Source organism: Streptomyces sp. NPDC046122 (genome assembly GCF_056429965.1).
In genome coordinates this window covers 1-114245 of the sequence record NZ_JBWKLQ010000010.1, presented here as the reverse complement: position 1 = coordinate 114245, position 114245 = coordinate 1, and the positions used below count along the sequence as shown (strand labels likewise).

General features: G+C 72.8%; 100 protein-coding genes and 1 pseudogene (1 of these 101 running past the window's edge). 54 read left to right on the top strand and 47 right to left on the bottom strand.

All coding sequences use genetic code 11. The annotated features are described in order from the left end of the window. Both AC07FK_RS24530 and AC07FK_RS24525 read left to right on the top strand, forming a co-directional pair. A protein-coding gene (locus AC07FK_RS24530) for a fumarate reductase/succinate dehydrogenase flavoprotein subunit (protein WP_479107082.1) crosses the window boundary here: on the top strand, positions 1-600 show its 3' portion. Its footprint begins 1377 nt before the window's first position; 600 of the gene's 1977 nt are visible here — the last part of the coding sequence; its start codon lies off the left edge, out of view; it ends in the stop codon at positions 598-600. Then, positions 597-1346, top strand: a complete 750-nt coding sequence (locus AC07FK_RS24525; protein ID WP_479107081.1) for a succinate dehydrogenase/fumarate reductase iron-sulfur subunit — start codon at positions 597-599, stop codon at positions 1344-1346. Before AC07FK_RS24530 ends, AC07FK_RS24525 begins: the two co-directional genes overlap by 4 nt. Before the next feature lie 115 nt (positions 1347-1461). Here AC07FK_RS24525 and AC07FK_RS24520 read toward each other — a convergent pair whose 3' ends face one another. Both AC07FK_RS24520 and AC07FK_RS24515 read right to left on the bottom strand, forming a co-directional pair. Next, complete coding sequence (locus AC07FK_RS24520) at positions 1462-3885, bottom strand: excinuclease ABC subunit UvrA (RefSeq protein WP_479107080.1); 2424 nt, start codon at positions 3883-3885, stop codon at positions 1462-1464. 46 nt (positions 3886-3931) lie between these two features. After that, a complete protein-coding gene (locus tag AC07FK_RS24515) occupies positions 3932-4954 on the bottom strand; it encodes an MsnO8 family LLM class oxidoreductase (RefSeq protein WP_479107079.1) in 1023 nt (340 codons plus the stop codon). 80 nt (positions 4955-5034) lie between these two features. On the opposite strand from AC07FK_RS24515, the gene AC07FK_RS24510 reads away from it, so the two are divergent. Next, on the top strand, positions 5035-5538 hold the full coding sequence (locus AC07FK_RS24510) for a phosphatase domain-containing protein (protein ID WP_479107078.1): 504 nt from the start codon (positions 5035-5037) through the stop codon (positions 5536-5538). Positions 5539-5565: 27 nt separating this feature from the next. Here the strand turns inward: AC07FK_RS24510 and AC07FK_RS24505 are convergent, their stop codons facing one another. The 5 genes from AC07FK_RS24505 to egtA form a co-directional block, all read right to left on the bottom strand. Then, positions 5566-5781 carry a dodecin gene (locus tag AC07FK_RS24505; protein ID WP_069925839.1) on the bottom strand — a complete coding sequence of 72 codons (216 nt, stop codon included), beginning with the start codon at positions 5779-5781 and terminating at the stop codon, positions 5566-5568. A 488-nt stretch (positions 5782-6269) separates the two neighbouring features. Then, positions 6270-7232 carry an L-histidine N(alpha)-methyltransferase gene (gene egtD, locus AC07FK_RS24500; protein WP_479107077.1) on the bottom strand — a complete coding sequence of 321 codons (963 nt, stop codon included), beginning with the start codon at positions 7230-7232 and terminating at the stop codon, positions 6270-6272. After that, positions 7229-7984 (bottom strand): ergothioneine biosynthesis protein EgtC, encoded by a 756-nt coding sequence (egtC, locus tag AC07FK_RS24495; RefSeq protein ID WP_479107076.1) that lies wholly within the window; start codon positions 7982-7984, stop codon positions 7229-7231. The genes egtD and egtC overlap by 4 nt, the downstream gene beginning before the upstream one ends. Then, on the bottom strand, positions 7984-9360 hold the full coding sequence (gene egtB / locus AC07FK_RS24490; protein ID WP_479107075.1) for an ergothioneine biosynthesis protein EgtB: 1377 nt from the start codon (positions 9358-9360) through the stop codon (positions 7984-7986). Before egtB ends, egtC begins: the two co-directional genes overlap by 1 nt. Further along, positions 9357-10634 carry an ergothioneine biosynthesis glutamate--cysteine ligase EgtA gene (gene egtA / locus AC07FK_RS24485; RefSeq protein ID WP_479107074.1) on the bottom strand — a complete coding sequence of 426 codons (1278 nt, stop codon included), beginning with the start codon at positions 10632-10634 and terminating at the stop codon, positions 9357-9359. The genes egtB and egtA overlap by 4 nt, the downstream gene beginning before the upstream one ends. Positions 10635-10817: 183 nt before the next feature. Here egtA and AC07FK_RS24480 point away from each other — a divergent pair, with 183 nt between their 5' ends. Continuing rightward, a complete protein-coding gene (locus AC07FK_RS24480; RefSeq protein ID WP_479107073.1) occupies positions 10818-11735 on the top strand; it encodes a TIGR02452 family protein in 918 nt (305 codons plus the stop codon). Positions 11736-11829: 94 nt separating this feature from the next. On the opposite strand, the gene AC07FK_RS24475 is transcribed toward AC07FK_RS24480, so the two are convergent. Beyond that, positions 11830-12291, bottom strand: a complete 462-nt coding sequence (locus AC07FK_RS24475; protein WP_479107152.1) for a type II toxin-antitoxin system PemK/MazF family toxin — start codon at positions 12289-12291, stop codon at positions 11830-11832. Positions 12292-12355: 64 nt separating this feature from the next. On the opposite strand from AC07FK_RS24475, the gene AC07FK_RS24470 reads away from it, so the two are divergent. Beyond that, positions 12356-13426: a glycosyl hydrolase family 18 protein gene (locus AC07FK_RS24470; RefSeq protein ID WP_479107072.1), complete on the top strand. Its 1071-nt coding sequence runs from the start codon at positions 12356-12358 to the stop codon at positions 13424-13426. Positions 13427-13495: 69 nt separating this feature from the next. Here AC07FK_RS24470 and AC07FK_RS24465 read toward each other — a convergent pair whose 3' ends face one another. Beyond that, positions 13496-14191, bottom strand: coding sequence for an alpha/beta fold hydrolase (locus AC07FK_RS24465; protein WP_479107071.1), 696 nt, complete (start codon positions 14189-14191; stop codon positions 13496-13498). A 24-nt stretch (positions 14192-14215) separates the two neighbouring features. Continuing rightward, on the bottom strand, positions 14216-15547 hold the full coding sequence (locus tag AC07FK_RS24460; protein WP_479107070.1) for an MFS transporter: 1332 nt from the start codon (positions 15545-15547) through the stop codon (positions 14216-14218). A gap of 205 nt (positions 15548-15752) precedes the next feature. Between AC07FK_RS24460 and AC07FK_RS24455 the strand changes: the two genes are divergently transcribed. Then, entirely contained in the window at positions 15753-16778 is a 1026-nt protein-coding gene (locus tag AC07FK_RS24455) for a LacI family DNA-binding transcriptional regulator (protein WP_479107069.1), read from the top strand. A gap of 140 nt (positions 16779-16918) precedes the next feature. On the opposite strand, the gene AC07FK_RS24450 is transcribed toward AC07FK_RS24455, so the two are convergent. Continuing rightward, positions 16919-18580: an IclR family transcriptional regulator domain-containing protein gene (locus AC07FK_RS24450; protein ID WP_479107068.1), complete on the bottom strand. Its 1662-nt coding sequence runs from the start codon at positions 18578-18580 to the stop codon at positions 16919-16921. Positions 18581-18703: 123 nt separating this feature from the next. Here AC07FK_RS24450 and AC07FK_RS24445 point away from each other — a divergent pair, with 123 nt between their 5' ends. Genes AC07FK_RS24445 through AC07FK_RS24435 form a run of 3 tightly spaced genes read left to right on the top strand, consistent with a single transcriptional unit; the run spans position 18704 to position 22513 of the window. Then, a complete protein-coding gene (locus AC07FK_RS24445) occupies positions 18704-19888 on the top strand; it encodes a thiolase family protein (protein WP_479107067.1) in 1185 nt (394 codons plus the stop codon). A gap of 3 nt (positions 19889-19891) precedes the next feature. Continuing rightward, positions 19892-21064 (top strand): 4-hydroxybenzoate 3-monooxygenase, encoded by a 1173-nt coding sequence (locus AC07FK_RS24440; protein ID WP_479107066.1) that lies wholly within the window; start codon positions 19892-19894, stop codon positions 21062-21064. Positions 21065-21076: 12 nt separating this feature from the next. Then, entirely contained in the window at positions 21077-22513 is a 1437-nt protein-coding gene (locus AC07FK_RS24435; RefSeq protein ID WP_479107065.1) for a benzaldehyde dehydrogenase, read from the top strand. An 83-nt stretch (positions 22514-22596) separates the two neighbouring features. Here the strand turns inward: AC07FK_RS24435 and trxA are convergent, their stop codons facing one another. Then, positions 22597-22992, bottom strand: a complete 396-nt coding sequence (gene trxA, locus AC07FK_RS24430; RefSeq protein ID WP_479107064.1) for a thioredoxin — start codon at positions 22990-22992, stop codon at positions 22597-22599. A 116-nt stretch (positions 22993-23108) separates the two neighbouring features. Between trxA and AC07FK_RS24425 the strand changes: the two genes are divergently transcribed. After that, positions 23109-24557, top strand: a complete 1449-nt coding sequence (locus AC07FK_RS24425; RefSeq protein ID WP_479107063.1) for a dihydrolipoyl dehydrogenase family protein — start codon at positions 23109-23111, stop codon at positions 24555-24557. Positions 24558-24741: 184 nt separating this feature from the next. Further along, entirely contained in the window at positions 24742-24945 is a 204-nt protein-coding gene (locus tag AC07FK_RS24420) for a cold-shock protein (RefSeq protein WP_479107062.1), read from the top strand. Between the two features lie 129 nt (positions 24946-25074). Here AC07FK_RS24420 and AC07FK_RS24415 read toward each other — a convergent pair whose 3' ends face one another. From AC07FK_RS24415 to clpX, 3 genes are all read right to left on the bottom strand, one after another. Beyond that, positions 25075-25857 (bottom strand): VOC family protein, encoded by a 783-nt coding sequence (locus tag AC07FK_RS24415; RefSeq protein WP_479107061.1) that lies wholly within the window; start codon positions 25855-25857, stop codon positions 25075-25077. A gap of 194 nt (positions 25858-26051) precedes the next feature. Continuing rightward, on the bottom strand, positions 26052-27026 hold the full coding sequence (locus tag AC07FK_RS24410; RefSeq protein WP_479107060.1) for a hypothetical protein: 975 nt from the start codon (positions 27024-27026) through the stop codon (positions 26052-26054). Between the two features lie 111 nt (positions 27027-27137). Beyond that, positions 27138-28472, bottom strand: coding sequence for an ATP-dependent Clp protease ATP-binding subunit ClpX (clpX, locus tag AC07FK_RS24405; protein ID WP_479107059.1), 1335 nt, complete (start codon positions 28470-28472; stop codon positions 27138-27140). Between the two features lie 127 nt (positions 28473-28599). Here clpX and AC07FK_RS24400 point away from each other — a divergent pair, with 127 nt between their 5' ends. Further along, a complete protein-coding gene (locus AC07FK_RS24400) occupies positions 28600-29733 on the top strand; it encodes a TetR/AcrR family transcriptional regulator (protein WP_479107058.1) in 1134 nt (377 codons plus the stop codon). 157 nt (positions 29734-29890) lie between these two features. On the opposite strand, the gene AC07FK_RS24395 is transcribed toward AC07FK_RS24400, so the two are convergent. Beyond that, complete coding sequence (locus AC07FK_RS24395; RefSeq protein ID WP_479107057.1) at positions 29891-31183, bottom strand: alpha/beta family hydrolase; 1293 nt, start codon at positions 31181-31183, stop codon at positions 29891-29893. Between the two features lie 292 nt (positions 31184-31475). On the opposite strand from AC07FK_RS24395, the gene AC07FK_RS24390 reads away from it, so the two are divergent. Next, positions 31476-31997 carry an ATP-binding protein gene (locus AC07FK_RS24390; RefSeq protein WP_479107056.1) on the top strand — a complete coding sequence of 174 codons (522 nt, stop codon included), beginning with the start codon at positions 31476-31478 and terminating at the stop codon, positions 31995-31997. 58 nt (positions 31998-32055) lie between these two features. Here AC07FK_RS24390 and AC07FK_RS24385 read toward each other — a convergent pair whose 3' ends face one another. From AC07FK_RS24385 to AC07FK_RS24375, 3 genes are all read right to left on the bottom strand, one after another. Continuing rightward, positions 32056-32418 (bottom strand): tetratricopeptide repeat protein, encoded by a 363-nt coding sequence (locus AC07FK_RS24385; protein WP_479107055.1) that lies wholly within the window; start codon positions 32416-32418, stop codon positions 32056-32058. A gap of 93 nt (positions 32419-32511) precedes the next feature. Next, positions 32512-33507, bottom strand: coding sequence for an MASE1 domain-containing protein (locus AC07FK_RS24380; RefSeq protein WP_479107151.1), 996 nt, complete (start codon positions 33505-33507; stop codon positions 32512-32514). A gap of 66 nt (positions 33508-33573) precedes the next feature. Beyond that, positions 33574-34407, bottom strand: coding sequence for a PP2C family protein-serine/threonine phosphatase (locus AC07FK_RS24375; RefSeq protein WP_479107054.1), 834 nt, complete (start codon positions 34405-34407; stop codon positions 33574-33576). A gap of 411 nt (positions 34408-34818) precedes the next feature. Between AC07FK_RS24375 and AC07FK_RS24370 the strand changes: the two genes are divergently transcribed. The 3 genes from AC07FK_RS24370 (at position 34819) to AC07FK_RS24360 (ending at position 38399) form a co-directional block, all read left to right on the top strand. Beyond that, positions 34819-35589 carry an NPP1 family protein gene (locus AC07FK_RS24370; protein ID WP_479107053.1) on the top strand — a complete coding sequence of 257 codons (771 nt, stop codon included), beginning with the start codon at positions 34819-34821 and terminating at the stop codon, positions 35587-35589. Positions 35590-36048: 459 nt separating this feature from the next. Further along, positions 36049-36666 carry a transglycosylase SLT domain-containing protein gene (locus AC07FK_RS24365; protein ID WP_479107052.1) on the top strand — a complete coding sequence of 206 codons (618 nt, stop codon included), beginning with the start codon at positions 36049-36051 and terminating at the stop codon, positions 36664-36666. Positions 36667-36863: 197 nt separating this feature from the next. Next, a complete protein-coding gene (locus tag AC07FK_RS24360; RefSeq protein WP_479107051.1) occupies positions 36864-38399 on the top strand; it encodes an SDR family oxidoreductase in 1536 nt (511 codons plus the stop codon). Between the two features lie 46 nt (positions 38400-38445). On the opposite strand, the gene AC07FK_RS24355 is transcribed toward AC07FK_RS24360, so the two are convergent. Beyond that, positions 38446-39807, bottom strand: coding sequence for a carboxyl transferase domain-containing protein (locus AC07FK_RS24355; RefSeq protein ID WP_479107050.1), 1362 nt, complete (start codon positions 39805-39807; stop codon positions 38446-38448). After that, complete coding sequence (locus AC07FK_RS24350) at positions 39800-41239, bottom strand: acyl-CoA synthetase (protein ID WP_479107049.1); 1440 nt, start codon at positions 41237-41239, stop codon at positions 39800-39802. The genes AC07FK_RS24355 and AC07FK_RS24350 overlap by 8 nt, the downstream gene beginning before the upstream one ends. 214 nt (positions 41240-41453) lie before the next feature. On the opposite strand from AC07FK_RS24350, the gene AC07FK_RS24345 reads away from it, so the two are divergent. Further along, positions 41454-43517 (top strand): SpoIIE family protein phosphatase, encoded by a 2064-nt coding sequence (locus tag AC07FK_RS24345; RefSeq protein WP_479107048.1) that lies wholly within the window; start codon positions 41454-41456, stop codon positions 43515-43517. 3 nt (positions 43518-43520) lie between these two features. Here AC07FK_RS24345 and AC07FK_RS24340 read toward each other — a convergent pair whose 3' ends face one another. Continuing rightward, positions 43521-46241, bottom strand: a complete 2721-nt coding sequence (locus tag AC07FK_RS24340; protein ID WP_479107047.1) for a SpoIIE family protein phosphatase — start codon at positions 46239-46241, stop codon at positions 43521-43523. A gap of 178 nt (positions 46242-46419) precedes the next feature. On the opposite strand from AC07FK_RS24340, the gene AC07FK_RS24335 reads away from it, so the two are divergent. After that, entirely contained in the window at positions 46420-46998 is a 579-nt protein-coding gene (locus tag AC07FK_RS24335; protein WP_479107046.1) for a PadR family transcriptional regulator, read from the top strand. A gap of 96 nt (positions 46999-47094) precedes the next feature. Further along, the gene (locus AC07FK_RS24330; protein WP_479107045.1) at positions 47095-48822 is read left to right on the top strand and encodes an acyl-CoA dehydrogenase family protein; all 1728 of its coding nucleotides are present in this window, start codon (positions 47095-47097) and stop codon (positions 48820-48822) included. A gap of 32 nt (positions 48823-48854) precedes the next feature. On the opposite strand, the gene AC07FK_RS24325 is transcribed toward AC07FK_RS24330, so the two are convergent. Both AC07FK_RS24325 and AC07FK_RS24320 read right to left on the bottom strand, forming a co-directional pair. Continuing rightward, positions 48855-49808 carry an SGNH/GDSL hydrolase family protein gene (locus AC07FK_RS24325; RefSeq protein ID WP_479107044.1) on the bottom strand — a complete coding sequence of 318 codons (954 nt, stop codon included), beginning with the start codon at positions 49806-49808 and terminating at the stop codon, positions 48855-48857. Positions 49809-49937: 129 nt separating this feature from the next. After that, positions 49938-50590: pseudogene (locus AC07FK_RS24320) on the bottom strand (alginate lyase family protein); the annotation flags it as partial. Between the two features lie 190 nt (positions 50591-50780). On the opposite strand from AC07FK_RS24320, the gene AC07FK_RS24315 reads away from it, so the two are divergent. Further along, positions 50781-51533, top strand: a complete 753-nt coding sequence (locus AC07FK_RS24315; RefSeq protein ID WP_479107043.1) for a PIG-L deacetylase family protein — start codon at positions 50781-50783, stop codon at positions 51531-51533. 55 nt (positions 51534-51588) lie between these two features. Here AC07FK_RS24315 and AC07FK_RS24310 read toward each other — a convergent pair whose 3' ends face one another. After that, positions 51589-52494 carry an RNA polymerase sigma factor SigF gene (locus tag AC07FK_RS24310; protein ID WP_479107042.1) on the bottom strand — a complete coding sequence of 302 codons (906 nt, stop codon included), beginning with the start codon at positions 52492-52494 and terminating at the stop codon, positions 51589-51591. A 285-nt stretch (positions 52495-52779) separates the two neighbouring features. Here AC07FK_RS24310 and AC07FK_RS24305 point away from each other — a divergent pair, with 285 nt between their 5' ends. The 15 genes from AC07FK_RS24305 (at position 52780) to AC07FK_RS24235 (ending at position 70645) form a co-directional block, all read left to right on the top strand. Then, positions 52780-55428 carry a beta-N-acetylglucosaminidase domain-containing protein gene (locus tag AC07FK_RS24305; protein ID WP_479107150.1) on the top strand — a complete coding sequence of 883 codons (2649 nt, stop codon included), beginning with the start codon at positions 52780-52782 and terminating at the stop codon, positions 55426-55428. Positions 55429-55668: 240 nt separating this feature from the next. Then, the gene (locus AC07FK_RS24300; protein WP_479107041.1) at positions 55669-57039 is read left to right on the top strand and encodes a hemolysin family protein; all 1371 of its coding nucleotides are present in this window, start codon (positions 55669-55671) and stop codon (positions 57037-57039) included. Then, positions 57036-58070 carry a hemolysin family protein gene (locus AC07FK_RS24295; RefSeq protein WP_479107040.1) on the top strand — a complete coding sequence of 345 codons (1035 nt, stop codon included), beginning with the start codon at positions 57036-57038 and terminating at the stop codon, positions 58068-58070. Before AC07FK_RS24300 ends, AC07FK_RS24295 begins: the two co-directional genes overlap by 4 nt. A gap of 47 nt (positions 58071-58117) precedes the next feature. Beyond that, positions 58118-58711: a helix-turn-helix domain-containing protein gene (locus tag AC07FK_RS24290; protein WP_479107039.1), complete on the top strand. Its 594-nt coding sequence runs from the start codon at positions 58118-58120 to the stop codon at positions 58709-58711. Positions 58712-58842: 131 nt separating this feature from the next. Continuing rightward, the gene (locus AC07FK_RS24285; RefSeq protein ID WP_479107038.1) at positions 58843-59811 is read left to right on the top strand and encodes an NADPH:quinone oxidoreductase family protein; all 969 of its coding nucleotides are present in this window, start codon (positions 58843-58845) and stop codon (positions 59809-59811) included. Then, complete coding sequence (locus AC07FK_RS24280) at positions 59808-60989, top strand: acyl-CoA dehydrogenase family protein (RefSeq protein WP_479107037.1); 1182 nt, start codon at positions 59808-59810, stop codon at positions 60987-60989. The genes AC07FK_RS24285 and AC07FK_RS24280 overlap by 4 nt, the downstream gene beginning before the upstream one ends. Continuing rightward, positions 60986-62116: an acyl-CoA dehydrogenase family protein gene (locus AC07FK_RS24275; RefSeq protein WP_479107036.1), complete on the top strand. Its 1131-nt coding sequence runs from the start codon at positions 60986-60988 to the stop codon at positions 62114-62116. Before AC07FK_RS24280 ends, AC07FK_RS24275 begins: the two co-directional genes overlap by 4 nt. A gap of 89 nt (positions 62117-62205) precedes the next feature. Further along, positions 62206-63801: an ABC transporter substrate-binding protein gene (locus AC07FK_RS24270; protein ID WP_479107035.1), complete on the top strand. Its 1596-nt coding sequence runs from the start codon at positions 62206-62208 to the stop codon at positions 63799-63801. A gap of 32 nt (positions 63802-63833) precedes the next feature. Continuing rightward, positions 63834-64799, top strand: a complete 966-nt coding sequence (locus tag AC07FK_RS24265) for an ABC transporter permease (RefSeq protein WP_479107034.1) — start codon at positions 63834-63836, stop codon at positions 64797-64799. Beyond that, complete coding sequence (locus tag AC07FK_RS24260; protein ID WP_479107033.1) at positions 64792-65673, top strand: ABC transporter permease; 882 nt, start codon at positions 64792-64794, stop codon at positions 65671-65673. The genes AC07FK_RS24265 and AC07FK_RS24260 overlap by 8 nt, the downstream gene beginning before the upstream one ends. A gap of 305 nt (positions 65674-65978) precedes the next feature. Continuing rightward, positions 65979-66884, top strand: a complete 906-nt coding sequence (locus tag AC07FK_RS24255; RefSeq protein WP_479107149.1) for an ABC transporter ATP-binding protein — start codon at positions 65979-65981, stop codon at positions 66882-66884. Next, the gene (locus AC07FK_RS24250) at positions 66877-67536 is read left to right on the top strand and encodes an ABC transporter ATP-binding protein (RefSeq protein ID WP_479107032.1); all 660 of its coding nucleotides are present in this window, start codon (positions 66877-66879) and stop codon (positions 67534-67536) included. The genes AC07FK_RS24255 and AC07FK_RS24250 overlap by 8 nt, the downstream gene beginning before the upstream one ends. A 179-nt stretch (positions 67537-67715) precedes the next feature. Further along, positions 67716-68579, top strand: a complete 864-nt coding sequence (locus tag AC07FK_RS24245) for a phosphatidylinositol-specific phospholipase C/glycerophosphodiester phosphodiesterase family protein (protein ID WP_479107031.1) — start codon at positions 67716-67718, stop codon at positions 68577-68579. Positions 68580-68698: 119 nt separating this feature from the next. Further along, positions 68699-68893: a hypothetical protein gene (locus AC07FK_RS24240; protein WP_355252712.1), complete on the top strand. Its 195-nt coding sequence runs from the start codon at positions 68699-68701 to the stop codon at positions 68891-68893. A 174-nt stretch (positions 68894-69067) separates the two neighbouring features. Further along, the gene (locus tag AC07FK_RS24235; protein ID WP_479107030.1) at positions 69068-70645 is read left to right on the top strand and encodes a hypothetical protein; all 1578 of its coding nucleotides are present in this window, start codon (positions 69068-69070) and stop codon (positions 70643-70645) included. Positions 70646-70702: 57 nt separating this feature from the next. On the opposite strand, the gene AC07FK_RS24230 is transcribed toward AC07FK_RS24235, so the two are convergent. Then, positions 70703-73402 carry a SpoIIE family protein phosphatase gene (locus AC07FK_RS24230; RefSeq protein WP_479107029.1) on the bottom strand — a complete coding sequence of 900 codons (2700 nt, stop codon included), beginning with the start codon at positions 73400-73402 and terminating at the stop codon, positions 70703-70705. A gap of 380 nt (positions 73403-73782) precedes the next feature. Here AC07FK_RS24230 and AC07FK_RS24225 point away from each other — a divergent pair, with 380 nt between their 5' ends. After that, on the top strand, positions 73783-74679 hold the full coding sequence (locus tag AC07FK_RS24225) for a S1 family peptidase (RefSeq protein ID WP_479107028.1): 897 nt from the start codon (positions 73783-73785) through the stop codon (positions 74677-74679). A gap of 284 nt (positions 74680-74963) precedes the next feature. Here the strand turns inward: AC07FK_RS24225 and AC07FK_RS24220 are convergent, their stop codons facing one another. The 12 genes from AC07FK_RS24220 to AC07FK_RS24165 all read right to left on the bottom strand — a co-directional run bounded on the left by AC07FK_RS24220 (position 74964) and on the right by AC07FK_RS24165 (position 88436). Beyond that, entirely contained in the window at positions 74964-76091 is a 1128-nt protein-coding gene (locus tag AC07FK_RS24220; RefSeq protein ID WP_479107027.1) for a pectinesterase family protein, read from the bottom strand. Positions 76092-76141: 50 nt separating this feature from the next. Next, positions 76142-77437 carry a pectate lyase family protein gene (locus tag AC07FK_RS24215; RefSeq protein WP_479107026.1) on the bottom strand — a complete coding sequence of 432 codons (1296 nt, stop codon included), beginning with the start codon at positions 77435-77437 and terminating at the stop codon, positions 76142-76144. A 1-nt stretch (position 77438) separates the two neighbouring features. After that, a complete protein-coding gene (locus tag AC07FK_RS24210; RefSeq protein ID WP_479107025.1) occupies positions 77439-78284 on the bottom strand; it encodes a rhamnogalacturonan acetylesterase in 846 nt (281 codons plus the stop codon). Next, positions 78281-79624, bottom strand: a complete 1344-nt coding sequence (locus tag AC07FK_RS24205) for an ABC transporter substrate-binding protein (protein ID WP_479107024.1) — start codon at positions 79622-79624, stop codon at positions 78281-78283. The genes AC07FK_RS24210 and AC07FK_RS24205 overlap by 4 nt, the downstream gene beginning before the upstream one ends. A gap of 26 nt (positions 79625-79650) precedes the next feature. After that, positions 79651-81219, bottom strand: a complete 1569-nt coding sequence (locus AC07FK_RS24200; RefSeq protein WP_479107023.1) for a glycoside hydrolase family 43 protein — start codon at positions 81217-81219, stop codon at positions 79651-79653. Further along, entirely contained in the window at positions 81216-82064 is an 849-nt protein-coding gene (locus AC07FK_RS24195; protein ID WP_479107022.1) for a DUF6807 domain-containing protein, read from the bottom strand. The genes AC07FK_RS24200 and AC07FK_RS24195 overlap by 4 nt, the downstream gene beginning before the upstream one ends. Continuing rightward, entirely contained in the window at positions 82061-83212 is a 1152-nt protein-coding gene (locus AC07FK_RS24190; RefSeq protein ID WP_479107021.1) for a Gfo/Idh/MocA family protein, read from the bottom strand. Before AC07FK_RS24190 ends, AC07FK_RS24195 begins: the two co-directional genes overlap by 4 nt. Next, positions 83209-84132, bottom strand: a complete 924-nt coding sequence (locus tag AC07FK_RS24185) for a carbohydrate ABC transporter permease (protein WP_479107020.1) — start codon at positions 84130-84132, stop codon at positions 83209-83211. The genes AC07FK_RS24190 and AC07FK_RS24185 overlap by 4 nt, the downstream gene beginning before the upstream one ends. Next, positions 84129-85055 (bottom strand): carbohydrate ABC transporter permease, encoded by a 927-nt coding sequence (locus AC07FK_RS24180; protein WP_479107019.1) that lies wholly within the window; start codon positions 85053-85055, stop codon positions 84129-84131. The genes AC07FK_RS24185 and AC07FK_RS24180 overlap by 4 nt, the downstream gene beginning before the upstream one ends. Positions 85056-85168: 113 nt before the next feature. After that, positions 85169-86887, bottom strand: a complete 1719-nt coding sequence (gene araD, locus AC07FK_RS24175) for an L-arabinonate dehydratase (protein WP_479107018.1) — start codon at positions 86885-86887, stop codon at positions 85169-85171. Further along, positions 86884-87795 carry a dihydrodipicolinate synthase family protein gene (locus tag AC07FK_RS24170; RefSeq protein WP_479107017.1) on the bottom strand — a complete coding sequence of 304 codons (912 nt, stop codon included), beginning with the start codon at positions 87793-87795 and terminating at the stop codon, positions 86884-86886. The genes araD and AC07FK_RS24170 overlap by 4 nt, the downstream gene beginning before the upstream one ends. After that, a complete protein-coding gene (locus AC07FK_RS24165) occupies positions 87792-88436 on the bottom strand; it encodes a GntR family transcriptional regulator (protein ID WP_479107016.1) in 645 nt (214 codons plus the stop codon). Before AC07FK_RS24165 ends, AC07FK_RS24170 begins: the two co-directional genes overlap by 4 nt. A 272-nt stretch (positions 88437-88708) precedes the next feature. On the opposite strand from AC07FK_RS24165, the gene AC07FK_RS24160 reads away from it, so the two are divergent. Then, positions 88709-89794: a glycoside hydrolase family 43 protein gene (locus AC07FK_RS24160; RefSeq protein WP_479107015.1), complete on the top strand. Its 1086-nt coding sequence runs from the start codon at positions 88709-88711 to the stop codon at positions 89792-89794. A 79-nt stretch (positions 89795-89873) separates the two neighbouring features. On the opposite strand, the gene AC07FK_RS24155 is transcribed toward AC07FK_RS24160, so the two are convergent. Further along, entirely contained in the window at positions 89874-90680 is an 807-nt protein-coding gene (locus AC07FK_RS24155; RefSeq protein ID WP_479107014.1) for a pectate lyase, read from the bottom strand. A gap of 298 nt (positions 90681-90978) precedes the next feature. On the opposite strand from AC07FK_RS24155, the gene AC07FK_RS24150 reads away from it, so the two are divergent. Both AC07FK_RS24150 and AC07FK_RS24145 read left to right on the top strand, forming a co-directional pair. Then, positions 90979-91509: a SigE family RNA polymerase sigma factor gene (locus AC07FK_RS24150; protein ID WP_479107013.1), complete on the top strand. Its 531-nt coding sequence runs from the start codon at positions 90979-90981 to the stop codon at positions 91507-91509. After that, the gene (locus tag AC07FK_RS24145) at positions 91509-92216 is read left to right on the top strand and encodes a hypothetical protein (protein ID WP_479107012.1); all 708 of its coding nucleotides are present in this window, start codon (positions 91509-91511) and stop codon (positions 92214-92216) included. The genes AC07FK_RS24150 and AC07FK_RS24145 overlap by 1 nt, the downstream gene beginning before the upstream one ends. On the opposite strand, the gene AC07FK_RS24140 is transcribed toward AC07FK_RS24145, so the two are convergent. The 3 genes from AC07FK_RS24140 to AC07FK_RS24130 all read right to left on the bottom strand — a co-directional run bounded on the left by AC07FK_RS24140 (position 92198) and on the right by AC07FK_RS24130 (position 94550). Then, positions 92198-92707: a hypothetical protein gene (locus tag AC07FK_RS24140; protein WP_479107011.1), complete on the bottom strand. Its 510-nt coding sequence runs from the start codon at positions 92705-92707 to the stop codon at positions 92198-92200. The genes AC07FK_RS24145 and AC07FK_RS24140 overlap by 19 nt on opposite strands. 36 nt (positions 92708-92743) lie before the next feature. Then, positions 92744-93769: an alpha/beta hydrolase fold domain-containing protein gene (locus tag AC07FK_RS24135; protein WP_479107010.1), complete on the bottom strand. Its 1026-nt coding sequence runs from the start codon at positions 93767-93769 to the stop codon at positions 92744-92746. 220 nt (positions 93770-93989) lie between these two features. Further along, a complete protein-coding gene (locus AC07FK_RS24130) occupies positions 93990-94550 on the bottom strand; it encodes a quercetin 2,3-dioxygenase (RefSeq protein ID WP_479107009.1) in 561 nt (186 codons plus the stop codon). Between the two features lie 106 nt (positions 94551-94656). Between AC07FK_RS24130 and AC07FK_RS24125 the strand changes: the two genes are divergently transcribed. Then, positions 94657-95100, top strand: coding sequence for a MarR family winged helix-turn-helix transcriptional regulator (locus AC07FK_RS24125; RefSeq protein WP_479107008.1), 444 nt, complete (start codon positions 94657-94659; stop codon positions 95098-95100). A gap of 33 nt (positions 95101-95133) precedes the next feature. On the opposite strand, the gene AC07FK_RS24120 is transcribed toward AC07FK_RS24125, so the two are convergent. From AC07FK_RS24120 to AC07FK_RS24110, 3 genes are all read right to left on the bottom strand, one after another. Further along, positions 95134-96015, bottom strand: coding sequence for an SGNH/GDSL hydrolase family protein (locus AC07FK_RS24120; RefSeq protein WP_479107007.1), 882 nt, complete (start codon positions 96013-96015; stop codon positions 95134-95136). Positions 96016-96215: 200 nt separating this feature from the next. Continuing rightward, positions 96216-96497, bottom strand: coding sequence for an alpha-amylase (locus tag AC07FK_RS24115; RefSeq protein ID WP_479107006.1), 282 nt, complete (start codon positions 96495-96497; stop codon positions 96216-96218). A gap of 403 nt (positions 96498-96900) precedes the next feature. Next, positions 96901-97707, bottom strand: a complete 807-nt coding sequence (locus tag AC07FK_RS24110) for a GntR family transcriptional regulator (protein WP_479107005.1) — start codon at positions 97705-97707, stop codon at positions 96901-96903. Positions 97708-98103: 396 nt separating this feature from the next. Here AC07FK_RS24110 and AC07FK_RS24105 point away from each other — a divergent pair, with 396 nt between their 5' ends. The 4 genes from AC07FK_RS24105 to AC07FK_RS24090 all read left to right on the top strand — a co-directional run bounded on the left by AC07FK_RS24105 (position 98104) and on the right by AC07FK_RS24090 (position 100170). Beyond that, on the top strand, positions 98104-98484 hold the full coding sequence (locus AC07FK_RS24105; RefSeq protein WP_479107004.1) for a hypothetical protein: 381 nt from the start codon (positions 98104-98106) through the stop codon (positions 98482-98484). Between the two features lie 132 nt (positions 98485-98616). Next, positions 98617-98835, top strand: coding sequence for a hypothetical protein (locus tag AC07FK_RS24100; protein ID WP_479107003.1), 219 nt, complete (start codon positions 98617-98619; stop codon positions 98833-98835). Positions 98836-98949: 114 nt separating this feature from the next. Then, a complete protein-coding gene (locus tag AC07FK_RS24095) occupies positions 98950-99360 on the top strand; it encodes a VOC family protein (protein WP_479107002.1) in 411 nt (136 codons plus the stop codon). Positions 99361-99540: 180 nt separating this feature from the next. Beyond that, complete coding sequence (locus AC07FK_RS24090) at positions 99541-100170, top strand: glyoxalase (protein WP_479107001.1); 630 nt, start codon at positions 99541-99543, stop codon at positions 100168-100170. A gap of 138 nt (positions 100171-100308) precedes the next feature. Here the strand turns inward: AC07FK_RS24090 and AC07FK_RS24085 are convergent, their stop codons facing one another. Together AC07FK_RS24085 and AC07FK_RS24080 are read right to left on the bottom strand one after the other, a co-directional pair. After that, positions 100309-101760 (bottom strand): glyceraldehyde-3-phosphate dehydrogenase, encoded by a 1452-nt coding sequence (locus tag AC07FK_RS24085; protein ID WP_479107000.1) that lies wholly within the window; start codon positions 101758-101760, stop codon positions 100309-100311. Between the two features lie 58 nt (positions 101761-101818). After that, positions 101819-102496, bottom strand: coding sequence for a 4'-phosphopantetheinyl transferase family protein (locus AC07FK_RS24080; RefSeq protein WP_479107148.1), 678 nt, complete (start codon positions 102494-102496; stop codon positions 101819-101821). A gap of 152 nt (positions 102497-102648) precedes the next feature. On the opposite strand from AC07FK_RS24080, the gene fabG reads away from it, so the two are divergent. From fabG to AC07FK_RS24030, 10 genes are all read left to right on the top strand, one after another. Beyond that, positions 102649-103413 (top strand): 3-oxoacyl-[acyl-carrier-protein] reductase, encoded by a 765-nt coding sequence (gene fabG / locus AC07FK_RS24075; protein WP_479106999.1) that lies wholly within the window; start codon positions 102649-102651, stop codon positions 103411-103413. After that, a complete protein-coding gene (locus AC07FK_RS24070; RefSeq protein ID WP_479106998.1) occupies positions 103410-104171 on the top strand; it encodes a thioesterase II family protein in 762 nt (253 codons plus the stop codon). The genes fabG and AC07FK_RS24070 overlap by 4 nt, the downstream gene beginning before the upstream one ends. A 43-nt stretch (positions 104172-104214) precedes the next feature. After that, positions 104215-105150: a TauD/TfdA family dioxygenase gene (locus AC07FK_RS24065; RefSeq protein WP_479106997.1), complete on the top strand. Its 936-nt coding sequence runs from the start codon at positions 104215-104217 to the stop codon at positions 105148-105150. Between the two features lie 148 nt (positions 105151-105298). Continuing rightward, complete coding sequence (locus tag AC07FK_RS24060; protein WP_479107147.1) at positions 105299-106231, top strand: TauD/TfdA family dioxygenase; 933 nt, start codon at positions 105299-105301, stop codon at positions 106229-106231. A gap of 7 nt (positions 106232-106238) precedes the next feature. Further along, positions 106239-107195 (top strand): beta-ketoacyl-ACP synthase III, encoded by a 957-nt coding sequence (locus AC07FK_RS24055; RefSeq protein ID WP_479106996.1) that lies wholly within the window; start codon positions 106239-106241, stop codon positions 107193-107195. A gap of 71 nt (positions 107196-107266) precedes the next feature. Further along, positions 107267-107512, top strand: a complete 246-nt coding sequence (locus AC07FK_RS24050) for an acyl carrier protein (protein ID WP_479106995.1) — start codon at positions 107267-107269, stop codon at positions 107510-107512. A gap of 3 nt (positions 107513-107515) precedes the next feature. Then, the gene (locus AC07FK_RS24045; protein WP_479106993.1) at positions 107516-108913 is read left to right on the top strand and encodes a condensation domain-containing protein; all 1398 of its coding nucleotides are present in this window, start codon (positions 107516-107518) and stop codon (positions 108911-108913) included. Beyond that, complete coding sequence (gene sbnA, locus AC07FK_RS24040; RefSeq protein WP_479106992.1) at positions 108910-109923, top strand: 2,3-diaminopropionate biosynthesis protein SbnA; 1014 nt, start codon at positions 108910-108912, stop codon at positions 109921-109923. The genes AC07FK_RS24045 and sbnA overlap by 4 nt, the downstream gene beginning before the upstream one ends. Further along, positions 109917-110954, top strand: coding sequence for a 2,3-diaminopropionate biosynthesis protein SbnB (sbnB, locus tag AC07FK_RS24035; RefSeq protein ID WP_479106991.1), 1038 nt, complete (start codon positions 109917-109919; stop codon positions 110952-110954). The genes sbnA and sbnB overlap by 7 nt, the downstream gene beginning before the upstream one ends. Positions 110955-111024: 70 nt before the next feature. Continuing rightward, the coding region (locus tag AC07FK_RS24030; RefSeq protein WP_479106990.1) for an amino acid adenylation domain-containing protein at positions 111025-114245 on the top strand (3221 nt) is incomplete at its 3' end.

Below are 114245 nucleotides of genomic sequence, written 5' to 3'. Positions count from 1 at the left end.
GCGCTCATGCAGGGCCTGGCCGACGGCTACTTCGTCCTGCCGTCCACCATCAACGACTACCTGGCCCGCAACCCCCACCACGACGACGTCGGCGCGACGCACCCGGAGGCGGTCAGGGTGGTCTCGGAGACCACCGACCGCCTGGAGCGGCTGCTCGCCGTCGACGGCGACCGCACCCCCGACTCGTTCCACAAGGAGATCGGGGAGCTCCTCTGGGAGTACTGCGGCATGGCCCGCACCGACGAGGGCCTGCGCAAGGCGCTCGGCCGCATCCCGGAGATCCGCGAAGAGTTCTGGCGCCGGATCAAGGTGCCGGGCACCGGCCAGGAGCTCAACCAGTCGCTGGAGAAGGCCAACCGGATCGTCGACTACCTGGAGCTCGCCGAACTGCTCTGCCTCGACGCCCTGCACCGCACCGAATCCTGTGGCGGCCACTTCCGTGAGGAGAGCCAGACCGCGGGCGGCGAGGCGGAGCGCAGGGACGAGGAGTTCTCGTACGCCGCCGCCTGGGAGTTCACCGGTACGGGCCGGGCGCCCGTACTGCACAAGGAAGCCCTCGAATTCGCCTACGTCCACCCCACCCAGCGGAGTTACGCATGAGGCTCACCCTGCGCGTCTGGCGCCAGCGCAATGCCGAGGAACCCGGCGCCATGGTCACCTACGAGGTCGACGACATCTCCGAGGACATGTCGTTCCTGGAAATGCTCGACACGCTCAACGAGAAGCTCATCCTGGGCGGCGAGGAGCCGGTCGCCTTCGACCACGACTGCCGCGAGGGCATCTGCGGCGCGTGCGGCGTCGTCATCAACGGCGACGCCCACGGCCCGGAGCGCACCACCACCTGCCAGCTGCACATGCGGCACTTCGAGGACGGCGCCACCGTCGACGTCGAGCCGTGGCGGGCGGGCGCGTTCCCCGTGGTCAAGGACCTGGTGGTCGACCGGTCGTCGTTCGACCGGATCATCGGCGCGGGCGGCTACATCAGCGTCCCGACCGGCGCCGCCCCCGAGGCGCACGCCACGCCCGTCCCGAAGGCCGACGCCGACTTCGCCTTCGAGCACGCCGAGTGCATCGGCTGCGGCGCGTGCGTAGCGGCTTGCCCGAACGGCTCGGCGATGCTGTTCACCTCCGCGAAGATCAACCACCTCAACGTCCTTCCGCAGGGCGCGCCCGAGCGCGAGACCCGGGTCCTCGACATGGTCTCCGCCATGGACGAGGAGGGCTTCGGCGGCTGCACCCTGACCGGCGAGTGCGCCACGGCCTGCCCGAAGGGCATCCCGCTGCCGTCCATCGCCGCGATGAACAAGGAGTGGCTGCGGGCCACGCGGAAGGCGTCGCGCCGCTGACCGGCGATTCGGTGGTCGTGGGCATGTCACCGCCTGCCGCTGATCTTCCCCGGCAAGATCGCGAACGCTCGCAGGCGGGGGAAGACGGCCGGGCAGACGCCCGCCGACCCGCGTTTCAGGACGGCCGGAACTCCCGGGCCAGGTACGGGGCCGTACGGCCGGCGCCGGCGCGTGCCACCTCGGCCGGCGGTCCCGTCGCGACGATCCGGCCGCCCTCGTCGCCGCCGCCCGGACCGAGGTCGACGACCCAGTCGGCGCCCGCCACCACGGCCATGTCGTGCTCGACCACGATCACCGAGTTCCCCTGGTCCACCAGGCCGTGCAACTGCCGCATCAGCACCTCGACATCGGCCGGATGCAGGCCCGCCGTCGGCTCGTCCAGTACGTACACCGTGTGGCCCCGGCGCGTGCGCTGCAGCTCGCCGGCCAGCTTGATGCGCTGCGCCTCGCCGCCGGAGAGCTCCGTCGCGGGCTGCCCCAGCCGCAGATAACCGAGGCCCACGTCGAGCAGCGCCCGCAGGCTGCGCACGGCGGCAGGCGTGCCCGCGAAGAACCCGGCCGCCGCCTCCACGGTCAGATCGAGTACCCCGGCGATGTCGAGGCCCTGGTACAGGACCTCCAGCGTCTCGGGGTTGTAGCGCGCCCCGCGGCAGTCGGGGCACGGGGCGTACGTACTCGGCAGGAAGAGCAGCTCGACGGAGACGAACCCCTCGCCCTGGCACGTCTCACATCGCCCACCGGCGACGTTGAAGGAGAACCGCCCCGCCGTGTACCCGCGCGCACGGGCGTCCTCCGTGGCCGCGAAGAGCTTGCGCACGACGTCGAAGAGACCGGTGTACGTCGCCAGGTTGGAGCGGGGCGTCCGCCCGATCGGGCGCTGGTCGACCTGTACCAGCCGGTCCACCGCCTCCATGCCCTCGGCCGAGGCGCAGCCCGCCACCGGGGCCGTCCGGTCCGCGAGGACGCCCGCCAGCACCTGCCCCACGAGCGTCGACTTGCCGGAACCCGACACGCCGGTCACCGCCGTGAGCACCCCCAGCGGGAACTCGGCGTCGACGTCCCGCACGTTGTGCCGCTCGACGCCGTTCAGCCGCAGCACGCCCGAGGGCTTGCGCACCTCGCGCACGGGAGCCGGCTCGCGGTCGAAGAGGAAGCGGCGGGTCGCCGATTCGGCGACCTCGGCCAGACCCGCGGGCGGGCCGCTGTGCAGCACCCTGCCCCCGTGCTCGCCCGCGTGCGGTCCGACGTCGACCAGCCAGTCCGCCGCGCGCACCACGTCCAGGTGGTGCTCCACGACGAAGACCGAGTTGCCCGCCGCCTTCAGCCGCCCGAGCACGACCAGCAGGGCCTCGGTGTCGGCCGGGTGGAGCCCCGCCGAGGGCTCGTCCAGTACGTACACGACCCCGAAGAGGCCCGAGCGCAGCTGCGTCGCGAGCCGCAGGCGCTGGAGTTCGCCGGAGGAGAGGGACGGCGTCGTGCGGTCGAGACTCAGGTAGCCGAGGCCGAGTTCGGTGACCACGGCGATCCGGGCCAGCAGGTCGTCCGTCAGCACCCGCGCGGTCTCGTTGCCGTCCGCCGGCCCCGAGCCGGATCCCGCCCCCGGCCCCGAGCGCAGCAGGCGCCCGAGCGCCGACAGGGGCAGCCCGGCCAGCTCGGCGATCGTACGGCCGCCGAAGGTGACCGCGAGCGCCTCCGGGCGCAGCCTGCTCCCGTCGCACACCGGGCACGGCTCGGCGGTCAGGAAGCGCTCGGCCCTCGCCCGCAGGGTCTGGCTCCTGGAGTCCGCGAAGGTGTGCAGGACGTAACGCCGGGCGCTTATGTACGTGCCCTGGTAGGGCCGTTGGATGCGCCCCGCGTCACGCACGGGATGCACGGTGACGACCGGCTGCTCGTCGGTGAACAGGATCCATTCGCGATCCCGCCGCTCCAGCTCGCGCCAGGGCCGGTCCACGTCGTACCCGAGGGCGTCCAGCACGTCGCGCAGGTTCTTGCCCTGCCAGGCGCCCGGCCACGCCGCGATCGCGCCGTGGCGGATGGAGAGTGACGGGTCGGGTACGAGCAGTTCCTCGCTCGTGCGGTGCACGCGGCCGAGTCCGTGGCACTCGGGGCAGGCGCCCGCCGCCGTGTTCGGCGAGAAGGCGTCCGAGTCGAGACGCGGGGCGCCGGGCGGGTAGGCGCCCGCGCGGGAGAAGAGCATGCGCAGGGAGTTGGACAGGGTGGTGACCGTGCCGACCGACGACCGCGAGGTCGGGGCCGACCGGCGCTGCTCCAGCGACACGGCCGGCGGCAGGCCGCTGATGTCGCCGACCCGGGGCGCGCCGACCTGGTGGATCAGGCGGCGGGCGTACGGGGCGACGGATTCGAAGTAGCGGCGCTGGGCCTCGGCGTAGATCGTCCCGAAGGCGAGCGAGGACTTCCCGGAACCGGAGACGCCGGTGAAGACGACGAGCGCGTCGCGGGGGATGTCGACGTCGACGTGCCGGAGGTTGTGCTCGTCGGCGCCGCGCACCCGCACGTACGGGTCGTGGGCAGTGTGCATCGGTGGGGCTCCGTACGCGGGGACGGCTGCGACAAACGGTTCGATCCTAGGCGGCGTCCGCACCCGCGAGTCCCACCAGGCGGGCCAGCCGCCGGTACGAGTCCAGCAGCGCCGCGCGGTCGTACGTACTGGTCGCGACCAGGTACTCGTCCGCGCCGCTGCGGCCCAGCACCTTCTCCAGGGCGTCGGCGACCTCGTCCGCCGTGCCGTGGACGTGGCCGCGCCGCGCGTCCTCGAAGAGGCCCCGCTCGCGCTCGGTCATCGGCCGGGCCAGCACCTCGTCCACGGGGGCGAGCGGCGGGAACGACCCGTGCGTGCGGGAGTACGCCGACGCCCAGGCCTCCGGCGCCAGGAGCCGCCCGGCCTCCTCGGAGGTGCCCGCCACCGCCACCGTGCCGGACAGGACGACGTACGGCCGCTCGCCCCAGGGGGAGGGGCGGAACGCCTCCCGGTAGCCGTCGATCGCCCGCAGCATCTCGTCCTCGCCGCGCGCCGCCGCGATCACCAGCGGAAGTCCGGCCCCCGCCGCGACCCGCGCCCCGGCGCCGGTGGCCAGGACGAACGCGGGGATCCGCAGACCCTCGGCGGGGTGGGCGTGCACCTGCGGATGCGCGCGCTGGTCGCCGGTGAAGTAACCCAGCAGCTCGCCGAGCCGCGCGCCGAAGTCGTCGGCGTCCTTCTTGTCCCGGCCCAGGGCCCTGCGTATCCCGTCGGTGAACCCCACGGAACGGCCGAGTCCCATGTCGATCCGGCCGGGGAACAGCGACTCCAGCACGCCGAACTGCTCCGCGACGACCAGCGGCTGATGGTTCGGCAGCATCACCCCGCCCGTGCCCACCCGGATCGTGGACGTCGCGGCGGCGACGGCGGCCGCCAGCACGGTCGGCGCGGAGCCTGCGACCCCGGGCACGCTGTGGTGCTCCGACACCCAGAAGCGGTGGTATCCGAGCGCCTCGGTCCGCCGCGCGAGGTCCACGGTGTCCCGCAGCGCCTGCGGGGCGTCATGCCCCTCACGCGTACGGGAACGGTCGAGGACGGAGAACCGGGTCCGCGCGATCACTGAGTTCACACCCACTTCAACGCCCGGCACGCGCGGGGATTCCCGGCCCGCGCCGACGGTCGCGCCGGGAGACGTCCTACAGTGCCGGAATGACTTCCCGTACGCCGCACGGCAAGAAGCCACTGGCCGTATTCGACCTTGACGGCACCCTCGCGGACACCGCGCACCGCCAGCGCTTCCTGGAGCGCACACCGCGCGACTGGGACGGCTTCTTCGGGGCGGCGCCCGACGATCCGCCGCTCCCGGAGGGCGTGCGGATGGCGCGGGAGAGCGCGGGGGAGTGCGAGGTCGTCTACCTCACGGGCCGTCCCGAGCGGTGCCGGCGCGACACGCTCGACTGGCTCGCCGCGCAGGACCTGCCCGACGGGCGGATCTGGATGCGCCGCGACAACGACCGGCGGCCCGCCCGCCACACCAAGCTGGAGATCCTGAAACGGCTGGCGGCGGGGGGCCGGGAGATCCGGATGCTCGTGGACGACGACGAACTGGTCTGCGTGGCGGCCGAGCAGGCCGGTTACACGGTCGTGCGCGCCCGCTGGGCCGCGACCTCGGCGGCGCTGAAGGACGCGCAGGAGCGCGAGGGCCGTACCTGAGCGGGTCACACGGTGCACCCGCTCAGGTCACGCGGTGTCTTCGAGTCGGAAGCCGACCTTGAGGCCGACCTGGTAGTGCTCGATGCGTCCGTCGACGATGTGACCGCGCACCTGTGTCATCTCGAACCAGTCGAGGCCGCGCAGCGTCTGGGAGGCGCGGTCGATGCCGTTGCGGATGGCCTGGTCGAGGCCCTCGGTCGAGGTGCCGACGATCTCGGTGACGCGGTACGTGTGGTCGGACATGCGGCGCTCCCTCTGCTGCTGCGGGGCCGGGTCGTCCCGGCGCGCTTCTACCACGGTGCCCCAGGGGTGGCCGGGGCGCACGTGCGCTGTGCGCCGGGCGAGTGCCCCGCAGGGCGTGTCCTACGCGTCATGAGTACGCGGCGCGCTGAACGTCCCGGCTGTGGAGACGTGCCGCGGGCCGGTCAGCCCGTGGTCGCCTGCTTCGCGCAGTGCTTGATCACCTCAGGTGCTGCCGGGCGACGATCGCCGCGCAGGGGATGCACAGAGCTCCGGTCGAGCAGGCGACGAGACATGCCGCCGTACGAACATGCGGATCCTCGGTTCTGACGGCGGGGCGGGGGAGCCGAGGCACACGGGAAACGCGAGATGTGCGTCCGGCGTACAACCACGCGTAGTCGGGTGTGCGCTTTGAGTGATTTCACCCGTCACGCACGCGCCCACCGGCGGACGGGGGGGCGGGCCCCACGACAGGCCCGCCTCCCGCCCGGCTAGGCCACCGCCAGCGACAGCGCGAAACGTTCGTCCTCGTCGGTCCACCACTCGCGCAGATCCAGCCCCGCCCCGGCGAGCTCGCTGCGTACTCCTTCCCGCCGGAACTTGGCCGAGACCTCCGTGCGGATCTCCTCACCCGCCGCGAACGACACCGCGATGTCCAGCTCCGGCACCTTCACGGTCAGCGCCGTCCGCGCCCGCAGCCGCATCTCGATCCACTCGTGCGCCGGGTCCCACACCGCCACGTGGTCGAAGTCGTCGGGATCGAAGTCCGCGCCCAGTTCGCGGTCGATGACCGACAGGACGTTCTTGTTGAACGCGGCGGTCACGCCCTGCGCGTCGTCGTACGCCGCGACCAGCGTCGCCTCGTCCTTCACCAGGTCCGTGCCCATCAGCAGTGCGTCCCCCGGCGCCATCAGCGACCGTACGGACTTCAGGAAGACCGCGCGCTCGTCCGGCAGCAGGTTGCCGACGGTCCCGCCCAGAAAGGCGACCAGGCGCGGGCCCGGCGTCCCCGGCAGGGCGAGCCCGCGCGTGAAGTCCGCGATCAGGGCGTGTACGGACAGGCCGGGACGCTCGTCGAGGAGCGACGACGCGGCAGCGGTCAGTGCGCTCTCGCTGACGTCGACCGGTACGTAGCTGTGGAGCCCCGGAAGCAGGGCGTCCAGCAGATGGCGGGTCTTCTCGGAGGAGCCCGAGCCGAGCTCCACCAGCGTGCGGGCCCGCGTGGCGGCCGCGATCTCGGGCGCGCGGGCGATCAGGATCTCCCGTTCCGCGCGCGTCGGGTAGTACTCCGGCAGCCGGGTGATCTCCTCGAACAGCTCGCTGCCGCGCGCGTCGTAGAACCACTTCGGCGGCAGCACCTTGGGGCTGCGGGTCAGTCCGTGCAGTACGTCGGCGCGCAGATCGGCGTCGGTCGCGTCCTCGGGCAGGGTGCGGGTCAGCAGGAACGGGCTCACGCAGTGGGCTCCTTGAGCGGGGTCAGCAGGACATCGGTGCGGGTGGCGGCGAGCAGGGTGCGGTCCGGGACCTCGCGCCAGTGCGGATCGTCGTCGTACGGCTCGGAGGCCACGACCGTGCGGCGGCCGGGCTCCGCGTAGTACCAGAGGGTGTCGCCCCAGGCGGTCGCGGCGACCGTCTCGCCGTCCGTGAGCAGCAGGTTCAGGCGGGAGCCCGGCGCGGCCCCGGCCAGCTCCAGGACCGTGTCGGCCAGCGCCTGGCCGAGCTCGTCGCCGTCGCGCAGCCGGTGCAGTACGAGCGCCCAGACCAGCGCGGAGTCGCACCGCGCCTCCAGGGCCAGCAGTTCGGCGGCGGGCAGCGCGCCGGCGAGCGCCGCGGCCGACCGGGGCCAGCCCCTGAGCGCGCCGTTGTGGCTGAACAGCCAGGGCCCCGCGGCGAACGGCGCCGCCGCCGCCTCGCCGTCCGCGCCCGCCTCCGTCGCGTCGCGGACCGCCGCGAGCACGGCCCCGGAGCGCACGACCCGGGCCAGGTCGGCGAACGAGGCGTCGGCCCACATGGGTCCCGAGCGCCGGTACCGGGCCGGTACCGGGTCGCCCTCGGCGTACCAGCCGACGCCGAACCCGTCCGCGTTGACGGTCCCGTACCGCTGGTGGCGCGGCGCCCACGCCTGGCGGTACAGGCCGTGCGCGGGCTTCACCAACAGGTCGCCCAGGGGCACAGGAGGCCCCAGGCAGGCGAAGTGGCGGCACATCAGGACACCACCGGGCGCGGAGGCACGTCCCGGGTGTCCGGCGCGTCGCGCGCCGTGCGGAACCCCGCGAAGATCTGGCGGCGTACGGGCAGGTCCCAGTTGCGGAACGTACCCCGGCAGGCCACCGCGTCCACCGCGAACGAACCGCCGCGCAGCACCTTGTGACCGCTGCCGAAGAACACCTCCGAGTACTCGCGGTACGGGAAGGCCGCGAAGCCCGGGTACGGCAGGAAGTCGCTCGACGTCCACTCCCACACGTCCCCGATCAGCTGGCGCACGCCGAGCGCGGACGCGCCGGCGGCGTACGCCCCCACCGGCGCGGGCCGCAGATGCCGCTGGCCGAGGTTGGCCAGTTCGGGGGTGGGGTCGGCGTCGCCCCACGGGTAGCGCGTCGAGCGCCCCGACCGCGGATCGTGCCGGGCCGCCTTCTCCCATTCGGGCTCCGTGGGCAGCCGCCGGCCGGCCCACCGCGCGTACGCGTCCGCCTCGTACCAGCTCACGTGCAGCACCGGCTCGTCCTCGGGCACGGGCTCCACCGCCCCGAAGTGCCGGCGCAGCCACTGGCCGCCCTCGCGCCGCCAGAACAGCGGGGCGCGCAGGTCGTGCCGGCGGATCTGCGACCAGCCCTCCGGCGCCCACCACCGCGCGTCGGCGTACCCGCCGTCCTCCATGAAGCGCAGGTACGCGCCGTTGCTCACCGGGACCGTGTCGATGAAGAACGCCGGGACGAAACGGTGATGAGCGGGCCGCTCGTTGTCGAGCGCCCACGGCTCGGTGGACGTGCCCATCGTGAACGGACCGCCGGGTACCAGCACTTCGTGCGCGGCCGCCGGCGCGGCCGTGGGGCGCGGCGGCGGGGGAGCGGTGAGCGCGACGGGCCCGCGCCGCAGCTGGTGGGTGATCAGCATGGTCTCGTCGTGCTGCTGCTCGTGCTGGGCGACCATGCCGAAGGCGAAGCCGGCGTCGAGCAGCCGGTCGCCGCGCAGAGGGCTGCGCTCCAGGACGTCGAGAGCCCGGCCCCGTACGTCGGCCGCGTACACCCGTGCCTCGGCGGGGTCGAGCAGCGGGAGCGCCGGACGCTCGGCGCGCGGATGCTCGAAGGCGTCGTACAGCGAGTCGATCTCGGGGCGCATCGCCTCGCGCCCGGCGACCGCCCGCAGCAGCCACAGCTCCTCCTGGTTGCCGATGTGCGCCAGGTCCCAGACCAGGGGGGACATCAACGGGGAGTGCTGGGCCGTCAGTTCGTCGTCGTCGACGCAGTCGGTGAGCCCGGCGGTGCGCCCGCGCGCCCTCAGCAGCGCGTCGACGGCGCGGGTGCGCAGCACCTCGGGGTCCGTGCTGCCGGAGGGGACCGTGATGCCGGTGGGGTCGCTCATGTGCGGAGGTCCTTCCCGTGAGCGGGGTCGAGCAGATCGTCGGCGGGGCACCGCCCCTGGACGACGTACCGCTCGGTGAAGGCTGCGACCGCGCACTGCACGGCCGTGGACGCGCCCAGGCGGGGCAGCGCGTCGAGCGCCGCGTCGAAGCAGATCTCGGCGGCAGTCCGCAGTTCGGCGTCGGCCAGCCCGTACCGCGCGGCGTTGATCCACAGCGGGTTGCGCGGTGCGGGCGGCGAACCGGCCGTCTCCGCGAGGGGCTTGACCGTCCGGTACGCCATTTCGGAGGCGGCGGGGTCGTCGAAGAGCGCGGCGGTCACGGCGAGCGGGACGATCCAGCCGTGCTCCCCCGGCTGCGCGTCGATCATGCGCAGTTCGAGGTGGCCGCGCGGCCGTACCGGCGGGAAGAGCGTGGTCAGGTGGTAGTCGAGGTCGGCGCGGGTCGGCGGACGGGGCGTCCCGGAACGGATCCAGGCGCGGAACGACAGCCCCTCCGGTACGTCCCAGGGCCGGCCCGGCTCGCCTCGCACGCACATCACGGGTGCGTCCAGGACGCGCTCCGTCCAGGCGCCGCGCGGCTCGGCGTCGAGGGGCGGGGCGAGCGAGCGGCCGGGTTCGATCTCCGTCCACAGGGCCTGCCGCGTCGACCGCCAGCCGGTCCGGCGCCCGTGGTGGAAGGGGGAGTTGGCGAACGCGGCGGTCAGCACCGCGCCGAGCAGGTGCGCGAGCAGCCAGCGCCGCCCGTGGCCCAGCGGACCGGGCTCCTCGTGCCCCGCGTCCAGACAGACCTGGACGGACGCCGACGAGCACATCATGGCCCGGCCGGCGGGGCCCGCCCGGTCGAGGTACGCCTCCATCGCGTCGTACCGCGGCTCGCGCAGCAGGCGCTTCGGGGGGTGCCAGGGGTCGGTGCCGATGCCGGTGAGTCCGAGGTCCCGGGAGCGCAGAACGGCGCGTACCGCGTCGAGGTCGGCGGAGACGGAGTCGACGCATTCCGTCAGGGACGGGGCCGGGAGGGAGCTGAGTTCGAGCTGGCCGCCCGGCTCGACGGTGAGGGCCGAGGCCAGGGGCAGGGCCCGCAGTGCGGTCATGGCCGCTTCGAGGCGGGCGGGCTCGACGGGGAGTTCGGGGAGGTGCAGTTCGTGGACGAACCATTCGAGTTCGACACCGACGATGCTCGGTGGACCTGTCTTGAAACAGATGCCGTGCAGTAATGCTTCCGCTCCGGCTTCCGTGACCGGCGCGCTCTCCCGCGCGAAGTCGATCGGGGGCATGGGCTGTTCCTCCTTGCCGTCTGTCGGTCCTGCGGAGTGCCGCGATCGTGCCGGTGCCCGCCCCCGGGAACGGGACGGGCATCGCCCTTCAGCTAAAGCCACCGGGGCCGGATCGCACAAGAGCGTCCGGCGGCGCGAAAACTCCGTTGCGCCGGTGGCCGCCGGTCGCCGACGATCTCACCTGTGAGCGCACGACTGCGGGGAATCGCGAAAGAGACCGAGGAGATCGTCCGGGCGGGCCGGTACGCCGTTCCGGGCGGCCGCACCGTGTCGATCGGCGAGGAGCTGGCCGCCGCCGTGGCCGGGACCAGGGTGTACGGCCCGGACCCCGTCGCCGTCACGCCGGACACGGACCGTACGACGGCCTTCGAGGTCACGGGGGAGAGCAGCCTGGAGGCGGCGCGCCGGCTGACCGGCCGGGGCGCCGGACCCGTCGCCGTGCTGAACTTCGCCTCCGCGCGCAATCCGGGCGGCGGCTACCTCAACGGCGCGCAGGCGCAGGAGGAGGCGCTGTGCCGCGCCTCCGCCCTGTACGCGACACTGCTGCGCGCCCCCGACTTCTACGCCGGCCACCGGGCGGACCGCAGCCCCTTCTACACCGACCGGGTGATCCACTCGCCCGGCGTCCCGGTGTTCCGCGACGACCGCGGGGCGCTGCTGGCCACGCCGTACACCGTGGGGTTCCTGACTTCGCCGGCCCCCAACGCGGGCGTGATCCGCAGCCGGGAGCCGGAGCTCGAGCACCGCGTCCCGGCGGCGCTCGCCTCCCGCGCGGAACGGGTCCTGGAAACGGCCGCGGCCCGCGGTTACCGGCGGCTGGTGCTGGGGGCCTGGGGGTGCGGCGTCTTCATGAACGATCCCGCCGCGGTGGCGGGCGCGTTCCAGGCGCACCTCACCGGAGCGGGCCGTTTCTCCGGCCACTTCGACGAGGTGGTCTTCGCGGTGCTGGACCGCACCCGCGCCGCGTCCGTGCTGGGCGCCTTCCGCGCGGCCTTCGCGGACCGGACGCACGCCACGGGGCGGGACGGGGCCACCGTGCGGACAGCGGCAGCGGTGCGGGCCGACCCGGCCACGCGGGCCGACGAAGCCGCGCAGACGTAAGCGGGGGCGCGTGGGAGCCCGCCGCGCCGGCCGGAAACAGACGCAGCCCGGCCCGCCCGGCACGAGCCCGACGCGCGGGCCGGGCCCCCGCCGGTCAGCTCCAGCCGTACCGCTCCCGCAGGCGGCGCACGACCCGGTCGAAGCGGGGCCGGTCCAGCGCGCACGCATCCCGGCGCATGCCGGCCTCGCGCACCCGCAGCACCCGGTCGAGGTCGACCCAGGACTCGCGCCCCCGCGCGTCCCACGGCCCCCTGCCGATCGCCGCCCACTCGCGGTCGTGGTCGTGCCGCTTGCTGGGCAGCCGTACGGCGAGCAGCGTGCCGGCCGCCTCCCGGGCGACCACGAGCACAGGCGGGTCCTTGCCCCGGCCGTCGTTCTGCCCGTACGGCACCCACGTCCGGACGATCTCGCCCGGGTCGGGAGCGGCGGCGCGGTCCGGCCGTACGGGGGGCAGGACCGGACCCGTCGTACGGGGATCGGCCGCGGTGGTCGCGGCGGGGCCGCGCCGGCCCGGCAGTTCGGCCAGGGTGTCGGAAGATGTCGTCACCCGGGTGATGTGTCAGGGCCTGGACGGCCCAGTCCGCGGAGCGGGCCCGGCGACCGGACCACAGGCTCGGTCCATGGCCACACGCATCCTGATCACTCTCGTCGCCGCCGCGCTCATCGGCACGGCCGCGGCCTTCCCGGCGCCCGCCGCACCACGCCCGGAGCCGCCGCACCAGGAGGCCGCCGGCGCCCCGGCGCCCCGTACCGTCTCCGGCTGGCTTCCCTACTGGGACCAGGAAGGGGCCTACCAGGACGCCCTCGCCCACGCCGGGCAACTGCACACCGTCAGCCCCTTCTGGTACCACGGCGTTTCGGCGGGGCGGGTCGGCGGACACCCGGGTGCGGGGGAGCGGCGCATCGTCGACGGACTGCACGCCGCGGGCGTCAAGGTCGTGCCGACCGTCAACGAGACGATGAAGCCCGGTGCGCTGGCCGCCATCCTCACCAGTCCCCAGCGCCGCGCGAGGCACATCCGTACCCTCCTCGACGTCGCCGACCGCCGCGACTACGACGGACTGGACCTCGACTACGAGTCCCACGCGGCAACCGGCGACGCCACGTACGAACGGGTGCGCGACGGCTTCAGCAAGCTCGTCGAGGGGCTCTGCCGGGGCCTGCGCGGCCTGGACAAGCAGTGCGTCGTCACCGTGGGGGCCAAAACGGCGTCCACCGGCCGGATCTGGGACTACGCCGCCGTCGGGCGCGCGGCCGACCGGATGCGCATCATGGCGTACGACTACCACTGGAAGGGCGGCAAGCCCGGCCCGCTGTCGACCCCCCAGTGGTACGACGAGATCCTGCGCCTCGCCACCGCCGAGGTCCCGGTCGGCAAGATCGAGCTCGGGCTGCCGGGGTACGGCTGGGACTGGCCCGCCGAGGGCTCGTCCCGGGCGAAACACGTCACCTGGAAGGAGGCCGAGGCGCTGCGCGTCGCCAAGGGGGCGCCCTACACGCTCGACCCGGAGTCCCGGACACCGCACTTCAGCTATCTGGACGGTGAGCAGCGGCGCGAGGTCTGGTACCAGGACGCGCGCGGCGTCGCCGAACACCTGCCGGTGCTGCGCAAGTACGGCGTCACCCACACGGCCCTGTGGGCGCTCAACTTCGAGGATCCGGACCTGTGGCAGGTGCTGGCGACCGGCTGAGGCGCCGCGCGCGTGCGGGCCGGCCCGTCCGCACCGGGCCGGCGTCCCGGCCCGCAGGCAGGCGCGAGGCTAGATCCAGCCGTCCAGTGACGCCATGAACGCGTCGAAGTCGTCACGGTGGATGGTGTGGCCGGCGCCCTTGACCGTGCGGACGTCGAATCCGCGCTCCGCCAACACCGCCGCCTCGGCCGCGTCGACGAGGAAGCTCGGGTCGGCGAGTTGCACCAGCGACGGCACGACCGGCTCGGCGGGCAGCAGGTCGACGCCGGCCGACGCGGCCAGGCCGAACGCCGACGCCTCGTCCCAGACCCGCAGCGTCTCCAGCTCGATGTCGACGTCCGCCGCCTCCCAGCGCGGATTCATGGCCGCTATCCGCTCCCTGGACGCCGACTTGAACCGGACGAAGACCTCGGGATCGAAGCCCTCCTCGGCGGTGGCGAGGCGCCAGGCAGGATCGGAGAAGACGGCGCGCCGCGGACGGAGGCGGTCCACGGCGAGCGACAGGGTGAGGCCGCCGAGGGAGTGGCCGATGGCGAGCTCGGCCCCCGCCGGGAGGGTCTCGGCGACATCGTCGGCGAAGAGCTCCGGCGTGTACGCGCCCCGGGCGCTGGCGCCGTGTCCGCGCAGGTCGACGGCGAGGACCCGGTAGCCCTTCGCGGCCAGTGCGGGGCCGACGCGCCGCCAGGTGCGGTGGTCGGCCATGATGCCGTGGATGAGGAGCGCGAGGCGGTCGCCCTCGCCCCAGGTACGGGTGTGGAGTCGCACGGTGGTGCCTTTCGGTCGGTGGGGTCAGCGCACGGAGCGGATCGGGCGCACGGCGAGCGCGCCCAGCACCGCGAGGCCCGCCGCGACGAGGAAGAGTGTGGTGTAGCCGCCGAAGCCGACGATCAGGGAGGCGATGAACGGGGCGACGATCTGCGGCCCCGCGTTGGCGATGTTGAGTACGCCCATGTCGCGGGCGGCGTCCTCCGCCTTCGGCAGGACCATGGTCACGAGCGCGGTGTCCACGGCCATGTAGCAGCCGAAGGCGAGGCCGTTGACAGTGGCGAAGACGAGCATCGCCGCCCAGCTCGTCGAGACGGCGGGGACGACCAGCGCGACGGCCGACAGCGCGGCCGAGGCGCCGACGAAGAGCTTGCGCCGGTCGAAGCGGTCCGACAGGTACCCGCCGAGGACCGTGGACACGATCATGGCCACGCTGGTGACCGGCATGAGGACCGCCACCGCGTCCTCGGCCCGCAGGCCGGCGGGCAGGACGGTGTGGTCCTTGATGATGTAGAGCAGGAAGCCGTTGACGGCGAAGTACCCGAGGACCAGCAGGGCCCGGCCGATGAAGGCCCAGCGGAAGTCGTGCGACTGCAAGGCTCCCGCGAAGGCGGCGAGTTGTTCCCGTACGGGCAGTGAAGGCCGCACCGGCATGCGCTGTTCGCGGGCGCAGGCGGTGAACAGTACGGCCGAGGCGGCGACCAGGGCGCCGAGCACGAGGTAGCCGGTGCGGTAGTCGTCGGAGAACGCGGCGCCGGTCAGGGCGCCGAGCGTGCTGCCGAAGGGCAGGCCGAGCCCCACGGCCGCGGAGGCCCTGCCGCGCGCGGTCGTCGGGACGCGGTCGGGGACGACGGAGGTGAGGGCGGCCTGGTGGACGTTCATCACGGCCTGGCCGAGACACCAGGCGATGGTGATCATCAGGACCGTGTGCACGCTGCCGAGCAGGAACATCGCGGGGACGGCGAGCAGGCCGCCGCCGAGTATCCAGGGGTTGCGGCGTCCGGAGCGGTCGGACAGGGCGCCGGCGACCGGGTTGAAGACGGTCGCGAAGATCGCGGAGACCCCGGCGACGAGGCCCAGGTTGGCCACCTTGGCGGCCGGGTCGACGGCCTCGACCTGCAGGGCGAGGAGTACGCCGCCGACCCCGACGTAGAGCGCGTACATGGTGGTGTTGCCGACCAGGAGCAGGGGCAGCAGCCCGCGCGTCGGCGGGGGCGGGCCCGTGGGGCCGGCTCTTCGTGCGCCGGTTCTTCCGGGGTCGGGGTCGGGGGCGCCTGGAGCGCCTGGAGCGCCGGGAGGGTCGGGAGGGTCGGGAGGGTCGGGAGTGCCGGGGGTGCCGGGCGGGGAAAGGGCCACGCTGCCCTCCATGAGGAGTGTCAGAGGAGACGGGCGACTGCGGGAAGACGAGCGAGAGCTGTGGTGAACACGCGGGGTGACACCGGGTGAAGCGCGCAGTGGTGACTGGTGACACGTGTCAGTTGCGCGTCAGCATTGTGTAGCACTCATTTCAGGCCATCCGCCAGACCCCGTTCACCACCGATCTGGAAAGATGCCGAAGGCGATGAGCCAGACACCGAAGCAGTCCGCCGATGGTCCCGTTCCGACCAGCACTGATGTCGCGCGCCTGGCCGGGGTCTCGCGCGCCACGGTGTCGTACGTCCTGAACAACACGTCGGCGGTCCGCATCAGCGAGCCGACGCGCCGCCGGGTGCGCGAGGCCGCCGAGGAGCTGGGATACGTGCCGCACGCGGCGGCGCGCAGCCTGCGGGCGGGGCACAGCCGGATGGTGCTGCTGCCCACCGCGCACGTTCCCGTCGGCCCCCTCTACGGCCGGTTCCTCAACGAGGTCCAATGGGCTCTGCGGGCGCTGGACTACACGGTCGTGCAGTACGGCAGCCTGGGTCTCGGCGCCGACGAGGCGGCCCGCGCGTGGGCGGAACTGCGGCCCGTGGCGGTCCTCTCCCTCGGCGAGATCGGCCTCACCCCGCACGGGGTTCGGGTCCTCAAGCGCTCCGGGGCCAAGGCCGTCATCACGCTCGGCCCGCAGCGGGTGGAGGGCGCCCATGCCCTGGTCATGGACCAGCGGACGATCGGTGCCGCTGCGGCGTCGCACCTGCTGGAGCGCGGCCGGCGCGGCATCGGAGTGGTCGTCCCGGCCGAGCCGGGCCTGAGCCTGTTCTCCGCCCCGCGCCTGGCGGGGGTGCGCAAGGCGGTGACAGCGGCCGGCGGGGCCCGGGTGGAGCCGCTGACCATGGCGTACGACGAGGAGTCCGCCGCGGAGCTCGCCGGGCGCTGGCGCGGTCTCGGCCTCGACGCGGTGTACGCGTACAACGACGAGTACGCCCAACTGCTCATGCGGGCGCTGCAGGACGCGGGCGTCGACGTGCCGGGGGAGTGCGCGGTGGTGGGCGCGGACGACCTGCTGCTCGGGAAGCTGCTGCGGCCCCGGCTGAGCACGGTCCACATCGAGTTGCCGACGGGGCGGGAGATAGCGGAACTCGTCGACCGCGTGGTCCGCCGGCCGCAGGGCGAGGTGGAGCGCCACGACCTGATGGCCGCCCACGCGATCCCCCGTGAGTCCAGCTGAGCCGTCGTTCGCCCGGGGGCCGGGTACGCCGCACGGTCGGAATCCCCCGTCCGCCCTCCCCCGCGTGCGCCGGTCCGACCGACGTCTGAGGCCCGGGCTCCGGGGGTTTGGAGAGGGGCCGGCAGGCTCCGCAGCCCCCGTCAGAGCGGGCGCGGCCCGCCCAGCGCCCGCAGGTCCGTCTCGATCAGCGCCGCCGCCTCCCGCAGCGCCGGCAGCAGAGCGTCCCGCATCTCGGCCGGTGTGCCGTGGCCCGCGTGACGGGCCACGTTCAGCGCGGCCACCACCCGGCCGTCCCCGCCGCGCACGGGCACCGCCAACGAGCGCAGGCCCTCCTCCAACTCCTCGTCCACCAGGGCGAATCCGTCAGCCGCGACCCGCTCCATGATCCGGCCGAGCTCGACCGGAGAGGTCACGGTACGCCGGGTGAGCGCCGGCAGGACCTCCGGCAGCGGAGGCCGTTCGTCCCGGGCGAGGTCCGCCAGCAGCACCCGGCCCATCGAGGTCGCGTACGCCGGAAACCGCGTACCCACCGTGATGTTGACGCTCATGATCCGCACCGTGGGCACCCGCGCCACGTACCGGATGTCCCCGCCGTCGAGCACCGCCAGTGACGCCGACTCGTGCACCCGTCGCACCAGCGCCGCCAGGTGGGGCCGGGCGATCTCGGGGAGTCCCAGCTCCGACAGCCGCGCACAGCCCAGTTCGAGCACCCGCGGCAGCAGCCGCCACCGGCGCCCGTCCGAGGCGACGTACCCCAGGTGCTCCAGCGTGAGCAGCGAGCGCCGGGCCGTCGCCCTGGCGAGACCGGTCGCCTCGGCGACCGCCGTCAGGGCCATCCCGTCGCCCCGGTCGGCCCCGAGTGAGCCCAGGACCGCGAGTCCACGCGCCAGCGACTGGAGGAAGCCCGGCCCCAGTTCGCGCTTGGCGTCCAGCGAGGTGTCCCGTACCGGCGCGCCGGGGACCGCGGGGCGAGGCGCCGCAAGCGCCTCCTCCAACTCGGCCCGCACCGAGCGCAGTCGGGGCAGTACCGTCTCCCGCAGCGACTCCCGGGTGTGCCGGCTCGTGTGGCTGACCACGCTCACCGCGCACACGATCCGCCCCGCCCCGTCGTGTACCGGCACGGCGACCGCCACGAGCCCCGGCTCGATCAGCTGGTCGTCGCCCGCCCAGCCGTCCGCGCCCGCTCGGGCGGCCCGCTCCTCGAAGTCGCCGCGGCCCCGCGAGCCGCCCGGCGGCGGCGCCGCGAACCCGTCGCCCCGCGGACCTGCTGCCCGCCGCGCGCGCCACGCCCGCCACCGGGCGGCGTCCCACTCCGCCGCGAACAGCGCCCCCGGCGCGCACCGCTCGGCGGGCAGCAGGTCGCCGATCCGGAAGGCGAGCGACATCGTGCGCCGCCGGGTCGTCTGGAGGACGAACCGCACCCCCGCGACCCGGTCGTCCGGCACCGCCACCGACACGGACTCGTCGAACTCGTCCGCGAGCCGCTCCGCCGCCGGCCCCAGCGCCGCCGGGATCCCGCAGGCCGTGAGGTAGGCGCCGGGCAGTTCCATCAGCCGGGGCGCGAGCGCGACCTCGCGCCCGTCGCTGCGCACCAGGCCGAGCCGGTCGAGGGTGGACACCACCCGGTCGACCGTGGAGCGGGCCAGGCCCGTCGACCGTACGAGGTCGCTGTGCCGCATCCGGTCGTCGGCCCCGGGGGCGGACAGCGCGCGCAGCACGGTGAGCCCGCGCTCCAGCGGCCCGACGGATTCGGCGGGGGCGGCGGAGGGCGAGGCGGCCGCTGGACGGTCGGCGTTCGGCATGGGATTCCTCCTGGCATGCCGTTGACACCGGACGGCGCTCGGCAGAGACTCGGGGCGAAGTCAGATATGAACGATAGTTCATTGCGCGAACACTGAAAACTCCACGACTCCGGGAGAGACCCGATGAGCATCCGCGACGTCTACATCGTCGACGCCGTCCGCACGCCGATCGGCAAGTTCGGGGGTGCCCTCTCCTCCGTGCGTCCCGACGACCTCGCCGCGCACGTCGTCAAGTCGCTCGTCGCCCGGACGCCCGACCTCGACCCGGCCAGGATCGACGACGTCTACTTCGGCGACGCCAACGGCGCCGGCGAGGACAACAGGGACGTCGCACGGATGGCCGTGCTGCTCGCCGGACTGCCCGTCTCCGTCCCCGGCGTCACCGTCAACCGCCTCTGCGGCTCGGGCCTTGAGGCCGTCATCCAGGCCGCCCGCGCCGTGGCCCTCGGCGACGCCTCGGTGGCCGTCGCCGGCGGCGTGGAGTCGATGTCCCGCGCTCCCTGGGTCCTCCAGAAGCCCGAGCGCGCCTTCCCCGCCGGCCACCAGGAGCTGCACTCGACCACGCTCGGCTGGCGCATGACCAATCCGCGGATGCCCGACGAGTGGACCGTCCCGCTCGGAGAGGGCGCGGAGCTGATCGCCGACAAGCACGGCATCACCCGCGAGCAGCAGGACGCCTTCGCGCTGGCCAGCCACCAAAAGGCGGCCAGGGCGTGGGCGGACGGCCTGTACGACGGCGAGGTCGTCCCGTACGGCGGCGCGGACCTCTCCCGCGACGAGTGCGTCCGCGAAGGATCGTCCATGGAGGCGCTGGCCAAGCTGAAGCCCGTCTTCCGCAAGGACGGCAGCGTCACGGCCGGCAACGCCTCGCCGCTCAACGACGGCGCCGCCGCGCTCCTGCTCGTCGACGAGGAAGGGCTGCGCGCCACCGGCCGCGAGCCGCTCGCCCGCATCCGCACCTCCGCCGTCACGGGCATCGAGCCGCAGCTCTTCGGCCTCGGTCCCGTCGAGGCGGTCCAGCGCGCGCTTGCCAAGGCGGGCAGGTCCTTCGCGGACCTCACCACCTTCGAGCTCAACGAGGCCTTCGCCGCCCAGTCCCTCGGCTGCCTCGCCGAATGGCCGGATCTCGACCCCGCCGTGGTCAATCCGCGGGGCGGCGCCATCGCCATCGGCCACCCGCTCGGGGCCTCCGGCGCCCGCCTCGCCGGATCCGTCGCCCACCAGCTCGCCGCCGCGGGTTCGGGCACGGGCCTCGCGGCCCTGTGCATCGGCGTCGGCCAGGGCCTCGCGCTCGTCCTGGAGCGCTGACCGGTGCGTACGCAGGTGGGAATCATCGGGGCCGGCCCGGCCGGTCTCCTCCTGGCCCGGCTGCTGCACCGGGCGGGAATCGACTGCGTGGTCCTGGAGAACCGGACCCGCGCGTACGTCGAACAGCGCCAGCGCGCCGGCATCCTCGAACAGGGCACCGTCGACGCCCTGCGCGCGTGCGGGGCGGCCGACCGCCTCGACGCCGAGGGCCTGGTGCACCACGGCATCGAGCTGCGCTTCGACCGGCGGCGCCACCGCATCGGCTTCCCCGAACTGACCGGTGGCCGGTCCGTGACGGTGTACGCCCAGACCGAGGTCGTCAAGGACCTCGTCGCACTCCAGCTGGCCGAAGGCCCGCCCCTGCTCTTCGAAGCGCAGGCCCTGGCCGTCGAGAAGCCGGAATCCGGCCAGCCGGTGGTCCGCTTCACGCACGAGGGCCGGGAGCAGACCCTCGCATGCGACTACGTCGTCGGCTGCGACGGCTTCCACGGCATCGCGCGCGCCGCCGTCCCGGACGAGGTCCGACGGACGTACGAGCGCACGTATCCCTACTCCTGGCTGGGCGTCCTGGCCGATGTCCCCCCGTCCTGCGACGAGTTGATCTACGCGCGCGGCGAGGACGGCTTCGCGCTGCACAGCATGCGCTCGCCGAGCGTCTCGCGCCTCTACCTCCAGGTGCCCAACGGCACCGACCCCGCCGACTGGTCCGACGAGCGGATCTGGGACGAGCTCGACCGGCGCTTCGCGGTCGACGGCGACTGGAGCCTCGCGCGCGGCCCGATCACGGCCAAGTCCGTGACGCCGATGCGCAGTCACGTCACCGAGCCCATGCGGTACGGGCGGGTCTTCCTGGCCGGGGACGCGGCGCACATCGTGCCGCCGACCGGGGCCAAGGGGCTCAACCTGGCGGTGTCGGACGTACGGATCCTGGCCCGGGCCTTCGAGCACCACCACGCCACCGGCTCCGGTGAACTCCTCGACTCCTATTCGGACTTGTGTCTGAGGCGCGTGTGGCAAGCCACCCGTTTCTCGTACGACATGACTACGATGTTGCACCGTCAACCAAGTGAGGACGCGTTCGACACCCGAGTGCGTCTCGCACGGCTGCACCGTCTCGCTGCCTCCGAACCCGCCGCCGCGGAACTGGCCGCGAACTACACAGGACTGCCTCTCTGACTGGAGATCCGCATGCCCCTGCTCGACCCCAAGACCTGGCAGCCCGTCCGGCTCTCGGGCGGTGAGTCGGACGTCGTCGAGCCGGCCACGGGCGCATCGCTCGGCCGTGTCACGCTCGCCACCGCGGACGACGTCCGCACGGCCGCCCGGACCGCCGGGGCCGTGCAGACGGCATGGGCCCGTACGCCCCACTTCGCGCGGGCCGCCGTGCTGCGCCGCGCCGGTGACCTCTTCGCCGCGCACGCCGACGAGCTGCGGGAATGGCTCGTCCGGGAGTCGGGTTCCATACCCGGCAAGGCCGATTTCGAGCTCCACGTCGCCGCCCAGGAGTGCTACGAGGCCGCCGCGCTCGCGTCCCGCCCCACCGGGCAGGTGCTGCCGAGCGAGGCGCCCCGGCTGTCGTACACACGACGGGTGCCCGCCGGGGTGGTCGGCGTCATCGCACCGTTCAACGCCCCGCTGATCCTCTCCATCCGCTCGGTCGCCCCCGCGCTCGCGCTCGGCAACGGCGTACTGCTGAAGCCCGATCCGCGCACGGCGGTCTGCGGCGGCCTCTCCTTGGCCGCCGTGTTCGCCGAGGCGGGGCTGCCGGAAGGGCTGCTGCACGTCCTGCCGGCCGGGGCCGAGGCCGGGAAGGCGCTCGTCGCGGAGCCGGACGTGCCGGTCGTCTCGTTCACCGGATCCACGGCCGCGGGCCGCGCGGTGGGCGAGGCGGCGGGGCGCGCACTCAAGCGCGCGCACCTCGAACTCGGCGGCAACTCCGCCCTCGTCGTCCTGGAGGACGCGGACCTCGAAGGGGCCGTCGCCCAGGCGTCGTGGGGATCCTTCTTCCACCAGGGCCAGATCTGCATGACCACGGGCCGCCACCTCGTGCACGCCTCGCTCTACGACGAGTACCTGGAGCGGCTCGCCGCCAAGGCCGACTCCCTGGCCGTCGGTGACCCCCACCGGGAGAAGGTGCACCTGGGCCCGATCATCGACCGGGGCCAACTCGACAAGATCCACGGCCTGGTGGAGGCCAGTACGGCGGGCGGCGCGAAGCTCGTGGCGGGCGGCGCCCACAGCGACCTCTTCTACCGGCCGACCGTGCTCGCGGGCGTGGAGGACGACACCCCGGCGTACGCCGAGGAGGTGTTGGGCCCGGTCGCGCCGGTCCGCTCCTTCACCACCCTGGACGAGGCCGCGGCCCTGGCGTCGGCGAGTCCCTACGGGCTCTCCCTGGGCATCGTCACCCGCGACACCGCGCTCGGGGTGCGGCTCGCCGACCGCATCCCGACCGGCATCGTGCACATCAACGACCAGACGGTGAACGACGAGGCGGTGGCGCCCTTCGGCGGGGTCGCCGCCTCGGGCACGGGAGCGCGCTTCGGCGGCGAGGCGAACCTGGAGGCGTTCACCGAGGTGCGCTGGACGACGATCCGCCGCGAACCGGCTGACCACCCCTTCTAGCCAGGACGCCGAGGCACGCGAGAGGGCCCGGCCGTACGTACCGGCCGGGCCCTTCTCCGCACTCTCCGTGCTCCGCGCCGCGCCTAGCCCGCTTCCCGGGTGTCCTGTGCGCCCTGCGCGGCCTTCGCCTCTTCGACGGACTTGCGGACCTCGTCCATGTCGAGGTTGCGGGCCTGTCCGATCACGTCCTCGAGCGCGGCCTCCGGCAGCGCGCCGGGCTGGGCGAACACCGCCACGTTCTCGCGCACGATCATCAGGGTCGGGATCGAACGGATCTCGAAGGCCGCGGCCAGCTCCTGCTGGGCCTCGGTGTCGACCTTGGCGAAGACCAGGTCGTCGTGACGCTCGGACGCGCTCTCGAAGACGGGAGCGAACTGCCGGCAGGGACCGCACCAGGAAGCCCAGAAATCAATCAGGATGAAGTCGTTGTCCGACACGACCTGATCGAAATTTTCCTTGGTGAGCTCGACGGTGGACATGGTGTGCTCCTCTTCCTGGCATAACGGGCGAAGCCGTCCCGGACAACGGCCTGCGGGCTCGCGATATTCCGCCTGCCCGGCTGGCCACGGCCCACACCCCCGACCAGACTGCCCGTATGACGAATCCAGTGGATGCGGCGGCACCGGCCGAGTACGACGTCGTGGTGGTCGGGGCGGGGCCCGTCGGCGAGAACGTGGCGGACCGCGCCCGGGCGGCCGGACTGACGACGGCGGTGGTCGAGAACGAACTGATCGGCGGCGAGTGCTCGTACTGGGCGTGCATGCCCAGCAAGGCCCTGCTGCGCCCGGTGACCGCGCGCGCCGACGCCCGCCGCGTGCCCGGACTCAGGGCGTCGGTGCGGGGGCCGCTCGACGTGTCCGAGGTCTTCGCGCACCGCGACTACTACGTGTCGAACTGGAAGGACGACGGTCAGGCCGGCTGGCTGGAGTCGATCGGCGTGGACATCCACCGGGGCCGGGGCCGGCTCGACGGCCCCCGCCGGGTCACCGTCGAGGCCCCGTCCGGTGAGCGGTACACCCTGACGGCGCGGCACGCGGTGGCGGTCTGCACCGGCAGCCGCGCCGTCGTGCCCGACCTGCCCGGCGTGGCCGGGGCGAACCCCTGGACCAGCCGCGAGGCGACCAGTGCCGGGAAGGCGCCCGGCCGCCTCGTGGTCGTCGGCGGGGGAGTGGTCGCCGTGGAGATGGCCACGGCCTGGCAGGCGCTCGGCTCCCGGGTCACCCTGCTCGTACGCGGAGAGGGCCTGCTCGCCAGGATGGAGCCCTTCGCGGGCGAGCTGGTCGCCGAGGCCCTCGCGGAGGCCGGCGCCACCGTGCGCACCGGAACCTCCGTCGCCGCGGTGGAGCGCGCCGGGGGCGGCGACGGCCCGGTCACCGTCGTCCTCGACGGCGGCGAGCGGATCGAGGCCGACGAGGTGCTCTTCGCCACCGGCCGCGCCCCGCGCACGGACGACATCGGCCTCGACACGGTCGGTCTGAAACCCGGTTCCTGGCTGACGGTCGACGAGAGCTGCCGCGTGGAGGGCAGCGACTGGCTGTACGCCGTGGGCGACGTCAACCACCGGGCGCTGATGACCCACGAGGGCAAGTACCAGGCGCGCGTCGCGGGTGCGGCCATCGCCGCCAGGGCGCACGGCGAACCGCTGGACACGGCCCTCTGGGGCGCGCACTCCGCCACGGCCGACCACGCCGCCGTACCCCAGGTGGTCTTCACCGACCCCGAGGCCGCGGCGGTCGGCCTCACGCTCGCGGAGGCCGAGGCGGCGGGGCGCCGGGTGCGGGCGGTCGACTACGACATGGCGTCCGTCTCGGGCGCCGGCCTGTACGCCGACGGCTACCGGGGCCGAGCCCGCATGGTCGTGGACCTCGACCGCGAGACGGTGCTCGGCGCCACCTTCGTGGGCCCGGGCGTCGCCGAGCTGCTGCACTCCGCCACCGTGGCGGTGGCCGGCGAGGTACCGATCCCCCGCCTGTGGCACGCGGTCCCGGCCTATCCGACGATCAGCGAGGTGTGGCTGCGCCTCCTGGAGGCGTACCGGGGCTGAGGGGCGTTCCGCCGGCCGAATTCCGCTGAGTGCCCCGGCGAGTCGGGCGGAGTTCCACCGACACGGAAAACAGGTCGATTCACAAGCGGGGTCGGGATGGCAAGGTGCAGGAGCCGCAGTTGCGATACGGCTGCGGCCGGCGCGGCGATGGCCGGGCCGTGGTACGGAACAAAGGATCGAACTGATGGCAACAGGCACTGTGAAGTGGTTCAACGCGGACAAGGGCTTCGGGTTCATCCAGCAGGACGAGGGCGGCCCGGACGTGTTCGTCCACTTCTCCGCCATCCAGACGCAGGGTTTCAAGGAGCTCCACGAGGACGACAAGGTCGAATTCGACGTCACCCAGGGCCCCAAGGGCCCGCAGGCGGAGAACGTCACCCTCAGGTAGCGCCCCGCCGTGCCGCCCGGCCCCGCGCCTGACCGCCGGGGCCGGGCGCCCCCACGCGCGGCGCCCTTCCGGCCCTCCCCGGGGCGGACGCCCGCCCCGCGGAGGGGTGGAGGCCGGGCGGGCCGCAGGTCAGGACTGCGGCGGCGTGGGCTTGAGGACGGCGTAGGTCGCGCCGAAGGGATCCGCGAGCCAGGCCAGCCTGCCGACGTCCGGGATGTCGGCGGCGGGCATCACGACCGACCCGCCGTTCCCCTGCGTCCTCGCGACGACCTCGTCGGTGTCCTCCACGGCGAAGTACGGGATCCAGCGCGGCTCCTCGGAAGCGTCCCGGAGCGCGGCGACCCCGCCGAACGAGGCGTCCTGCTGGTCGCCCTCGGCGGTGGAGAGCACCGTGTACGTCATGCCCGGCGCGTCCATTTCCTGCGACCGCCAGCCGAACAGCGTGCCGTAGAAGCGCAGCGCCGCCGCCGGATCGCCGGTGTGCAGCTCCGCCCAGCACAGGGTGCCGGGTTCGGAGGCCCTCTCCAGCCCCTTCGTCTCGCCCGGCTGCCATACGGCGAACTCCGCGCCGCCCGGGTCGGTGAGCGCGGCCGTCCGCCCGGCGTTCATCACGTCGAACGCCCCGACGCGCACGGTCCCGCCGCCCTGCTCGGCCGTCCTCACCGTGGCGTCGGCGTCCGGCGTCCGGAAGTACACCGTCCACGCGGAGCTCGCGCCCTCCTCCGTCAGCGGCCCGAGGGCGGCGACCGTCCCGCCGTCCAGCTGGAAGAAGCCGTATCCGCCGGCCTCGGGGCCCGCCGACAGGAAGTCCCAGCCGAAGACGCTCCCGTAGAAGGCGGCGGCGGCCCCGGTGTCCGGACTGCCGAGGTCGAGCCAGTTGGGGGACCCGGTGACGAAGTCGGTGCTCAGCATGGGTGGTACGCCCTGCCTCTCTGGAGGTGTGCCGCTGGAGGTGTGCCGCGCGGGTGGCCGACGGAGCACCTGCCAGCCTTGCCGATCGCGTCCATGCGGGGTCGGCCGTCACGGTGGCGCAGACCCGGTTTCATCCTCATGGACCAGCGGAGCGGCGTACCGGACACCCGCCCTCGCAGGTGGCTGACGCTTCGTCAGTGCTGGTGGTCCGGCGCCTCCGTCCCGTGCCGGCCGGCCGGCGGCTCGCCGTTCACCGCCGCCTTCCCGGCTTCGACCGTGAAGGCGGCGGTGCGCACCGTGCCGTCGTGCTGGAAGTCGAGGAACAGGCGGTACGTTCCGGGACTCGGCGCGGTGGCGGTGAAGGACACCTCGGGACCGGGCTCGGTGGCGCCGTCCCCCGGCTCGCCGTTGGGGTGCACGTGGAGGTAGGCCAGGTCGCCCGCGCGCAGGGCGACGAGGTGGCCGTAGGCGCCGAGGTAGGGCTGCAGGTCGGTGACCGGCCTGCCGTCCTTCTCGACGTTCAGCCGGAGCTCGCCGCTGCGCCCGGAACGCAGCCCGCCGGTGAGGGTGACCTCGTACCCGTCGACCTTCGCGGTGGTGGCGGGGGCCGGGACGCGGGCGGGCCGGTATGTGCCCGAGACGGCCAGGTCGGCGCCGAGCGTCAGTGCCTCGGCGCCCTTCTTCGCGGGCTTGAAGTCGGCGAAGGCCCGGTAGCCGCCGGCCGCGGGCAGGTCGGCGGACGTGCTCCAGGTGCCGTCGGCGGCGCGGCTCGGGTGGAGGTGCCGGTAGACGGTCAGGTCGCGCGAGGCGACGATGAAGTGCAGCTCCTTCCCGTGCTCCCGCTCGAACGCGGTGACCTTGCGGCCGTTCTCGTCCTGGATGGAGAAACGGAGCCCGGCGCGCTCGCCGGCCGCGACCCGCGGGGTTTCGAGGGCGAGGGTGTAGCCGCCCTCCGAGACCTGCAGCCCCCCGGCCGCCGCCTTCTCGCCGCCGTGTTCCGCGTGTCCGCCGCCGGCCGGCTTCCTCTCCGCCGCCTCCCCGTGCCTGTCGTGGCCGGCGGGCCGCTCGTCCGCCACGACGGGCCCGACGCCCTTGCCCACGCCGTACGCCGCCCCGAACGTCGTGGCTGCCGCTGCGGCGAAAGCTGTGATCTTCAGTCCGGTGTTCATGACGCTCCCCTGGAGGTACGAGCCGCTGCTGAGGTCGCGGCCGGTACGCCCAACATACCCCCCAGGGGTATCAAGTCAAGCCCGGAGGTCCGCTGTCTTCGAGGCGGCCCGTCAGGCCGTCCGGTCCCGGCGCCCCGTTTCCCCGCCCGGCCGCGCACGGGGTACGAGCGCCGGTGCGACGTTGCCCAGCACGGTGTCCCGGTCGATCACGACGCGGGCCACGTCGTCCCGGCCGGGCACCTCGTACATGACGTCGACCAGCAGCTCTTCCAGGATCGCGCGGGCCGCCCTGGCGCCCGTCCGGCGCAGCAGTGCCCGGTCGGCGATCGCGTCGAGCGCCTCCTGCGTGAACTCCAGTTCCACGCCGTCCATCTCGAGCAGCCGCCGGTACTGCTGGACCAGCGCGTTGCGCGGCTCGGTGAGGATCCGTACCAGCGCCGCCCGGTCGAGCGGGCTGACGGCCGACACCACCGGCAGCCGGCCCACGATCTCCGGGATGAGTCCGAACTTCAGCAGGTCCTGGGGCATGACCCCGGCCAGGGGGCCCTGCTCGTCCCGGCCTCCGCGGGCGGCCGGCGCCGCCGGCTCCGAGGCGCCGAATCCGATGCCCCGGCGGCCGGCCCGCTGTTCGACGATCCGCTCAAGACCGGCGAACGCTCCGCCCACGATGAAGAGCACATGGCTCGTGTCGACGGTGATGAACTCCTGCTGCGGGTGCTTGCGCCCGCCCTGCGGCGGCACGTTCGCGGTCGTGCCCTCCAGGATCTTCAGCAGCGCCTGCTGCACGCCCTCGCCGCTGACGTCACGCGTGACCGACGCGCTCTCACCCCTGCGGGCGATCTTGTCGATCTCGTCGATGTAGATGATCCCGGTCTCGGCCTTCCGTACGTCGAAGTCGGCTGCCTGGAGCAGCTTGAGCAGGATGTTCTCCACGTCCTCACCGACGTATCCGGCCTCCGTCAGGGCCGTCGCGTCGGCGGTCGCGAAGGGAACGTCCAGCATCCGGGCGAGGGTCTGGACGAGATACGTCTTGCCGCAGCCGGTCGGCCCGAGCAGCAGGACGTTGGACTTGCCGAGTTCCACGTCGTCCCGGCCGCCGGGGCCGTCAGTACCGTCCGGCCCGCCGCGGGTCCGGCGCCGGCCGGCCGCCGCGCCGACGCGCTTGTAGTGGTTGTGGACCGCGACCGCGAGGGCCTTCTTGGCGTCGTCCTGCCCGATGACGTACTGGTCGAGGAAGGCGTGGATCTCCCGCGGTGTCGGCGGCTTGCGGAGCGCGTCGCCCCGCGCCCCGTCCGGCTCCTCCGCGATCAGTTCGTTGCACAGCCCCACGCACTCGTCGCAGATGCAGATGCCGGCCGGGCCCGCGACGAGCCTCCCGACCTGCTTCTGGCTCTTCCCGCAGAACGTGCACTTCAGCAGGTCGCCGCTGTCACCGATCCGTGCCACCCGGAAACGTCCTCACTCGCTACAAGCACTTGCCAGGGCTTCGAATGGTGCCACCATATGACGTCACCATCTGGATGCCGACGGTATCTTGAACCGACACGGACGGCAACGCAGGCAAGTGAGGACCATGGGCCGGCTCAGCAGGGCGGAGCTCCAGGAGCACAACCGCGCCAGGGTGCTCGAAGCGGCCAGGAGCGAGTTCACCGAACGCGGATTCCCGGGCGCGAAGGTGGACGCCATCGCCGAGCGCGCCGGACTGACCCGCGGCGCGGTGTACTCCAACTTCCCCGGCAAGCGGGCGCTGTACTTCGCCGTACTGGCCGACTTGGCCGAGCGCGTACCCGACCCTCCGCACCCCGAACCCGGCCGCACCGGCCCGGAGGCCCTCGGTGCGCTCGCCCGCGCCTGGATGGCCGGACTGCCGCTCGTCGAAGCCGACTCGGGCGGACGGCACGGAGCGCCCCGCCTGGAACGGCATCTGATGGCGGAGGTCCTCGCCGAGGAGCGTGTGCGCCGGCCGTTCGCGCAGCTGATGAAGCTCGACGCGATCCTCCTGGGGCTGGCCCTGGAGGAGTTGCGGCCGGCCGGTACGCCGCACGCCCGCCTGGTGCGCAGGGCGGAGACCGTTCTCACGACCCTGCACGGCGCGAACCAGATGGCGGACGCCGCACCGGGGTTCATCGACCCCTTCAGCGTCGTCCGGGCCTGCGAACGACTGGCGGGCCTCGACCTCGACGACGCGTGGCCCCCGCCGCACCTGCCCTACGTCCCGCGCGCCCGCCCCGCAGACGAGCTCTGGTCCCCGCCGTCCCTGCCCGACGCCGTGCGGGGCGGGCCGGCGCGGCTGTCGGACGACGGCGTGGTGGCGGTGCTCGGCCTGCACCGGCTCGAAGCCGCCGAGGAAGCGGTACGGGCGGCCCCGCCCGGCGCCACGGTCACCGCCGTCCTGGTCACCGGCGAACCGGCCGAACTGCTGCCGCTGGCACGCCTGGCCGTCGCCGGACTCTGCGGAAGCCTGCGCCGGTCGTTCCCGCCGTCGGCGTGGCCGCGACTCCAGGTGGTGTACGACGCGTCCGGCGCCCTCGCGCGAGCGGCCGGCATTCCGGCCGTGAGCGACGGCACCGAAGCGGCGGTGCGCGTCGCGGCGGGCCGGATCGTCGCCCGCGCCGACGGCCGCGGCGCGTGCCACGCGGCGGCCGCGGCGGAGTGCGGCGGGGTCGGGCCCGCGACCGCGGGCCACCCGGGCGAACGCCGCCTGTGACCCCGCCCGGGGACGCGGCACGGCCCGTACGCCGCGACCGGCGCCGGCTCGCCGGCCGCGGTCGTCCCGGACGGTCCGGAGCCGGCCTCACTGACACCGCCCCGCCGCCCTCCGCCGAGCGGCGCGGGGGCCAGTGACGGTCCGGTGTGACGGACTGTCAGACGCCGGGCCGGCCCAGGTGGGTGGTGAACCAGGTCCGGGCGAGTTCGGCGACCTTTTCCAGGGCGCCCGGTTCCTCGAAGAGGTGCGTGGCGCCCGGGACGACCTCCAAGTGGCTCTCGCAGCGCAGTTGCGCCTGCGCCTGCCGGTTGAGGTCGAGCACCAGCGAGTCCCGTCCGCCCACGACGAGCAGGGTGGGCGCGCGTACGTCGCCGAGTCGCGGCCGGGCCAGGTCGGGCCGGCCGCCGCGCGAGACGACGGCGCCGACCTCGGAGCCGGCCGACGCGGCGGCCCGCAGCGCGGCCGCGGCTCCGGTGCTCGCGCCGAAGTAGCCGAGCGGCACGGACGTGCGCAGACGCAGCCAGCGGGTGGTGTCCACCAGTCGTGCGGCCAGGGTGTCGATGTCGAACACGTTGGCGCGGTGGGTTTCCTCCGCGGGGGTGAGCAGGTCGAAGAGCAGGGTGCCGAAGCCGGCCCGGTTGAGGGCCGTCGCCACCGACCTGTTGCGCGGACTGCGGCGGCTGCTGCCCGAACCGTGGGCGAACACGACGATCCCGCCCGCACCCCCGGGCAGGGTGAGGTCCCCGGCGAGCCGGACGCCGCCGGCGTCCACCTCGACCTGCTCCTCGGCGGCGGCCGTGGAGGTGTGCCCCGGTCGGACGGCGGCCCGGGCCAGCAGGGTGACGACCTCCTCGTCCGAGGTCTGCGTGAAGTCCTCGTACCACTCGCCGACCGCCCGGAACACGGCGGGCGCGGAGAGGCACACGACGTCGTCGACCTGGCCGCTCAGCCGCGCCACGGCGTCGGGCGCCGCCACCGGGACCGCGAGCACCACGCGGGCCGCGCCCTGCGCCCGTACGACCTCGCACGCGGCGGCCGCGGTGGCCCCGGTCGCGATCCCGTCGTCGATCACGACGGCGGTGCGACCCTCCAGTGGCACCCGCGGCCGGTCGCCGCGGAACCGCAGGGCCCGCCTGTCGAGCTCCGCCTTCTCGCCCCGTTCGACCGCTGCGGCCTCGTCCGGCCCGACCCCGCTGCGGCGGACGATGTCGTCGCTGATCACCCGCGCGCCGCCCTCCCCGATGGCCCCGAACCCGAGCTCCCGGTGGTACGGCACGCCGAGTTTGCGTACGACCACCACATCGAGGGGGGCGCCCAGCGCCCGTGCCACTTCGTAGGCCACCGGGACTCCGCCGCGCGGCAGTCCCAGGACGACGGGTTCTTCGGCTTCGAGGTGTCGCAGGGCCGCGGCCAGCCGCCGCCCCGCGTCGGCGCGATCGGTGAACAGCACGGTGGTTCACCCCCAACCCAGGGGAGACGGAAACCACGTCCACACCTGCTTCGAACCAACCCCATCGGTCGCCGCCGCGCAAGTCGGCGGCTTCCCGCGGCCGGCGCAACCGCAGTACGGCATACGGACCCACCCGCGACGGCCCGGGCCTTGAGCCGCACCGGTTGCGGTTCGCTCGTCCGGGAGCCACGATGTCCCTGACCCACTGGTGACTATCGCTCACTCTTCGTGTTCGGGGGTCGTTGCTGCAACGAGGTGAAGCATGTGGGCCTCGCGGTAAGGAGCCACGGCCATGACACTTCCCAGCGACCGGTCTTACGCGGTCGAACTGCACGTATCGGCGGAGCGCGTCTCGCAGATCCGGCGCATCGTCGCCGCTCACCTGCGGCACTGGAATCTCGAGCTGCACATCCAGCCGGTGTGCAGGGGTGTCGAGGAACTTCTGACCAATGTCCACCGCCATGTCGGCGACGACAACCGGTGCGTGGTCGAACTGCGCTGGAACGGCAGGCATCTCACGGCGTCGGTGGCCGACAACGGCCCCCCGATGCCGCGCCTCGCCTCCGCGGGCGGAGGCGGCCTCGCGGCCGTCGCCCGACTGTGCGACAGCTGGGGGACCTGCGGCACCGCCGACGGCAAAGTCGTGTGGTTCACGCGGCGGGTCGCGGACGCGCACAACAGCCCCCTGGTGCCGTGCCCGCCCGTCCCGGGCGTGGGCGATGCCAAGGGTCAGCCGGAGCCCGCTCCCGCTCCCGCGCCGGCTCCGTCCGCCGCCCCCGCCCCCGCCTCCGTCGCGCAACCCGTTCTGGTCTAGCCGAAAGCCCGAAAGACCTCCCGGGAGTGGCCCGGGAGGTCCCGGGACGGCGGCGCGGTCAGTCGGGGAGGTCCCCGGACAGCGCGGCGGCCAGCCGCAGATGCGCGACCGCCTCGCCGCCCTTGCCCTGCCGCTCCAGGGTGCGGCCCAGCATCAGCTGGGCGTAGTGCTCGACCGGGCTGCGCTCCACGATGGAGCGCAGCTCGGTCTCCGCTTTGCCCAGCTGGGCCGAGTGGTAGTACGAGCGGGCGAGCAGCAGACGCGGGGCGAGCTGCTCGGGGACCTCGCCGACCAGGCCGGTGAGGACGCGGGCGGCCTTGTCGTACTCCTTGGCGTCGAAGAAGAGCTGTGCCCGCGCCCAGCGTTCGGCGGCGGTGCCGTGGCTGTAGTAGACGTCGTTCTGATTCGTCTTCACGGACATCGGGGACCTTCCTGTCGGCGCCCCCGGACGGGGGCCGTGCGACAGGGCCAACAGTCCGCAGTGGTTGAACATTCCACCGGTTCTGGCGCGGTGTCAGTCGGCCGTTCCGCGGCTGTCGCCCAGGCCGGAACCCAGCCGGTGCGCCGCTTCCCCCGGCGCGAGGCGCTCCACCACTTCGGCGAGGTCGTGGCAGGCCAGCTCGATCTTCAGCCGGACGTTCTGCTGCTCGGTGATGATCGCCGCCAGCAGCAGCGCGGTGAGCGCCGCCGAGCCGTTGAGCGCCTGCAGGGTGAGCATGATCTCGAAGAGGCTGTGGTCCGCGAACGGTCCGGCGTCGTCGATCGCCGCCGAGATCGCCAGTACGGACACGAACACCGCGCACGGCGCGCTCCCCGCGAGCTGGAAACGCAGGGCGGCCCAGATCAGCAGCGGGAAGACGAGGAAGAGCAGGGACATCTCGCTCCGGGTGGCCAGGGAGGCGACCACCGCGGCCGTGACCGCCAGGGCCAGAACCTCTGCCCACCGGGAGGTGTCGCGCGGCATCCGACACCGCCGCAGGACGACCAGCAGCGGTGTCACCACCAGCACGCCCATGGCGTCCCCGGCCCACCACGCGGCCCACACGGGCCAGAAGTTCCCGAGGAGCAGATTGCCGCTCAGGACCAGGACGCCCGAGCCCACCGTGGCGCTGATCAGCATCCCGCCCAGGGCTCCGAGGAAGACCAGCGCCACCCCGTCCCTCAGCCGGTTCAGCTCGGCGTGGTAGCCCACGCGGCGCAGCATCAGGTACGCGCACACCGGGGCCAGTGTGTTGCCCGCCATGATGCCCAGCTCGGCCGCGCGGAACGAGGTGATCGACAGCACGACCAGGAGGGTGCCCAGCGCGATCCCCGGCCAGACCCGCAACCCCATGTAGAGAAGGGAGCTGAGGGCGATGCCGGTGGGCGGCCACAGCGGCGTGACGACCGAGCCCTCGACGGTCACCTGCTCCAGCAGACCGACCTGCCCGGCCGCGAAATAGGCCCCGGCCACGCCGAGAATCCGAAGAACGGCTCCGGACACGCGTCGGATCTCCTCGGTGCGCATCACACCAGCCATCAGACAACGCCCTCCGGCCCCGCACGGGCCGTGACACGCCCCTGAGGGCCGCTTACCTCACCCGGGCCGCTCCGCCGACGCCCCCGGGCCGTCGTAGGTCAGGACGAGCACGGCGGCGTCGTCCGCGTGGCCGGTGGAGTCCGTCACCTTCATCACCTCGGCGGCCAGAACGTCGGGATCGCCGCCGCATCCCGCCGCGACCAGGGCCGCCACCTGCTCCAGCCCGTCCTCTATCGGAAACGACGGCCCCTCGACCACTCCGTCCGTCACCAGAACGAAAGACCCCGGCTGTGTCAGCCGGCGGCGGACGACCGGGTACTCCTCGCCCAGCATCAGGCCGAGTGGCAGGCCGCCCTCGTCCTCGGCGACACCGCACCGGCCGTCGGCCGAGGCCCACACCGTGGGCACATGGCCGGCGCGGGCGCTCTCGAGTTCCTGGGTGGCCGGATCGAAGCGCAGGAACGTACAGGTCGCGAAGAGGCTGCTGTCCACCGACAGCAGCAGCTCGTTGGCCCGGCGGAGCACCTCGCCGGGGTCTGCGGCGGCCATGGCCACCGCGCGCAGGCCGATCCTCACCTGGCCCATGAAGGCGGCCGCCTCGACGTCGTGCCCCTGCACGTCCCCGACGCAGAACGCCAGTGAGCCGTCGGGGAGCGCGAAGCCGTCGTACCAGTCACCGCCGATGTCCAGGCCGTGGCGCGCGGGCGAGTACCGGGCCGCGGTCCGCAGTCCGGGGACGGCGGGCAGCTCGGCGGGCAGCATCTCGCGCTGGAGCGCCTCGGCCAGCTCCACCCGCGCCTGCTGCAACTCCGTGCCGGTACGAACCTGCGCCGTGAGCCGCCCCAGCCGGGTCAGCAGGTCGTCGGCGCTCGTGGGGCGACGCCGGGTCATGGACCGCTCCGAGATTCATGGGCTCCTGCTCGCGAACCACTGCCGGAAACCGCACGCAGCGGCACGCCCCATGGTATTTCCGGGACGCGACTTCCGCTCAGCGAGCGGAGCGGCGGCCTGCTCGCCCGCCGCCCGGGGAGGTGCCGACGGTTCGCGGGGGGCCGCATGAACCGAACGGGTGTGCTGGCCGCCTGAACGATCCCCTGTGCCGCGCGGCGTCGTGTGCCGCGGCGGCCGCGTCCGCGGCTTCGTCGTGGCGGTGGCCGGTCAAGGACTGACACCCGCCATCCTTCCGTTTTTTGACGTCCCGTCACGCCAACCGCCCCGGTGTGCGGCGCGGTTCGGCAATGCTGTGATGGGCATGTCAATCTGGCCGCGTGCCGGACGCCCGCGGCCCGTCAGGAGGACACAGTGAAGACGAGTTCGCGGATACGCAGAATCCCGATCGCCCTCGCCGGCGCTCTGGCGCTGGTCGTCGCTTTTCCGGGCAGCGCTCTCGCCGCCCCGCCCTCGGCGCTCCCCGTTAACGCGGACGGCCTGGAACAGGCGTTCCAGCCCGCCTACGACTACGACACGGACGGTTGCTACCCCACCCCCGCCATAGGCCCGGACGGGACGGTGAACGGCGGCCTCAAGCCGTCCGGCGCCCTCAACGGCCAGTGCCGTGACGCGTGGGACCTCGACAACACCAACGGATACGCGCGCTCCAAGTGCAACAACGGCTGGTGCGCGATCATGTACGGCCTCTACTTCGAGAAGGACCAGGCCGTGGCGGGCAGCGGGCTCGGCGGTCACCGCCACGACTGGGAGCACGTCGTGGTCTGGGTGCAGAACAACCAGGCCCAGTACGTCTCCACCTCCGCCCACGGCAGCTTCGCCGTCCACGGCCGCGGCCGCATCCGGTGGGACGGTACGCACGCCAAGATCGTCTACCACAAGGACGGTCTGAGCACGCACTGCTTCCGCCCCGCGAACACCAACGACGAGCCCCCGGAGAACCACCACCGCGGGTGGCAGTTCCCCAAGCTGGTCGGCTGGAACGGCTATCCCGCCGGGGTGCGCGACAAGCTCAGCCAGGCCGATTTCGGGAGCGCCGTGTTCGGCCTCAAGGACGGCAACTTCAACCGCCACCTGGAGAAGGCCAAGCCGGCCGGGATCCCGTTCGCCCCGCACGCCTCCTGACCGCCCTCCTCGCCGCTCCACCCGCGGGGCGGCCCGGGTGCGGACGTCGCGGCGTGACGCGGACGGCCGCGAGCGGCTTCCGCGACCGCCGGCACACCGCATCCGGGCCGCCCCGAAAACGCCCTCCGGACCCCTCCGGAGCCGCTCCGGCTGTGAGTCGGCCCATAGGGCCCGGATCACACACGATGCCCGGTAGTAGGCGCCGGTGCGCGGTTTCGCGGGCCGTGTCCGGGGCGTTCGGCTTCGGCGGGCCCTCTGCTACGTAGCCGGGCCGTACGGCCGGTCATTGCCGACGCCGCGGACTGCCGTTAACCATGGATCGAGCCCGGGGGAGCTGATCGCTCCCGACCGGCCGAGCGCCACTCGCCCCGGCCGTCGCAGACCCCGTCGCGCAGCTCCACTCCGCCGTCGCAGGTCCCCGCGCTGTCCTGTTGTCTCCCGAAGGAGAGTTCCATCCGTATGACCGCTCAGTCTCTGAACCTCGCCGCCCGTCCCGTCCGCAAGTTCTCGGTCTCCGCCCTGTGCGCCGCCGGAGCCGCGGCGGTGGCCCTGTCCGTCGCCCCGTCCCCCGCGCACGCCGCCGCCCCGGCCGCGCAGAGCGTGGCGGCGTCGGCGCAGGTCTCGGCGGCCGGTGTCTTCGCGCAGGCGGACACCATCGCCGCGCAGGCCGCGAAGGCGGAGAAGGTCGCGAAGGCGGAGAAGGCGGAGAAGGCAGAGAAGGCGGCCAAGGCGAAGAAGGCCGCGAAGGCGTCCTACCCGGACAACCTCGACGGCTGGATCCGTGAGGCGCTGGCCATCATGAAGGAGGAAGGCATCCCCGGCAGCTACGAGGGCCTCCACCGCAACATCATGCGTGAGTCCGGCGGCGACCCCCACGCGGCCAACAACTGGGACATCAACGCGCAGAACGGCACGCCGTCCAAGGGACTGCTCCAGGTGATCCAGCCCACCTTCGACGCCTACCACGTCGCGGGCACCCCGAAGGAGCTGACCGACCCGGTCGCCAACATCACCGCGGCGGCCAACTACGCCGCCGACCGGTACGGCTCGATCGACAACGTCGACTCCGCCTACTGAGCGTCGCCGGCGACGCTCACGGCACCCCCGCGTACGGAAACGGCGTAGTCACGCAAGCCGGAGCCGGGCCGCGGGGAAAGTGCGCCCCCGCCGCGTCCGCGTGCCGCCCGCGCGCGGAAGCGGTTGAGTGGGGGAGAGCGGCGAGGAAGCGACCCGGCGGCGCCGGGCATCGCACGCCCGTCACGACGGAGGCGCACATGACACAAGCGAACGGAACCCCGCGGCTGCGGTGCCTGGTCACCGGCGCCACCGGTTACATCGGCGGCAGGCTCGTGCCCGAGCTGCTCGGCGCCGGACACCGGGTCCGCTGTCTGGCCCGTACGCCGGAGAAACTGCGCGACCACCCCTGGGCCGAGCGGGTCGAGGTGATGCGCGGCGACGTCACCGACGAGGACTCGGTACGCGAGTCCATGCGGGGCGTCGACGTCGCGTACTACCTGGTGCACGCCCTCGGCACCGGTGCGCATTTCGAGCGGACCGACCGCCGGGCCGCCGAGATCTTCGGGGAGCAGGCCCGCGCCGCGGGCGTCCGGCGCATCGTCTACCTCGGCGGCCTGACACCGCGCGGCGTCCCCGAACGCGAGCTGTCGCCCCATCTGCGCTCGCGGGCCGAAGTGGGTTCGATCCTGCTGAAGTCCGGCGTGCCGACGACCGTACTGCGCGCCGCGGTCATCATCGGCTCCGGGTCCGCCTCCTTCGAGATGCTCCGGTACCTCACCGAACGTCTTCCGGTCATGGTCACGCCCAGCTGGGTCCGTACCCGAATCCAGCCGATCGCCGTGCGCGACGTCCTGCGCCACCTCGTCGGCAGCGCGCTCATGCCCGAGGACGTGAACCGCGCTTTCGACATCGGCGGCGCCGACGTCGTCACCTACCGCGACATGATGCGCAGGTACGCCGCCGTGGCCGGGCTGCCCCGGCGCCTCATCGTGCCCGTGCCCGTCCTGACGCCGGGACTGTCCAGCCACTGGGTCGGCCTGGTGACGCCGGTGCCGCGGCAGATCGCCCGCCCCCTGGCCGAGTCCCTGCGGCACGAGGTCGTCTGCCACGAGCACGACATCGCCGCGTACGTCCCCGACCCGCCGGGCTCGCCCATCGGCGTCGACAAGGCGCTCGCGCTGGCGCTCCAGCGGGTCAAGGAGGCCCGGGTCACCACCCGCTGGTCCTCCGCGTCGGTGCCCGGCGCGCCCAGCGACCCGCTGCCCACCGACCCCGACTGGGCCGGCGGCAGCCTCTACACCGATCGGCGGGAACTGACCGTCGACGCCACCCCGCAGGCCCTGTGGAAGGTGATCGAGGGCGTCGGCGGCGAGAACGGCTGGTATTCGTTCCCCCTGGCCTGGGCCGTGCGCGGCTGGGCGGACCGCCTCGTCGGCGGCGTGGGGCTCAGGCGCGGGCGCCGCGACGCCCACCGGCTGCGCGTGGGGGACTCGCTGGACTTCTGGCGGGTCGAGGAGATCGAGCGGGGCCGCCTGCTCCGGCTGCGGGCGGAGATGCGGCTGCCGGGCCTGGCCTGGCTGGAGATGTACGTGGAGCGGGACGAGGCCGGGCGCACCCGCTACCGGCAGCGGGCCCTGTTCCATCCCCACGGTCTGCTGGGGCACGCGTACTGGTGGGGTGTCTCGCCGTTCCACGCCCTCGTCTTCGGCGGCATGGCCCGCAACATCGCCCTCGCCGCCGCCGGCACACCGTCCGGACGGCCCGCCGCCGAACAGACCGCGCCGTCGCCGTGAGCCCGCGGCGACGGCGCGTCGCGGCGCCCCGGCGGGCCGCAGGCGGTCAGCCCACGACCCCGCGCGCGATGCCCAGCTCTACCAGATCCCGGGGGCGCAGCCGCAGCAGGTCCGCCGTTTCCGGGACCTGCTCCGGGGTGCGCTTGAGGATGGCGGCGGCGGCCTCCGGAGCGATCACCGAGAAGTAACTGTTGTGGGCGGCCCACAGGTTGCCCGGCGCAGTCAGGGCGAGGGCGCCGCCCGACCCGCCCTCGCCGATCAGGAGCGTGGTGACCGGCACGCGCGCCGTCGCCATCGCGTCGAAGAGGTCCGCGATGGCGGCGCCCGCGCCCGCCCGTTCGGCCGCGGCGTCGTTCGCCGCCCCCGGTGTGTCGACCAGGGTGAGGACCGGGACGCCGAGCCGGCCGGCGAGGCGGACCAGACGGGCGGCGGTGCGGAAGCCGGCCGGGAGCGTCGCGGTGCCGCACTGGGCGGCGTACGCGACGGCGCGGCCCCGCCGCAGCCCGAAGCCGCAGCGCATGCCGGGGTCCGTGCCCCCGCACCGGTCGCCGCTGATCTCCCGGACCTGATCGAAGTACGCGGCGAGGTACGCGTCGGCGCGCGGTCGCCGGGGGGAGCGGGCCCGGGTCACCGCCTCCCAGCCGGTGGCGGGGTCGCCGGTCGCGGAACCGGCGAGCGGTCCCGGCGGCTCGGGCGGCCCTTCCCAGGGGTCGGCGCCCAGGTGGCGCAGCCACTGGGCCAGCGCGTCCCGCAGGTCCTCGGGGCGTACGACCGCGTCGATCTGGCCGGCGGCCAGCTGCCCCTCGGCGGTGTACGCCGCCGGGTCGGCGTCCGGCGGCCGCACCCGCGACCCCGCGAAGCCGACCTGCGCGCCGGGCAGCGCCAGGACGACGTCCGCGCCCGCGCCGAGCGTCGCCCACCCGCCCCCGGTGGTGGGGTCGCGCAGGACCGCGAGCTGCGGCACCCCGCAGGCCCGCAGCGCGGCGGAATGCCGTGCCACGCGCTGGAGCTGGACCAGGGCCGCCATGCCCTCCTGCATGCGGCTGCCACCGGTGGCGATCAGGGAGACGAGCGGAAGGCGCCGTTCGCGGGCCACGGTGTACGCGGCTTCCAGGCGGTCGCCCGTCCGCTCGCCGAGGGAGCCGCCGAGGAACCCGAACTCGAAGGACACGACGACCGCTTCGGTGCCGCCGACGGAACCGGTGCCGCAGACGACGGACTCGCTCTCGCCGGTGCGCTCCCCGGCGCGGGCGAGCGACGGGCCGTACCCCGGCCACCCGATCGGTCCGTCGGGGCGGCGGGACGCTCCGGGCCGCCCGTCCGGGACCCGGGCCGCGGCGAGTTCGGCGAAGCTGCCGCGTTCCACGACCGCGGCGATCGCGTCGCGGGCCGTCCGGATGTCAGTCATGCAGCGCCCGCTTCATGATCTTGCCCATGTCGTTGCGCGGCAGCGCGTCGAGCAGGCGGACCACCCGCGGCCGCTTGTGCGGCGCGAGCTGGCCCGTCACGTGACGCGCCAACTCGTCGAGGGACGGCGGCCGTCGAGCGTCCGACGGCACGATCCAGGCGACGATCCGCTCGCCGAGATCGGCGTCCGGTTCACCGGTGACCGCCGCCTCCCGCACCCCCGGGTGATCGAGGAGGGCGTTCTCGATCTCGCCCGCGCCGATCTTGTAGCCGCCGCTCTTGATGAGGTCGGTCGCCTTGCGCCCGACGATGCGGACGTACCCGTCCGGGTCCCGCGTCGCCATGTCGCCGGTGCGGAACCAGTCGCCGTCGAACGCCGCCGCCGTCGCGTCCGGACGGTTCAGGTACGCGGTGAACAGGTTCGCCCCCCGCACCTGGATCTCCCCGACGCTCTCGCCGTCGTACGCCGTCATCTCCTCGCCCGACTCCTCTACCAACCGCACCTCCACGCCGTCGAGCGGCAGGCCGACCGTGCCGGGCCTGGGCTCGCCGTCCGCTCGGACGCTCGTGATCATCAGGGTCTCGGTCATGCCGTACCGCTCGACGACCCGCCGCCCGGTCGCCGCGGCGATCCGTTCGTGGTCGTGCACCGGCAGCGCGGCCGACCCCGACACCAGCAGTCGCGCGCCGGACAGGGCCCCGGCGAGATCCGGGTCGCCCGGCAGCGCCTCGGCGATGCGGTGGTACATGGTCGGGACGCCGAAGAACATGGTGCCGTGAGCGGCCAGCTCGCGGGCCAGGGCGTCCGTCTCGAAGCGGCCGAGGTGGTGCACGGCGCCGCCGTGCCGCAGCGGGCCGAGGATGCCCAGGATCAGCCCGTGCACGTGGAACAGGGGCAGGGCGTGCACCAGTACGTCCTCCCCGGTCCACTGCCAGGCGTCGGCCAGCGCGTCGAGGGTCGCTGTGATCGCCCGGCGCGGCAGGACGGCGCCCTTCGGGGGGCCGGTGGTGCCGGAGGTGTAGACGACCAGCGCGGGCGCCTCGGCGGGCGGTTCGGGCGGAAGGGGCCCGGCCCCGGTCGCGCGTACGCCGACGTCGACGCGCTCCAGCCCGTCGAGGACCGGCGGGAGCCGGTCGCCCGGGGCGGCCAGCACGAGCGACGGCGCACTGTCGGAGACGATGTGCTTCAGCTCCCGCTCGCCGGTCCTCGGATTGAGGGGTACGGCCGGCACGCCGGCCAGCAGTGCCGCGACGACGCCGACGGCGGTCTCCAGGGTCGGGGCGGCCCAGACGGCGACCCGGCCCGCGCCTGCGAGCCGGCCGGCCGTCGCGCCGGCGGCGGCGGCCAGCTCGGCATGGGTCAGGCGGCGGTCGCCGAAACGCAGCGCCTGCCGGTTCGACCCTGCGGCCAGGGCCGGAAAGAGAGTGGACACGCGTCGTACTCCTCGCTGTGCGGCGGCCGGGACCCGGGCGACCGACGATAACCGGGTACGCGCGGGTACGGGTCGGAAACCGGCGCACGCGGTGACCCGCCGCGCCGGCGGGGCCGGCGGCCAGTCCGCGCCGGTGCTGAGGAAAGGCCCCGGCTCGATGCCTCGGATAAGGTGTTTGAGGAGAAATGCGCCCTACCGGGGTTAGGTCGATGCGTTGGACACACACCAGTCGTCGGGCGACGCTCCGGGACAGCCCCCCGGGGTGGTCGGGTACGCGGGCGTGCTGCGCGAGCTGCTGCCGATCGCGCTGTGGCGCGAGGACGCGGACGGCCGGATCGTGGAGTGGTCGCTGGCCGCGCGGGACCTGCTCGGACATCAGCCCGACGATGTCCTGGGCCGCCCCGCCACACCCCTCCTGGTGCCCGACGGCAACCGGGTACTGGCCGATCAGCTGACGCGGCGGGTCCAGGCGGGCGAAGCCGTCGTCGGGACCCTGCCGGTACGGCACCGCGACGGTCACGACGTGACGATGGAGATGTGGATCGTCCCCGCCACCGACCCGGCGGGACGGCCCGGCACCCTGCTGATCGCCGTCGAGACCTCCGAGGTCCTGCGCATGCGGGACTCCCTGGCGGCCCTGGAGAGCCTCTTCACCCAGTCGCCCATCGGCCTCGCCACCCTCGGCCCCGACCTGCGGTTCCTGCGGGTCAACGACGCTCTCGCCCGGATGAACGGCGTCTCCGCCGCCGCGCACCTGGGCAAGCGGCTGACCGAGGTCGTGCCCGGCGTGAACGCCACGGCACTGGAGTCGACGATGCGGCACGTCCTGGACCGGGGCACCCCCGTCGTCGACGCCCGCAGGACAGGCCGTACCCCCGCCGATCCCGACAAGGACCGGACCTGGTCGTGCTCCTACGCCCCGCTGCTCGACAACGCCGGCCGGCGGCTGGGACTGATCGCCTCCCTGATCGACATCACCGAGAGCCAGCAGGCACAGATCGACGCCGAACGGGCCCGGCACCGCCTGGCCCTCCTCGCCGAGGCCGGCACCCGGATCGGCACCACCCTGGACCTGCGCCAGACCGCCGAGGAGATCGTCCAGGTCCTCGTGCCGCGCTTCGCCGACTCGGCCGACGTACAGCTGCTGGAAGAGGTCCTGGAACCCGACGAGGCCGCCGCGTCCACCCGGGGCGTGGTGCGCCGGATGGCGGCCGCATTCCCCGATCCGTCCGCCCCCACGGCGACACTGGTGCCCGGCACGACCTCGCGGATTCCGCTCGGCTCGCTGTACGAGCGGGTCATCGCCGACGGGCGGCCCATGAACCTGTACCAGTCCGACGTGCCGGCGCTGATCACCGACCCGCACGCCGACAGCCTGCGCGAGTACCTCATGACGCTCGGATGCGCGCGGCTGATCCCCCTCGTCGCCCGCGGCAAGGTGCTGGGCGCGGTCGTCGTCACGCGCCTGCGCAGCCGTGAGCCGTTCGACGAACAGGACTGCGTCCTCGTCGACGAGCTGGTCGCGCGCGCCGCGCTGAACATCGACAACGCGCGCATGTACACCAGCCAGCGGGCGGCCGCCCTCACCCTGCGGCGGAGCCTGACGAACAGCGAGCTGCCCGACGTGAGCGGCCTCGAACTCACCGGGCGCTACCTGCCCGCCAGCGACCACGCCGTCGGCGGCGACTGGTTCGACGTCATCGAACTGCCGGAGGGCAGAACCGGCCTCGTGATCGGCGACGTGATGGGCCACGGGATCCACGCGGCGGCCGTCATGGGGCAGTTGCGCACGGCCGTGCGCACGCTCGCCCGGCACGACATCGCCCCCGCCGAGCTGCTCCGCTCCCTCGACGCCGTCGTGACCGACGTGGGGGAGGACGAGATGGCGACCTGCGTGTACGCCGTGCACGACCCGGTGGCCGGCGAGTGCGTGATCGCCAGGGCCGGACACCCCCCGCCGGCCGTGGCCACGGCCGGCGGGGACCTCGCGTTCCTCGGCGGCTCGCCGGGCGTGCCGCTGGGGACCGGCGGGCGGGACTTCCGGACGCAGCGGGTGCCGCTGCCCCCGGGGAGCCTGCTGGTCATGTACACCGACGGCCTGATCGAGGCCAGGGACCGGGACCTCGACGAGGGCATGGGCAGGCTCGCCCGTGCCCTGGCGCGGCGGGAGCGCCCGCTGGAGGAGCTCTGCGACAGCGTGCTCGCCGAGCTCCTGCCCCGTCCCGCGCTGGACGACGTGGCGGTGCTCCTGGCCCGCACCCGGCGGACCCGGACCTGAGCGTCACAGGGTGTCGATGTCGATGTCGTCGATGTCGAAGAAGCCGAGGAGCTCCTGCTCCGGCTCGGCGGAGGCGCCCGGCAGCGCCTGCTCGGCCCAGATGACCTTGCCCGCTGACGTGTACCGGGTGCCCCACCGCTGGCTCAGCTGCGCCACCAGGAACAGCCCCCGCCCTCCCTCGTCCGTGGTGGCGGCGTGGCGCAGATGGGGCGACGTACTGCTCCCGTCGGACACCTCGCAGGTCAGGGTGCGATCACGCAGCAGTCGCATTCGCACCGGGGCGGTGCCGTAGCGGATGGCGTTGGTGATCAGCTCGCTGAGAATCAGCTCCGTGCCGAACGCCAGGGGCGACAGGTCCCATTCGTCCAGCTTCTTCGCGACGACGGCTCGCATCGCACTGACCGCGCTGGGTGCGAACGGCACACTCCAGTCGGCGACGCGGTCCGGTCCGAGTGTCCGGGTGCGGGCGACGAGCAGAGCCACGTCGTCCCGGGGACGGGCCGGCAGCAGGACGTCGAGGATCGCCCGGCAGCTCTCTTCCGGGTGCCGGTCCGGATGGCCGCTCAGAGCGGAGCGCAGCAGTTCCAGCCCTTCGTCGATGTCCCGGGTGCGGTCCTCGATCAGACCGTCGGTGTAGAGCACCAGCTGGCTGCCCTCGGACAGCAGCAGCTCGGCGGTCTCGAACGGCATCCCGCCCAGCCCCAGCGGCGGCCCGGTCGGCAGCTGGAAGATCTCCACCGGTCCGTCGGGACGGACCACCAGCGGCGGCGGGTGTCCCGCCCGGGCCATGACGCAGCGCCGGGACACCGGGTCGTACACGGCGTACAGGCAGGTGGCGCCCAGCATGCCGTCGTCGTCGGCGTCCGCGCCGTCCTCGCCGTTGTGGTCGATGCGCTGCACGAGGTCGTCGAGACGGGACAGCAGTTCGTCGGGCGGCAGGTCGAGGGACGAGAAGTTGTGCACCGCCGTACGCAGCCGCCCCATGGTGGCCGCGGCGTGCAGCCCGTGGCCGACCACGTCACCGACGACGAGCGCGACGCGGCTGCCCGACAGGGGGATCACGTCGAACCAGTCGCCGCCCACCCCGGACTGCGCGGGCAGGTAGTAGTGCGCCACCTCGACGGCGCTGTGCTCGGGCAGACCGCGCGGCAGCAGGCTGCGCTGGAGCGCCACGGCCACGGTGTGTTCGCGGGTGTAGCGGCGGGCGTTGTCGATGCTGACCGCGGCCCGGGCGACCAGCTCCTCGGCCAGCGACAGATCCTCGTCGTCGAAGGGCTCGGGTTTCTCCATGCGCCAGAAGTTCACCAGCCCGAGAACGACGCCCCGCGCCTTGAGGGGCGCTGTGATGAGGGAGTGGATGCCGTAGTCGACGATGCTCTGCGCGACGGGCGGGTCCTGCGCGAACCAGCCCGGCGCGTCCGACAGATCGGGCACCAGCTCGGCCTGGCCGCTCTCGAGCCCGCGGGCCTGCGGAGTCGACGGGAGGAAGTCGATCAGCTTGCCGCGCGGGTAGAGGGGCTGGTCGTCCCGGATGCCGCTGACCGCCGTACGCCGCAGGTCGGCGCCCGAGCCGGTCGGCTCGTCGCCGTGCAGCACCTTGTCCGCCAGGTCGACGGTCACGAAGTCCGCGAAGCGGGGTACGGCGACGTCCGCCAGCTCCTCGGCCGTGCGCCGCACGTCGAGCGTGGTGCCGATGCCGACTCCGGCGTCGTACAGCAGTTTGAGCCGCCGGCGGGCCGCGTCGGCCCGGCCCGTGAGGACGCGCATCTCGGTGGAGTCGCGGATGGTGACGGCGGACCCCTCGGGCTGGCCGTGGGGTTTCGTCGGCCGCTGGTTCACCACCAGCAGCCGGTTCCCGGCCGCGACGACCTCGTCGGTGGCCTCCCGGCCCGACAGCAGGAGGGCGGCCATCCGCTGGTCGAGGTGGGTCAGCTCGCCGACGTGCCGTCCCTCCGCGTCGGCCGGCAGGCCGAGCAGCCGCTTCGCCTCGTCGTTCGCGAGCAGCAGGCGGCCGTCCCCGTCGGTGATCAGGACGCCCTCCCGCACGGCGTGCAGGACCGCGTCGTGGTGTTCGTACATGCGGGTCATCTCCACGGTTCCGAGCCCGTGGGTCTGCCGCCGCAGCCGCCTGGTGACCAGTGCCGTGCCGGCGGTGGCCACGGCCAGGCCGGCCGCGCTGACACCGAGGATGACCGGGAGCTGCCGCTCGACCACGCCCGTGACGTTCTGCACGGTGAGACCGGCGGAGACCAGCGCCACGACCTCGCCGTCGGCGGCGGTTACCGGGACGATGGCCTGGATCTCCTGGCCGAGCGGCCCGTCCACGCTCTCCGTGTGGACCTGGCCGGCCAGGGACGGCTCGATCGTGCCGACGAACCGTTCGCCGATCCGGTCGGGCTGGGGGTGCGTGTAGCGGATTCCGCCGGTGTCCATCACCACGATGAAGTCGACGCCCGCGCGGGCACGCGTCTCTTCCGTCAGCGGCTGGAGAATCTCGGACGGATCCGGGGCGCTCAGCGCCTCGCGCAGGCCGAGCGAGCGGCTGAACGTCTCGGCGACCGCGATCGACCGGTTGCGGGCCTCACGGCCGCTGTCGTGGCGGGACTGGAGCACCAGCGCCAGCACGGCTCCGGCGGCGAGCAGCAGCACGACCGCCACCTGGAGGACGAAGACCTGTCCGGCGACGCTTCGGGGGCGCTTCCTGGTCAGTGACCGCACCGACACGCCCGGTATGGGGTGAAAAGATCGACCACAGTGTCATTTGTACCCCTGTGCGGGCCCCCACGCCTAGGTGGCCGTCCGGATCCGCCCGGGGCCCGGGGTGTTCACGCGGCGGGTGAGCCGCGTCTCACCCGGGCCGCACCGCTTGTCTATGCAACGAGTTGCATAGAAAGATCGGGGCATGGCGCTCGAACACGCGATCCTCGTCTCCCTGCTGGAGAAGCCGGGCTCCGGCTACGAGCTGGCCCGGCGGTTCGAGCGGTCCATCGGGTACTTCTGGAACGCCACGCACCAGCAGATCTACCGCGTGCTCAAGCGCATGGTGAGCGACGGCTGGATCGACGCCCGCGAGGTGCCGCAGCAGGCGCGGCCGGACAAGAAGGAGTACTCCGTCGCCGCGCCCGGCCGCGCCGCGCTTTCCCAGTGGCTGCACGACCCGATCGAACCCGAGAGCGTCCGGCACGACCTCGCCGTGAAGATCCGCGGCGCCGCCTTCGACGACCCGTCCGCGCTCATCAGCGAGGTGGAGCGGCACCACCAGGCGCACACCGACCGCCTCGCGCACTACCTCGCGGGGGAGCGGCGCGACTTCCCGGACGGCGGGCTCGACTTCCCGGACGCCGCACCGGGCAAGGCGCCCGACGCCGGTCGCGAGCTCCAGCACGTCGTGCTGCGCGGCGGCATCGCGTACGAGCGGATGATGCTCGCCTGGCTCGACGACGTCCTCGCCACCCTCCACCGGCTCGCCCGCGAACGCTGAGCGACGCGTACGCCTCCTGCCGCCGCGACGCCCCGGCCTTCGGCCCTCACCCCTCGACCGTCCCCCCTTCACCCTCATCCCGGAAGGCGAACCTCCATGGCCGACCCGCTGCTGTTCAACCCGCGCACCTACGACCCGGCGCACTTCGACCCCGAGACCCGCAGGCTGCTGCGCGCCACCGTCGACTGGTTCGAGGACCGTGGCAAGCGCAAGCTGATCGAGGACTACCGCTCCCGTGCGTGGCTGGCGGACTTCCTCGCGTTCTCCGCCAAGGAGGGGCTGTTCGCGACCTTCCTCACGCCCGCCTCCGCCGCCGGCGGCGAGCAGGACAAGCGCTGGGACACCGCCCGGATAGCCGCCCTCAACGAGATCTTCGGTTTCTACGGGCTCGACTACTGGTACGCGTGGCAGGTCACCGTCCTCGGCCTCGGCCCGGTCTGGCAGAGCGACAACGTCGCCGCCCGCGCCCGCGCGGCCGAACTCCTCGACCAGGGAGAGGTGTTCGCCTTCGGCCTCTCCGAGAAGACCCACGGCGCGGACATCTACTCCACCGACATGCTGCTGGAGCCGGACGGTGACGGCGCCGGGGGCTTCCGCGCCACCGGCTCGAAGTACTACATCGGCAACGGCAACGCCGCCGGGCTCGTCTCCGTCTTCGGCCGCCGCACCGACGTCGAGGGCCCGGACGGCTACGTCTTCTTCGCCGCCGACAGCCGCCACCCGGCGTACCACCTGGTGAAGAACGTCGTCGACTCCTCCAAGTACGTCAGCGAGTTCCGCCTGGAGGGCTACCCCGTCTCGGCCGAGGACGTCCTGCACACCGGCCGCGCCGCGTTCGACGCCGCGCTCAATACCGTCAACGTCGGCAAGTTCAACCTCTGCACCGCCTCCATCGGCATCTGCGAGCACGCGATGTACGAGGCCGTGACCCACGCGAGCAACCGCATCCTGTACGGCCGCCCCGTCACCGCCTTCCCGCACGTGCGCCGCGAGCTGACCGACGCGTACGTCCGGCTCGTCGGCATGAAGCTGTTCAGCGACCGCGCCGTCGACTACTTCCGCTCCGCCGGTCCCGACGACCGCCGTTACCTGCTCTTCAACCCGATGACGAAGATGAAGGTGACCACGGAGGGCGAGAAGGTCATCGACCTGATGTGGGACGTCATCGCCGCCAAGGGCTTCGAGAAGGACACCTACTTCGCCCAGGCCGCCGTCGAGATCCGGGGACTGCCCAAGCTCGAGGGCACGGTCCACGTCAACCTCGCGCTGATCCTCAAGTTCATGCGCAACCACCTGCTGGACCCGGCCGGTTACGCGCCCGTCCCGACCCGTCTCGACGCCGCGGACGACGACTTCCTCTTCCGCCAGGGTCCGGCGCGCGGCCTGGGCTCCGTACGCTTCCACGACTGGCGCACGGCCTACGACACGTACGCGCACGTCCCCAACGTCGCCCGTTTCCGCGAACAGGCCGACGCCCTGTGCGAGTTCGTGCGGACCGCCGCCCCGGACGAGGAGCAGAGCCGTGACCTCGACCTGCTGCTCGCCGTGGGCCAGCTGTTCGCCCTGGTCGTGCACGGCCAGCTGATCCTTGAGCAGGCGCGCCTGACCGGCCTGGAGGAGGACGTGCTCGACGAGCTGTTCTCCGTGCTGGTGCGCGACTTCTCCTCGCACGCCGTCGAGCTGTACGGCAAGGACTCCGCCACCGAGGAGCAGCAGCGCTGGGCGCTGGACGCGGTCCGGCGCCCGGTGGTCGACGAGGCCCGCGCGGCCCGGGTCTGGGAGCGCGTGGAGGCGCTGTCCGGGGCGTACGAGATGGCCCCGTAACGCAGTCGGACGCGCACCGGCCGGCGACCGGGTCAGCTCCCGGCGCCGGCCGTCCCGGGAGACGGCCGGCGCAGTGCGGCGTCGACCGTCGCGGCGATCGCCGCGCTGTAGCGCTCGATGCCCGGTGAGCGCACCGGGCAGGGGCGCGGCGTCTTCGTTGTCGGCGCGAGGCAGAAGTGCAGGTGGTCGTCGTCCCGGTGCAGCGTGACGAGTCCGTTCCGGCAGTCGCCGGGGCGGGCCCGCTCCGCCTCGTCGCAGGGCAGCCGCTGCGTCCAGGTGTAGCGCCCGCCCGCCGGACTCACCTTCCGCCCGGCGTCCGCCACGGTGTCGGCGCCGGAGGCCGCCCGGTCCCGGTAGATGCCGTTGATCCGCCGGGCCCGGTCCGGCGAGAAGGCGTCGGGGCCCTGGAGCACCCAGACGATGTTCGGCCGGGGGATCCCGGCGGAGCGGGCCGCCGCCGCTATCTGGCGCGTGAGGGCCTTCGCGTCGGCGGCGTACCGCGCGTAGTAGCGGTCGCCGCCGCCCTGCGCGATGGCGTCCATGCAGGGCGTGTACGCCCAGGAGTTGCCCCAGAACTGGAGGACGACGACCCGCGGCCGCTCCGACCTGACCAGGGCCGCCGCCTTGTGCTGCGGCGGTACGAGCGAGTCCCGCGCCGTCCCCTCCAGGTAGTCGCACAGCGTCGTACCGGAGTAGGGCCTGCTGTGCACGGTCGCCCGCCCCGAGGCGGAGATCCGGGCGGCCAGGACCCGCCCGCTCTCCATGGCCAGGGAGTCCCCGAGGTACAGCACCCGCGCCCGCTCGCGCGGCGGCTGCGACGCCGACGGCGTGCCCGGCGCGGGGGGCGATTCCCCGGGCCCGGCACCCGCCGCGGCGCGGGCGCTCGGCGGGGGAGCGGCGGCCGTCGTGGCGTCCGAGGGGTCCGAGCACCCGGTCAGCCAGGCCAGCGCCAGGGCGGCGAACACCGCGCATCGTCGGCTCGTCACGCGCCTTCCCCTCCCGCCGAAGTGACTCCGGTGACCCGGGTGGCCCCGGTGACGAGGCACCACACTGGACCCGCGAGCGGCTGAGGTCCAGACGGCGTACGCGCCAAAATCGCGGCCGGCGCGGCGCGGTCAGCTCGGGTTCGCGGCGTGGGTGAGGGTCGCCCAGGCGACGAAGAGGTTGTTGGAACCGGCCGGCCGGCCGCGTTCGGTGAGGGTCTGGGTGTTGCTCATCGCGTACCCCATGCGGTGGTGGAGGGCGTTGAAGCCGACCTCCATGACAGGACCGAGGCCCTGGTGCAGGGCGCCGCCGCGGAGCCAGGTCGGGGGCGCCTCGCCCAGTTCGTACTTCGCCTGGAACCCGAGGGCGTGGCGCAGGCGCTCCGCCACCTCGGCGTAGAGGTCCTGGCCCTGGATGCGGCTGGTCTCGGCGATGTGGCCGATCGCGGAGAGGCTGTAGCCGGTGTGGGTGAAGTCGCGGCAGGTCTCCTGGGTGAGGCCGTTGACGAACGTGGTCTGGCCCTGCCAGTACCTGACGATCTTGTCGCGCGTGTCGAGGCCGCTGCCCGGCGCGGTCCTGGGCAGGGCGCCGTCACTGGTCAGGTAGATGTACGCCGGGACGCGGCCGCGGAACAGGGCGACGGCCCTGTCGTACGCCGTGCGGTCCTCCAGGAAGACGGCGATGCCGATGGCGGCCTCGGTCATGCTCGGCTCCCAGTTGCCGTTGGAGCGGAGCCGTTGATCACCTCGGGCAGGTACACGGTGCGCAGCGTGGCGCCGAACCGGTCGACGCGAGTGGACGCGCGTGACGGTCGGTGAACCTGAAGGTCTGAACCAGGCACGTCAAGACGTTCGCCGGGTCGAACGGCGACGCGCGGCGGCGGGCCGACCCACGGGTTACGTTCAGGAGAGTGGACGCCGTTCCTGGGCGGGCGCCGGAACCGGAACGGATCGTTCGCCGCTTATTCTGCGGGCATGACGACCGAGCCGACGCAACAGCCCCAGCAACTCCAGCCGATGCCCACCGACTGGCAGCGCGCCCTGGCCGTGGTGGCCCACCCGGACGATCTGGAGTACGGGTGCGCGGGAGCCGTCGCGGGATGGACGGACGGCGGCTGCGAAGTGGCGTACCTGCTCGCCACCCGGGGCGAGGCCGGGATCGACGGTCTGGAGCCCGACACGTGCGGCCCGCTGCGCGAACAGGAGCAGCGGGCGAGCGCGGCGGTCGTCGGCGTCACGACGGTGGAGTTCCTCGACCACCGCGACGGTGTGATCGAGTACGGCACCGCTCTGCGCCGCGACATCGCGGCCGCGGTCCGCAAGCACCGCCCGGAACTGGTCATCACCCTCAACCACCGCGACACCTGGGGCGGCGTCATGTGGAACACGCCCGACCACCGGGCCGTCGGCCGAGCCACCCTGGACGCGGTGGGCGACGCCGGCAACCGGTGGATCTTCCCCGAGCTCACCGCGCAAGGGCTCGCGCCCTGGGACGGCGTGCGCTGGGTCGCCGTGGCGGGCTCCTCGCAGCCGACGCACGCGGTGGACGCGGGGCCCGGCATGGAGCGGTCCGTCCTGTCGCTGCTCGAACACCGCGCGTACATCGAGGGCCTGACGGACGAGGACCCCGAGACGTACTGCCGCGCCTTCCTCGGTCAGAACGCGCAGCGGGCGGCCGACCTCTTCGGCGGGAAGCCCGCCGTCACCTTCGAGGTCTTCAGCCGCTGAAGCCACTGGCGTCCCGGCGCCTGGGCGTCTCTTGGCGTCCCGGGGGAAGGGACGCTCAGGTCTCGCAGAGCATGCCGGTGCGGAGCCGGCCGAGGGTGCGCGACAGGAGGCGGGAGACGTGCATCTGCGAGATGCCCAGCTCGGCGCCGATCTCCGACTGCGTCATCTCCTGGCCGAAGCGCATCTCGATGATGTGCCGCTCGCGGTCGTCGAGCTCTCCGAGCAGCGGCGCCAGGGTGTGCAGGTCCTCGACCGTCTCCATGGCGGGGTCGGACTCGCCCAGCACGTCGGCGAAGGTGCGCGAGGAGGCGGCGCGGCCGTCCTCGCCGGGGTCGCTGGGCAGGTCGAGAGAGCCGGCGGTGTAGCCGTTGGAGGCCACGAGGCCCTCCACGATCTCGTCCTCACTGAGCTTCAGGTGAGCGGCGAGTTCCTTGACCGTGGGCTCCCGGTCCAGCGCGGTGCCGAGTTCCTCCTTGGCCCTGGCGAGCTCGACCCGCAGCTCCTGGAGCCGCCGGGGGACGTGCACGGCCCAGGTCGTGTCCCGGAAGAACCGCTTGATCTCCCCGATGATGTAGGGGACGGCGAAGGTCGCGAACTCCACCTCACGGGTGAGGTCGAACCGGTCGATGGCCTTGATCAGACCGATGGTGCCGACCTGGACGATGTCCTCCATGTCGCCGCCGCCCCGGTTGCGGAACCGCCCCGCCGCGAACCGCACCAGTGACAGGTTCATCTCGATCAGCGTGTTGCGGGCGTACTGGTGCTCCGGCGTGCCCTCCTCCAGGATCTGGAGTCGGTCGAAGAAGGCCTTCGACAGAGCGCGGGCGTCCTTCGGGGCCACCTTCCCCGCGTCCTCGATCCACGGCAGCTCGCTGACGCCGGGGGCAGCCCCGGCGGTGCGCGCGCCCGTCGCGACCTGCGTCCGCGGAACGTCCGAAATCCGCACCGGCGTTGTCGTCATGTTCCCGCCTCTCATCGATCGCTCCATTTCCTCCGACTGCCCAGACATCCGCTTTGTATGTCTCGCGCCGCCGAATGGCGGACGGGTGCGCTCTCGCGGGTACGGCTGTCCGGCCGAAAGTTGACTGGGCTCGGCCGGATTGCGGAAACGTCTTGTTTGGACGTGCGCGCCATTGACAGCCCGTCAGGCCCCAGGAGGATTCTGTGGCGTTGTGATGCGCGACTGCCCACAGATCTCTTCGGGACCCCTGGAGGACGTGTGACGCTCCGCCCGCGCCCGCTCGCCATGCTCGCCTGCGCTTCTGCTCTCGCCCTCGTACTCGGTGTTCCGCCCGCCGGCGCGGCCGCCGAACCGCCGCAGGCCGAGAGCCGAAGATCCGCCCCCGTCGTCACGCCGACCCCACAGGACGTCCGGCCGCGCGACGACCGTGTCACCGTCTCGCCGAGGGTGACGCTCGTCGCGGGTGCCAAGGCCGACGCCACCGCCCTGAAAGTGACCCAGCAGGCCCTCCTCGACGCCGGCGCCCATCAGGTCGTACGGGGCGAGAACCCCGTCCCCGGCCGGCTGACCGTCTACGTCGGCGGCCCCGGGGAGACCGAGCAGACCGCCGGGGCGCTCACCGCCCTGGGCATCGAGGGCCCCGCGCAACTCCCTCCCGAGGGGTACGTCCTGGGCATCGGTGAGCGCCGTATCGTCCTGTCAGGCAAGGACACCGCCGGGACGTACTACGCCGCCCAGTCGCTGCGCCAGCTGCTGCCCGAGCGCAAGGGGCCCGGCGCCAAGGTGGCGGGAACCGAGATCCGCGACTGGCCCACCACATCGATCCGCGGTGTCATCGAGGGCTTCTACGGGATTCCGTGGACCCACGCCGCCCGCCTCGACCAGCTCGACTTCTACGGCGAGCACAAGATGAACATCTACGTGTACTCGCCCAAGGACGACCCGTACCTGCGCGAGCGGTGGCGCGAGCCGTACCCGGCCGCCCAGCTCGCGAAGATCGAGGAACTGGTCGGCCGGGCCCGCGCCCGCCATGTGGAGTTCACCTACGCGCTGTCGCCGGGCCTGAGCGTCTGCTACAGCTCCGAAGCCGACATCAAGGCGCTGACCGACAAGTTCGAGACGGTCTGGGGCCTCGGCATCCGCACGTACGCCGTCCCGCTCGACGACATCAGCTACACCAGGTGGAACTGTCAGGCCGACCGCGACAAGTGGGGAACCGGCGCGGCCGCGGCCGGCGCGGCCCAGGCGTACCTCCTCAACCGGGTCAACCGGGACTTCATCGCCACCCACCCGGGCGCGGCGCCGCTCCAGATGGTGCCCACGGAGTACTACAACGTCACCCCGTCCCCGTACAAGAAGGCGCTCGCCGAACAGCTGGACGAGGACGTGGTGGTCGAGTGGACCGGCGTCGGCGTCATCGCGCCGGTGATAACGGTGGCGCAGGCGAAGGCCGCGCGGGACGTCTTCGCGCACCCCATCCTGCTCTGGGACAACTACCCGGTGAACGACTACGTCACCAACCGGCTGCTGCTCGGCCCGTACAACGGCCGGGAGAAGGGGATGCCCGCCGAGCTGGGCTCCGGCATCACCGCCAATCCGATGAACCAGGCGTACGCCTCGAAGATCCCGCTGATCACGGTCGCCGACTACACGTGGAACGACGCCGCCTACGATCCGCGCACCTCGTGGCAGACGGCGGTGTCCCTGTACGCGGGCGGCGACACGCGGGCCGAGAAGGCGCTGCGGATCTTCTCCGACGTCAACTACAGCTCCCGCATCAACGCGCAGCAGGCGCCCGACCTCGCCGCCGAGATCGCCGCCTTCTGGGAGTCCGGGGACACCGCGGCGCTGGACAGCGCGCTGACCGGCCTCCAGGGGGCCCCGGACGTACTGCGTGAGCGTCTCGCCGAGCAGGAGTTCATCACCGACAGCGCGCCGTGGCTCGACGCCGCGGAGGCGTGGGGCGTGGCGACGCGCGCCGCGCTGCGGCTGGTCGAACTGGCCCGCGACGGCGAGGGCGCCGCGGCGTGGGACCAGCGGCAGCGGCTGCCCGGCCTCGTCGCCGCGGCGAAGTCCTTCACGTACACGGACCTGGAGGGGCGCAAGATCCCGGTCGTCGTGGGCGAGGGAGTGCTCGACAAGTTCACCGAGGACGCGGCCGCGGAGCACGACCGGCTGCTCGGCGTCACCGGAGCCGTCAAGGGCCTCACCAATCTGCCCGCGTACCAGGGCAACACGATCGCCCGGATGCTCGACGGCGACGACGGCACGTTCTTCTGGAGCAGCCGCGCCGTCGCCACCGGCGACCATGTGACGGTCGACCTGCGCAAGGAGCGCGCGATCGGCGGCATCTCGCTCGCCATGGGCAAGCCGTCCAGTGCCAACGACTACATGCGCCAGGGCGTCCTGGAGTACTCGTCGGACGGCTCTTCCTGGGCACAGCTCGCGACGTTCTCCGGAAAGGCCGTCGTGACGGCGACGGCCCCGGCGGGCACCGAGGCACGGTACGTACGGGCGCGGGCCACGGCGGGGCAGACGAACTGGCTCGTCGTGAGGGAGTTCGCCGTCGAGACGACGGACGGGTCCGTGACCGGCGGGCCGCCGGCCGCGGCGGGCAGCAGCCTGCGGGCCGCGGCCGACGGCGACGTGACGAGCGTCTACCGCGCGGCGCGAGCGCCCGAGCCCGACGAGGCGCTCCAGGTGGACCTCGGCGGCGCCCGGGAGGTGCTGTCCGTGACGGTCCTCCGGCCGAAGGGCGGCTCGGCGCGGGCCGACGTACAGGTGCGCGAGACCGGCGGGGACTGGCGTACGGCCGGCGAGCTCGCCGGCGCCTACAACCATTTCTCGGTGGACGGTGACGCGGTGTCGGCCGTACGGCTGCGATGGAGCGAGGGCGGCGGCGCGCCGCAGGTCGCGGAGGTGATCGTGCGGTAGCGGCGCGGCACCGAGCACGGCGCGGCCCCCAGGTGGATCGGCCCGGGGGCCGCGCCGGCCCCGCGGCTGTGATCACCGTCACCCGGCACCGCTTTGCGCCCCCTTTACTATGGGTGCGCGGGGGTTTCGCCCCGCCCCGACACCTGAACCAAGAAGGAGCCGCAGTCCCGCAATGGGTGAGCCTCCCAGTACGAGCCGTGCCATGTCCGTCCTTTCGCACACCGGGACGGAGGTGGCACGGTGACCGAAGTACTTCTTCTGCTCCTCGCACTCGCGCTGACTCTGGCGTGCGCGTTGTTCGTCGCGGCCGAGTTCTCGCTGACGACGATCGAGCGCGGCGAGCTGGAGCGGGCCGCGCAGGCCGGTGAACGGGGCGCCGCGAGCGCTCTGAAGGCCGCCAAGCGCCTCACGTTCCAGCTCTCCGGCGCCCAGCTGGGCATCACCGTGACCTCGCTGGTCATCGGCATGCTGGCCGAGCCCTCCCTGGCCGTGCTGCTGCGCGGCCCGCTGGAGGCGGCGGGGCTGCCCGCGGGCGCCGTGTCCACCGTCGCGACGCTTCTCGGCGTCGCCCTGTCCACCGTGGTGCTCATGGTGGTCGGCGAGCTGGTCCCCAAGAACTGGGCGATCTCCAGCCCGCTGGCGGTCGCCAAGGTGGTGGCCGGCCCGCAGCGCGTGTTCACCGCCGCCTTCGGACCGCTGATCCATCACCTCAACAACACCGCCAACCGGGTGGTGCGCCGCTTCGGCCTGGAGCCCGCCGAGGAACTGGCGTCCGCCCGTACGCCGCAGGAACTGGTCGCCCTGGCGCGGCACTCCGCGCGCGAGGGCGCGATCGAGCAGGACTCCGCCGAGCTGTTCGTCCGCACCCTGCACCTGAGCCGGCTGACCGCCGAGAACGTCATGACGCCGCGCGTCGACGTCCAGGCCCTGGAGGCGCGCGCCACCGCGGCCGACGCCGCCAACCTCACGCTCGCCACCGGGCTGTCCCGGTTCCCCGTCTACCGCGAGACGCTGGACGAGGTGATCGGCACCGTGCACATCCGCGACGTGCTCGCCCTGGACGAGGCGAAGCGCGCCCGTACCCCGGTCACGGCGCTGGCCACCGAGCCGCTGCTGGTGCCGGACTCCCTCCCGGTGGACCGGATGCTCCAGCAGCTGCGGCGCAGCCGCACCATGGCCGTCGTCATCGACGAGTACGGCGGCACCGCTGGCGTCGCCACGGTCGAGGACGTCGTCGAGGAGGTCGTCGGCGAGGTGCGCGACGAACACGACCCGCACGAGCGTCCCGGCCTGGAGCCGGGCGCCCCGTCGGCGGAGGGCCGCGAGGTGTGGGAGGCGGACGGCAGCGTACGCCTGGACCAGCTCCAGGAGATCGGCTTCACCGCTCCCGACGGACCCTACGAAACGCTCGCCGGGCTCATCGCGACGCGTCTGGAGCGCATTCCGGCGCCCGCCGACCGGCTCGACGTGGCCGACTGGAACATCGCCGTCCTGGACGTGGAGCACCACCGGGCGGACCGGGTCCGCATCACCGGGCCCGCTCCGGACCCGGCGCAGGAGTCCGCGCCGGTGCCCGCGCCCGCCGCCAAGATCGCCGAGGAAGTCCGATGACCGCGTTCCAGCTCGCCCTCGGCGCGCTCACCCTCCTCACCAACGCGTTCTTCGTCGGCGCGGAGTTCGCCCTCATCTCCGTACGGCGCAGTCAGATCGAGCCGGAGGCGTTGCGGGGCAGCCGCCGGGCCAAGAGCACGCTGTGGGGTCTCGAACACCTCTCGGCCGTGATGGCCACCGCCCAGCTGGGCATCACCATCTCCTCGCTCGTGCTGGGCGCGGTGGCCGAGCCGGCCATCGCCCACCTGCTGGAGCCGCCGTTCCACGCCGTCGGCGTGCCGGAGGCGCTGATCCACCCGATCGCGTTCGTGATCGCGCTGACCCTGGCGACGTACCTGCACATGCTGGTCGGCGAGATGGTGCCCAAGAACATCGCCCTCGCCGCTCCGGCGCCGACCGCGCTGGCGCTGGCTCCGGCCCTGGTGGCTGTGACCCGCGCCCTGCGGCCGGTCGTCTTCGGCATCAACGCGTTCGCCAACGTGCTGCTGCGGATGCTCGGCGTCGAGCCGAAGAACGAGGTCACGTCCGTCTACACCGACGACGAGCTGGCCCGTCTGGTCAAGGACTCCAGCGAGGCCGGCCTGCTGGCGCCGGCGGACGGCGAGCGGCTGCGCGACGCCCTGGAGCTGGGCAACAGGCCCGTGGGCGAGGTGATGGTGCCGCTCGGCAGGATCGTCACCGTCGATCACACCACCACCCCGCAGCAGCTGGAGCGGGCGGCCGCGACCTGGGGCTTCTCCCGGCTGCCGGTCACCGGTCCGGGCGACGAGGTGCTGGGCTACCTGCACATCAAGGACGCCCTCGGCGTCGTCGAGCGCACCCGGCCGTTCCCGCGCGCCGCGCTGCACCCGGTGATCCGCGTGGAGATCGACACGCCGCTCGACGACACCATGACCGCCATGCGGGCCGCGGGCACCCACCTGGCCGCCGTCACGGGCGGCAAGGGCACGGTGATCGGCTTCGTCACCATGGAGGACGTGCTGGAGGAGCTCGTCGGTCCGGCGGCGCCCGGTAACGAGGTGCCGGCCTGACGGCCCTCGTGTTTGACAAGCGCCGTTGCTGATCCTGCAATGACCGCATGGATCCCATGGACGAAGAGCGGAATCTCGACGGCGTACTGAACGAGGTGGGCCCGCGCCTGCGCAGACTGCGCAAGGAGCGCGGGGCCACGCTCGCGGCCCTCTCCGAGGCGACCGGCATCTCGGTGAGCACCCTCTCCCGGCTGGAGTCCGGGGGCCGCAGACCCAGCCTCGAACTGCTGCTGCCGATCGCCCGCGCCCACCAGGTGCCGCTCGACGAACTGGTGGGCGCGCCGCCGGTCGGGGACCCGCGGGTGCGCACGAAGCCGTTCGAACGGGGCAAGCAGACGTACTTCCCGCTGACCCGCCAGCCCGGCGGCCTCCAGGCGTACAAGGTGATCTCCCGGCGGACCGGTGAGGAGCCCGAGCCCCGTACGCACGAGGGCTACGAGTGGCTGTACGTCCTGTCGGGCAGGCTGCGGGTGGTGCTGGGTCCGCACGACCTGGAGATCGGGGCCGGCGAGGCGGTGGAGTTCGACACGCGGGTGCCGCACTGGTTCGGGCCGGTGGGGGACGCGCCCGCCGAGTTCCTGAGCCTCTTCGGGCCGCAGGGGGAGCGGATGCACGTGAGGGCCAGGCCGAAGTCCGGCTGATCGGGCCGCGCCGCCGGCCGGTCGGGCCGGGACTGTCCGGCCGATCGGGCCCGGGCTGTTCCCAACCAGGCAAGCGACCGCTTAGTATGCGGCCAGCGTGGTACTGCCTACGGTGTTGTGGAGGGTCTCGGATGCAGGCATGGCGAGTGCACGAGAACGGCGAGCCGGGCGAGGTGATGCGGCTCGACGAGGTCGTCAGGCCCACGCCGGGCGAGGGGCAGCTCCTGCTGAGGGTGCGTGCCGCGAACATCAACTTTCCGGACGCCCTGCTCTGCCGCGGCCAGTACCAGGTGCGTCCGCCGCTGCCCTTCACCCCGGGCGTGGAGATCTGCGGCGAGACGGAGGACGGCCGCCGCGTGATCGCGAACCCGGCGCTGCCGCACGGCGGGTTCGCGGAGTACGTCGTCGTGGACGCGGCCGCCGTGCTGCCCGCGCCCGCGTCGCTGGACGACGCCGAGGCGGCGGCCCTGCACATCGGCTACCAGACGGGCTGGTTCGGCCTGCACCGCCGGGCGCGCATCCGGGCGGGGGAGACCCTGCTGGTGCACGCGGCGGCGGGCGGCGTCGGCAGCGCCGCCGTACAGCTCGGCAAGGCGGCGGGCGCCACCGTCATCGGCGTGGTCGGCGGCCCGGAGAAGGCCCGGGTCGCCCGGGAGCTGGGCTGCGATCTGGTGATCGACCGGCGCACCGAGGACATCGTCGCCGTGGTCAAGGAAGCCACCGGCGGGCGGGGCGCGGACGTCGTCTACGACCCGGTGGGCGGCGACGCGTACGCCAAGTCGGCCAAGTGCGTCGCCTTCGAGGGCCGCATCGTCGTGGTCGGATTCGCCGGCGGCGAGATCCCCGCCCCGGCGCTCAATCACGCCCTGGTGAAGAACTACGCGATCCTCGGCCTCCACTGGGGCCTCTACAACACGAAGGACCCGGCCGCGATCCTCGCCTGCCACGAGGAGCTGACCAGGCTGGCCGCCGAAGGCGCCGTCAAGCCGCTGGTCAGCGAGCGCGTCGCCATGAAGGACGCGGCGGACGCCGTCCAGCGCGTCGCCGACGGCACGACCACCGGCCGTGTGGTCGTCGTACCCGAGGGGGCGGCCCGATGACGGACACGACCGAAGTGCGCGCCCTGACGCAGGAGTTGCTGGCGGCCCACCCGCCGGCCACCACGGACCGCGCGGACTTCCTCAAGGCGCGCTTCGACGCCGGGCTCGCCTGGGTGCACTACCCCGTGGGTCTCGGCGGCCTCGGCGCGCCCCGCTCGCTGCAGGCCGTCGTGGACGCCGAGCTGGCGGCGGCCGGCGCGCCCGACAACGACCCGCGGCGGATCGGCATCGGCCTCGGCATGGCCGCGCCGACGATCCTGCGCTTCGGCACGGACGAGCAGAAGCGGAGCCTGCTGCGGCCCCTGTGGGTGGGCGAGGAGGTGTGGTGCCAGCTGTTCAGCGAGCCCGGCGCGGGCTCCGACCTCGCGGCACTCGGCACCCGCGCGGTGCGCGACGGTGACGACTGGGTGATCGACGGACAGAAGGTGTGGACCTCCAGCGCCCATGTGGCCCGCTGGGCGATCCTCATCGCCCGTACGGACCCCGGCCTCCCCAAGCACCAGGGCATCACGTACTTCGTGTGCGACATGACCGACCCCGGCGTGGAGGTCAGGCCGCTGCGCCAGATCACCGGCGAGGCCGAGTTCAACGAGGTCTTCCTCACCGGCGTGCGCATCCCCGACAGCCGGCGCCTCGGGCCCGTCGGCGAGGGCTGGAAGGTCGCGCAGACCACGCTCATGAACGAGCGCGTCTCGATCGGCGGCTCCCGCATCCCGCGCGAGGGCGGCATGATCGGGCCGGTCGCGAAGACCTGGCGCGAACGCCCCGAACTGCGCACCCACGACCTGCACCGGCGCCTGCTGGACCTGTGGGTCGAGGCCGAGGTCGCCCGCCTCGCCGGCGAGCGGCTGCGCCAGCAGCTCGTCGCCGGCCAGCCGGGGCCGGAGGGCTCGGGCATGAAACTGGCCTTCGCGCGCCTGAACCAGGAGATCAGCGGCCTGGAGGTGGAACTGCGCGGCGAGGAAGGGCTGCTGTACGACGACTGGACCATGCGCCGCCCCGAACTCGTCGACTTCACCGGCCGCGACGCCGGCTACCGCTACCTGCGCTCCAAGGGCAACAGCATCGAGGGCGGTACGAGCGAGGTGCTGCTCAACATCGTCGCGGAACGCGTACTCGGGCTGCCGTCCGAGCCGCGCAGCGACAAGGACATCGCCTGGAAGGACCTGGCCCGATGACTGACCTGCTCTACTCCGAGGCCGAGGACGACCTCCGCGCGGCCGTACGCTCCCTGCTCGCCGACCACTGCGACGCCGCGGCCGTCCTCACCCGCGCGGAGTCGGACACGCCGTACGACCCGCGGCTGTGGTCCTCGCTCGCCACCGACATGGGCCTGGCGGGGCTCCTCGTGCCCGAGATGCTCGGCGGCCAGGGCGCCACGCACCGTGAGGCGGCCGTGGTCCTGGAGGAACTGGGGCGCAGCGTCGCCCCGACCCCGTACCTCACGGGAGCGGTCGTCGCGGCCGAGACGCTGCTGGGCTGCGACGCCGGGAACGCCGAGAACACCGCCAGCCCCGAGAACGCCGCGGTCGCGGAGCTGCTCGGCGCCTTGGCGGGCGGCCGTACCGTCGTGGTGCTCGCCGTCCCGCTGTCCGCCGCGCCCGGTGCGCGACTGCCGTGTGCCGTACGGGCGGACGACGGCACTCTGCGCGGCCGCGTCACCGCGGTCGCCGACGCGGCCGCCGCCAAGGTGCTGCTCGTACCGGCCGAGGACGGCCTGTACGCGGTGGAGACGGGGTCGCCCGGCGTCACCGTCGAGTCGCTGACGCCGCTCGATCTGACCCGGCCGCTGGCCACCGTCACCCTCGAAGGGGCGCGGGGCCGCCGGCTCGCAAGCTCCGCCGAGGCGCCCGTCCGGCGCGGGCTGCTCGCCGGCGCCGGGCTGCTGGCCTCGGAGCAGCTGGGGCTCGCGGAGTGGTGCCTGGAGGAGACGGTCAGGTACACGCGCGACCGCAAGCAGTTCAACCGCCCGGTCGGGTCCTTCCAAGCGCTCAAGCACCGCATGGCGCAGCTGTGGCTGGAAGTCGTCTCCGCGCGGGCCGCCGCCCGCAACGCCGCCGACGCCCTGGCCACCGGCAGCCCGGACGCCCCCCTCGCGGTGGCGGTCGCGCAGACGTACTGCTCCCGGGTCGCGGTGCACGCGGCCGAGGAGTGCGTGCAGCTGCACGGCGGCATCGGGATGACCTGGGAGCACCCCGCGCACCTGTACCTCAAGCGCGCCAAGGCCGACTCCATCGCGCTGGGCGCGCCGGGCGCGCACACGGAGGCGGTGGCGGAACTCGTCGGCCTGCCGGCGCCCCGGTAAGGGGCAGTGGATCAAGCACCCCTCTACATACGGTTTAATTGCGAGTCGTTCGCAATAACTGTTGATCTTTATTAGGGGTGTGGCGAGGCATGCTGTCCCGATCCATACGTGGGGCGGCCGCCGCGACGCTGGCCGGAACACTGGCCATCAGCGCGGCGGCCTGCTCGAAGCCGGGGGAGAGCGCGGCCGGACACGGCGCGGGGGACTCGGCGGTCGTCGGCATCGCGTACGAGCCCGAGACCCTCAGCCCGCTCCTCGGTTACGGCAAGGACGGCAACTCCAAGATCTTCGACGGGCTCCTCACCTTCGACGAGGACATGAAGCTCCGGCCGGCCCTCGCCGCCGAGCTGCCCGAAGTCTCCGACGACGGCCGCACGTACACGTACACGCTCCGCGAGGGCGTCCAGTTCAGCGACGGCAAGCCCTTCACGTCCAAGGACGTGGTCTTCACCTACCGCACCATCCTCGACAAGAAGACCAACAACGCCTCCAAGACGGAGCTGGACGCGATCGAGGACGTCAGGGCGGACGGCGATCACCAGGTCGTCTTCACGCTCAAGTACCCGTACGCGCCCTTCGCCGAGCGCACCGTCCTCCCGATCGCTCCCGAGCACGTCGCCGGCCGGCAGGACGTCAACAGCGGCTCCTTCACGACGAAGCCGGTCGGCACCGGGCCGTACGTCCTCACCGGCTGGTCCAAGGGCGAGAAGCTCAGCTTCAGGGCCAACCCGCGCTACTGGGGCGGCGAGCCGAAGGTGAAGAAGTTCACCATGGCGATCATCAAGGACGACGACGTGCGCGCCACGCGGCTGCGCGCCGGCGACCTCGACGGCGCGATCCTGCCGCCCAACCTCGCCGGCACCTTCAAGGACGACGGCGGCAGGACGACGTACGCCGCCCGGTCCTTCGACTACCGAACGGTGACCCTGCCGACGCACAACAAGGTCGCGGGCGACACCGACGTACGGCGGGCACTCGACGTCGCCGTCGACCGCCGCGCCATGGTCGACACGATCCTCGAGGGCGCGGGCAAACCCGCCTACGGGCCCGTTCCCACGGACAGCCCCTGGTTCGCCAAGGGCACCGAGCGCACGCACGACCTCGCCCGGGCGAAGAAGATCCTCGACGAGGCCGGGTGGAAGCCCGGCGCCGACGGCATCCGCGTCAAGGACGGCGTGCGGGCGCGGTTCCCGCTCTGGTACCTCTCCGGCGACAAGCTCCGCCAGGACCACGCCCTCGCCTACGCGTCCGACGCGAAGAAGGCCGGCATCGACATCAGGACCCAGGCCGGCACCTGGGAGGTCATCATGCCGCGCATGAAGCACGACGCGGTGCTCGCCGGCGGCGGCGCGCCCGGCGACCCCGACTTCGACCAGTACACGCTGCTCCAGTCCTCCCTCGCGGGCGACGCCTTCAACAACATGGCGTGGTACGACAACCCCGCCGTCGACAAGGCGCTCAAGAAGGGCCGCGAGAGCGGCGGGACGGCCGACCGCAGGGCCGCGTACGACACCGTCCAGCGCGAACTCGTGAAGAACCCCGGCTACACCTTCCTGACCCACATCGACCACCTGTACGTCGTCGACGACAAGTGGTCCGGGCTCACCACGCAGACCGAGCCGCACGACCACGGCCTGGCCTCCGGACCGTGGTGGAACGTCGAGGACTGGACGCCGAAGAAGTGACACACCCCGGCCGGAAGCTCCCCTGGGGGCCGATGGCGAGGATGGCCGGGCGGCGGACCCTGTTCGCCGCCCCCGTCCTGCTGGCGGTGACCTTCGGCGTGTTCGCCGTCGCCGCCGCCTCGCCCTTCGACCCCGTCAAGGCATACGCGGGCACCGCGGGCCTCACCGCCTCGCAGGAGAACCTCGACCAGCTGCGCGCCAACCTCGGCGTCGACCAGCCGCTCGTCGCACGCTGGTGGAACTGGCTGACCTCGGCCGTCACCGGGGACCTCGGCGACTCCAGCGTCATGCGCCAGCCCGTCACCGACGTCATCACCGAACGCCTCGGCTGGTCGGTGCTGCTCGCCGGCGCCGCGTTCCTCGTGGCGATCGCGCTCGGTACGTCGCTGGGCGTCCTGGCCGCGCGCCGGCAGGGCGGCTGGCTGGACCGGGCGGTCGGCTCGGCGGCGTACACCCTGGAAGCGGCGCCCGCCTTCTGGCTCGGCCTGCTCGCCATGTGGTTCTTCGCGCTGGAACTCGGTGTGCTGCCGGCGGGCGGACTGACCGACACCGACAGCGATGTGGCGACGTTCGGCCAGGTCGCCACGCACCTGGTGCTGCCGGCGGCCGTTCTCGGCGTCTCGCAGCTTCCCTGGTTCTTCCTCTACGTGCGCCAAGGCGTCGCCGACGCGCTGGAGGAGGACCCGGTACGCGGCGCACGCGCGCGGGGGCTGAGCGAACGCACCGTGCTCCTCGGACACGCCCTGCGCTCGGGAATGCTCCCGACGCTCACGCTCGTCGGCTCGCGCGTGCCCGAACTCATCACCGGAGCGCTGCTCGTGGAGACGGTCTTCAGCTGGCCGGGCATCGCCGCGGCGACCGTACAGGCGGCGACGTCGGTGGACTTCCCGCTGCTGGCCGCGCTGACGGTGCTCGCCACCGCGGCGGTCCTCGCCGGAAACCTCCTCTCCGACCTGCTGTACGGACTCGCCGACCCCAGAGTGGGCTTCGATGGCTGATTTCGCTTCCGGGGCGCCCGTGTGGCGTTCGCACGGCCGTACTCGCCGTTCCACCCGCACGGTCCGCGTCCGTACCTCGGCGGTGATCGTGGCGGCGGTGGTCCTCGCGGTCCTGGTGGTACCGCCGCTGGCCGACCTCGACCAGCAGGCTGTCGACCTGTCGATGAAGCTCCGTGCGCCGTCCCCAGCGCACCCCTTCGGGACGGACGACGTCGGCCGCGACCTGCTGCTGCGCTGCGTGTACGGCCTGCGCGTCTCCCTTCTGGTCGGGCTGGTGGCGGCGCTGGTCGCCACGTTCATCGGTACGGCGGTGGGGGCGGCGGCAGCGGCGTTCGGCGGCTGGACGGACCGTGTGGTGATGCGGCTCGTCGACACCTTCTCGTCCGTCCCGCACCTGCTGCTCGGCATCTTCGTCGTCGCGATGTTCCGGCCCGGGGTGTGGCCGGTGATCGTGTCGGTGGCACTGACCCACTGGCTGTCCACCGCCCGCATCGTGCGCTCGGAGGTGCTGTCGCTCCGCTCGCGGCCGTACATCGACGCGGCGGTTTCGGGCGGCGCGTCACGGTGGCGGGTCGCCGTACGGCACCTGCTGCCGGGGGTGCTGCCGCAGGCGGGACTCGCGGCCGTACTGATGGTCCCGCACGCCATGTGGCACGAGTCGGCGCTGTCGTTCCTCGGACTCGGCCTGCCGACGCACCAGGCGAGCCTGGGCAACCTCGTGCAGTCGGCGCGCAGTTCGCTGCTCGCCGGCGACTGGTGGCCCACCCTCTTCCCCGGCCTCCTCCTGATCGTCCCGACCCTCGCCATCGCGGGCCTCGCGGGCGCCTGGCGGGAACGGATCAACCCGCGCCGCCGATCGGAGCTGATGCTGTGACGACGCCCCAGAACACCGGCCGGGCCGCGTCCGCGACGACGGAGCGTTCCCGGGTGCGGCCCGCAGCCGCTCTGGGGAACGCGCACACGCCGCACGAAGACGGCGCGTCTTCGGAACGTTCCGTGGAGCGTCATGCGGCCGTTCCCGGGAACGCTCGCAGCGCGTCTTCGGAACGTTCCGTGGAGCGGTCGGCGGTCGTTCCCGGGAACGACCGCAGCGCCCCGTACACCGTCGGCCCTTCCGCGCCGGAAGGGAGCCCTCGGACGCCCCTGTTGTCGGTGCGGGGCCTGTCCGTACGGTTCCGCATGCGGGGCGGGCGGCACATCGAGGCCGTCAGCGGCGCCGACTTCGACCTGGCGGCCGGGGAGTGCCTGGCCCTGGTCGGCGAGAGCGGGTGCGGCAAGTCCGTGCTCGCCTCCGCGCTGCTGGGGCTGCTCCCGGGCAACGCGCGGACGGCCGGTTCCGCGCTCCTGGGCGACCTCGATCTGCTCACCGCCGACGAGCGCACCCTGGCGCGTACCGTACGGGGGCGCCGCATCGGCCTCGTCCCGCAGAGTCCCGCCGCGCACCTCACGCCCGTACGGACCGTCGGGGCGCAGCTCGAGGAGACGCTGCGCGAACTGACCGGCACGCGCAAGCAGGACCTGCGCGCGGCGACCCGTAGGGCGGCCGACCGGGCGGCGTTCCCCGTGGACCACCTCGACCGCTACCCCCACGAGCTGTCCGGCGGACTCGCTCAGCGCGCCGCGACCGCTCTCGCCCTCGTCGGCGACGCGCCCCTGCTGCTCGCCGACGAGCCGACCACCGGCCTCGACCGCGACCTCGTCGACCGCACCGTCGACGAACTGCGCCGGCACGTCGACGAGGGCCACGCCCTGCTGATGATCACCCACGACCTCGCGGCGGCCGAGCGCGTCGCGGACCGCGTCGCGGTGATGTACGCGGGAAGGATCGTCGAACTCGCCGACGCCGGACGCTTCTTCGCCGCGCCCGGCCCCCGGCACCCGTACGCCCGGGGGCTGCTGAACGCCCTTCCCGAGCGCGCCTTCACGCCGATCCCCGGCATGCCGCCAGAACTGGGCGACCTGCCCCCGGGGTGCGCCTTCGAGGCCCGTTGTCCGTACGCCACCGACGCCTGCGCCGTCCGGCCGGTCCTCGCGGACGGCGTCGCCTGTCACCACCCGCCGGCCGAGGAGCGTGCCCGTGCTTGAACTCGACGCGATCACCGCCGGATACGAGCGCGGGTCCCCGGTGGTCCGCGGCGCGCACCTGACCGTCGCCCCCGGGGAGGCGGTCGGCCTGCTCGGGCCGAGCGGCTGCGGCAAGTCGACCCTCGCCCGGGTCGCCGCCCTGCTGCACCGCCCCGACGCCGGGACCGTCACCCTCGACGGCAGTCGTGTCACCGGCTGGCGCCACCGCGCCCCGCGCGCACAGCGCACGGCGATCGGTGTCGTCTTCCAACAGCCCCGGCTGTCCGCCGACCCCCGCCTGAGCCTGCGCGACCTGATCGCCGAGCCGCTGCGGGCCACCGGACGGCGCGACGGGGCGGCGGCCGCGGTGAGCGCGCTGGCCCGGACCGTGGGACTCGGCGACGACCTCCTGGGCCGCCGCCCGCACGAGGTGAGCGACGGCCAGCTCCAGCGCGCCTGCCTGGCCCGCGCGCTGGTGCTGCGCCCCCGCTGGCTGGTGTGCGACGAGATGACGGCGATGCTCGACGCCTCGACGACGGCCTTCCTGGTCGCGGTCGTCGAGGAGTACCGGCGCGAAAGCGGCGCGGGCCTGCTGGCCGTCGGCCACGACCGCGTCCTCCTGGAGCGCTGGTGCGACCGTACGCCCCGCTGGCAGGACATCGCGGCGGTCTGAGTCCCCACCCGCCTGCCGGCCCCCGCAACGCCCTGGTGAGGCTCCGGCCTGACGCTCCGACAGCATCCTGAACCGGCGGCGACAGGTGACGGAACTCTTGTCGTGACACTGCCCGTCGGGGCGGCGGGGAGCGGATACTCGCCGGAGTCCCGAACGTCCCGTACGTCTCCGGAGGCACCATGGCCGTCACCGCGCCCACCCGCCGCGCAGTCGTCACCACCCTCGCCGCCGCCCTCGCGGGAGCCGTCGCCTTTCCCGCGTCCGCCCGGGCCGCAGGGAAGAAGCCCGGCCCCGGACCCCTGCGGCGCGCGCACGCGCACAACGACTACCACCACGATCGTCCCCTCCACGACGCCCTCTCCCACGGCTTCACGAGCATCGAGGCGGACATCTTCCTCGTCGACGGGGAACTGCTCGTCGCCCACGACCCCGTGGAGCTCGACCCCGCCCGCACGCTCGAATCGCTGTACCTGGCCCCCCTCGCCGCCCGCGTCAGGGCCCACCACGGTTCCGTGTACCGGGGGCGCCGCCGCCCCGTACAACTGCTCGTCGACATCAAGAACGACGGCGCCGCCGCCTACCTCGAACTGCACCGCCAACTCCGCCGCCACCGGCGGATGCTGAGCACGTACGCCCACGGCCGCGTCCGCCCCGGCGCGGTGACCGCCGTCGTCTCCGGCGACCGCGCCGCCCGCGTCCCCCTGGAGGCGCAGCGGGTGCGCCACGCCTTCTACGACGGGCGGCTCGACGACCTCGGCGGGCCCGCCTCCGCCGGTCTCATACCGCTGATCAGCGGCAACTGGTCGCACAGCTTCTCCTGGCAGGGCTCCGGACCGTTCCCCGACGCCGAGCGGGCGAAGCTGCGCGGCGTCGTGTCCACCGCCCACCGGCGCGGACAGCGCGTCCGGTTCTGGGCGACGCCCGACCTGCCGGGGCCGGCGCGGGACGCCGTCTGGACGGAACTGCTCGCCGCGGACGCCGACCACATCAACACCGACGACCTCGCCGGCCTCGAACGGTTCCTCCGCACGTACGACGCGTAACCGCCGTCACCAACAGTCAACACCCGTACGGCGGACACGTCTTCCGCCCGGATGGGCCCTCCGCTGCGCCAGACTGACGGCCGAATGCCGCAATTCGCGCGCGGCGGAGGAGGTTGACCATGGCCATTTCGATCTCGTTGGTGCTGCTCCTGCTGATTCTCGCGGTGATCTTCCTGCGGAACGGAGGACTCAAGGTCTCGCACGCGCTGGTCTGCGCCCTGCTCGGCTTCTTCCTCGCCGGTACGAGCATGGGCCCGACCATCCAGAACGGGATCGCCGCCACCGCGGACGTGGTCGGCGACCTCAGGCCCTGACCTCCTGACCGTCTGGACCGTCCCGACGGTCCGCACCGGACCGACCCGCCCCGCACGTCCGGGTGTTGCGCGCGGATGGCGGGGCGGTGAAACCGCACGGGTTTCCATGGACACTTCAAGGGGTCGGCCCTAGCGTCGGGCGACGGCGCGACCGTCACCCGTCCAAGGAGCCTGATGTCCAGGACCCGCAGAGCGTACGCCCGCACGCTGGCCCTCGCCCTCGCTCTCGTCGTCCCCGCCGTCCTGCCGTCCGGGGTCGTCCGCGCCGAGGAGATACCCAAGGCGCCGGGCCACCGGCTGGTCAGCGCGTACCAGGGCGAGCCGGCCACCGCACAGCCGGTTCCCGGCGACGCGCCCCCTCAGCACCCGTTCCTCGCCCCGAACGGCCGCAGCGGCATGCACGCGGACGCGGCGGGCAGCGGTACCCACCCGTACTCCGGACCGCTGGGACGCGACCCGCAGGTCACCAGCGAACGGATCGCGGCGCTGGGCGGCGAGTGCGCGACCGCGACCTTCGACGCCGCGGGCCGCCTGATCACCGTCTGCGGCACCTTCCAGGGCTTCCTCCTCAAACTGCTGCACCCGAGAACGCTCGGCACCCTCGCCGAGTACAGGCTTCCGCAGCGCTCCTCGACCGTGGAGGCCGTCACCCGGCTCGACTTCGAGAAGATCTTCAAGGACACCTCCGGCGGCGCGTACTTCTACCTCGACCACCGCGACCGGGTGGTCCTCGCGGACTCCCGCCAGCACGTCCTGCGGATCGCGCACGAGCGGACGGCGGACGGCACCTGGCGCTTCGTCGTCGAGGACGACTGGGACCTCACCGGGCACGTTCCGCACGACTGCGTGTCCTGGACCAATCTCCGCCCCGGCGGGACCTGCGACCCGGTGACCTCCGTGATGCCCGACTGGCAGGGCCGCATCTGGTGGGTCACCCGGCTCGGCCGCGTCGGCACGGTGGACCCGTCGAACGGGCGCATCCGCAGCGTCCGGCTCGAAGGGGAGGAGATCCAGAACTCCTTCTCGGTCGCCGAGGACGGCGTCTCGATCGTCTCCGACCACGCCCTCTACAGCTTCCGCGCGGACCCCGACGGCACGCCCCGTACGCAGTGGCGCCAGACGTACGACCGGGGAACGGGCACCAAGCCCGGCTCCGTCAACCAGGGATCGGGCACCACCCCCGACCTCTTCGGCGACGGCTACGTGGCGATCACCGACAACGCCGACGACCGGATGAACGTCCTCGTCTACCGCCGCGCGGCGCACGTTCCCGGAAACGGCCGACTGGTCTGCAAGGTGCCCGTCTTCCCCTCCGGCAGGTCCACCACCGACAACTCCCTCATCAGCTGGGACAACAGCCTGGTGGTGGAGAACAACTACGGCTACGAGAACCCGTCGTCGCTGCTCCTGGGCCGCAGCGTCACGGGAGGCGCCACCCGCATCGACGTACGCGAGAACGGCAGCGGCTGCGACACCGTCTGGGAGAGCGGCGTACGCTCCCCGTCCACCGTTCCCAAGCTCTCCACCGCCAACGGACTGCTGTACTTCTACGCGAAGGAGCCGAACAGGCTCGGGATCGACGCCTGGTACCTGACGGCCGTCGACTTCCGTACGGGCGAGATCCGCTGGCGGCAGCTCACCGGCACCGGCCCGGCGTACGACAACAACTGGGCGCCCCTCACCATCGGCCCCGACGGCACCGCGTACGCCGGTGTCTTCAACGGGATCGTGGCGGTGCGTGACCGGGACTGACCACAAGGGCGCCGCCCTGCGGCCACACACCGCACTCCGGCGCTCAGCGGGCCGGCCTCAGAGCGGGCTCCGCGGCGCTTCGCCGTCCGGCAGCGGCTGTTCCGTCCAGATGACCTTGCCGTCCCCGGTGTACCGCGTGCCCCAGCGGTCGGCGAACTGCGCGACGAGGAAGAGCCCGCGCCCGCCCTCGTCCGTGTGCGCCGCCTGGCGCAGGTGGGGGGAGGTGCTGCTGCGGTCCGACACCTCGCAGATCAGGCTGCGGTCGCGGATCAGCCGTACACCGATCGGACCGGCGGCGTAGCGAATGGCGTTGGTGACCAGCTCACTGAGGATCAGCTCGGTGGTGAACGCCTCCTCCGCCAGGCCCCACTCGGCCAGCGTGCCCGTCACGGCGGCCCGTACCCCGGCCACCGCCGACGGGTCGCTCGGCACCTCCCACGCGGCCACCCGGCTGGAGTCCAGTACCCGCGTACTGCTGACGAGCAGCGCGATGTCGTCCCGCTGCCGCGCGGGCAACAGCGCACCGAGCACCTCCTCGCAGGTCTCCTCCGGCGTCAGACCGGCGTGGTCGCCCAGCGTGCGGAGCAGGAGCGCCATTCCCTCGTCGATGTCCCGCTCCCGGTCCTCCACGAGTCCGTCCGTATAGAGGACCAGTCGGCTGTTCTCCGGCAGCTGTACGTCGAGCGTCTCGAAGGGCAGCCCGCCGAGGCCCAGCGGCGGGCCGCCGGGCACGTCGGCGAAGTACGCCGTGCCGTCCGGACGGACGATCGCCGGCTGGAGGTGACCGGCCCGCGCCATGGTGCAGTGGCCGGTCACCGGGTCGTAGATCGCGTACAGACAGGTGGCCCCGGTGACCCCCGCCTCGTCGCCGGTCTCGTCCTGGTCGAGGCGGGCGACCAGTTCGTCGAGGTGCCACAGGAGCTCGTCGGGCGGCAGGTCGAGGGTGGAGAAGTTGTGCACCGCCGTGCGCAGCCGCCCCATGGTGGCGGCGGCGTGCAGCCCGTGACCCACGACGTCGCCCACCACGAGCGCGACCCGGGCGCCGGGCAGCGGGATGATGTCGAACCAGTCCCCGCCGACGCCGCCGAGTCCGCCGAGCCCGGCCTGGGCGGGCAGGTAGCGGTAGGCGACGTCGACGGCGCTCTGCTCCGGCAGGCCCCGGGGCAGCAGGCTGCGCTGCAGGGTCACCGCCATGGTGTGCTCGCGCGTGTAGCGCCGGGCGTTGTCCACGCTCACCGCGGCGCGGGCGACCAGCTCCTCCGCGACGGATAGGTCCTCCTCCTCGAAGGGCTCGGGTTTCTCCGAGCGCCAGAAGATCGCCAGGCCCAGGATGACGCCGCGGGCGCGCAGCGGAACGGCGATCATCGAGTGGATGCCGTGCTCGACGAGCTGCTGGGCCCGTTCCGGGTCCTGCTCCTGCCAGCCGGAGTAGGCGCCCAGCCGCGCCTGGAGGACGGCCTCGCCCTTGCCGAGACTGAATCCCATCGGCGTGGAGGGAACGAAGCGGATCGTTTTGCCGAGGGGGTAGAGCGACGTGTGTCCGCTCAGGCCGTGGAAGGCCACCCGGCGCAGGTCCACGCCCGGACCGGTGCCCGTGGCGGTCGGTTCCTCGCTGCGCAGCACGGCCTCGACCAGGTCGACCGTGGCGTAGTCGGCGAAGCGAGCCGCAGCGAACTCCGTCAGCTCTTCGCAGGTGCGTACGACGTCGAGGGTGGTGCCGATCTCCGTCCCGGCGTCGTACAGCAGCTTCAGGCGCTCCCGCGCCACGTCGGCCCTGCCCGACAGCGCCTGGAGCTCGGTGGTGTCACGCAGCGTCGCCACGCTGCCGGCCGGACCGCCGTGCTGGTGCGTGGTCCGCAGGTTGACGGCGAGCAGGCGGTCGCCGACCGGGTGGACCTCGTCGGTGACCTCCCGGCCCGAGGCCAGCAGCCCGGCGGTCTGGGGATCGAGCCCCAGCTCGCCGACGTGCAGTCCCTCCACCTCGTTCGGCAGGCCGAGCAGCCGGCGCGCCTCGTCGTTGGCGAGCATCAGCCGGCCGTCGCCCCCGACGATGAGGACGCCCTCCCGCACGGCGTGCAGGACCGCGTCGTGATGCTCGTACATCCGGGTCATCTCGGTGGGGCCGAGGCCGCGCGTCTGGCGGCGCAGCCGTCTGCTCACCAGCGCCGTCCCGCCCGTGGCCAGGAGCAGCACGACCGCCGCGGCCCCGAACAGCAGCGGGATCTGCTCCTCGACGACGCCGCTGACCTTCTCGATGGTGATCCCGGCGGAGACGACACCGATGACCGAGCCGTCACGGGCGATGACCGGCACCTGGGCCTGCACGAGCGGGCCGATCGTCCCGGTGATCTTCTCGGTGACGACCCGGCCCTCCAGTGCGGGCCCCAGGTCGCCCACGAACTTCTTCCCGATCCGGTCGGGCAGGGGGTGGGTGTAGCGGATGCCCTCGCGGTTCAGTACGACGATGAAATCGACCCCGGCGCGCTCACGGGCCTTCTCGGCCGGACTCTGCAGCTCCGCCGTCGGGTCGGGACTGGCCAGGGCCTCCTCGAGGCCGGGTGCGTTGGCGAACGTCTCGGCCACAGCGACCGAGCGGTTGCGGGCCTCCCGTTCGCTGTCGGACCGGGACTGCAGGACGAGCACCGCCATGGCGGTGGCGACGAGCAGGACGACGATCGCCACCTGCAGAAGGAAGACCTGACCAGCGACAGTTCGCATCCGCAAAACCGAGCGCGGGCGGCCGTTGCGTCCGGCCATGACCTCTTTCTACACCTCCCGCAAACGCCGGGCGAGCCGCGCACGCGGGGGTGATGGCCGCCGGGTGAGCCGTCCAGGGATCACATTCAAACCCGGGGAAGCGGGCGAGGGACAGAGGCGGGAAGAAAATTTCGGCGCCGTGAGTGAACCCCGTCCGTCTTTTCTCCGTCTGAGTGAAGCAGGAAGCACGGGGAGAAGGGCATGGGAAACCGTTGTCGCCGAAATTGCGCGCCATTTCTTTTGACGTGCCCATACCGGGGCTCCTAATGTGAGCCGGCGTCATAACACCCGGTACCAGCAGGCTGTTTGACGGGTCGTCGGCTCGTTATGGCCTGTGCTCAGCCGTGGTGTCATTTCACCGAATCGGAGAGAACCCCCCCATGCGCATTCCATTCTTCCGCCGCCACCCGGGGCGGACGGCCGTCGCCGGTGCGGCGGCGGGCGCCGCACTCACCCTTTTGATATCCGGCGCGACCACGGCCCAGGCGGCGCAGGCGCCGGTGGCGAAGGACGACCGGCCCAGCGCCTACATCATCGGTGGCGTCGAGAAGCCCAACGGCGCGTACCCGTTCATGAGCGCGCTGCTGGAAAAGGGCCGCGGCAGCGCCGTGGACCGGCAGTTCTGCGGCGGCAGCCTGCTGGCCGAAAACCTGGTGCTGACCGCCGCGCACTGCGTCGAAGGCACGAAGGCCAAAACCATCGAGGTCACCGTCGGCCGCACCGTGCTGTCGAACAAGCGGCAGGGTTCGCTGCGCAATGTCACCGACATCGTCGTCCACCCCCGGTACGCCAAGGGGCAGGAGGCGTACGACATGGCGTTCCTGATGCTGGACAAGCCGGTCAGGGGCACGGCTCCGGTGCTCCTGCCGACCCTCGGGACCGACGCCCTGATCCGGCCGGGCGCCTCGGCCACGGTCGCCGGCTGGGGCAACACCAACACCGAGATCCCGTCGTTCCCCGACCGGCTGCGTGCGGTGAACGTGCCCGTGCTGTCGCACATCGAGTGCAAGGCCGCCTACTCCGGCTACGACAAGCGGGTCAACGTCTGCGCCGGCGTCGAGGGCAAGGACTCCTGCCAGGGCGACAGCGGCGGTCCGCTGTTCCGCAAGCTGCCCGGCCGTCAGGGCGTCTACCAGATCGGCATCGTGTCGTACGGGGACGGCTGCGCGGAGCAGGGGGCTCCCGGCGTGTACGCCTACACCGGGTCGGCCAAGCTGTGGAAGACGCTCGACGAGTCGGCCAAGGGCAAGAAGGTCAAGCGGCTGCTCGGGCGCTGACCGGCCGACCCGCTGACCGGCCGACCGCCTGACGGCTGACAGGGCTCGCCCGCACCCGGCCGGTGCGCCCCGTGCCGCCCGGACCCGCCACTGCGGGCCGGGCGGCACGGGCGCGTTCGCTCCCCCCGCGCGGAACAGCCCCGCCGCCTCGACCCGCGTCTCACCCAGCCCCCGCGACCGTCCGGGCCCGGGCGCAGGCGTGGCGCCGATCCGCCCGGTGAAGGAGGCGGGGCACGCCCGGGCCGGGTGATCACCGGCCCGGTCGCGCCCCGGACGTCAGCCGCTCACCGGCCACGGTCCGAGCGCTCGGGCCGCCAGTCGCCGAGGTAGGCCGCGCGGGTGTGCGCGCGGGCCTCTTCCGTTGTCAACTGCGGCCGTTCGGCCGGGACGGTGACGCGGGCGCCCGGCCCGGTGTTCCGGTATTCGGCGAAGCGCTGGTCCTGCCACGGGTGGGCGTCGCGCATGGAGGCGTACGGCGCCTCGGCGTCGACGCCGGGACCGAGCCACGTGTCCCGTACGACCAGGGAGGGCCGGGCGGCGGGGTCGGAGCTCGGCACCCAGGGCCGGGCGAGTTTGTACGCCCGGTCCGGTGCGGCGCTGACGACCCGGCAGCGGGTCGCGAGATAGCCGAGGGGAGTGGCCCTCGCCGTCGAGGGCGCGAAGACGAAGCCGTACGGAGTGAAGTCCACGTCCCGGTCCAGGGTGCGCAGCACGCAGTGGTCGAAGACGGCGGTGGCCCGGCCGAAGACGAAGTCCACGTCGCCCTCGATGTGGCAGTGGCCGTAGTACTGCCGCGCGGTGACGGCGAGCGAGCGGGTGTCGGCGTAGAGGGTGTCCTGGTGGCCGAGGAACCGGCAGTGGTGGAAGGCGCTGCGGTCGCCGAGCACCCGGATCGCGACGGCCTGCGTGCCCGTGGTGATGTCGGGGTGCTCGGCGCGCAGCCAGTCGTTCGCGAAGGTGACCCGGCGGGCGGTGAAGCCGTCGGCCTGGACCAGGACGGTGGCCGAACCCCCCGTCCCGTACGGAGTCCCGTCGGGCTTCGGCGTGCCCGCCGCGTTGTCGTACACGACGACCGTCCGCCTGGCGTCGGACGCGGCCCCCAGGAGCGTGAGTCCGGTGCGGTCGGCGGGAACGGTCACCGTCTCGCGGTACGTCCCCGGGGCGAGCACCAGCGTCCAGCCGTCGCCCGCGGTGGCGCGGACGGCGTCGGACACGGTGGTGTGGTCTCCCCGGCCCTGCGGGTCGACGTAGAGCGTGCTGGGGCCGCGCCGCCGGGCGGGGGACCCGTGGGGGCCGAACGGCCGGGCATCCGCGGCAGCGGGCCGGGCGGCGGTCAGGGGAAGGGCCGCGCCGAGGCCGATGCCGGCGGCGGTGAGGAGCGCGGTGCGGCGGGTGGGGTGGCGTGCGGACATGCGGGACTCCTGTACGGAACGGGGACGGGGCCGGGAGCCGCCGGCGGCGGTCAGTGCCCGGGCGCGCCGGCCCCGCGGGTGACCAGCGCCGGTACGACACGCGGCGCGTCGACCCGGGTGCGCAGCACCGGGGTCCAGCCGGCGCCCTCGCGCAGCGGGTTGTCCGGGTTCGCCGCGTTGTGCGCGGCCAGTAGATCGACCCGGACGCCGTTGACGTAGTTGTGCTTCTCCGTGACCGGCGCGTCCTTCCACTTCTTCAGGATCTTCGCCGGGCTCACACCGTCCGGCAGGGCGAAGGCGTTCTTCTCCGCCACCAGTTGCGACTCGATGCCGACGCCGAAGCTGTACGCGTACCCCTGCGCCGCCACCACGAAGTGGTTGTTGTACGCGTCGACCTGGCCGAACCGCACGCGCGGCGCCCGCTCGACCACGTCGCGGAAGAGGTTGTGGTGGAGGGTCACCCGCAGCTTGCCCCGGTCGGTCGCCCCCGCGCCGTCGCTGTTGCCGATCATCAGGGTCTTGTCGTGGTCGGTGAAGGCGTTCCAGGAGACGGTGACCAGGTCGGAGCCTCTGACGATGTCGAGCTCGCCGTCATGCTGCTGAAACAACTGCCCGTAGTAGTGCGGCTGTTCGCTGTCCGGTCGGCGGCCGTCGGTGAACGTGTTGTGGTCGATCCACACATGGGTCGAGCCGTACACGACGAGGTTGTCGTACTCGGAGTTCCACGCGCCGCCGTCCCCGTCCGTCGGGTCCCACTGCGGGAAGCAGTCGAAGGCGTCCTCGAAGGTGAGGCCGCGGACCACGACGTTGTCGGCGTCCTTGATCTGGAGCGAGCCGCCGAGGATCCGCGCGCCCCTGCCCGCGCCGACGATCGTCGTGTTGGCCGGGACGTACGCCTTGATCTGTTCCGCCTGCGCGACGGCCGAGGCCGCGCGGGCCTCCTCCAACGGGCCGGAGGGCGGGGCCTCGCCCCACGTCCGCGGGTCGTACGCCGCCAGGTAGGCGTCCAGGCTGTACCCGTCGGCGGCGAAGTCCTCGCAGGTCCTGCCGCCCATGCCGTCGAGCGTGCCGCGCACCCGGACGACCTTCGGCGCGTCGCCGCCGTCCTTGAGCGCCTGCTTGAACTCGCTCCACGTGCGGACGGTGTAGGTGTGCGCCGCGTCGGCGCCGGCGCCTCCCGTCGTGCCGCCGCCGGCCGACGCCCACCCGTCGTTCGCGGGAAGGACGTGGGCGCCGCGCACCGGCGAGGGGTGAGCGCTCGCCGCCGGGGCGGCGGCGAGCAGGCCGGGCGTCAGGACCGCGACGGCCAGCGCGGTGAGGCTCGCGTGAGTTGAGGGTCTGCGCATGTTACGGCTCCTCGTGCCAGGTCAGCCAGGATTCGGGAATCTCCGCGTTCAGGCGGCGCGCCTCGTGCGGGGCGAGCACTCCTTCGCTCTTCAGGGCACGCGCCGTCATCCGCGCCACCTCGATGGCGCCGGGCGGATGGAAATGGGTGTTGTCCGACACGCCGTCGGGGTAGTTGGGGGACTCGCCCGGCGCCAGCCAGTGGAAGTGCTTCTTGGTGGTCTCGGGCCCGAGCTTCTGCCACAGGGCGAGGGAGAGCGCCGCGACGTCCAGCAGCGGCACGTCCTGCTCCGCCGCCAGGGCCCGTACGGCCTCGGGATACTCGCCGTGGGTGGCGAGCGCCGTACCTGCCGCGTCGAACCGCCGGCGCTCCACGGAGGTCAGCAGCACCGGGAGCGCGCCGCGCGAGCGCGCCCCGGTGACGTACTGGAGCAGGTGCTCCTGGTAGCTCGTCCACGGTTCCGTGTAGCGGGCGGGGTCTGCCGCCTTCTGGTCGTTGTGGCCGAACTGCACGAGCAGGAAGTCGCCCGGGCGGATCGCCTCCAGGATCGGCGCCAGCCGCCCCTCGTCGATGAAGCTTTTCGAACTGCGGCCGTTGACCGCGTGGTTGGACACCCGCAGGTGCTCGTGCAGGAAGAAGGGCAGGGCCGTGCCCCAGCCCGTCTCTGGGGCCGCCGAGCGGTACTTGTCGGCGGCGGTGGAGTCTCCGGCGATGAAGACGGTTCGCATACGGTGAGCTCCTCGGCCCGTTCGGGCGTCCCGGGGGCCCGCCGCGGCCGGCGGGCCCCCGGCCACGGCGAGCGGCAGCCCGGCGGCGAGGACCGCCAGGACGCGCCTGCGGCTGGTCACTTGTTCTGCTGCTTCCACTCGGCCTGGGCCGCGTTCAGCTCGTCGGCGAGCTTGTCCAGGAACGCCCTCGGCGTCGTCTTGCCGAGCAGCACCTTCTGGAACTCCGGCTCGTTGTCGGCCTTGGTGATCGAATTCCAGTCGGGCAGGTAGTACGGCAACTGCACGATCGTGGTGCTGCCGTCGGTTAGGGAGCGCGCGGCGAGCTTCGTCGGCTCCGACTCACTGATCCAGGGGTCCTTGGCCGCCTCGGTGTTCGCCGGGATCGCGCCCGCCGCCTCGTTCCACTTGCTGTTCGCCTCGTGCGACGCGGCGAACTCGATGAACTTCCACGCTGCCGCCTTGTTGTCGCTCGCCTTGAACAGGCCGAGACCGTCCACCGGGTTGGACACCTGGACCCGGGTGCCACCGGGACCCGTCGGGTTCGGTATGCCGGCGAACTTCTCCGCACCCAGCGCCTTCACGTGGTCCTGGTAGGAGCCCAGATTGTGGCTGAGCATCCCGATCGTGCCGGAGTCCCACTGGGCGACCATCTTGGCGAAGTCGTTGTTGACGTCGGCCTCGGGCGTCGTCTTCTTGTAGAGGCCGACGTACTTCTCCAGTGCCGCCACGTTCTTCGGGTCGTCGACCGTGGTCTTCTCACCCTCCCAGAACGTGGTGATGCCGGACTGCCCGTACATCGCGTCCAGCGCCTGGGCGACCGACCCCGCTCCGCCGCGGATCGTGTACCCGAAGGCGTTGTCGTCCGCGTCGGTCAGCTTCTCCGCGGCCTTGTAGAACGCCTCCCAGGTCGTCGGCGCCCCGAGACCAGCGTCCTTGAACAGGTCGGTCCGGTACCAGAGCGTGCCGTTGTTGGCGGAGGTGGGCACGGAGTACATCTCGTCCCCGCGCCCGCCGGCCGTCCGGACGCCCTCCACCATCGACTCGACGAGCTTGCCGTTCAGCCCGGACTCCTCGATCCGGTCCCCGACCGGCTCCAGGGCGTCCTGCGCGACGATGTTGGCGAGATAGGCGGTCCCCACGCCTCCCACGTCCGGCAGGCCGCCGCCCGCGATCGCGGTGTCGTACTTCGACTGCACATCGGTGATCGGGACGGGGACGTACTTGACCTTGATGTCCTTGTTCGCCGCCTCGAAGTCCTTGATGATCTCCTTCCACACGGCGGTGCGCGGCCCGCCGTTGTTGTCCCAGAAGGTGATCTCGCCCTTGCCCGAGCCCTCGTCGCCGGTGCTGCCGCTGCCGTCGTCCCCGCAGGCCGCGGCGGTCAGTGCCAGCACGGTGGCCATCGCGACGGCGGCGGCGGTGCGGGTTCCACGGCGTCCGGTTCCGGTGGAGGTTCTCATGGGCTGCTCTTCTCTCTCGGTGTGCGTCATTGCGGCTCGCTCCTCGCAGATGTGGGTTCAGGTGGGGCGGTGATACGGAAATCGGTGAAGAGGGCGGCGCCGGCGGGCCCCGCCCCGGGCGGCGCGGTGGCGAACAGCGCGAGCTGCGCCCCCACCCAGCGCCACGGCACGGCCGCGAAGACCTCCCCCGAGGGCCGGAAGCCGTCCCCGGTGTCGGCGGAGAACCGGCAGCGGGCCCCGGCCGAGACCTCGACGCGCAGCCGCACCGGGCCGCCGCCGGGCGCCGGCCGGCTGTACTCCGCGTCCCGTTCGCTCCCGGCCACCTCCTCGGCGTACCGGTGGACGAGGTGGACGCCGCCGTCGGCGTCCCGTTCCAGGCCGATCCAGGAGAAGGCGTCTCCCAGCACGGCGAACCCCGCCTTCGCCCCCGGCGCCCGGCTCTCGAGCGCCAGGCCGACAGTGGCGGTGAACTCCGGGGCCGGCAGCCGCTGCACCAGCACGTTCGCGACCCTGCGCAGGTCGTGCGCGTCGGCCGTCCGTACGCACGTCGCCAGCAGACCGTCCCCGGAGTGCGGCACGGTCCACCCCACGCCGGGGCCGGCCGTCCACTGCCACTGCCGCCCGTGGCGACCGCCGGGGAAGCCGTCGTCCGCGGCCGGGGCCGTGACGGGCTGCGCGGGCAGGTCCGGTTTGGGGTGTACGGCCACGGGCTCGCCCGCGTCACCGATCACCGGCCACCCGGCGTCGTCCCAGCGCATCGGCTGGAGGTGCACCACACGCCCGTACGCCCCGCGCGACTGGAAGTGCAGGAACCAGTCCTGCCCGGTCTGCGTGCGCACCCAGCCGCCCTGGTGCGGTCCGTTGACGTCCGTCCCGCCCTGGCGCAGGACGACCTTGTGCTCGTACGGACCGAAGAACTCCCGCGCGCGCAGCGCCCCCTGCCAGCCGGTCTCGACCCCGCCGGCCGGAGCGAAGATCCAGAACCAGCCGTCGTGCCGGTAGAGCTTGGGGCCTTCGAGCGTGAACCAGCCGGGGATCAGGTCGCCGTCGACGACCACCTCGCCCCCGTCGAGCAGGGTGCGCCCGTCCGGGCTCATCCGGTGGCCGGTCAGCCGGTTCTTCACCCCGGAACGGGACTTGGCCCAGGCGTGCACCAGGTACGCCTCACCGCTCTCCTCGTCCCACAGCGGGCACGGGTCGATCAGGCCCTTGCCCGCCTTCAGCAGATGGGGCTCCGTCCACGGGCCGCGGACGTCCGGCGCGCTGATCTGGTGGATGCCCCGGTCCGGGTCGCCCCAGAAGATCCAGAACCGGCCGCCGCCGCGCCGCAGCGAGGGCGCCCACACCCCCTGGTCGTGGCGGGGCCCCGCCGACCCCTCGGCGGGCACCGGCCGTTCCAGGGCGTGCCCGATCAGCGACCAGTTGACGAGGTCGCGCGAGTGCAGCAGCGGCAGTCCCGGCACCCGGCCGAAGCTGGAGGCGGTGAGGTAGTAGTCCTCGCCGTCCCGCACCACGTCCGGGTCGGACCAGTCGCCGGCGAGCACCGGGTTGCGGTAGGTGCCGTCGCCCAGATCGGCGGTCCACACCCGGCTCACGCGCCCACCGCCCTGCGCGCGTACGCCGCCGCTGCCGCCCGGTCCAGGGCGCCGTCGGCCACGACCGTGACCAGGCGCCGTACGACGGTCTCGCCGGCCGGTACGGGCAGCCGCCGCGCCCAGGCGAGCGCCGAGCCCACGCCCGGATACTCGCCGGTGCGTACGAACCACGGGTCGCGGCGGGTCCGTTCGGTCGCCCCGGCGAAGACCAGCGTCCACCCGTCGCCCGCCAGGCCGAGCCAGTCGGCCGTACTGCCGTGCACCGCCTCCTCGCCCCGCCCGGTCGCTGTGAACGCGCGCGGCGCCGCCGCTTTCTTGGGGGCCCGCCAGAAGAAGCCGCCGTATCCCGCGCCGGTGCGGCCGTTGGTGGCCGGGCTGCCGACGGACAGGTCGCGGCCCGAGGTGTTGGTGAGCGAGAACGTGAAGTCGAGGGCCCAGGCCCGGTCGTCCAGTGCGGTGGCGGCGACCGTGCGGTGCTCCCGCAGCAGCTCGGCAGCGTCGTCCGGACCGGTCCGCCAGCTCAGCTCCTCGACGAAGCCGTCCGGATCGCACAGCTTCCACCCCCGGTGCAGCTGGGTCCCGTGGTTGTCCAGCGCCACGGGCCCCCGATCGCGTACGTACGTCCTGCCGCCCCAGAAGTTGGCGCCCGCCACGTCGGGCACGGCGACCCCCGCCCCCAGGTGATGGACGTGGTCGTCGGGCATCTCCTCGGTGACCGGCACACCGCCGAGCGTCGAGACGGGGTGCAGGTAGGGGCGCGCCGGGAGACCGGCACCGAGCTCCGGGGCGAAGGTGTAGCGGGCGACGGAACGTCCCGAACAGCGCAGGGTCAGCGTGGGGTTCACGGGGCGCTCACCTCGGTGGCGGGCGCCCAGGCGACGCCCAGTTCGGAGAAGAGGGCCAGGGTGTCGGCGCTCGCGGCGACCACGTCGTCCACACCGGAGACGATCCGGCGCGGCGCCGAAGCCCCGCCGGCGACGGTGCGCCAGGCGTGGGCGGGCAGCGCCACCGGATCGGGGGCCAGCCGCACCGCTTCGACGACTCGCATGAAAGCGCCGGTCACCTCCGGCGGCACCAGGAGCGGGGCGTCCCCGGCGAGGTGGCGGAGCAGGTTCTCCAGCAGGTCCGTCCTGCCGTGCACCACCTCCCGCGGGCCGTGCCCGGAGCGCTGCACCAGCACCCGGTCCTGCCGGTACCAGAAGGTGATCCGCCCCAGGTCGCCGTGGGCGACGACGTACGGCTCGGCGGTCCGCTCGGCGCACAGGGTCGCCGCGACGGTGACGGGGACGCCGCCCGTCGTCGTGACCCGTACGCAGGACGTGTCGTCGGCCTCGATGTCGTGGGCGCGGAACAGCTCCGCCTCGACGCCCGCCACGTCCTCGGACCGGGGGCGGCCCGCCACGGCGAGCGCGGTGGCGACCGCGTGCGCCAGCGGATTGGTCAGCGCCCCGTCCACCACGTCGGCCGTTCCGATGCGGCGGCGGCCCGACCAGGGGGCCCGGGCGAAGTACGCGGTGTCCCGGACCCAGGCCCCTGCGGCGCCGACGCCCCGCAGGTCGCCGATGACGCCCCGGGCGATCAGGTCGCGGATCGCGGGGAGGGCGTGCGAACCGAGGGACTGGAAGCCGACCTGGCACACGGTGCCGGCCGCCCGTACCCCCGCGGTCATCCGCTCGAACTCCGCGTACGACGGCGCGGGCGGCTTCTCCAGCAGCAGGTGCACGCCGCGCGCCGCCGCGGCCAGCGCCAGATCGGTGTGCGTGTGGATGGGGGTGCACACGATCGCGACGCGGGCGCCGGTCGCGTCGAGCAGCGCGCCGAAGTCGGACGACTGCGGCGGATCGCCGAAACCGTCCAGCTCGTCGGCGTCCAGCGGCGTCAGCTCGCATATCCCGGCGAGCCGGGCGAGGCCCAGCTGTTCGAGACGGCGGACGTTGAGCAGGTGCGAACGGCCGTGACCGCGCGCGCCGGCCAGTACGACGGGCAGGCTCATCCCTTCACCGCCCCCGCGCTGAAGCCGGTGATCAGCCACTTCTGGATGAAGGCGAAGACGATCACGACCGGAACGGCGGCGATGACGCCGCCCGCGGCCAGCGCTCCGAGATCGACGCTGTCCGCGCCGATGAGCGTGTTGAGCCCGACCGGGATCGTCTGCTTGTCCTGCTCGCTGAGGAACATCAGGGCGAACAGGAAGTGGTTCCAGCTGTGCACGAAGGCGAACGAACCGACGGCGATCAGCCCCGGCCGCAGCAGCGGCAGCACCACGGCGCAGAACGCCCGGAAGCGCGAACAGCCGTCCACCCAGGCGGCCTCCTCCAGGGAGACCGGCACGTTCTTGATGAAACCGCTGATGAGGATGATGGACAGCGGGAGCTGGAAGACCGTCTCCGCGATGATCACGCTGCCCAGCGAATTGATCATCTGGAGGTTCCGGAAGATCTCGAAGAGCGGTACGAGCATCAGCGCGCCGGGGATGAACTGCGAGCACAGCAGGGCCAGCATGAAGCCGTTCTTGATCCGGAACTCGAACCGCGCCAGCGCGTAACCGCCCGCCAGCGCGATCAGCGTCGTCATCACCAGCGTCGCGACGCCGACGATCATGCTGTTCTGGAAGAACATCCCGAAGCTGCGCTCGTTCCAGACCTTCTCGAAGTGCTCGGAGGTCAGCGGCCACGGCACCAGCGAGGTGGACCCGGCGGGCCGCAGCGCGAAGAGCACCATCCAGTAGAACGGGACGAGCGTGAAGAGCAGATAGAGGCCGAGCGGCAGGTAGATCTGCCAGCGGGGCACGTCGTCGAAGGCCCGCTCCCGCCGGAACCGGCGGGAGCGCGTGCCCCGGTCCGGCGGTACGGGGGCGCCGGCGGCGGACGGTGGCGCGGGGGAGGGGTGCTTCTCCGCGAGGGCTGCGGTCACTTGGAGTCGCCTCCGAACTTGCTCAGGCGCAGGTAGAGGATCGAGCAGAAGAGGAGGATCACGAAGGCGACCGTGGTCAGCGCGGAGGCGTAGCCGAAGTCGTGGCCCTCGATCCCGGTGTTGGCGACGTACAGCGGCAGCGTGGTCGTGACGCCTGCCGGTCCGCCGCCCGTGAGGGTGTAGAGCAGGTCGACGTTGTTGAACTCCCACACCCCGCGCAGCAGCGTGGCCAGGACGATCGCGTCCCTGAGGTGGGGCAGGGTGATGTGGAGGAACTGCCGCGTCCGGCCGGCCCCGTCGACGGAGGCCGCCTCGTACAGCTCCTTCGGCACCGACTGCAGGTCCGCGAGGATGAGGATCGCGAAGAAGGGGACCCCGCGCCAGAGTTCGGCGAGGACCGCGGCCCAGAAGACGGTTCCGGTGTCGGAGAGGACCGAGGTGCCGTACGAGCCGATGCCCGCGTCCGCCAGATAGCGGCTGACGCCGGTGGACGGGTTGTAGAGCAGCATCCAGATGGTGGTGGTCAGCACCCCGGACACGGCCCACGGCGAGAAGACCATCGCGCGGGCGATGCCGCGTCCGACGAAGGTCTGGTTGACCAGCAGCGCGAGGACCAGTCCGAGGGCGAGCTGCAGGCCCACCTGGACGACGACCCAGCGGGCGCTGAAGCCGAGGGTGGTCCAGAACTGCGGGTCGTCGGTGAAGACGCGTACGAAGTTGTCGAATCCGGCGAAGCCGTCGCGCCACGGCTTGGTGACGTTGTAGTTCCGCAGGCTGTAGTAGAAGACGCTGATGACCGGATAAGCGATGAAACCGAGCATCAGCAGGCCGGCGGGGGCGATGAGCAGGTACGGGAGTCGGCGGGGCGGTGCTCCCGCGCGGCGGCCCGGCGCCCTGGGCGTTCTGGCCACGGCTGAGGCCATGACTGCTTCTCCGTTCTCGTGCGTTCTCGTGCGGTGCCGTACGGGGGTGAGCGCTTTCCAGACGTCGTTCGAGATGGCGGACAGGGCTGCCCGGTGGAGGAGGAGCGCGGCGGTCAGCCGGCGTACGGGTCGGGCACGTTCCCCGCCCGTGACAGGAACGCGAAGTCGCACCCGGTGTCGGCCTGGGTGATCTGCTCGCTGTACAGGGCGCCGTAGCCCCGTTCGTACTTCGCCGGCGGCGGCGACCACGCGGCCCGGCGGCGTTCCAGCTCCTCGTCCGGCACCTCCAGCCGGAGCGAGCGGGCGGGCACGTCGAGCGTGATCGTGTCACCGGTCCGTACGAGGGCGAGCGGCCCGCCGACGTACGACTCCGGCGCGACGTGCAGCACGCAGGTGCCGTAACTGGTGCCGCTCATCCGGGCGTCGGAGATCCGGACCATGTCCCGGACCCCCTCCTTGAGCAGGTGGTCGGGGATCGGCAGCATGCCGTACTCGGGCATCCCGGGACCGCCCTTGGGGCCGGCGTTGCGCAGGACGAGCACCGTGTCGGCGGTGATGCCGAGCCCGGGGTCGTTGATGCTGCGCTGCATCGTCCGGTAGTCGTCGAAGACGACGGCGGGCCCCGTGTGCCGGAGCAGGTGCGGTTCGGCGGCGATGTGCTTGATGACCGCGCCGTCCGGGCAGAGGTTGCCCCGCAGGACCGCGACGCCGCCCTCGTCCGCCAGCGGCCGTGAACGTGCCCTGATCACCTCGGCGTTGTGCACCCGCGCCCCGGCGAGCTGCTCGCGCAGCGAGTCGTGCGCCACGGTGGGCCGGTCCAGATGCAGGACGTCCGTCAGCCGCGACAGGAACGCCGGAAGCCCGCCGGCGAAGTGGAAGTCCTCCATCAGGTACTGGCCGCCGGGCCGCAGGTTCGCGAGCACCGGCACCGTACGCGCGATCCGGTCGAAGTCGTCCAGGGTGAGCGGGACCTGCGAACGCCCGGCCATGGCGATCAGGTGGATCACCGCGTTCGTCGAACCGCCGAGCGCCAGCACGGTCGCGACGGCGTCCTCGTACGCGTCCCGGGTCAGGATGTGCGAGAGCCTGAGGTCGCGGTGCACGAGGTCGACGATCCGGCGGCCCGAGGCCGCGGCCATCCGGTCGTGTCCCGAGTCCACGGCCGGGATCGACGAGGCGCCCGGCACGGTCACCCCCAGCGCCTCGGCCGCGGCGGTCAGGGTCGAGGCGGTGCCCATGGTCATGCAGGTGCCGGGGGAGCGGGCGAGACCGTTCTCCAGCTCGGCGAGTTCGGCGTCCCCGATGAGACCGGCCCGCCGGTCGTCCCAGTATTTCCACATGTCCGTGCCCGAGCCCAGGACCTCGTCCCGCCAGTGGCCCGGAAGCATCGGCCCCGCGGGCACGAAGACGGCCGGCAGGTCGACCGACGCCGCGCCCATCAGCAGGGCGGGCGTCGACTTGTCGCAGCCGCCGAGCAGCACGGCGCCGTCGACGGGGTAGGAGCGCAGCAGCTCCTCCGTCTCCATGGCCAGCATGTTCCGGTAGAGCATCGGGGTCGGCTTCTGGAAGGTCTCGGAGAGCGTGGAGACCGGGAATTCGAGCGGGAAACCCCCGGCCTGCCACACTCCCCGCTTCACCGCCTGCGCGCGGTCCCGCAGGTGGACGTGGCACGGATTGATGTCCGACCAGGTGTTGAGGACCGCGATGACGGGCTTGCCCAGGTGCTCCTCCGGGAGGTACCCGAGCTGGCGGGTGCGGGCGCGGTGACTGAACGACCGCAGGCCCTCGGTCCCGTACCACTGGTGGCTGCGCAGACTCTCGGGATCCCTCACACCGACCACCCGGCCAGCAGCTCCGCTATCTCGGCGCGCCGCTCCTCGGGCAGCGCCCTGCTGGGCGCGCGGACGTCGCGCCGGCACAGTCCGAGCTGGGCCAGGGCCTCCTTGACGACCGAGACGTTGTCGGCGGACCGGTGGACCGCCCGCAGCTCCTCGAAGGGGCGGATCTGCTCCCAGGTCTTCATCGCGGCGGGGTAGTCCCCGGCGCGCAGGGCGTCGAGCATCCCCAGCGAGACGGACGGCGAGACGTTGACCAGGCCCGAGGTGAAACCGGTGGCCCCGACCGCGAAGGCGGCGGGCGCGTACAGCTCGGCCAGCCCCGCGACCCACACGAAGCGGTCCAGCCCGGCGTCCCTGGCGAAGGCGGCGAAGCGCGCCGCGTCGGGCACCGCGTACTTCACACCGATCACGTTCGGGCAGGACTCGCCCAGCGCCACCAGGCTGTCCGCGCTCAGCAGCGGGTCGCGGATGTACGGAACGATCCCGAGCCCGGGGACGGCGTCGGCGACGGCGCGGTGGTAGTCGGTCCAGCCGCCCTGCGAGACGTACGGGTGCACCGGCTGATGCACCATCAGCATCTGCGCGCCCGCGTCCCGGGCGTGCTCCGCGTCGGCGACGGCCGTCGGCACGTCGTGCCCGACGCCGACGAGGACGGTGGCCCGGCCGCCGGCCTCCTCGACGGTCAGCTCGGTGACGGCGCGGCGCTCCCGCGGGGTCAGCGCGTAGAACTCGCCGGTGTTCCCGTTGGGGGTCAGTGTGCGCACCCCGCCGTCCAGCAGCCGGCCCAGCAGCGCGCGGTGGGCGGCGGTGTCGAGCGAGCCGTCGGCGGCGAAGGGCGTCACGGGGATCGCCACGACGTCGGCGAGCGCGCGGCGCGACGCGGAGAAGTCGGCGCTGGTCATACGGGATCCCCCTCCGGGAAGGCACGCTGGACGAAATCGGCGATGTGGGAGTGCAGGGCGCGGGCGGCGCCGTCCGCGTCGCCGTCGAGTGCGAGGCGCAGGATCGCCAGGTGCTCGCCCGCCTCCCGCTCCCAGGACGGGACGGCGGACCACGCCACGGTGGAGACCAGGGCCGCCTGGTCGCGCACCTCGTCCAGCATCCTGGCGAGCAGCGGATTGCCGCAGGGCAGGTACAACGCCCGGTGGAATGCGCGGTTCGCCAGGGAGCGTTCGGCCGGGTCGGTCGCCTCATCGGCCCGCAGCAGGGCCTCCTGGGCGCCCTCCAGGGAGGCCCGCGAGGTGATGGTGCGGCGCAGGGCCTCCGGTTCGAGCAGCAGCCGCACGTCGTAGACCTCGCGGGCCATGGTGGCGTCGACCGTGCGTACCGCGGCGCCCTTGTACTGGTTCATCACGACGAGGCCGGTCCCCGCCAGGGTCTTCAGCGCTTCGCGCACCGGAGTCTTGGACACACCGAACCGGGCGGCCAGTTCGGTCTCGACCAGGGCCTGGCCGGGGCTGAGACCGCCGGTGAGGATGGCGTGTTTGATCGCCTCCAGCACGTACTGCGTGCGGGAGGGGATCGGACTCGGAGCGAAAACCATGGGGACTCACATATCTCGCGTATCGCGTCTCATATATGACGTACGAAGTACGACGCGTTGAAGCTAAGTCCGCGTCCATGCCACGTCAATGGTTCTGACAGCAGAACTTGGCTGTCGGGCAGCGGAGTTGGTCGGCGATCGTGCTGCGCGGAGCGCAGGGAGGTTGTGTTGCCCCGGGGGCTGGTGTGTGGGCCGAGGCGCCGCTACCGTCTCGGCTGCACAGAGTCTCGTACGACGTTCGACATGTCGAACCAACGCATGAGGGGATCACTGTGAACCACCGTCAGACGACCACCCGCAGGACCCTGCTCAGAGGCGCCCTCGCCCTGGGCGCGACGGCGGCCGTCGCACACCCGGCCCACGCCGCGGGCCGCACCGCCCACGCCGCGGGCCCCGCCCTCGCCAACCCGCTCGTCCGGCAGCGCGCCGACCCCCACATCCACCGCCACACCGACCGGCGTTACTACTTCACCGCCACCGCGCCCGAGTACGACCGGATCATCCTGCGCCGCTCCCGCACCCTCGCCGGCCTGGGGGCGGCCGAGGAGTCCGTGATCTGGCGCAGGCACACCACCGGCGACATGGCCGCGCACATCTGGGCGCCCGAGATCCACCACATCGACGGCGCCTGGTACGTCTACTTCGCCGCCGCCCCGGCGCACGACGTGTGGCAGATCCGCATCTGGGTGCTGGAGAACAGGAGCGCCGACCCCTTCCGCGGCGCCTGGACGGAGAAGGGCAGGCTCACCACCGCCTGGGACACCTTCTCGCTCGACGCCACCACCTTCACCCACCGCTCCGACCGCTACCTCGCCTGGGCGCAGCACGAACCCGGCACGGACGACAACACCGCCGTGTTCCTCTCCCGCATGGCGAACCCGTGGACCCTCACCGGCCCCCAGGTCCGGCTCACCGCACCGGAGTACGACTGGGAGCGCATCGGATTCAAGGTCAACGAGGGGCCGTCGGTCGTCCGGCGCAACGGCCGGCTCTTCATGACGTACTCCGCGAGCGCGACCGACGCCAACTACTGCCTCGGCCTTCTCACCGCCGACGAGAACGCCGACCTGCTCGCCCCCGGCGCCTGGCGGAAGTCACCGCTGCCCGTCTTCACCAGCAGCGCCGCGACCGGGCAGTACGGCCCGGGCCACAACTCCTTCACCGTCGCCGAGGACGGGCGCACCGACGTCCTCGTCTACCACGCCCGCCAGTACAAGGAGATCGACGGCGACCCGCTGCACGACCCCAACCGCCACACCCGGATCCAGCGCCTGCACTGGAAGCCCGACGGCACACCGGACTTCGGCGTGCCCGTGGCAGACGGCCCGGTCCGGCTCCTCGGCGCGGGACGCTCGTGACGTGCCGGCCTCCCCGCTGAGCGCGAACGGCGGAATCGGCTGCCGGCCGGTTCCGCCGCCCGTGGCATTCAGCGCGCGGTCACCTGTAGGCGATGTCCGAGGACGTGTACTTGCAGTGATTGGCGTCCGGGCCCGATCCGTTGGCCACCGGCTCCGCGCCCGTGGTGTTCCCGATGTACTTCTGGCACGGCACGATCTTCCGGCCGCTGTCACCGACGATCGTGATGTTTCGCAGCGCGGCGCTGTCTCCGTAGTTGGTGTTGATGCCGACCAGCCGGGAGCCGGGGTAGGTCACCTCGACGGTGTCGAAGACCGAGGTGCGCTTGTACTGCTTCGAGCAGTTTCCGCAGGAGCGGTACAGCGTCTTGAAGTCCTGGACCGCGAACTTCGAGACGACCAGTTTGCCTCCGCCGTTGTGCTGGAACACCTTGTCGGCCGCCTTCTTGGCGCCGCCGCCGTACACCGTGTAGACGGCCGAGTTGCCGCCCTTGAACGTGGCGGCGTCCTCGCCGACGTCCTCCCACCAGACGTTCTGCAGGGTGCAACTGCCCTTGCAGTGGATGCCGTCCGCACCGGGCGCGCCGATGACGACGTTCTTGAGCGTCGCGCCGTCGGCCAGCTCGAATATCGGGTCCTGGCCCTCGTTCTGGCCGTCCCCGGCCAGTTCGCCCGAACCGTAGAACTTCTTGTACCCGCCGTCCTTCACGCCCGACACGGGGATGGTCGCGGGCACCGCCTGGCTGCCGTTGGGGGTCGGCCAGGTCGCGGCGGAGGCGGTGGGGGTCAGCGAGCTGAAGCCGAGAAGCCCGGCGGTCAGCGCCAGGGCGGCCGCGCCTCCCAGGCCGGCGCGTCGGCGCGCCTTCTTGGTTCTGTGCTGGTGGGTCATGAGCGGAAGGTCCTTCCGGTCGGACGACTGTGGGGGGTCGGGGGACGTGTGATCAGGTGCTGCGGCACACGGGCGTGAGCCCCGTGCCGTCGTCAAGTCGCCGCCGGTCACGGGATGGTTGCCGCCCCGCGCGGAGATTTTCCCTACGGCTCCGCGCGGCGGGCGCCGCCGCCGCACACGACCGCCTCGCCGGACGGCGGCCGGCCGGCGCGTGATTGAGTAGGGAGTCAGACACATCAGGGGCCCGGCGAGCGTCGCCCCGGTGGCCGGACATCGACGCAGGCAGGAGGAGACGCCCGTGGACACAGGCGCGCCGGATGCCGCCGCGGAGTTCCATGAGTTCTTCGAGCGCCACCACGCCGGCCTCGCCCGCCTCGCCCACCTGCTGACGGGCGACGCGGACGCCGCCGACGACCTGGCGGCCGACGCGCTCCTCGCCGTCTGGCACCGCTGGGACCGCGTACGGGCCGCCGAGCACCCGGCGGCGTACGCGAGGGGCGTCGTCGCCAACCTCGCGCGCAGCCGGATACGCGGCGCCGTACGGGAACGCCGCCGTATCGCCCTGTTCTGGCCGCATCGCGCCGAGTACGCCCAGGACCCGGACGTGCCGGCCGTTGTCGACGTGCGAGAGGCACTGCGCGCACTGCCGTTCCGCAAACGCGCCTGTGTGGTGCTGCGCCACGCCTTCGACCTCTCCGAGCGGGACACCGCCCTGGCACTCGGGATCTCGGTCGGTACGGTGAAGAGCCAGACCTCGAAGGGCGTGGCGCAGCTGGAGAAGCTGCTGGGCAGCGGCAGCGCCGAGGAACTCGTGGGAGGCAGGCGCTGATGGACGGCGAACTCCGCAGGCGGCTGAGCGAGGCGGCCGAGGCGCACCGGCCCGACCGCGCCCGGATGCTGGCCAGGGTGGAACGCGGCATGGCGGCGCAGCGCGAGCCGGCGGACCGCCGGACCGGCGCCCCGGGCGTGTGGCTGCGCGTCGCTGGCGCCACCGCCGCGGTGGTGGGGGCGCTGGTGGCGGGCGGGTACGCGGTGACCTCCGTGACGCGGGACGCCGGGGCCGCGCACGTGACGGCGCCGCCCCCGGCCGGCACCGACCGGGGCGACCCTGTCCGGGAGCCGGCCCGGCTGTCGGCCGACGGGTCGGTGGACCCGCACAGCAATCGGTACTGGGCGCAGAGCAACGTGCGGCTGAAGACCCGTGAGCCGCTCACGGCCCTCACGGTCGAACTGCGCGTCCGTCAGACGGGCGGGGTCACGCACACCGGCAGCTGGCGCTCCCTCCCGGCCGGCGATGTCGCGGTCTCCGTACGGGAGGAGGGGGGAGCCCTGGTCTTCCGCTGGAGGCTCAAGGAGGGGCGTACGGTTCCGGCCGGCACCCACGTCTTCGCGGGCCAGTACAACCACGCGGAGGGCGACCGCGACGCGGGCGGTGACACGTACACCGCGTCGGCGGCGGCGAAGCCGGCCGCGTCAGACCCCCGGAGGGTCACCGTGCGCGGCGACTTCGAACCGCCTCAGCAGGCGATGCCCTGAGAGCGCAGCCACTCGCACTGGGTCTCGCCGGAGGTCTTGCCGCCGTCGTACGCGCGCGGGTCCCGGTATCCGGGACCGACCGGCTCGTGCGGCTCGAAGACGCCGTCGCCGTCCAGGTCACCGCCGTCGGGGTCGATGGTCCCGCTCGGGTTGCGGCACGCCGAGCGGTCGGCCGGGTCGGTGGTGCAGACGCGGCCGCGCTCGGTGGCGGACCCGGGCGGATCGGACGCCGCGTCCCGCCCGGGCGTCTTCTCGGCCCGGCGTTCGGCGGCCTCGCGCGCCGCCGCGTCCTGCGCTGTGGCCTGCTCCTTCACCGCGTCGGTGAGCGAGGAACCGAAGGCCAGGGACACGCGAACCGGCTCGCCGGCCTGCCGGGCGGCCGGAGGATCACTGGAGCCGCACGCCGACAGCGTGAACGGCAGGCCGGTGACCAGGAGGGCCGAACCGAGGAGTACGGCGGCCCGGCGACGGGTGGGAAACGGTGCGACCATAATGCGCCCAATGAGCGATTAGCGGTGTTGGCTCCCTCACACTACGGCGCTGCGGGAGAAACGGTCAACGCTCGTTCCGCCACCGCTGAGCGTGTGCCGGGCCGCCGGTGCGCCCGGCGGCCCGGCACCGGCACCGGCACCGGACTGGGGGTGTACGGGCGGAAGCGGGCCCGCGGTGCAGGCGCGGGCGAAGTCCACGGACGCGGTGAAGCACCGCTCGGCGTCCTCGTCCGGCAGGCCCGCCCACCCGTGGTCGGCGCCGGGCACGGGCCGGAAGTCCACGAAGACGCCCGCCTTCCGCAGGGCGGCGGCGAGTTGCTCGCCCTGGGCGAGCGGGATGAGCGCGTCCTCGGCGCCGTGCAGGACCAGGAACGGTGGCGCGCCGGCGCTCACATGGGCGACCGGGCTCGCGGCGCGGGCCCGGTCCGGCGCGTCGGCGAGCGCCGCCCCGATCAGCAGGGCCTCCCGGGTGGTGGGGTCGGCGGCGTCGTAGGAGCCCGGCTGACACTGGCCGGGCAGGGTGGTCAGGTCGGTGGGTCCGTACCAGGCGACGCAGCCGCTCACCGGTGCGGTGAGGGCGAGCAGGGCGGCGAGGTGGGCACCGGCGGACTCGCCCCACGTCACGGTCCGGCGCATGTCCAGACCGAGCTCGCCGGCCCGGGCTCCGAGCCAGGCCAGAGCCGCTGTCGCGTCGTCGAGCTGGGCCGGGTGGACGGCCTCACCGCTGAGCCGGTAGTCGACGCTGGCGACCGCGAACCCGGCCTGGGCGAGGCGGGCGAAGGGGTCGGGGCTCCAGTTCCGGAAGCGCGGCCCCATCTCCGTGCGCGTGCCCGCGCGCCAGCCCCCGCCGTGGAGGTATACGACGACCGGAAGGGGGCCGGGCGCTTCGCCGGACTCGGGCAGCCACAGATCGAGTTCCAGGGGCCGGACGCCCGCGCGGTAGGCGTACGGGACACCGCGCAGCAGCCGTACGCCGGGGGCGGGGTGCGCGGCGGGCGGCAGCGGCAGCAGCTCGGGGGCGGGCGCGGCCAGGAAGGCGGTGAGGTCGGGCGTCGGCGGCATGGGTGCCTCTCTCGGTCTGGGGCGCGCCCCCTGGGGGCGGGCGGGGTGGGCGGGTCGGTGTCGGGCGCGGCGCCGGGCCGCCCGGGCGCCGAACACCGTGGCCGCGCGCTCGCCGGCGCCGACACCCAGCAGTCCGGCCAGGCCCAGCAGACCCGCAGCGCCGCGTACAGGACGCCGACCAGCACGCCAGTCGACCACGCCTGGACGTACGCCACCGGGATCAGCTCCCGGTGCGCCACTGGTGGCCGGGCAGGAAGCGCACGTCGTAGCGCTGCGGCACGGTGGCGAACTTGTGCGGTGCGGGGACGTACGGCTCGGGCGGCAGGCCGAGTTCGTCGGTCGGGACGCCGAGGTTCTCGAAGAACCGCTCGAAGGTGCCGCCGGGTCCGGCCGCCACACCCACGACCCGGCTGTGGTGGCGTTCGATGCGGTAGGCGTGCGGGCAGTTCTTCGGAACGAATCCGAAGTCCCCGGCGGTGAGCAGCCTCTCGTACTGCTCGCCCTCCAGGTCCTCGGCGAACAGCCGCACCGCGCCGTCGGTGACGTAGAAGACCTCGTACGTGTCGGAGTGGACGTGGGCCGGGATCACATCGCCCCTGGGGCCTTCGACGGTGAAGAAGTTGAAGGTGTTCTCGGTCTGCTCGCCGCCCGCGTAGACGGTGACCAGGTCGGTGAACAGAAGGGCGCGGTCGCCCATGCCCTTCTCGATGAAGTACGGCTTCCCCGGCTCAGCCGGGATGTGCGACCCAGGGCGGTGAGGGCGGGCGAACTCCATGGTCATGGGAACCTCCGGCACGACGAAGCGATAAACGTCAGGCTACCTGACAAAGTCCCCGGGGGTCACCCCGTACGGCCGCTATGCTCGACACCCCGTCCTCCGAGGAGCCATGACCCCCCCCGCACGCAACCTGCCCCAGCTGCTCACCGAGGCCAAGCGCTGGTTCGACGACGCGTTGCTGGCCAGCATGCGGGCAGCCGGCGAGCAGCCGGTCACCGTCGGGCAGGCGGCCGTCTTCGCCGCTCTCGACGACGGGGGCACCACGGTCTCCGAGCTGGCCCGCCGGATGGGCGTCACCCGCCAGACCGCGCACCAGGCCGTGCACGCCCTCATCGGCATGGGGTTGCTGGAGCAGGCACCCGATCCCGCCTCGGCCCGCAGCCGCCTGATCCGTCCCACCGGCGAGGGCGCCCGTGTGCACCGGCGCGCCCAGGACACCCTCGCCGTCATCGAGGGTGTCCTGGCCGAACGCATCGGTGCCGATGCCGTCGGAGCCCTGCGCGAGGCGCTCACCGTCCCCCTGGGGGAGCCCCCGTTGGTGGAGGCGCCCTGAGCGGCGGCGGTCCGCCGCCCGGCCGTTCGCCGGTCAGCGGGCGGCGGCGAGTACGGCGTCGGCCATCGCCCGCTCACCGGCCGCGTTGGGGTGGAAGGGCGCGGCGGCGTTGGTGACGAGCGGCTCCATCCAACGGGTGCCGGCCGGCTTGCAGATGTCGTGGCCGATGGACTTGGTGTAGGTGTCGACGTAGACGGCTCCGCGCGCGGCGGCCTGGGTGGCGATCATGGTGTTCAGGCGCTTGTGGGTGTCGCGCAGCCACGGGGCGTCGCCCTTGGCGATGGTCGCGACCCAGGGGCAGTTCGTGCCGTTGTCGGGAAGGATCGCCGGGTAGCCGGTGACCAGGATTTTGGCCTGCGGGGCGCGTTGGCGGATGCCGTCGATGGCGGCGGCGATCTTGGGGGCGGTGGCGTTGACGGTGGCGGCGAGCTGGTCGGTGCCCGTCCAGGTGTAACTGTTCCTGCAGGGCGAGCCGCCGAGGTTGAACGCTCCGAGGCTCACGCAGCGGACGATGATGTTGGCGAAGCCGACGTCGTTGCCGCCGATGGTGAGGGTGACCAGGTCGGTGTCGGCGCTCAGCGCGTCGAGCTGCGGCGGCGCGGACGCGTTCTGTGCGGAGGTCATGTGCACGGTGGTGGCCCCTCCGCAGGTGACGTCCTTGTGGGCGGCGGGGGCGAGGGCGGCGTTCAGCAGGGCGGGGTAATTGCGGTCGGAGCGCATGCAGTTGGAGTCGGTCTGGTTCGGAACGCCGGCTCCCGAGGCGTACGAGTCGCCCAGGGCCACATAGCGGTCGACCGCGGTGCCGGCGGCCGCGGCGGGTCCGGCGCCGAGGCCGGCGGCGGTGGCCAGGGCCGCGGTTACGGCGGTGACGGCGGCGGCGGTGCGGGCGCGACGGCTCGTTGGAACTGATCGCATGGCAGTGCCTCTCGTGGCGGGGTGAGGGGGGCGGGGCGCCTTCTGGCCGCCGGGGAGGGCCAGTCGGCACGCCGGACCGGCGGCAGGGCGGTCCCGTTCGCCCGCCGCCGGGAGTGCGAGGCACTGCGCGCAGTGTTACCGGTCGGTTGTACTGGCTCGTAATATGTGGCCGGTGTGACGGGGCGTCAAGATGTTGGGACTTAAATTGTTTCCGGCGCGGGGCACAGCGTCACGGCCAGGACGCCGTTGTTCCCGGTGCCGTAACCGGGGAAGGTCAGGGTGTCGCCGGACCCGGCGGTCCGGCAGGGGGCGACGCCGCCGTCGCGGTACTCGACCGTGACGTGATGAGTGGCGTCGCAGGTGTTGGTGACGAGCGTGTAGCGCCAACTCGTCGAGTATTGAACACAAGAGGGGGCCGGTTCCCCGTTCTGGGCGGTCGCACCGGCGCCGGTCGCCTGGGTGAGACACGCTGCTATGGCCATCAGGCCAGCCGAAGCGGCGCGCGAAATTGAACGCATGGTGGGACGCATTGATGATCAACCCTTCACTTCTCGAACAGTGCGGAAGTGAGAGTAGAGAAGGTGGGCGACCGCTTGAAAGAAATTTCGCCAACTTGCGCAAGCTGCCGCCGTGTTACGGATCGTCGGTCCTCGAGGGCGCGCGCGGGCGCAGAACCCCAGCTCGGCCGAGCCTTCGCGGTCCGTGGCCTCCGGGTGGCAAGTCCCCCGTCGCGGGCGGCGCGAGGGACCGCTGTGCGGCCCGTACGGGCGTCACCGCAGGAGAGAGGCCCTGAGCCGGCGCATCACCGGTGCGTGCGCCGCTCCGCCGAGAACGCGCGGAAATCGCCGCCGCGCGGCCGGTGCGTCCCCCGCGTCCTGTCGCGGCTCACCTGCCGGCTGATAGGGGGGACAGGGGCCGGAGGCTGTGGGTGCTCGCGGACGGGTTCGTGTATTCGAGAGTGATCTCCTGCCACGCCTGGGTGAAGCCGAGGTCGGTGATGGCGAGCAGGCGGGCGTGCTGGTCGTGGATGCGCCGCCGCATGCTCAGGCCGGGCACGGCCGGGCCCCTCCTGTCGTGCCGCGTCAGGGTGATGGTCTCCCGTACCACCGCCCGGAGGCCGGCCCGCTCCAGCCACAGGTAGAGCAGGCTCAGGTCGGGATCGGTGACGGGAACCCGCGTGAGATAGCGGGCCAGTTCGGGAACCTCGGCCACGGCCGCGGGTGCGAAGTACGTCACGGCGTCCTGGACGGCCTTCCCCGCCGCGTTGAGGACGCGGTGGTGATGGATCAGCGTCGCCCGCCCGCCGGCGAGGCCGAGTTGGGCGGCGAGCGACGGCGACACCGACGCGCTGAACAGCCTGCCCGAGGTGGGACCCCCGGCCGGGGGCGCCGGAAAGGCCGGCAGGTCCCGCACCGCCGACCGCGGCGCGGCGGTCGGCGCAGCGTCCGGGGCGCCGCGGTCGACGGCGTAGGTGCCCCGGCGGTCCGTCAGCACCAGCCCCTGGTCGCGCAGATGCTGGAGGGCTGCCCGTACGGTCTGCCGGTTGACGTCGAACCGCGCGGCCAGCGCGCGTTCGGCGGGAAGCCTGGAGTGCGCCGGGATCGTCCCCCGCTCGATGTCCCGCGCGAGCGCTGCCGCGATGCGCAGGTAGACGGGGGTCGCGGGGGAAGCGGGGTGCGATGAACGGGGCATGGGGACCTCTCACGTCACAGAGTGCTACGAAGCGTGCGGGGAGCGCGACCAACTTAGCAGTGGTCTACACCTGTGGCGACCCGCGGTCGACCCTTCTGGCCTGAATCGCCCGGCGCGCCCGCCGAGGACCTTCCGACCGCGCTGTACGGGCCGCTGTGGAGGCCCCGGGCTCGTGCCGAGCGGCTTCATGCATCGGCCGAAGAGAGCCGCTGGGCGACGGCCCCGGCCCCCGGCGGCCGCGGTGCCGGTCCGCATGCGCTCGACTACACGCCGGTCGGCACTCGCCGTCGCGACCGTCGCCACCGCGGCGTGCTGGTGAGCTGTCCGCGATCCGGCGCGGGGGCCGGTTCCAAGTCGTACTGGCGGCCGGGCCGGACGGTAGTAAAATCACGTGCCATGTCGAACCCTGATGGTCTGCTCGTCGATGTCGCCGCCATGGTTGAGTCCGAGCACTGCAATCAGATGTCCCTCACCGTGGTCACCGGAGGCGCCGTCATCACCGGACGGCTGGCTCCCGAGGCCGTGTGGCGCCAGCGTGTCGCCGAAGTGCTCAAGGACTCCGATCGCCTCGGCCCCTTCTCCAGCATCTTCATGACGTCCAGCGCCCACTCGAGCCCCGACCCCGCCGAGCCGCCCGCACCCACTCACCTGCACTTCCACGTCGCGAGGATCCTCCAGGGCAACGTGGGGATCCCCGAGACCGGCGGCATGTACCGCATCGCCATCGAGGACGTGAGCGCGTGGACGGTGGGGGACTTCAGCTACTCGGACCAGTAACCACGCCGGGCGCAGTGCGAGCCGGGCGCCTGCTGGAGACGGAGGTGTCCCGGCACGACTGGCGCGGCATGCGGTGCGGCTGCGGCGACTCGGCGGAGCACCTCGCCGAGGATCTGCTGCGGCTCGTCGGCAGTGGGTCCGGACCGGAGCCCAGACGACCTCGCCGCGCAGGGGCTGTGGCTGCTGTACGAGGAGGTCGCGTCGGGGCGTTCCGCCGGCGCGGCCGGCACGGCCTTCGGGATCCTCACCGTCGTGGAGCCCGACCGGGCCCGCCTGCGGAGTCTCCGTGAGAGCGCGGGCGACGTCCTGCCCGTGTGCTGCGGAACCGGCCTGTGCGACGACGACTGCTGAACCGCCGCCCACGGCTGTGACGGCGGGGACGCGGCCGTGCCGTTCGGGGCAGGCGAGCGCGTCAGTCGGGGATGGACCGGCGCCGGCCCGGAAGCCGCCCCTAGGGTGACCTTCATGGACATCACCATTCACACGAGCTTCCTCCCGCACGACGACCCGGACGCGTCTCTGGCGTTCTACCGCGACATGCTCGGCTTCGAGGTCCGCAGCGACGTGGGGGAGGGCACAATGCGCTGGATCACGGTCGGCCCCGCCGGCCGGCCCGGGACGTCCATCCTCCTCGCGCCGCCGGCTGTCGACCCCGGGGTCACCGACGACGAGCGCCGCACCATCGCCGAGATGATGGCCAAGGGCACCTACGGCTGGATCCTGCTGGCCACCCCCGACCTCGACGCCACGTTCGAGAAGGTGCGGGCCGGCGACGCCGAGGTCGTACAGGAGCCGACCGAGCAGCCGTACGGCATCCGCGACTGCGCCTTCCGCGACCCCGCGGGCAATCTGATCCGCATCCAGGAGGTCCGCTGAGCGGTCCGGCCGCCGCGCGCCGCCCACCGGCCCGCCGAGCGCGCCGAGGTTCCGGCACGCGTACGGCTCGGGCGCCGTACGCGCAGACCGGTCGCCGTACGCGCAGACCGGTCGCCGTACGCGCAGACCGGTCAGGAATGGAGAAGCACCGGCCGCGGAGCCCCCACTAGCGTGAGGGACATGGCAACCATCACATCCGTCACCCTCGACGTGGCCGATCCCACGGCCGCCCGTTCCTTCTACACCGCCGCCTTCGGCCTGGACACGCAGCTGCGCCTGCGGGCCTCGCAGGCGCCGGCGACCGGCTTCCGCGGGTTCACTCTGGCGCTCACGGTGTCCCGGCCGGCCACCGTCGACAGCCTCGTGGACGCCGCCCTCGCCGCCGGCGCGACGGCCCTGAAGCCCGCCTCGAAGTCGCTCTGGGGCTACGGCGGCGTCGTACAGGCCCCGGACGGGACCATCTGGAAGATCGCGACGTCGGCGAAGAAGGACACCGGCCCCGCCACCCGGCAGATCGACGAGATCGTGCTCCTGCTGGGCGTCGCGGACGTGGCCGCGAGCAAGCGGTTCTACGTCGGACAGGGCCTCGCCGTGGCGAAGAGCTTCGGCCGCGTGTACGTCGAGTTCGCCGCCGGGGAGAGTCCCGTCAAGCTGGCGCTGTACCGGCGTCGCGCCCTGGCCAAGGATCTCGGCGTCTCTCCCGACGGTTCCGGATCGCACCGGCTCGTGATCGGCGGCGACGCCGGGCCCTTCACCGACCCGGACGGGTTCGCCTGGGAGGCCGCTTCGCCGGCGCACGCCGCCGCGTGAACCGGCCACCGGCACAGCCCGTTCCCGGCAGCGAGGGCTCTCCGGGACGGGGCTCCGGGTCGGCTTCTCCGCGGGCTGCGACAGCAGTGCGGCCCGGCGCCCCGTGGAGCGGGGAGCCGGGCCGGGCAGTGCGTCGGGTCAGGCCGCCGGGGCCGGGAACGTCGGGTACTCGACGCCGGAGACGTGCTGGACGACCCGGATGACCTGGCAGGAGTAGCCGAACTCGTTGTCGTACCAGAGGTAGAGGATCGCGTTGTCGCCCTCCACCTTCGTGGCGCCCGCGTCGACGATCGAGGCGTGGCGGGAGCCGATGAAGTCGCTCGACACCGCGTCCGGGGCGGTGATGAAGTCGATCTGGCGCTTGAGCGGCGAGGTCAGCGAGACGTCGCGGAGGTGGTCGAGGACCTCCTCGCGCGTGGTCTCCCGCGCGAGCTGCAGGTTGAGGATCGCGATCGAGACGTCCGGCACCGGCACGCGGACGGAGCTGCCGGTGATCTTCGCCTTGAGGTCCGGAAGGGCCTTGGCGACGGCGGAGGCGGCACCGGTCTCGGTGATCACCATGTTGAGCGCCGCCGAACGGCCGCGACGGTCCGAACTGTGGTAGTTGTCCAGAAGGTTCTGGTCGTTGGTGAACGAGTGGACGGTCTCCACGTGGCCGCGCAGAACGCCGTACTCGTCCGCCATCGCCTTCAGCGGCGGGACGATCGCGTTGGTGGTGCAGGACGCGCAGGACAGGATCTGCTCGTCCGGCTTGATCGTGTCGTGGTTGACGCCGTGCACGATGTTCGGGACGTCGCCCTTGCCCGGAGCTGTGAGGACGACCTTGTCGACGCCGGGGCGCAGGTGCTTGGACAGACCCTCGCGGTCACGCCACTTGCCGGTGTTGTCGATGAGGATGGCGTCGTTGATGCCGTACGCCGTGTAGTCGACCTCGGACGGGTCGTTGGCGTAGATCACCTTGATCTCGTTGCCGTTGGCGACGATCGTGCTGTTCGCCTCGTCAACGGTGATCGTGCCCTGGAACTGGCCGTGGATGGAGTCGCGGCGCAGCAGCGAGGCGCGCTTCACGAGATCCTCGGCGGCCCGGCCGCCACCGCGGACGACGATGGCGCGCAGGCGCAGACCGTTGCCGGAGCCGGACTTCTCGATGAGGAGGCGGGCGACGAGGCGGCCGATGCGGCCGAACCCGTAGAGGACGACGTCGCGTCCCTCGCTGCGCTCGATCTTGTTCTCACCGGTGGCGCCGGCGACGGCCTCGGCGGTGAAGTCCTCCACCGAGAGCCCGCGGCCGTCTGTCTTGTACGTCGCGGCGAGCATCCCGATGTCGATCTGGGACGGGCCCAGGTCGAGCGTGGAGAGGGCTCGCAGGAACGGAAGCGTCTCGGTGACCGAGAGTTCCGCGCCGGCTATCTGCCGGGCGAACCGGTGGGTCTTGAGAATGCTGACCACCGACTTGTTCACCAGGGAGCGGCTGTGAAGCAGGACGTTGACGTCCTGCTCCCGGTGCAGCTTCCCGATGATCGGGATCATCGACTCCGCGATCTCCTCGCGGGTCTTCCAGCTGGTGAACGAGTCGTCATTGACAGTCACAGGTTTATCTTTCGAGCTAGGCGGCGCTCATATGCTAACCCGCCGCTGTTTTGATCTTTCAAGCGGTGCCGTCGGAGCGCTGCGCGGGCACCGTGACCGCTGTGACGACGAGGCCGTCGCGCACCTGCCAGCGGCCGTCGAAGCCGGTGAGATCACCCCCGGTCAGGGTGGTGCCCGGGACCAGCAGGGCGGCGGTGAAAGTGCCGTCCGGGCGCAGGGTGACCTGGGCGTCGTGGAAACCGAGCCACCGGCCGGTGAGCGGGGACCAGGCCTTGTAGACGGACTCCTTGGCGCTGAACAGCAACCGGTCCCAGGGGATGCCGGGCCGGTGCGCGGCCAGTTCGCGCAACGCGGTGCGCTCGGCGGCGACGGTGACCATGCGGAGCACGCCCTCGTCGCGCAGCGGTTCGGCCGGCTCGGCGTCGATGCCCAGACCCGCCGCCGTCGTGTCCCGCGCGACGGCCGCCGCGCGGTAGCCCGCGCAGTGGGTGAGGCTGCCGACCATCCCGGCGGGCCAGCGGGGCGCGCCCCGGGGGCCCGGGAGTATCGGCGCCGGAGGCAAGCCGAAACTGGCCAGAGCGGTGCGCGCGCAGTGGCGGACCGTGGTGAATTCGTGCCGTCGCTTGGGGACGGCCGCCGCCACCAGGGCGCGCTCCTGCGGGAACAGGAAGCGTTCGGCGCTGTCGTGGAACGTGTCGACGGCGGTGACCTGCCGGGGGAGCAGCGAGGCCAGCACACCGGCCGGAACCGGGCCGCCGGTCGGAAGCAGGGTCATGGGCCGTCACAGTACCGGGGCCGACGCACGCCCTCCGGGCGGTGCTGGATGCCGTATAGGCCAGATATAGCCAGTGAACGCACGCTCGACTCATTCGAACGGATGGGGGCGGCATGGCGGATCACGAGGCACAGGCGGATCAAGAGACCCAGGTGGCACTGGTCACCGGAGGGTCGCGCGGCATCGGCCGGGCGGTGGCCACCCGGCTCGCACGGGACGGCTTCGACGTGGCGATCTGCTACCGGTCGGACGACACGGCGGCGGAGCAGGTCGAGAAGGAGATACGGGCAGCGGGACGGCGGGCACTGATCCGCCGGGTCGACGTGGCCGACCGGGTCGGCGTCAGGTCGTTCGTCGCGGACGTCGAGGCGAATCTCGGCCCGGTGTCGGCGGTGGTCACCTCCGCGGGGATCACCCGTGACCGCCCGCTGGCGCTGATGTCGGACGACGAGTGGGACTCCGTACTGAGCACCAACCTCGACGGCACGTACAACCTGCTGCGCTCGGTGGTCCGTTCGATGATCCGGCGCAGGGCGGGAACGGTCGTCACGCTCTCCTCCGTGGCCGGAGTCGTCGGCAACGCGGGGCAGACGAACTACTCGGCGTCGAAGGCCGGCATCATCGGCCTGACGCAGGCGCTGGCCAAGGAGTTCGGGCGCTACGGCGTGCGCGCCAACGCGGTCGCGCCCGGCTTCATCGACACGGAGATGGTCGCGGCCGTGCCGGAGGCCGTCGCGAAGGACGCCCTCGCCCGCATCCCCATGGGGTGTTTCGGCACCCCCGAGCAGGTGGCCTCCCTGGTCTCCTTCCTGGCCTCCCCGCAGGCGGAGTACATCACCGGACAGGTGGTCCGGATCGACGGAGGCATGGCGCTGTGAGCGCGTCCGGGGTCTGGTTCCGCAGGTACGCGCGGACGGGCGCGCCGCGGCTGCGGCTGGTCTGCTTCCCGCACGCCGGCGGCAACGCCCAGCTGTTCCACGGCTGGTCCTCGCGGCTCCCCGCCGACATCGAGGTCCTCGCGGTCCGGTACCCGGGCAGGCAGGAGCGGATGGGCGAGCCGTGCGTCGAGTCGATGGACGAGCTGGCCGGCCGGATCTCGGACGCACTCGTCCCGTACGGCGACCTGCCGATGGCCTTCTTCGGCCACAGCATGGGCGCCGCGGTGGCCTACGAGGTGGCGGTGCGGCGGGAGGCGGGGGCGGCCGGAGGGCCGGTCCTGCTCATGCTCTCGGGGCGCAACGCCCCGCACCGGACCGCGCCCACCACGCTGCACCGGGCCGCCGACGACGTACTGGTCGCCGGGGTGTCGCGGCTCGGCACCCTGGGCGGCGACCCCTACGCGGTCCCCGAACTCCGGGAGCTGCTGCTGCCGGTGCTGCGCTCCGACTACCGGCTCGTCGAGACGTACCGCCCGCACAGCCCGGCGGTGCTGCGCGCTCCGGTCGTCGCGTACCAGGGCGACCGCGACCCCGGCATCTCGTACGAACGGCTCACCGCGTGGAGCGAGTTGACGACCGGCGGGTTCGCGCTGCGGACGTTCCCCGGGGACCACTTCTACCTCGCCCCGCGAGAGGCGGAGCTCACCGCGGACATCGCGGAGCGGCTGGCCCGGATCCCGTCCGGCCTGCGGAACTGACAGCCGACGAAGGCTTCATCACAACAGCGAGAGGAGCGGCGCCGTGACGAGTCCGACGCCTTGGGCACCACTGGAGATCGAAGCGAAGGGCGAGGGCGGGACCGGTGAACTGCTGAGCCGCCTGGAGGAACTGGAAACCGGCCTGGCCGGGACCCTCGTACGGGAGAAGGCGCTGGTGTTCCGCGGCTTCGGGATCACCCCGCAGACGCTCGACACGGCGCTGGACCGGCTGCTGCCGAACCGGCTCGCGTACGTGCACGGCAACTCGCCGCGCACCAAGGTCGGCGGCAACGTCTACACCTCGACCGAGTACCCGCGGGAGTTCACCATCTCGATGCACAACGAGATGAGCTACGCCCACGCCTGGCCCTCCCGGCTGGCGTTCTTCTGCCAGGTGCAGCCCGGCGGCGGCGGCGCCACCCCGGTGCTGGACGCCGAGCGCTGGCTGGCGGTCCTGGACCCCGAGGTCCGCGAAGCCTTCGCCGGCGGCGTGCGCTACGTACAGAACCTGCACGACGGTTACGGCCTCGGCAAGAGCTGGCAGGACACCTTCGAGACCGCCGACCGGGCGGAGGTGGAGGCGTTCCTCAAGAACGCCGGAGCCGAGTGGGAGTGGCGGCGCGACGGCAGCCTGCGGGTGGAGTCCGAGCGTCCGTCCACCACCCGGCACCCGGTCACCGGTGCGGAGGTGTGGTTCAACCAGGCCGACCAGTGGCACCCGGCCGGCCTCGGTGACGACACCGCCGCCGAGCTCGCGCAGATCCTCTCCGAGGACGAGCTGCCGCAGTCGGTGCGGTTCGCCGACGGCAGCCCGATCCCCGCCGAGTACGTCGTCCAGGTCCGCGACCGCGGGCTGGAGGCCGCCGTCGACGTCGACTGGCGCACGGGTGACCTGCTGCTCATCGACAACGTCCTGCTGGCCCACGGCCGGCGTCCGTTCACCGGGGACCGCCGCGTCCTCGTGGCGATGTCCGACTGACGACGCCCCCGCCGGTCGGACCGCACCGCGCGGTGTGCCCCGAGGGCCCCGGCGTGCCCGACTTCTTCGACGACAGAGCGAGTTGACCATGACCATCACCTCGGAAGAGACACCCGCCGGCTGGGTGGGGAGCGGAACCGTGCCCGGGATGCGACGCCCGGCGGCCCCCGGCACCGGCATCCACGACTACATCACCGATCACCGGGCCGAGCTGCGCGAGCTGCTCACCGAGCGCGGCGCGCTGCTGCTGCGCGGCTTCGAGGTCGGCGGCGTCGACGGCTTCGACGGCACCGTGCGGGCGTTCTCCGCCGCGCCGCCGCTGGCGTACGCCGAGCGCTCCTCGCCCCGCAGCACCATCAAGGGGCAGGTCTACACCTCGACCGACTACCCGCAGAACGAGGAGATCTTCCTCCACAACGAGAACTCCTACCAGGCGGTCTGGCCCCGGACGCTGTACTTCTACTGCGTCGAGCCGCCCGTCACCCGGGGCGCCACCCCGCTCGCCGACATCCGTCAGGTCCTGCGGGCCGTCGACCCCGGGGTCCGCGCCGAGTTCGAGGCGCGCGGCTGGCAGGTCGTGCGCAACTTCCACGCCGGCTTCGGAGTGCCCTGGCAGGAGGCGTTCAACACCTCGGACAAGGACGCGGTGGAGGCGTACTGCGAGGAGCGCAGGATCACCGCCGAGTGGCGGCCGGACGGCGGTCTGCGCACGACCGCCGTACGGCGGGCGGTGCACCGCCACCCGGTCACCGGCGAGGAAGTGTGGTTCAACCACGCGACGTTCTTCCACGTCAGCACCCTCGCCCCGGAGGTCGGCGCCGGTCTGCGCGCGATCTTCGCCGACGAGGACCTGCCGACGAACACCTTCTACGGGGACGGCGGGGCCATTCCCGACGAGGTGACGGACCACCTGCGCACGGCCTACCGGTCGGCGGCGGTCCGCTTCGACTGGCAGCGCGACGACGTGCTGGTCGTCGACAACATGCTGGCCGCGCACGCGCGCGAGCCGTTCACCGGGCCGCGGCGGATCGCCGTGGCCATGGCAGAGCCGTCGGACGCCGACGCCTCGACGGGGAGTTGAGGGATACATGCTCAAGACGTACGGATCGCGGATCTCCGGTCTGGCCGTGTACCGGCCGGCCCGGCTGGTGTCCAACGAGGAGCTGTCGCCGCTGACGACGGTCTCGCCGCAGTGGATCGAGACCCGGACCGGCATCAAGACCCGTCACCACGCCTCCGACGAGGAGGACCTGGTCACGATGTCGGCGGCGGCGGGCGAGAAGGCCGTCGTGTCGGCGGACATCGACCCGGGCGAGGTGGACCTGACGATCGTCGCCAGCGCCACCCGCCGCCGGCGGATGCCCGGCATCGCCCCCGAGGTGGCCAGCCGCATCGGACTGCCCAACTCCGGTGCGTACGACCTGAACGCGGTCTGCGCCGGCTTCACCTACTCGCTCGCCATGGCGTCCAACGCCGTACGGCTCGGTGAGGCGCGCCACGTCCTGGTCGTCGGCGCCGAACGGACCAGCGAGTGGATCGACCCCGCCGACCCCGACACCTTCGTCATCTTCGGCGACGGCGCCGGAGCTGCGGTCGTCTCCCGCTCGGACGAGCCCGGCATCGGACCGGCGGTCTGGGGCAGCGACGGCGCGCGGCACGAGGTGCTCGGGATCACCGAGAAGGCGGACGGCCGGGAGTACGTCACCATGAACGGCCCGCTCGTCTACAAGTGGTCCACGGCCACCATGCCGGACGTGGCCCACCGCGCCTGCGCCGCCGCCGGACTGACCATGGCGGACATCGACTGGTTCGTACCGCACCAGGCCAACAACCGCATCATCAAGACGCTCGCCGCGAACCTCGGCCTTCCGCCGGAGCGCGTCGTCAACGACGTGGTCGACACCGGCAACACCTCCGCCGCCTCGGTGCCGCTGGCCCTGAGCCGGCTCAAGGACAGCGGCCGCAGCACCCCGGGCCAGAACGTGCTGCTGCTCGGCTTCGGCGCCGGCCTGACGTACGCCGGCCAGGTCGTCCGGATGCCGTGACCGGGACGTACGGCCGCACCACCCGCACCGCACACCCATCCACCCGCACCACTACAGAGAGACGGAAGACCATGACCAGAGACGAACTCATTGTCGAGATCATCAACCTCACGCTGCGCACGGCGCCGGACCTGGAGGGCGACGTCACCGCCGAGTCCAGCTTCGAGGAGCTCGGCATGGACTCCCTCACCCGCATCGACCTGCTGGCCGCTGTGGAGAAGACGTTCAACCAGACGGTTCCGGACGAGAAGGTCGGTGATCTGCTGCGCGTCTCCGACGTCGCGGACTTTCTGACGGCGGCGAAGGCAGGAGTCTGACCCATGGACCACACGGACCCCATGGGCGGGGCGAAGCCCCTGTCGGTGGGCCAGGAGGGCCTGTGGCTGCTCCACAAACTGGCTCCCGACAGCGCGACCTACAACCTCGCGGGTGGTGTCCGGATGGAGCCCGCGCCGGACCCGGTGGTCCTGGCGCGGGCGGCCCGGGCGCTCACCGGACGGCACCCGATGCTGCGTTCGGTGTACGCCGAGGTTGACGGCAGGCCCCAGCGGCTGGTGCGCGACCCCGGCGACGTCGGCGAACTCGTCGTGCGTGACGTCCCGGACGCCGACGACGCCGAGCTGGAGCGCCTCGTCGCGGCGGAGGCCGCGACCCCCTTCCGGCTCTCGCGGGAAGGACCGTTCCGGGTGGTGCTGTGGCGCCGCCGCGACGACGCCGTACTGCTGGCGCTCACCCACCACATCGCGACGGACGCCATCTCGCAGTGGCTGCTGTGGCGCGATCTGCTGGACGCGTACGCGGCGTTCGCCGAGGGCAAGGAGCCCGGCTGGACTCCCGTCCCCGTCGAGTACGACCACTTCGTCGAGAGCGAGCGGGCCCTGCTCGAATCCTCCCGCGGACAGCGGCAGGGGGAGTACTGGCAGGAGCAGTGCGCCGGGTCGGTCCCCGGTGAACTGCCCACCGACAGGCCCCGGCCGGCCGTCTCGTCGTTCACCGGGGCCAGCCTCGTGCGACGGCTGCCGGACGAGCTCTCCGAGCGGATCGCGCGAGCCGCCGCCGCGCAGGAGATCTCGCAGTTCGCCCTGGCGCTCGGCTCGCTGCAAGCGCTGGTGAACCGCTGGACCGGACAGACGGACTTCCTCGTCGCCTGCCCGGCCTCGGTGCGCCGCTCCGCCTCGAAGGAGGTCGTCGGCTACTTCGTCAACCCGGTGCTCGTCAGGGCCGTGCTCGACCGGAACAGCACCCTCGGCGAGGTGACGGCCGCGGCCAACGGCCGCCTCCGGCAGGCCACCGCCCGCGCCACCTACCCGTACCCGCTCGTCGCGCGTGCCGCGGGGGCCGACGGGCCGCTGTTCCGGATCTCCATGACCATGGTCACCACGGACCGCTTCGGGTCCGACCTGGCCGGCGCGGTCGCCGGGGTGCCCCTCGACGTGGCCGGCCTGACCACCACGTACCTGGAGATCCCGCACCTGGAGGGACAGTGCGACATCTCCGTGGAGGTCACCCGTGACGCGCACGGGCTGACCGTCGCACTGCGCTACGACACGGCGCTCTTCGAACGCGGCACCGTGGAGCGGCTCTTCGACCAGCTCGTCCGCTTCATGACGGCTGCCGTCGAGACACCGGAGCGCCCGATCTCCCGGATTCCGCTGACGGACGCGGCGCAGAAGCGCGCGCTGCTGGCCCTGGGCGGCAACACCGGCGACGGATCATGAGGCAACCCGTACTCCGGGGCATCCTCGACGGCGTCGGCAACACGCACCTGGTGGAACTCGGCGGGCTGCTGCCCCGCTTCGGCTCGCGCGTCTTCGCGAAGCTCGAAGCGTTCAACCCCGGCGGCAGCGTCAAGGACCGGTCCGCGCTGTCGATGCTGCTCGGCAGGATCCGCAGCGGTGAGCTCGTACCGGGGCGGTCGACGGTCGTGGAGTCCAGCTCCGGGAACCTGGCGATCGGCATCGCGCAGATCTGCCGGTACTTCGGGATCGACTTCATCTGCGTCGTCGACCCCAAGACCACCACGCAGAACCTGGCCATCCTGCGCGCCTACCGGGTCACCGTCGAGATGGTCACCGAGACCGACCCCGACACGCGCGCCTACCTCCCCATGCGCCTCGCCCGGGTGCGCGAGCTGGTGGCCTCGATCCCCGGGGCGTACTGGCCCAACCAGTACGCCAACCCGCTGAACCCCCGGGCCCACGTGCAGACCATGCGCGAGATCGCCGAGGCGCTGGACGACCAGGTGGACTACCTGTTCTGTTCGACCGGCACCGGGGGAACGATGACCGGCTGCGCGCAGTACATCCGGGAGCGGGGGCTGAGCACCACGCTGGTGGGGGTCGACGCGATGGGCAGCGTACTGTTCGGCGGCCCTTCGGGCCCCCGGCTGCTGCCCGGGCACGGGGCGGCGATCAAGCCGGCGCTGTTCGACCCGTCGCTCGCCGACGAGGTCATGCTCATCTCCGACCTCGAATGCGTCGTCGCCTGCCGCACCCTGACGGACCGTGAGGCGATTCTCGCGGGCGGCTCGTCCGGTGCCGTGGCCGCCGCGCTGGGGAAGATGGCCGACCGCATTCCGGCCGGCAGCAACTGCGTGATGATCTTCCCCGACCGCGGCGACCGCTACCTCGACACCATCTACTCCGACGACTGGGTGCGCGCCCACTTCGGAGAGGTCTCACATCTGTGGAACGAACCCGAAAACACACTGGCGGTGGGCGCATGCTGATCATCAAACACGGCGAAGTGGCCGGACTCCTGTCCGGCCGGGAGAAGGAGGTCATCGACCTCGTCTCCGAGGCGTACCAACGCCACGACGAGGGCCGCACGGTCCTCCCGCACTCCGTGTTCCTGCGTTTCCCCGACCGGCCGAGAGACCGGATCATCGGCCTTCCCGGATACCTCGGGGCCGGCGCGGACGGCGGCGACGGCGAGCCCGGCGGCGGGTCCGGCGAAGTCGCCGGGATGAAGTGGATCTCCTCCTTCCCGGGCAACGTCGCCGCCGGCCTCGAGCGCGCCAGCGCCGCCGTCCTGCTCAACTCGCTGGACAACGGACATCCCGAGGCGCTCGTCGAGGGCTCACTGATCTCCGCCCGGCGGACCGCGGCCTCGGCCGCGCTGGGCGCCCGGGTGCTCCTGGGCGACCGCAGGCCGTCCGGAGTCACGCTGATCGGCACCGGTGTCATCAACCGCGAGGTGCTGCGCTTCCTCGCCGTCGAACGGCCGGAGCTCGACTCCCTCGCCGTGTACGACACGGACATGGAGCGCGCCAGGCGTTTCACCGCCGACCACGCCCGTCTGCTGCCCGGCGCGAAAGTGCGCCACTGCGCGTCCCTCGACGAGGCGCTCGGCGCCCACGACCTGGTGTCCTTCGCGACGACGGCCGCCTCGCCGTACACCGGCCTCGACGCCTGCCCGCCGGGAACGGTCGTCCTGCACATCTCCCTGCGCGACCTCACCGTGCCCGCCGTCCTGGGCGCGCACAACATCGTCGACGACCCCGACCACGTGTGCCGCGAGCAGACCTCACTGCACCTCGCGGAGCAGGCCACCGGGGGCCGCGACTTCGTCGACGCCTCCATCGGCGCGCTGCTGCGCGGCACCGCCCGGCTGGAGCCCGACCCCGTGAAACCGCTGGTGTACTCCCCGTTCGGGCTCGGCGTCCTCGACCTGGCGCTGGCCGGCTTCGTCCGCGACGAGGCGCGGCGCGGCGGCGTCGGGACCCGCGTCGACGGATTCCTGCCGGCCCGGACGCACTAGGCCCCGGACCGCTCGCGCACTCGGGCCACCACCACCGAACGCCGCACTGATCAACACCTCTGGAGAAGAGATGTCTGTCCCGCTGCACGAACTGATAGCCCAGCAGACCGTCCGTACCCCCCACGCCACCGCGGTCGAGGACGCACAAGGGGCGATGACGTACGCGCAGCTGGACCGGCGCGCGAACGGCGTGGCGCGACTCCTGCGGGGGCGCGGCGTGGGCCCCGAGGCGCGGGTGGCCGTCTGCCTGCCGCGCGGCCGTGAGCTGCTCGCTGCGCTCCTGGGCGTCTGGAAGGCCGGTGCGGCGTACGTGCCGCTGGACGCCGGCCACCCGGCCGAGCGCGTCGCCTGGATGATTGCCGACAGCGGAGTGCGGACGGTGCTGACCGTGAGCGCCTCGGCCGCGGCCCTCGCCGGAGCCGTACCCGAGGACGTGGTGCTCCTCGACGCCCCCACGACCGCAGACGACGCCGACGCCGGGACCGGCGCGGAGCCGGTCGCGGCACACCCCGGGCACGCCGCGTACCTCACGTACACCTCCGGCTCCACGGGCCGCCCCAAGGGCGTGCTCGTCGAGCACGGCGGCATCGCCAACAGGGTGGCCTGGACGGTGAACCGGCAGGAGCTCACCCCGGACGACCGGATGCTCCAGAAGACCGTGCTCACCTTCGACGCCGCGGCCCTGGAGCTCTTCGCGCCGCTGGTGGCCGGCGGAACGGTCGTCATGGCCCCCGAGGGCGCCGAGTCGGATCCCGCACTGCTGGTACGGACCGTGGCCGAGCGGCGCATCACCGTCCTCCAGGGAGTGCCGTCCGTACTGCGGCTCCTCGCCCAGGAGCCCGGCTGGTCCGAGTGCACGGGGCTGCGGCTGGTCTTCTCCGCCGGAGAGGCACTCGACGCCGAGCTCTGCCGCAGACTCGGCGAGCCCACCGGCGCGAAGGTGTGGAACACCTACGGCCCCACCGAGTGCTCCATCGACGTCACGGGCCAGGAGTTCGACCCGGAACTGCACACCGAGGCTGTGCCGATCGGCCGGCCCATCGACAACATGCGCGTCTACGTGCTCGACGAGGAACTCGACCCGGTGCCGATCGGCGTCGTGGGCGAGCTGTACGCCGGCGGCGTCGGCACGGCACGCGGCTACGTCGGCAACCCCGCCCAGACCGCCGAGAGCTTCGTGCCCGACCCGCACGGCCCGGACGGCAGCCGCATGTACCGCACGGGCGACCTCGCCCGCTGGCGCTCCGACGGCACCCTCGCCTACCTCGGCCGGGTGGACCACCAGGTCAAGGTGAACGGCGTCCGGATCGAGCCGGCCGAGGTCGAGGCCGCCCTCAACGCGCACCCCGACGTACGGGGCGCCGCGGTCGGCGCGTACACCGCCGGCGGCGGCAAGCGGCTGGTCGCCCACCTGGTGTCCGCCCGCCGCATCCCCCGCGACGAACTGCGCAGCTTCCTGCGCAGGCGGCTTCCCGAGCCGATGATCCCCGCCCTCTTCGTACCGCTCGACGCCTTCCCGCTGACCAGCAGCGGCAAGGTCGACCGCAAGGCGCTGCCCGACCCGGAGCAGCCGGACACCCGCCAGGCCATGGAAGGGCCGGCCCACGTCGCGCCCCGCACCGTCGCGGAACGCCTGGTGGCCCAGGTGTGGGAGCAACTGCTCCAGGTGGAGCGGGTCGGTGTGCACGACGACTTCTTCGCCCTCGGCGGCTCCTCGCTGGTCCTGACCCGCCTGGCGGACGCCCTGGGCAAGGCGTCCGGCGACAACGTCCAGCTGCGCGGCCTGTTCGCCGCCTCCACGGTCGAGGCCCAGGCGAAACTGCTGGAGGAGGCCCGCCCCGCCGTGCCGGCGGTCGTGCCGGTGGGACGAGACGTGCCGCTGCCGCTCTCCTTCGGCCAGCACCGGTTGTGGTTCCTGGACCGCATGCACCCGGGCAGCCCGGAGTGGGTGGCACCGCTGTTCCTGAGGCTCCCCTCCGGAACGGCCACGGAGACGGTGCGTACCGCACTCGACACACTGGAGCGACGGCACGAGGCTCTGCGCACCCGGTACGTACTGGAGGGCGAGGAGCCGCGCCAGATCGTGGCCGGGGCCCAGCCGGTCGAACTGCGGGTGGAGGACGCCAACGAGGCGGAGCTGGAGCGCCTGTTCGGTGAGCAGTTCGCCCGCGGATTCGACCTGACCGAGGGGCCGCTGTGGCGCGCCCTGCTCGTACGGGTCCCCGTCGGCGGCCCGGTGCTGCTCGTGACGACCCACCACATCGCCAGCGACGGCTGGTCGACCGTCCTGATGGAACGCGAGATCCGCGAGCTGTGCGCCGCCGCGGCGGAGAACCGCACGCCAAACCTTCCGGAACTGCCCGTGCAGTACGCCGACTACGCCGCCTGGCAGGCGGCCCGCGCCGACGACGCGGTCCTCGATCGCGAACTCGACTACTGGAAGAACGCGCTGCGCGGCATGGGCGAACTCCAGCTGCACACCGACCGGCCCCGCCCGGCCCGCCGCGACGGCAAGGGCCAGGGCGTGCGCTTTTCGGTGCCGGCCGGTCTCGCCGACGCCCTCAGCGGCATCGGACGGCGCCACGGCGCGACGCAGTACGCCACCCTGCTCGCCGTCTTCGCGGCGATGCTCTCGCGCCACAGCGGCCAGGACGACTTCGGCATCGGCAGCCCCGTCACCGGCCGGTTGAGGCCGGAGACCGAGGGCACGGTCGGCTTCTTCCTGAACTCGCTGGTCATGCGCTGCGACCTGTCCGGTGATCCCACCTTCGGTGAGCTGCTGGGGCGTACGAAGGACACCGCCATGGCCGGATTCGCGCACCAGGAGCTCCCGTTCGAGCGGCTGGTGGACGAGCTCCAGCCGGTGCGCGACCTGTCCCGTACCCCCCTGTACCAGGTCGCCTTCGACCTTCAGGACGAAGGAGCGACGTCGGTGGCCGCCGACGGGGTGCTGATGGACGCCTTCCAGGGTGCCTGGCGGGTGGCCAAGACCGACCTCACGATGTTCGTCTGGCGCCAGGCGGACGGCTCGCTGAGCGGGGGGCTGGAGTACGCGACCTCCCTGTTCGACCGGCCGACGGTGGAACGGATGGCGGACCACTTCGTACGGCTGGTGGAGGGCGTCGTCGCCGCGCCGGACGAGAAGCTGTCGGCCATCGACATCACCTCGGTCCACGAGCACCGGCTCCTTCGGGTCTGGAACGATTCGGGTGTGGTGGTGCCGGAGGTGTCGGTGCCGGAGTTGGTGGGTCGGTGGGTGGTGGAGTCGCCGGGTGCGGTGGCTGTGGAGTG

Bases quoted from the DNA above. Each gene is read 5' to 3' on its own strand.
- AC07FK_RS24155 (WP_479107014.1), bottom strand. From the start codon at position 90,680: ATGACCCACCAGCACAGAACCAAGAAGGCGCGCCGACGCGCCGGCCTG.
- AC07FK_RS24455 (WP_479107069.1), top strand. From the start codon at position 15,753: ATGAGCCAGACACCGAAGCAGTCCGCCGATGGTCCCGTTCCGACCAGC.
- AC07FK_RS24445 (WP_479107067.1), top strand. From the start codon at position 18,704: ATGAGCATCCGCGACGTCTACATCGTCGACGCCGTCCGCACGCCGATC.
- sbnA (WP_479106992.1), top strand. From the start codon at position 108,910: ATGAGGCAACCCGTACTCCGGGGCATCCTCGACGGCGTCGGCAACACG.
- AC07FK_RS24180 (WP_479107019.1), bottom strand. From the start codon at position 85,055: ATGGCCTCAGCCGTGGCCAGAACGCCCAGGGCGCCGGGCCGCCGCGCG.
- egtC (WP_479107076.1), bottom strand. From the start codon at position 7,984: ATGTGCCGCCACTTCGCCTGCCTGGGGCCTCCTGTGCCCCTGGGCGAC.
- AC07FK_RS24295 (WP_479107040.1), top strand. From the start codon at position 57,036: ATGACCGCGTTCCAGCTCGCCCTCGGCGCGCTCACCCTCCTCACCAAC.
- AC07FK_RS24330 (WP_479107045.1), top strand. From the start codon at position 47,095: ATGGCCGACCCGCTGCTGTTCAACCCGCGCACCTACGACCCGGCGCAC.
- egtA (WP_479107074.1), bottom strand. From the start codon at position 10,634: ATGCCCCCGATCGACTTCGCGCGGGAGAGCGCGCCGGTCACGGAAGCC.
- AC07FK_RS24255 (WP_479107149.1), top strand. From the start codon at position 65,979: ATGCGGGGCGGGCGGCACATCGAGGCCGTCAGCGGCGCCGACTTCGAC.
- AC07FK_RS24425 (WP_479107063.1), top strand. From the start codon at position 23,109: ATGACGAATCCAGTGGATGCGGCGGCACCGGCCGAGTACGACGTCGTG.
- AC07FK_RS24090 (WP_479107001.1), top strand. From the start codon at position 99,541: ATGGCAACCATCACATCCGTCACCCTCGACGTGGCCGATCCCACGGCC.
- AC07FK_RS24280 (WP_479107037.1), top strand. From the start codon at position 59,808: ATGACGGACACGACCGAAGTGCGCGCCCTGACGCAGGAGTTGCTGGCG.
- AC07FK_RS24520 (WP_479107080.1), bottom strand. From the start codon at position 3,885: ATGCACACTGCCCACGACCCGTACGTGCGGGTGCGCGGCGCCGACGAG.
- AC07FK_RS24125 (WP_479107008.1), top strand. From the start codon at position 94,657: ATGACCCCCCCCGCACGCAACCTGCCCCAGCTGCTCACCGAGGCCAAG.
- AC07FK_RS24375 (WP_479107054.1), bottom strand. From the start codon at position 34,407: ATGACCCGGCGTCGCCCCACGAGCGCCGACGACCTGCTGACCCGGCTG.
- AC07FK_RS24245 (WP_479107031.1), top strand. From the start codon at position 67,716: ATGGCCGTCACCGCGCCCACCCGCCGCGCAGTCGTCACCACCCTCGCC.
- AC07FK_RS24105 (WP_479107004.1), top strand. From the start codon at position 98,104: ATGTCGAACCCTGATGGTCTGCTCGTCGATGTCGCCGCCATGGTTGAG.
- AC07FK_RS24205 (WP_479107024.1), bottom strand. From the start codon at position 79,624: ATGAGAACCTCCACCGGAACCGGACGCCGTGGAACCCGCACCGCCGCC.
- AC07FK_RS24435 (WP_479107065.1), top strand. From the start codon at position 21,077: ATGCCCCTGCTCGACCCCAAGACCTGGCAGCCCGTCCGGCTCTCGGGC.
- AC07FK_RS24055 (WP_479106996.1), top strand. From the start codon at position 106,239: ATGCTCAAGACGTACGGATCGCGGATCTCCGGTCTGGCCGTGTACCGG.
- AC07FK_RS24390 (WP_479107056.1), top strand. From the start codon at position 31,476: ATGACACTTCCCAGCGACCGGTCTTACGCGGTCGAACTGCACGTATCG.
- AC07FK_RS24450 (WP_479107068.1), bottom strand. From the start codon at position 18,580: ATGCCGAACGCCGACCGTCCAGCGGCCGCCTCGCCCTCCGCCGCCCCC.
- AC07FK_RS24525 (WP_479107081.1), top strand. From the start codon at position 597: ATGAGGCTCACCCTGCGCGTCTGGCGCCAGCGCAATGCCGAGGAACCC.
- AC07FK_RS24360 (WP_479107051.1), top strand. From the start codon at position 36,864: ATGACACAAGCGAACGGAACCCCGCGGCTGCGGTGCCTGGTCACCGGC.
- AC07FK_RS24230 (WP_479107029.1), bottom strand. From the start codon at position 73,402: ATGGCCGGACGCAACGGCCGCCCGCGCTCGGTTTTGCGGATGCGAACT.
- AC07FK_RS24385 (WP_479107055.1), bottom strand. From the start codon at position 32,418: ATGTCCGTGAAGACGAATCAGAACGACGTCTACTACAGCCACGGCACC.
- AC07FK_RS24290 (WP_479107039.1), top strand. From the start codon at position 58,118: ATGGATCCCATGGACGAAGAGCGGAATCTCGACGGCGTACTGAACGAG.
- AC07FK_RS24505 (WP_069925839.1), bottom strand. From the start codon at position 5,781: ATGTCCGACCACACGTACCGCGTCACCGAGATCGTCGGCACCTCGACC.
- AC07FK_RS24190 (WP_479107021.1), bottom strand. From the start codon at position 83,212: ATGAGCCTGCCCGTCGTACTGGCCGGCGCGCGCGGTCACGGCCGTTCG.
- AC07FK_RS24115 (WP_479107006.1), bottom strand. From the start codon at position 96,497: ATGGCCATAGCAGCGTGTCTCACCCAGGCGACCGGCGCCGGTGCGACC.
- AC07FK_RS24215 (WP_479107026.1), bottom strand. From the start codon at position 77,437: ATGCGCAGACCCTCAACTCACGCGAGCCTCACCGCGCTGGCCGTCGCG.
- AC07FK_RS24400 (WP_479107058.1), top strand. From the start codon at position 28,600: ATGGGCCGGCTCAGCAGGGCGGAGCTCCAGGAGCACAACCGCGCCAGG.
- AC07FK_RS24110 (WP_479107005.1), bottom strand. From the start codon at position 97,707: ATGCCCCGTTCATCGCACCCCGCTTCCCCCGCGACCCCCGTCTACCTG.
- AC07FK_RS24305 (WP_479107150.1), top strand. From the start codon at position 52,780: ATGCTCGCCTGCGCTTCTGCTCTCGCCCTCGTACTCGGTGTTCCGCCC.
- AC07FK_RS24135 (WP_479107010.1), bottom strand. From the start codon at position 93,769: ATGCCGCCGACGCCCGACCTCACCGCCTTCCTGGCCGCGCCCGCCCCC.
- AC07FK_RS24050 (WP_479106995.1), top strand. From the start codon at position 107,267: ATGACCAGAGACGAACTCATTGTCGAGATCATCAACCTCACGCTGCGC.
- AC07FK_RS24045 (WP_479106993.1), top strand. From the start codon at position 107,516: ATGGACCACACGGACCCCATGGGCGGGGCGAAGCCCCTGTCGGTGGGC.
- AC07FK_RS24145 (WP_479107012.1), top strand. From the start codon at position 91,509: ATGGACGGCGAACTCCGCAGGCGGCTGAGCGAGGCGGCCGAGGCGCAC.
- AC07FK_RS24470 (WP_479107072.1), top strand. From the start codon at position 12,356: ATGGCCACACGCATCCTGATCACTCTCGTCGCCGCCGCGCTCATCGGC.
- AC07FK_RS24240 (WP_355252712.1), top strand. From the start codon at position 68,699: ATGGCCATTTCGATCTCGTTGGTGCTGCTCCTGCTGATTCTCGCGGTG.
- AC07FK_RS24365 (WP_479107052.1), top strand. From the start codon at position 36,049: ATGACCGCTCAGTCTCTGAACCTCGCCGCCCGTCCCGTCCGCAAGTTC.
- AC07FK_RS24270 (WP_479107035.1), top strand. From the start codon at position 62,206: ATGCTGTCCCGATCCATACGTGGGGCGGCCGCCGCGACGCTGGCCGGA.
- AC07FK_RS24315 (WP_479107043.1), top strand. From the start codon at position 50,781: ATGACGACCGAGCCGACGCAACAGCCCCAGCAACTCCAGCCGATGCCC.
- AC07FK_RS24130 (WP_479107009.1), bottom strand. From the start codon at position 94,550: ATGACCATGGAGTTCGCCCGCCCTCACCGCCCTGGGTCGCACATCCCG.
- AC07FK_RS24060 (WP_479107147.1), top strand. From the start codon at position 105,299: ATGCGACGCCCGGCGGCCCCCGGCACCGGCATCCACGACTACATCACC.
- sbnB (WP_479106991.1), top strand. From the start codon at position 109,917: ATGCTGATCATCAAACACGGCGAAGTGGCCGGACTCCTGTCCGGCCGG.
- AC07FK_RS24140 (WP_479107011.1), bottom strand. From the start codon at position 92,707: ATGGTCGCACCGTTTCCCACCCGTCGCCGGGCCGCCGTACTCCTCGGT.
- AC07FK_RS24095 (WP_479107002.1), top strand. From the start codon at position 98,950: ATGGACATCACCATTCACACGAGCTTCCTCCCGCACGACGACCCGGAC.
- AC07FK_RS24415 (WP_479107061.1), bottom strand. From the start codon at position 25,857: ATGCTGAGCACCGACTTCGTCACCGGGTCCCCCAACTGGCTCGACCTC.
- AC07FK_RS24120 (WP_479107007.1), bottom strand. From the start codon at position 96,015: ATGCGATCAGTTCCAACGAGCCGTCGCGCCCGCACCGCCGCCGCCGTC.
- AC07FK_RS24265 (WP_479107034.1), top strand. From the start codon at position 63,834: ATGGCGAGGATGGCCGGGCGGCGGACCCTGTTCGCCGCCCCCGTCCTG.
- AC07FK_RS24235 (WP_479107030.1), top strand. From the start codon at position 69,068: ATGTCCAGGACCCGCAGAGCGTACGCCCGCACGCTGGCCCTCGCCCTC.
- AC07FK_RS24335 (WP_479107046.1), top strand. From the start codon at position 46,420: ATGGCGCTCGAACACGCGATCCTCGTCTCCCTGCTGGAGAAGCCGGGC.
- AC07FK_RS24285 (WP_479107038.1), top strand. From the start codon at position 58,843: ATGCAGGCATGGCGAGTGCACGAGAACGGCGAGCCGGGCGAGGTGATG.
- trxA (WP_479107064.1), bottom strand. From the start codon at position 22,992: ATGTCCACCGTCGAGCTCACCAAGGAAAATTTCGATCAGGTCGTGTCG.
- AC07FK_RS24275 (WP_479107036.1), top strand. From the start codon at position 60,986: ATGACTGACCTGCTCTACTCCGAGGCCGAGGACGACCTCCGCGCGGCC.
- AC07FK_RS24420 (WP_479107062.1), top strand. From the start codon at position 24,742: ATGGCAACAGGCACTGTGAAGTGGTTCAACGCGGACAAGGGCTTCGGG.
- AC07FK_RS24225 (WP_479107028.1), top strand. From the start codon at position 73,783: ATGCGCATTCCATTCTTCCGCCGCCACCCGGGGCGGACGGCCGTCGCC.
- AC07FK_RS24310 (WP_479107042.1), bottom strand. From the start codon at position 52,494: ATGACGACAACGCCGGTGCGGATTTCGGACGTTCCGCGGACGCAGGTC.
- AC07FK_RS24510 (WP_479107078.1), top strand. From the start codon at position 5,035: ATGACTTCCCGTACGCCGCACGGCAAGAAGCCACTGGCCGTATTCGAC.
- egtB (WP_479107075.1), bottom strand. From the start codon at position 9,360: ATGAGCGACCCCACCGGCATCACGGTCCCCTCCGGCAGCACGGACCCC.
- AC07FK_RS24170 (WP_479107017.1), bottom strand. From the start codon at position 87,795: ATGACCAGCGCCGACTTCTCCGCGTCGCGCCGCGCGCTCGCCGACGTC.
- AC07FK_RS24410 (WP_479107060.1), bottom strand. From the start codon at position 27,026: ATGAACACCGGACTGAAGATCACAGCTTTCGCCGCAGCGGCAGCCACG.
- fabG (WP_479106999.1), top strand. From the start codon at position 102,649: ATGGCGGATCACGAGGCACAGGCGGATCAAGAGACCCAGGTGGCACTG.
- AC07FK_RS24260 (WP_479107033.1), top strand. From the start codon at position 64,792: ATGGCTGATTTCGCTTCCGGGGCGCCCGTGTGGCGTTCGCACGGCCGT.
- AC07FK_RS24165 (WP_479107016.1), bottom strand. From the start codon at position 88,436: ATGGTTTTCGCTCCGAGTCCGATCCCCTCCCGCACGCAGTACGTGCTG.
- AC07FK_RS24355 (WP_479107050.1), bottom strand. From the start codon at position 39,807: ATGACTGACATCCGGACGGCCCGCGACGCGATCGCCGCGGTCGTGGAA.
- AC07FK_RS24220 (WP_479107027.1), bottom strand. From the start codon at position 76,091: ATGTCCGCACGCCACCCCACCCGCCGCACCGCGCTCCTCACCGCCGCC.